Origin of the sequence: Aquimarina sp. ERC-38 (genome assembly GCF_026222555.1) — a bacterium.
Lineage (GTDB): Bacteria > Bacteroidota > Bacteroidia > Flavobacteriales > Flavobacteriaceae > Aquimarina.
Window position 1 is genome coordinate 2243673 of the sequence record NZ_CP098511.1, and the last position, 115343, is coordinate 2359015.

The window sequence follows — 115343 nt, forward strand, 5'->3', positions numbered from 1 at the left end:
CGTAATTTATGAAAAGTCACTTCCTCACCATACCATATCAATCAATTTCTCAATTACCAGCTATTAGCAAGGAATGCATTGAGTTTTTAGATAATAATCAATCATTAACATTAGATGAGATTACTAATAGTTTTTTTTCAGCTTTTCATACTGCTAAAAATAAAATAATTGTTTCAATTGACGAAGGTAACAACGAAGTTCTAAATAAACTGAGATGCATAGAAGAAGGTAACTATTCTTCCGTTTCTATCTATCCAGAGTTCAACACAGTAGAAAGAAAAAAGAAAGCCTTTTTATTTACAGGAGGAGGATCGCAATACCCAAAAATGGGAAAAGAATTATATGATAATGAGACTGTTTTTAGAGAAGCGATTGATCGATGCGCAGAAATTGCGATGAACTATTTGGAACATGACATTAGAAAAGTAATGTTTTCTGGTAAAACAACTAAAAAAGGAAAATTAATCAATAGGATTGATTATATGCAAATGGCATTATTCTCCTATGAATATGCAATGTTTTCTTTATGGAGTTCTACAGGAGTAAAACCAGATATAGTAATTGGACACAGTATTGGAGAGATTATAGCTTCTTGCGTAGCGGGAATTTTTTCTTTAGAAGATGCAATAAAACTAACTTGTTTGAGCGGTCAGCTAGTAGAAAATTACACTAAAAAAGGGCAGATGGCTGTCGTGCAAGGAGAAGAAAATGTTGTTAGAGGTTTTATTAAAGATTACAAAACAACAATAGGTATTGCAGTAATAAATAGTCCGTTACAAACTGTAATTTCTGGAGAGCTTAATAATCTTAAAAAAGTACTTAATGATCTTAATAAAAGTGGTTTTGAAACGAAGATTCTTAAAATCTCTCATGCTTTTCATTCTCCGTTAATGATTCCTGCTTTAGAACCTTACATTTCTTTAATTAAATCTATAAAAATTAAAACTCCAAGTATTAAAATGGTTAGTTGCATTACAGGTGAAGAAGTAGATAGTAAGGTGTTAAGTATAGAGTATTGGATTGGACATTTAATAAATCCGGTAAAATTCTCTAAGGGATTTAAAAAAATAAAAACCTACGATATAGATACTTTTATAGAAGTAGGCCCTAATCCAGTATTATTGGGCATCATTGATGAACATCCTGATTTTGAAGCTGATATTTTACAAATATCTTCAGCTGATATGGATGAACCCTGCAAATTTTACAATAGTATTAAAAAGTGGATTGTTGAAGGTGGAAGTGTTGATGATACATCTATTTATAAAGATGTAATTATTGATATTGAAAAGTTTGAAGACTTTTTTAATAACCTTTCTAAAATTATAAATACTACTGAGAGTAATGAGAATGATGCACTAGAGGTTAATTGTATTAAAAATAATGTACAAGTAAGATCGATTGTAAAAGAAGAAATAGGAAGTATTCTTTCTATTGTAGATTTAGAAAACTTACCAATTCAAAAACCATTAAAAGAGCTAGGATTAAACTCTATTAAAGCTTTAAAACTAGTTAAAAACCTTTCTAAAATATTACATCAAAATATAACGGTTTCTAATCTGTTTGATTACCCAACTGTAACTTCTTTGGCAAATTTTATAGTATCAGATGTAAATAAAAAAACAGTTAATGTTTCCAGAATTCAAGATAAAAATACGGATAGTAATGTCAAGCAATATATTGATGAAATTAATAATATGAGCTTGGATGAACTAGAACTTGAGTTAGAAAAAGAACTCGATTTACTGGGATTGTAAATTGTAGTACAATCCTATTTTCATTTTCTGAAACTACTTTAAATGAACCTCTTATTTTAATGCAGCTGACTAGCATTTTCTTTTCTTACTAGTACTGATGCGTTAAGATTTATTAATCGAATAATTTTATTTGTTCATTGACATTTTGTTTTGAAATTGTTTTGGTAAGCAATTCTTTTATTGGTGTTTTATCCATTGAGGATATGCCTAAGATTTGTATAATTTGATAAATGGATAATTCACTCTTTATAGAGTGTTTGACACGAGCTATTATCAAGTATGTGCATATAGCCACCCATACGTGAGTGTTAACTGCATTTTCAGTATGTCCCCAAAAGCTTTTTTATAGTTAAGTTTTGCTTTATCCACTTAAAGAAGGTTTCTATTTGCCAGCGATTACGGTAGAGTTTTGCCACTTCAAGTGCTGACACCTCTATATTGTTGGTCAGAAATAGTAGTGTCGTATCGTTTTTCTTATCATAGTATTCTACTAATCTGAGAGGTTCTGGATATAGTTTTTTAGACTTATACCATTTAGAACTATTATTTTGTCGCTTCTAAGACCAGTTGTCTTATCGATATTAAAGTTTTCCTCTACGATGTCATAACTTATGTTTGACTTAGCTCTTGTGACAAAAAAAGCTTCACAAGTATTAATACGATAGAGCGCTTGGAAATCGACATAAGCTTTATCCATCAGGTAAATAGCATGAGGCACAGGAATTAACAAATCCAATATGTTACTGTCATGATATTTTCCATCACTTACTAGTATAAATGAAGGTATACTACCTCTGAGATCCAGTAATGTATGAATCTTTATAGCCCCTTTAGAATATTTTCCAGGAGCCCAATTAAATAACATAAGACTCAGAGAAATTGTAGTGGAATCTAGGGCAAAGACTTCATTGTCTAAGTTGACATTTGGTATTGGAGATGAATTATAAAGAGGTCGGACCTGATCAATAAGATATTGTCCAAAATCTCCAAAAATCCGCCAATCTCTACGCTCATTTGCACGAGATAAAGAAGATTGGTTTACATACCCACTGAATCCAAGATGATATAATTTGCTTCTATGTGCTTTTAAACAAGTAGCTATATCTCTCAAAGAATTACGAGAAGTCAATTGACCAAAGAACAATTGGATGAATTGATTCCAGCAATTAAAATTTCTGAATCTGTAATCTCCGTTGTACCTCTTTACGCATTTTTCAAACTCATACTTGTTTATAAATTGTAAAAGTTGTGCAAAGACATATTTTCCAGAGTTCATAACAGTTTTTAAACTGCTAAACTAAAAGCCATTTCAAATCAAAAAATCAAAGAACGTATATTAACCCTTATCATTAAAGGGGTTATTGAAAAAATTAAAAAGTTAACGCATCACTAGTATTTCATAAACTATTAAAATCCAATTGATATTCGATGAATGGCAATAAAGAACAACTAAAACAAGCTTTAATAGCAATTAAAAAGCTAAAAAATGAACTACAAAGATCAAAGGTATCTGATCCTATAGCGATTATAGGAATAGGGTGTCGTTTTCCTGGTGGAGTATCAGATTTAGAAGGCTACTGGGAACTTTTAAGCAAAGGAAAAGATGCAATTACTGAAGTTCCTGTTGAACGATGGAATCATACAGATTGGTTTTCAGAAGAAAAAAATAAACAGGGAAAAACGTATTCTAAATGGGGCGGTTTTTTGTCAGATATAGAAAGTTTTGATACTAGCTTTTTTGGCATTTCACCAAGAGAAGCAAAATTTATTGATCCACAACAACGATTATTTCTTGAGGTGTGTTGGGAAGCAATTGAGCAAGCTGGATATACGAAATTAAATTTATTTAATAGTAATACTGGTGTATACGCAGGTGTGTATGCAAATGATTACCAGCATCGTGTAATGAGTGAGGCAGAGCATATTGATGCTTATTCTTTTGTCGGCTCTTTACATAGCACTATTACAGGAAGAGTTTCATATTGGTTGGGATTAAAAGGACCTAGTATGGCTATCGATACAGCGTGTTCTTCTTCCTTGGTAGCAGTACACACAGCTGTTCAGGCACTGAGGAATGAAGAATGCGATATGGCTATTGCTGGAGGAGTGAACGTCATTCTTAAACCAGAAAATACAGTAGGTCTTAGTAAAATTAATGGACTCTCACCTACAGGAAGATGTTATGCCTTTTCCGATAAAGCTAATGGATTTGTAAGGAGTGAAGGTGCGGGAGCTATCATCTTAAAAAGAGTATCTCTAGCAAAACGTGATGGAGATAGAATTTTAGGAGTGATTAAAGGAAGTGCAATAAATCAAGATGGTCAAAGTCAGGGATTTACTGCACCTAGCGGCAATGCTCAACAACAGGTTATTCGCAAGGCCCTATCAGATGCAAGAGTATCACCATCTGATATTGATTACATAGAATCTCATGGTACAGGAACAACATTAGGAGATACTATTGAGATTGAAGCATTAAGTCAAGTATTTAACGATTCAAGAAACGGATTGGGACCATTATTAGTAGGATCTGTCAAAACAAATATAGGACATACAGAATCAGCCGCAGGCATTGCAGGTTTAATCAAAGTGATATTGGCTTTCCAAAAGAAAGAGTTTCCTAAAACAATTCATTTAGATACTTTAAATAAAAATGTGGACTGGAATCAAATGGCAATAAAAGTGTTAGATGAAAACACACCTTGGTCTAAGCATAAAGAAAGAATTAGACGAGCAGGAGTAAGTTCATTCGGGATTAGTGGAACAAACGCTCATATAATACTTGAAGAGCCTTTGATACCAGAAAAAATTAAAAACACCAACCAGCTAAATCAACAGTATTATGTACTTCCGGTTTCAGCTGAAACCGAAGAAGCTTTGAAAATACAATTAAAAAATCTGGAAGGATTTTTAGCTAATAACAAAGAAGAATCTCTTGCAGATATATCTTTTACTTTGGCTTTAAAAAGAGAACATTTTAGTTTTAAAACTGCTATTTATGGAAGAAATAAAGAAGAATTGATTGATAGTTTAGAGTCTGTTCTAAATGAGGATATAAAAAGGTCTTTAAACCATACTATTGGTAAAACAGCTTTTTTGTTTACAGGAGGAGGAGCTCAATATATAGGGATGGGAAGATTGCTATATCAAACCGAAGAATTGTTTAAGCAAGCATTAGATGAGTGCTGTAGAATTGCTAATCCTTTATTAGATGAAAATTTACTTAAAATTATTTTTCCAGAGGATGACTCTATAACTAAAAAATTGATACATCGTATAGATTACATGCAACCTGCATTATTTGCTTATGAATATGCCATGTGTGAGTTTTGGAAATCTAGAGGAGTAGAACCACAAGTACTTATAGGTCATAGCCTAGGTGAAATTGTAGCAGCTTGTATTGCTGGAGTTTTTAGTCTAAAAGATGGAATAAAGCTGGTTTGTGAACGAGGAAAATTAATGCAAAGTCTTCCAGAAGGAGGAGCTATGGCATCTATAGAAGCAACAGAAGAAGAAGTTCAGTCGATAATAAAGAGAAATAAATCTAATGCAGCTATTGGTGTTATCAACGGAGACCAGCAGACGGTAATTTCCGGAAATAAAAATGAGGTAGAAACTATTCGATTATTATTTGATACTAAAGGAGTAAAAACTAAAGTGTTGAAAGTTTCTCATGCATCTCATTCTTCACTAATGGAACCGATTCTAAAGGCATATAAAAAAGTGGTGTCATCTATTCAATTTTATGCTCCTAAAATAGTAATGGTTAGTAATCTCACAGGAAAAGTTGCAGATCATACAGTTCAAACCGAAGAATATTGGGTTGATCATTTGAGAAAAACTGTTCGATTTGCTGATGGGATAAAACAACTAGAAACATTAGACATTAATACATGTATAGAAATGGGGCCAGAACCAGTGCTATTAGGTATTGCTGGTATTTGTTTACAAGAGTCAGAAATGTTATGGTTACCCTCTTCTAGAGAAGAAAATGAAGTTATAGTGTATGAGAGTTTATGCAAATGGTATACTTGTAGAGGTGATTTAGATTGGAAATCAATACATAGCCATACTTTAGGAAAAACAGTAATACTTCCTACATATCCATTCCAAAAAGAAAAACATTGGTTTGAATTAAAAAACTCAACACATTCTGGGAGATTCACTGGACATAAGTTATTAGGTAATAGATTAGAAATAGTAGGATTAGATGTATACGAATCGATAATATCTTTAGAAAAACTAAATTATTTTATTGATCATAAAGTAGTAGGTCAGATCATAATGCCAGGATCTTATTATGTAGAAATATTACTTGCACATACCAATGATAGAGTCGATAGCTCTTATGGTATTAGAGAGTTATTAATACTATCACCAATGGCATTATCAATAGAAAATGAAGTTATAAGTCAATTAATACTACAAAAAATAGAAGAAGACGTATATGAATTTAATCAATATAGTAGAATAAGTGATCAGGATGAATGGCAACTTCATGCAAAAGGAATTCTGGAACCAATTCAGATAAAAGAAAAAAAAGATACTGTAGATATTTCAATACTAAAAGGAACCTACTCTCCATACATATCACAAGCAGATTTTTACAATAATCTGTGGGAAAAAGGAATTCAATATGGAGATATGTTTAGGGGAGTACAAAAAGTGTATAAGAATGAAAATGGAGTTTTAGGAGAGATTTGTTTACCAGAAAATTTGAATGATCAGATAAATGATTACAAAATTCATCCTGTTTTACTGGATTGTGTATTTCAATTGTTGACTCATATTATGGGTACAGAAGATAAAAATGTTTATTTGTTATATACCATAGAAGATATGAAAGTATTTGCTCCATTGCAACATACATCTATATGGGCAGAAGCAGTAGTTACGAACGATCGATCGATAAAAGAGGGCGTAATTAATTCGAGCATACGTGTTTGGGATGATCAGGGAGTTCATATAGCAACAATAGGATCTGCATATGCAAGAAAAGTGAACTCTTCTCAACTGTTACCAAATGACAAAAGTATTAATTGGCAATACAAATTGGATTGGAAAGAAATTGATACAAGTTTACTAAGCAAACAAGTAATGGATGATACGAGTACTTGGTTGATTTTCAATCATAATAACTCAAATAGTTCATTACATAATCAATTGAGTAAACAAGGCAAAACAGTTTTTCAATTTTCAGAATGGTCAGATGCAGCAATATGGGCTAAAGAACAAAAAGTTAATCATATTATCATTCAATGGAGTGAGCTGCATCAAGAAAATAATCATATATCGTCATTTCAACAAGATACAGCAGATGGATTAGGAATTCTTCAGCAAGTTCAGCAATGGTTAAATACTAATGAATACCCAGAACTTAAAAATCTTTGGTGGATTACAGAAACAACATTATCTAATCCGTTTTGTACTTTTCATCATGCTACATTATGGGGAATGGGGAATGCATTTTTAGGAGAATGTCCTGATATTTCTTTCAAGTTACTTAATGTAGCGAAAAATACAGCATATCAAACAAGCTTATTACCTCTTCTTTTTTCTAATACCAAAGAAAGTCAATTATGTATATCTGAAAAGAAAATATATGGATTAAGATTATTATCGTCTGTGCATAGTACAGAAGCACCTGTTAAGTTTTTACCTCAACAGGAGAGTACTGTATTGATAACAGGAGGCTTAAAAGGATTAGGATACATAACCGCTGAATTATTAATAAGAAAATATAGAATTAAGCATGCAATATTACTGGGCAGAAGCAAACCTACTACAGAAGTATTGAAGCAAATAGAATCTTTAAGAAATGAAGGAGCTATAATTACTATTGCGACAGGCGATGTTACCGATAAAAAATTCTTAGAGAAAGTAATAAATGACATACCAAAAGAATTTCCTTTAATAGGAATAATTCACTCGGCAGGATTGACCAATACAGTTACTATAAAAAACCAACATACGGAAGGATTTTTGACAGAAATGGCTCCTAAAGTAAAAGGAGCATGGAACTTACATCAACTTACACTGGATATAGACCTTGACTTTTTTATATTATATTCATCTGCAGCATCTGTGGTAAACACACTAGCTATAGGACAGAGTAGTTACGTGGCTGGGAACACCTATTTGGATCAATTGGCAACTTACAGAAAAGGATTGAATTTACCAGCACATAGTATCAATTGGTCTCCTTGGGAATCAATAGGAATGGCTTCAGCCTTGACTGATAAAGAACTACAAAGGTTATCTAGATTAGGATTTGAATATATATCAGTAGCGTTAGGACTTGAGATTTTACAAGAAATTTTAGAAAAACCATCAGGGCAATATCCAGTACTAAACCTTAATACCAACATATTTAACTCAAGCTTCCAGGATAATAATATTCCATTACTATATAGTGAAATTATAGATACAGAAAAACTAGATACTAATAATAGTCAAAAAATAACTAGTGTAAAAGAGAAACTAGTTGGGTTGTCAAGACATGAAAAACTGGAAATAATCAATAAAATTATCGTTAAAGAAGTGGTAAAGGTTTTGTCTCTTTCTTCTAAAAATACGGTCGATATTTATAAAAATCTTTTTTCGCAAGGATTGGATTCCTTAATGGCGGTAGAACTGAAAAATAGATTATCAACCAGACTATCCAAATCGTTACCAGTGGCATTAATTCTAAGTAAACCATATATTGATATACTATCCGAGGAGATTGTAAATAAATATTTTAAGGATGAAGGACATATAGACAAAACCGAAGTTTTAATTGAGGATGATCATGGTAAATTAGAAAGAAAGTTACTTCCTCTTTCTTCAATGCAACAAAGGCTATGGTTTGTATACAAGCTAACTCAAAAGAATGAGCTTCATAATATTTTCTTTGAGTTGACGTATAACGGAGACTTGTGTGAAGAGACATTGGAAAGAACGATTTCCTATCTAGCACAACGACATGAATCACTACGTTCTAGAGTGGTAGAGCAAAATAATAGTAATCCTTATGTAGAGATAATAGAAGGTTGGTGTCCCAAAATCATTAAAAATGACTTAAGTAAAAAATCCATAAAAGAGCAGCAAATAGCTGTAAAGGAACTGCGTAAAGCATTGATGAATTATCAGTTTGATTTTTCTTCTACACCAATTCATTTTGAACTTGTAAAACTAGAAACTTCGAAGTATCGATTAATGATTACTCAACATCATTTGTTTTCTGATGGGTGGTCAATAATTGTATTGATGAAAGAAATTATAGCAGTTTATAATGCATTGAATTTAGGAAAAGATCCGCAATTAACTATTATTACCAAAAAGTATGAGCAATTAGTAAGAGCAGAAGACAAAAAGTTAGAATCATCGTACTTTGAAGAAGATATTTCTTATTGGAAAAAACATTTATTTGAAGCTCCAACGTTAAAACTACCCCTTGATAATGCATATCCGAATATAAAAACATACAAAGGAGGAAATCTGAATTTTGAGTTTAATGAAGAAGAAACTGCAGCGATAGAAAAATACATTAAAAAAGAGGGAGTAACATTAAACACAATACTTTTTGGAGCATACTCATTATTATTATACTATTTTTCTAATCAGGAAGAATTTGTTGTTGGTAGCGGAATGGCAAATAGGAATGACGAAGGATATGAAAACATAATAGGTTATTTTGTGAATACTATTGCAATTCGATGTAAGGTTTCAGATCAGATCACTTTTAAAGAGTTTCTAGAGCAAATAAGTCAAACCATTTACGATAGTATGCCTCACCATGAAGTACCTTTTAATGAAGTGGTAAAAAGCGTATTAAAAAATAGATCAGGAAAAAACCCAGTAGATAATCCTTTGTATAATGTTTCTTTTGTAGTCAATAATTTTGATTTGTCAGGATTATTGGAGACCCAATCAGATTGGGTTTTTGAAGGAGTAAATTTAGGTATAGAAGGCGTTGCTGTAGATGACTTAAATATGATTCTTATAAGACATCAACAAAGATTACGAGGATCAGTAAATTATAACGCAGATGTGTTTAAGCAAAACACTATACAAGAATTAATTAAGCTTTATAAGTATATCATAAATGCTATTATAGAAAACTCAAATCAATACATTGGCCATGCTAGGCTACTTAAGGAAAAAGACCAACAGCAGTTGATTAGTTTTAATAGTAAAGAAAAAGAATATCCTGAAGACTCTTCTGTGATAGCACTTTTTGACCAACAAGCAGAACGTACACCTGCAGCCATAGCAATACAGTGTAATTCTAATAAGCTTACGTATGCAGATGTGCAAGATAAATCCATTCAACTACAACAATACTTGCAAGATCAACTGGGGATTAAACCAAAGGATAGAATAGGAATTGTAATGGAGCGATCAGAATGGACGATTATAACTATACTTGGAGTCTTAAGAAGTGGAGCAACATATGTGCCTATTGATGTTTCTTATCCTTATGTAAGAAAGGTATTTATAATAGAGGATACAGAGGTAAAATGTTTGATTACTGATGCGTCACAATTAGATGTTTTTAAAGAATTAAAGATACCAGTAATTGAAATAACAAATTATCAAGATATTTTTAATGTAGAAATAAAAAAGGATAAGAAGAAAATGCAATTTATCCATGCAAATACTCCTGCCTATATTATGTATACATCTGGATCTACCGGAGATCCAAAAGGGGTAGTCATCAATCATAGAGCGATTGTAAGTTTGATTTTCAACCATAGTTTCAACTTTTTAGGAACAGATACTGTAATGTATCAATATGCACCTTTTACATTTGATGCATCTACTTTTGAAATATGGGGAGCATTGCTTAAAGGTGGTATATTGGTTATAAGCACACCAACATATAAATCTAGCGAAGCACTATCTGATGATATTATCAAAAATGAGATTAATACACTTTGGCTTACAGCATCATTATTTCATCTTGCCGTAAAATCAACTCCGCAGTTATTTAAAAAATTAAAATATATCCTAGCAGGAGGAGAATCGATACATTCAGATAAAGTACAAATGATTCTAAATCAAAATAAACAACTTACATTCATAAATGGATATGGACCTACAGAGTCTACTACATTTACAGTAGTTAATAAAATAGATACTTCAGAAAATGTTCATCATCAAAAAGAGATTATCGGTAAACCAATAGATCATAGACAGGTATATATAGGAAGTGTACAGAATGAAGAAATTAATTTAAAACCAATTGGCGTTACTGGAGAATTATTAATAGGTGGTGATGGGCTTGCAGTTGAATATCTGAATGATACTTTAAAAACGAAAGAAAAATTTATAAATAACCCATTTGTTACCGAAGAATCTAAAATATACCGAACAGGAGATTTAGCAAGATGGTTACCAAATGGTACAATAGAATTTATCGGAAGACAAGATGATCAGGTAAAAATAAGAGGGTATAGAATTGAAATAGGAGAGATAGAAAGTTTAATTTGCAAGTGTGATGATGTAACACATTGTGTGGTAACTACAGAAGATGACCCTAGTGGTTCGAAGAGGTTGGTGGCTCATGTGGTATGTGAAGATGTATTTAATTATAAACGCATTAGAAATCAAATAGCAGCTATAGTGCCTGATTATATGATACCATCTTTAATCAAAAAATTAGATGCATTACCGATAAATCACAATGGCAAGGCAGATAAAGAATCTGTTCAACAAGAACAACCATTGCCAGAGATTGTTAAAGAAGAAATATCCTCCCTTCAATTATGTAAACTCTCCAGTACAAAAATCTCTAAAATTTGGAGCAAAGCCTTGGATTTGGAAACGGTAGGGTTAGACGAAGATTTTTTTGAATTGGGCGGTCATTCATTGCTGGCAAATCAAATTTTAACAGCAATTCATGAAACCTATGGCGTAGAAATTTCTTTGAGCGATTTGTTTAGGGAACATACTGTACGAAAACTTACTAAGTATATACAATCGATAGTGCCTTATAGAGGAGAGTCTTTCGTTTCTGACAATGAAGAACAGTATGCAGAGATTTCTAAAATTTGGAGCAAAGCCTTGGATTTGGAAACGGTAGGGTTAGACGAAGATTTTTTTGAATTAGGCGGTCATTCATTACTGGCAAATCAAATTCTAACAGCAATTCATGAAACCTATGGCGTAGAAATTTCTTTGAGCGATTTGTTTAGGGAGCATACAATACGAAAACTTACTAAGTATATACAATCGATAGTGCCTTATAGAGGAGAGTCTTTCGTTTCTGACAATGAAGAACAGTATGCAGAGATTTCTAAAATTTGGAGCAAAGCCTTGGATTTAGAAGTGGTAGGGTTGGACGAAGATTTTTTTGAATTAGGCGGTCACTCATTACTGGCAAATCAAATTTTAACAGCAATTCATGAAACCTATGGCGTAGAAATTTCTTTGAGCGATTTGTTTAGGGAGCATACAGTGCGAAAACTTAGCAAATTTATAGCAACCAGAAAAAAGAAGCTATGCCTATAGATACTACACTAAGTATTTAAATGATAGATAATAATAATTATTGACCTGTTTATAGTAGATTAATTTTAATACAAGATTATGGTTCAAAAGATGAAAAATAATAAATATATAGATATACTACCTGTTCCATTATCATATTCACAAGAAGGTTTGTGGATTGTTGATAAAGCTATGGGAAGCCTGAATTATCATATTCCGTTGTTATATAAACTCAATCAGGCAATTGATTTAGAAGTTTTGAAATTAACATTTCAAACAATTTTGAAAAGGCATCAAGTTTTACGAACAGTATTTAAACAAAATGAGATAGGAGATGTTTCACAAGAAATATTGACTATAGAAAACTGGAAAATTGATTATGAAGCTGAATATGAAATAAGGAATACAAGCGAACTACAAACCTATGTTGAGAAACTAAACGCTATTCCTTTTGATCTTGAAAAAGATTATATGCTAAGAGTTCATTTTCTTAAAAAACGTGATAATGAATATTTCTTAATTTTAATTTTTCATCATATCGCATTTGATGGGTGGTCTTCATCACTATTCTTAGAAGAGTTACAAAAAATTTATAACCTGAAAATAAGCGAGAATCAAAACAATTTGTTAGAAGTCACATATCAGTATACAGATTATGCGATGAGTCAGAGAAGTGAAGAAAAAGAAACTGTTTTTGAAGATAAATTAACATTTTGGAAAAGTTTTTTAGAAGGGCATACTCCGTTAAACTTTCCTACTGATTTCCCGAGACCTAATGTACAAAGTTATAAGGGAAAAACTTACATTTTTGAGTTACCGAAAGAGTATAAAGAGTCGCTTAAAAATATATCAAAAGAATATCGGGCAACACCTTTTATGATACTGTTTGGGGTTTATAATATATTACTATATAAATATACAGGACAAACTGATATAATAGTGGGTAGCCCTACTGCAAACCGTATGAACCCTCAAGATCAACGGCTGATTGGGTGCTTTGTCAATCCACTTGCATTAAGAACAACTTTTTCAAATACTATAACTGTTAAAGATTTATTAGAGACGGTAAAGATGAATTTTATGAATGTATACGAACATCAAGATTTACCTTTCGAAAAAATAGTTAAAGCACTTGTAACAGAACATGATAGAAGTAGGTCACCACTGTTTCAGGTAATGTTTATTATGCAAAGTAATAAATCAGTAGCATCGGTAAAACTAGGCGATGTAGACCTTTACGAAATTGCTTATGAAGGGAATACTTCTAAGTATGATATGACTTTTAGCATTACAGATAAAGAAGAAACGCTAGAAGTCTTAATAGAATATTGTGATGATCTTTTTTTATCAAAAACTATAGAACAAATAGCAAATCATTATAAAAAGCTAGTCGGAGAAGTATTAGAGAAACCAAATAGTCGTATTGATGAATTAGAAATGTTATTAGATGAAGAACAAGATGAATTACTTGTAACACTTAATGACGGAGATGTCAATTATCCTTTCGAAAATTTTGTTCTGGATCAATTTAAAAAAGTGAGTAATGATAACGCAATAAAAACAGCTTTAGTCTGTGAGGACAAAGAAATGACGTATCACGAATTGGACAAAAAATCTAATCAATTGGCGGTTGTTTTAATTGAAAATGGAATCGATACAGGCGATAAAATAGGACTTTGTACAGATCGCTCATTTGATGTTATAATCGGAATTTTAGCAATATGGAAAGCTAATGCTTGCTATGTGCCGATAGATCCATTATATCCATTAGAACGAATTAATTATATAGTGAAAGATGCTAACATTAAAAATATAGTTTATAGTAGTACTATTACAGTACATCAAAAATTAGAAAAACCTAACAGTATATACATTACAGAAGCTTTATTTCAAAAAGAATCTTCAATACAATTAAAAAAACGAACCATAACTAGTGATCAGTTAGCCTATATTATTTATACATCTGGATCGACAGGAAAGCCTAAAGGAGTTATGATTACTCATGGTAATCTGAATGCCTTTGTAGGGTGGTGTAAAGAAGAATTTAAAAATGATTCTTTCGAAATAGTATATGCTGTTACATCAGTATGCTTTGATTTATCAATTTTTGAGATGACATATCCATTATGTGTAGGTAAGAAAATTAGAATACTACCCAATGGATTGAGTATTTCTACATACATAAAAACTGACAAAAATATTCTACTAAACACTGTACCAAGTGTTATTGCAAATCTTCAGGATAACAATATTGATTTTGGCAATGTAAACCAGATCAATATGGCTGGAGAAACAATACCTCAAAAAGTTATTGACCGTATAGATTTTAACAAAATTATAGCTCGTAATTTATATGGACCTTCGGAAGATACTACCTACAGTACTTGCTATCGGTTACACCATGGCTCAAAATCACTTATAGGTAAGCCTATTAGTAATACACAAGTATATGTGCTTGATGATACCTTAACCTTATTACCAAAAGGAATAATAGGAGAATTATATTTGGGGGGAGATGGAGTAGCGCTAGGGTATTTGAATAGGGAAAAATTAACAAAAGAGAAATTTGTTTTAAATCCTTTTGAGACAGGTACATCTAATAAAATTTATAAAACGGGAGACCTAGTTAGATGGCTTCCAGATGGTAATTTAGAATTTATAGGAAGAAAAGATACTCAGATAAAAATGCGAGGTTTTAGAATTGAATTGGGAGAAATAGAAACGATACTATCTCAGGTTGATGGGGTAAAACAATGCGTAGTTATTGTCTCTCAAAATGATTTTGAAGATAAGCAATTAATAGCATATGTAGTTCCTGAAAAAGAAGAATGGGAAATTGAAGCAACACACCATTTACGATTAAAACTCCCAAAATATATGATCCCTAATATCTGGTTAGAATTAGAAATAATGCCATTAAATACTAATGGAAAAGTTGATAAAAATAAACTTCCAGTACCCCAAAAAGACATAAAGCTAGAAGAAAGATATATAGCTCCTTCAACCTCCGTTGAGAAAGAACTAGTACATATATGGAAAAAAGTATTGGGAATACAAAAAATAGGAGTTCACGAACAACTTATAGAACTTGGTGGTCACTCTCTTGTGGCAGCCAAACTAGTCATTTTGATTAATAATACATTTCTATCAACGATTACAGTAGGTACATTGTTAGAATTACAAACGATCTCAATGATAGGTAAATATCTTCAAAACACGATGGATCCGTCAGATCATTACCCAGAAGGCTTGTATGAAGTACTTGATATTTAATATATAATAGTTGTCAATTTCTTAAAACCAAATTTCACATAAAAGATTATGAATGTACTTAATAAGACTTTAGATATTCTAGATAGAGTAAAACAGTATGGAGCAAGTATTTTTCTTCAAGATGGAATCTTAAAAATCAAAAAAGAAATAGGTAAAAAACTGCCCAAAGCTATTATTGAAGAAATTAAAGAAAATAAAGAAGATATTATCTTGTTTCTACAAAAGTATAAGGTAACTTCTAATCTGCGTAATGTAGACGAACGTATTGTCAAACAAGAGAGTGCAACTAGTACTCTTTCTTATAATCAGGAACAGCTATGGTTCATTGATGAACTACAAGGAAGTGCCCATTTTAATATGCCTATTTTATGTAAAATTAAAGGTACCATAGATAAGGACAAATTAGAAATGGCTATTAAAGATGTTTTAGATCGACATCAGATTTTAAGAACTATAATAAAAGGAGATTCACATAACATTCTTCAGAGTATCTTGTTAACAAATCATTGGAATCTTATATATTCTGAAATTATTGATGATAATCAGAAGTCTATTACAGTAGCAAATAATATAAAGCAAACCATAGAAAAACCGTTTGATTTATCTAACGATTATCTGCTTCGTGCACACTTGATCAAAGAAGGAGAAGAGCAGTATGTGTTGGTTATTGTAGTTCATCATATCGCTATTGATGGTCAATCAATTGAAATACTATATAATGAAATAGTAGCATGTTATAATAATCATTTAAAAGAGAAAAAAAATTCTTTGCCTAAATTGGATATTCAATATAGTGATTTTGCAATATGGGAAAAAGAATATTTTTCTAATCAAGAAAATAAACAAAAAGCACTCGAGTATTGGAAAGAACAGCTTATAGAATATACTAATCTACAACTTCCTCTTAATAAAAAAAGGCCTGCTATTCAAAGCTCAAAAGGGGCAGTAATATCTCTTAATATTAATAACGATATTTCTAATCAGATATATGAATATGCTTCGCAAGAAGGAGTAACTCCATACATCTTTTTATTAGCAGTGTTTAAAGTATTAATGGCAAAATATTCAGGACAAAATGATATAGTAATTGGCAGTCCTTTTGCAAATAGAGGAAAAGAGCAGTTACAAGGTTTGATAGGTTGTTTTACCAATACATTGCCAATACGATCCATATTAACGCCTAACATTTCTTTTAATAAATTTTTGAAAGAAGTTAAATCTCAAATGTTACAGGCATATGACTATCAGAATACTCCTTTTTCTTTGATTGTCAAAGAAATGATAGAAGATAGGGATCTAAGTAGAACACCTATATTTCAGACATTATTTACATATGAACCTAAAAAAGAAATTGTAAATACCAAAATAGGAACTGCAGATATTTTTCTTGAGGATATAGGGTATAATGTGTCTAAATATGACCTAGCTGCTAAATTTCTCGAAAAGGAAAACGAACTTATTTTAAGTTTGGAATATTGCAAAGATCTGTTCGAAGCATCTTTTATTAAGTCTATGGCTAGGCATTATAAAGAATTAATAGTGTCAACCATTAAAGATGATAGCATACTGTTAGAAGCATTGCAAATGTTGCATGAAGATGAGAAGGCAGTTATACTAAAAGAATTTTCCAACAATGACATAAGCTATCAATTATCAGAAAAGACATTTTTAGATAAATTTAGAACACAATCAAAAGATAAGGGATCAAATATTTCATTGATTTTTGACGATAGAGCACTTACTTATGAGGAGTTAGATTTGATTTCTAATCAATTTGCCAATCAACTACGATCATATAAAATTGGTAAAGGAGATTTTATTCCTATTTGTGTCAATCGTTCGATCGAAATGATTGTGGCGATCTTTGGGGTCTTAAAATCGGGAGCAGCATACGTTCCTGTTGACCCTAATGTACCCTTAAAAAGATTAAGTTTTATCCTTTCAGATATGAACGCTTCTGTTTGTGTTATTCAAAAAGAAGTTGAAAAATTAGTCTTTAATGGAGATACGAATGTTGAGTGTATATACATAGAAGATTTTTCTAAAAACCTTAAGAATTTTCCAAATCATAAAGTAGAAGAATCAATTACTCCAGAACAAACAGCATATATGATATATACATCTGGAAGTACTGGAATACCAAAAGGAGTAGAAATTAGTCATTCTTCATTATATATATATCTAAAATGTATGTCAGAAAAATATCAACTATTAGAAGTTGATAGACTACTTTTTAAAACTAACTTTACATTTGATGTATCTATATACGAACTATTTGGTTGGGTCTTTACGGGTTCGGGGGTAGTGATTTATCCTTCTCAATTACATAGAGAAGTAGAAAAGATGATTAACTATGCAAAAAAGTATGCGGTTACTCTGCTTCAGATGGTTCCATCTTTATTTGCTGTATTTATTGAGGTACTTGATAGAGAAAAAATTGAATTACCACATCTAAAACATATTTTATTAGCAGGGGAAGCATTATCTCCTTCATTGGTAAAAAAGTATGAAAAACTAGAATTAAATGCAAAGTTAGTCAATATTTATGGTCCTACAGAGGCTACTGTATACAGTAGTCAATATGAACTTAACCTGAGTAAATCAGACGTAAGTTATGTTCCTATAGGACGGCCGTTAAGAAATGTATCGTTATATATTGTTGATAAAAATTTATCCTTATTGCCTGTTGGAATAATCGGGGAATTATGTATTTCTGGTCCACAGGTTGCTAAAGGATATTGGAACAGAAGTGAATTAACAAAAGAAAAGTTTATTACAAATCCATTTATAGATATACCTAATCAAAAAATGTTTAGAACAGGAGATTTGGTACGATGGCTTCCTGATGGTAATATACAATTTATCGGAAGAAAAGATTACCAAGTAAAGATAAGAGGATATCGTATAGAGCTTGAAGAAGTAGAAACTCATTTAGAACAACTTTCTTGGATAGATAAAGCTGTTGCTTTGGCTATACCATTGGAAAATGGAACTAATAAATTATTGGCATATGTTCAAAGTAAAGAGAAAATAGATATTGTAAAAACTAAGAACTCTTTATATGAGGTGTTGCCAGAATATATGATTCCTGAATTCTTTGAAGAAATACAGGAATATCCTTTGTCTTCAAATGGTAAAATAGATCGAAAATCACTTACCAAGATAAATACGTCTTTTACTAATGACAGAGAATATATAGCTCCAAGAACAGCGCAGGAAAAACAACTGTTAGAAATCTGGCAAGAAATTTTAATGATAGATACGATTAGTGTTAAGGATAATTTTTTTGCTTTAGGAGGGGATTCTATTATGGCAATCCAGATGGTTAGTAGAGCCAAAGAATATGGAATCTTTTTTATGGTAAAAGATGTATTGAGATATAGAACTATAGAGAGGATACTTCTAATTGCAAAAGAAGAAAATAAAGTTCTGACAGAGCAAGGAAAACTAGAGGGAGAATTTTCTTTAACACCGATACAGCATCTTTTCTTTAATCAACAAGGCGGAAGTAATCATTACAATCAATCGATGTTGTTGGAGGTGGATAGAAAAATTTCATTTGATGTAATGAAAAAAGTAGTAGCCATACTCATAAATAAACATGACTCATTACGGCTATCGTTTAATCTTAAAAAGAAACAAGGATGGTCTCAAAACTATATAAAAGATAAAGAAGCAATACTGTTTAAAGAAAGATGTAATTCTAAAAAAGAACTTTCTATAGTTTGTCAAAAATATCAAGAGAACTTAGATATTACTCAAGGAGAAATAGCAAAATTTGTTTGGATATCTATGCCAAATCATCTAAAAAATGATTTTTTATTTATTGTAGTACATCATCTAGGTATAGATGGGGTTTCTTGGAGAATATTGTTTGAAAATATGATCGATAGTTTTAAAATAATTAATATAGAAAAAAAGAATTTAGATGATGCTATAAAGCAAACCTCCTTTAGACAATGGACTAATCGATTAATAGAGTATGCAGATGCACAGAAACTAAAAGCAGAATATGATTATTGGATAAAAACTTTGTCTAATGTCTCAGCAATGCCTAAGGATTTTACAGAAACCGAAATAAAAACGTATAAGAATAAAATAGATTACAAATTTGGTTTTAGTAAAAAAGAAACGAAAGAGCTTTTGGGAAAAGCTAACTTGGCTTATGGCACCAGAATAAACGATATTCTTCTTAGTGCATTGACTTTAACACTTACTACTTGGTCCAATACACCTAAAGTAGTAATAGGTTTAGAAGGACATGGTAGAGAAGAACTTTTTGATGATATTGATGTTACAAAGACTACAGGATGGTTTACGTCATTATATCCAGTTACACTATCGGTACCTGATGACTCTAATAATCTCGAATTACTTATTGCCAATACAAAAGATATGATTCGAAACATCCCAAATCAAGGAATTGGCTATGGGATACTTCGATATTTATCTGATGATCAAAAGGTTAAGTTAAATCTAGACATAGACTTCTCTTCTATTATTTTTAACTACCTAGGTGATTTTGATACTTCCCTAGATAATCAGAATATGATAAAAATATCTCTTGAAGAAAGAGGTGAAGATATAGGGGTATACAATAAAAACCCCTACAGTATTACGATTACAAGCTTGATTCTTGAACAAAAATTAAATTTTATTTGGAGTTTTGATAGTTCTGTATACAATAAAGAGACAAGTGAGTTTTTAATAAAATCTTTTAGTCAAAACCTAAAAAAAATAATAGTTCATTGCTGTAGTCGTCAACCTGTCAAAACACCTTCTGATTTTGGATTGCCTACTAGTATTTCTTTTAAATCTGTACAAAATTTTATAAATGAGGATTTTCATTGCGATCAAGTAGTGGATATATATGAGCTTAGTTACCTCCAAAAAGGAATGTTATTTCATAATTTATTGGATAATAATATGGGTGATTATATTATCCAAACAAAATTAGATTTTATACATGGCGTAGATGTAAATATTCTTGAAAAAAGTTGGGAAAAGATAATCAAACAGCATAGTGTATTAAGAACAGGAGTGTTTTCTGATTATTTTGATATACCCGTTCAATGTGTATATGCAAATATTAAAACCCCTTTAAAAGAAGTCTATTATAATGAGTTGCCGGAAGGAGATGATAAGATTGAAGCATTTATTTTACATGATCGATCTCTAGGATTTAATCTTAAAAACCCACCACTGTTTAGAATGTCACTTCTACATCATGAAAACAGAGGATGTACTTTATTGATAACATATCATCATATTATTTTGGATGGTTGGTCCTTTTCCTTATTACTGAACTTATTTATGGATCAGTATCAAAGCCTTAAGAATAATGAGTTTTTGATAGAGAAAAGAGAAGATGAATATGTAGACCTGATCAATCAGCACAAAAGCAAAGATATTTATGAATTAAAGACATATTGGAAAAAGTATTTATCTCCAATTTCCTCTCCTTGTTACCTTCCATTTATAAAAAATACTGCCAAAAGAAATAGAGTCTTTGGGAATAGAGTACATTTAATTACTCTTGATGAAGCATTAACAGTACGAATCAAAGATTTTGTAAAAAACAACTCCTTTACTATAAGTACATTTTTACAAGGAGCTTGGTCTTTTTTGTTGAGCCAATATACACATCAGGAATCTGTAGTTTTTGGGGTAACAATTTCAGGAAGAAATACGCTATTAGATAGAATAGAAGAGCGTGTAGGCTTATATATTAATACGATTCCTGTTGTAACGATTATTAGCCCAGAGAGGAACATTATAGAATGGCTTGAAGAATTGCAAATAGAGCATGCAAAAGGCCGTGAGGAGTTTGGATATATGTCATTGAGTGATATCCAATCATGTTCTTCCGTTCAAGGAGTATTATTTGATAATATTATAGTTTTTGAAAATTATCCATTAGAAGTTCTAGCATCTCATAAATTTAACGAACTTGATATTGCCAATATTGAAGGGAGAGGATATGGTAATTTTGCACTTAGTTTATCGGTATCAATTCTAGATAATTCATTTAAAATAGGATTTACATATAATGAAGAATTATTGGATCAAGCTATTATAGAGAGGATTTGTAAACATTTTGTATGTGTTTTTAATAATATGCTTTCAACAAGTAAAACTCTAGGAGAGTTATCTTATCTTCCAGAGTCTGAATACCATCAATTACTTTCATTTAACAAGACTTTTTTTGATTATGATCGCGGATGTAGTTTGATAGATAGTTTTTATGATATGGTTGTTTTATATTCTTCAAAGACCGCTTTGGTATTTAATGAAGAATCGATGACCTACCAGGAGTTATACGATCGTTCTAATCAACTGGCACATTGTCTTAAGTCCAAAGGAGCAAATCCTGGTGATAGGATAGGTTTGTTATCGTATCGAGGTTTGGATATGTTGGTAAGCATTTTTGGAATTCTACAGACTGGCTGTGTGTACGTTCCTTTGCATGCTGAATATCCTTCACAGCGATTATCCTATATTTTAGAAGATGCTGGAGTTAAGCAATTGGTGTGTACCGATATGGATTTATTATCAGCAAAAGGGATATCAGGACTTTATGATATAGTTTCTTTTTCTGATCTATCAGAGTGCCCAGATACTCCTATCGATGTTCTATTATGTCATGATTCTTTGGCATATTTGATGTACACTTCTGGTAGTACAGGTGTTCCTAAGGGCGTTAAGGTGACCCATGGTAATATTCAGAAGTTGGTAAATGATCAAGGCGCAATAGGGGTGAGATCATCAGATGTTGTCTTGCAGTGGTCAAACTATGCTTTTGATGGTTCAGTTTATGAGATTTTCAGTTGTTTATTAAGCGGAGCTACGTTGCATTTGATAAATAAGGAAGAAGCTTCGAGTGCTATTGCTGTATCAAAGCTTTTGGTTGAGCGTTCTATTAGTGTTTGTTTTTTGACCACGGCTTTGTTTAATGCATTGGTCGATTATGATGTATCAAGTTTGTCTGGAGTTCGCAGAGTATTGTTTGGAGGGGAGTTGGTGTCACCGAGTCATGTATCTCGTGCTCTCGAAGTTATGGTTCCAGGTAATTTGGTTCATGTTTATGGTCCAACAGAAACGGTTGTTTATGCTACGAGTCATCAGATTTATGCTATAGAAGGGGATTGTGTTCCTATTGGTTCCCCATTGAGCAATACACAGATTTATATCGTTAATGATAATTTTCAGTTATGTGGATTAGGAGTTAGCGGAGAGATTTGTATAGGTGGTGAAGGTGTTTCTAAGGGGTATTTGAATAAAGATGATGTAACGTCATCACATTTTGTAAAGAACCCTTTTGGCTCAGGATTTTTATATTGTACAGGAGATTTAGGTCGCTGGTTAGAAGATGGTAGCATAGATTTTATAGGTCGTAGGGATAGTCAGGTAAAGATACGTGGCTATCGAATCGAGTTGGGCGAGGTAGAGAGTGCATTACAATCACTACCCATGGTTGATCGTGCTATTGTCATATCAGATTCAGCCCCTGGTGGAGGTAAGCGTTTGATAGGTTATGTTGTTGGCGGGTCAGATTTTAATAAGGGTTTGCTTGATTCACAGCTAGTGAATATGTTGCCAGAGTATATGATTCCTTCGTTTATCATAGTTTTAGATTCGTTTCCACTAACCCCCAATGGTAAGATAGATCGTAAATCATTGCCAGAACCAGGAAGAGATCAGGATCGATCATTAGATATAAAACAAGGAGCGTATACCAGTATAGAAAGACAGCTGATCCCTATATGGAAAGAGGTGTTAAAGGTAGATGGTATTGAACCGCAGGATAATTTTTTTGATCTCGGAGGACACTCTATTCTTGCAACACAATTAGTAAATAAAATAAGGAATGTTTTTACCGTAGATATAGAGATAAAGGATGTATTTATACACGATACTATAGCCACATTGGCTAATTTTATTTCTATTGAATCTAATAAAACAATACATATATTAATTGAAATCTGGAAGGATATTCTAAAATTAGAAGATATAAGTATTCATGACGAATTCTTCGATTTGGGAGGACATTCTATACTTGCAACACAAATGGTTACTGTAGTTAGAAACACTTTTAAAATTGATATAGAAATTGAAGATATATTTATTTATGATACCATTTTTCAGTTAGCAGAATTTATAAATACATCACCAAATGATGTTCAGAAAAGAGTAGCCGAAATCTGGAAAGAGATATTAAAAATTAATACGATTAATATCCATGAAGAATTTTTTGATTTGGGAGGACATTCAATTTTGGCAACACAAGTTGTTACTAAAGTTAGAAAAGAATTCGAAATAGATATAGAATTAAAAGACGTATTCGTTCACGATACTATAGCTGAATTTTCTCATTTTATTGAAGACCAGAAGTCAAAAAGTACACTTCCTAAAATTACCGTTCAAGAAAGGCCAGAACACATTCCACTCTCCTATGCACAAGAGCGATTGTGGTTCATCGATAAGATGAATGGAAGTACACACTATCATATTCCTGCAATAATGCAGCTTAAAGGAACATTAAAAATAAATATTTTAGAAGATTCTGTAAATATAATTATTAATAGACATCAACCACTTCGAACAGTATTTTATGAATATGAAAGAGACTACTATCAAAAAGTAATGCTCAAAAATAAATGGAAGATTCAAATAGTTAAAAATATAGAAGAAGAGCAAGTGCCACAAATTATTAATCAAACACTTAATCAACCTTTTAATTTATCACAAGATCATATGCTAAGGGGGCTTGTCATTGAGAAAACAAAAGGAGATTATGTTTTGATATTTATATTCCACCATATTGCAGGAGATAGTAAGTTACTCATTTTCTTTGAAGAACTTACCAAGATATATAATGCAAAACTAAAGGGGGAGTCTTCATATAACTTACAAGAATTACCAATTCAATATATAGATTATGCAATTTGGCAAAAAAAGTATCTCCGAGGAAAAATAATGACTGAAAAGTTATCTTATTGGAAAGATAAACTGCAAGGAATTTCCCCTTTGGAGTTGCCAACAGATTTTCCTAGGCGACAATATCAAAGTACGCATGGAGAAACTGCCCAAATAACCATACCCAAAAATATACAAAAGCAATTGACAAAACTTTCAAAAGAAGAAGATGTTACTTTATTTACACTAATGTTAGCAGCTTTCAAAGTATTGTTATATAGATATAGTGGTCAAAAAGAAATAGTTGTAGGAACCCCGGTAGCAAATCGAACTGTTGCCGAAGTAGAAAATCTAATTGGTTTTTTTGTAAATGCTTTGGTTTTAAGGAGTAATATAGAAGAGAATAGTTTATTTACAGAGTTACTGCAGCAAGTAAAAGAAAACACTTTATCCGCTTATCAATATCAGGATGTTCCCTTTGAAAGAGTCGTAGAAAATATAGATATAGAAAGAGACGAAAGTAGAACTCCGATTTTTCAAATAATGTTTACCCTTCAGAATAATAAAAAACAAGAAGAGTTTACTTTGGGAAATACAACAATTGAACCTCATAAATACGATTATAAGATTTCAAAATATGATCTTACATTTACGATTATAGAAAATAACGAAAATCTTCAATTGCATATAGAATACTGCTCTGATTTGTTTATGTCAGAAACAATAGAAAACATGGGAAACCATTATGTAACACTTTTGAAGGCTATTATTTCTGATAAAAATACGAAAATCAATAAATTGAACTTATTAAGTGATGAAGAAAAGAATACCTTATTATCATTAGCAATTGCACCAAAGATTAAAATCCCGAAAGAAGTTTCCATATTTCAGTTATTTAATAATAAAGTAGTAGAATATCCTAATAAGATAGCACTACGCTTAGGTGAATCTTCAATTACATATCAAGAACTGTGGGAACGATCTAATCAATTGGCAAATTGTTTAATAGAAAAAGGAGTATCTGTATCAGAACATGTAGGAATTTTGATGGAGAGAGGTATGGATATGATTATTTCAATTTTTGGAGTGCTCCAATGTGGAGCAGTATATGTACCCTTACATACCGATTATCCAGCAAAAAGAATAAAATATATATTGAATGATGCCAAAATTTCTAAGGTTATTACAAATGATAAGCAACTCATTAATCAAAAAGAGGTGTTGATTCATGAATGTATTGATATTGTAGAGAGTATGGAATATATTAAGAAACCAATTGCTATAGATTACATAGAAAACGAATTGGCTTACATAATGTATACTTCTGGAACCACAGGAAAGCCCAAAGGAGTATGTGTTACTCATAAAAATGTAATAAAATTAGTTTATGATCAAGGAGACATCGCGGTAGATTCAAATGATAACGTATTACAATGGTCTAATTTTGCTTTCGATGGATCGGTTTATGAAATATTTAGTGCTTTATTAAAAGGGGCTACTTTACATCTTATAGAAGAGAATCAAGCATCAGATGCAGCTCAGTTATCAGAGGTTATTTCTAATCAAAAAATTACAATAAGTTTTATGACCACGGCTTTGTTTAATGCAGTAGTAGATTATGATGTAATATCCTTAAAAAAAGTAAGAAAACTTTTATTTGGAGGAGAATCAGTTTCTGTACCTCATGCCAGAAAAGCATTAAATGTAATCGGGCCTAATATTCTAATTCATGTTTATGGACCTACTGAAACAGTCGTATTTGCAACATTTCATACTATAAACGAAATTAATAATGAGAAAGTGCCGATAGGAAAACCTTTATCCAATACCAGTGCACATATTGTGGACGAACAAGGACAAGTATGTCCCATAGGCATAGTTGGTGAGTTATTGATTGGAGGGGATGGCGTTTCTTCTGGATATTTGGGTAAACCAGCGCTAACAGAAGAAAAATTTGTGGATAACATTTTGAACCTAGAAGATCTAGGAAAATTATATAGAACAGGAGATTTGGTGAAAAGACTACCTAATGGAGATATTAATTTTATAGGTCGTAAAGATAATCAGGTAAAAATTAGAGGGTATCGAATTGAACTGGGAGAAATAGAAGAAAAATTAGAAGAAATAAAGGAGATTGAAAAAGCTGTGGTTCTGGTAGATAAAAGTAAACAGACGTCTAAAAGGTTAATAGCATATGTAATATCAAATAAAAACTTTGATAAATTGGAGAGCGTCAAAAAAATGAAAGAAAAGCTTCCAGATTATATGATTCCCAAAATTTATGTAGAGATGGATGTTTTTCCACTTAATACTAATGGGAAAATAGATAAAGCAAAATTTCCAAAACCACAGGAGGAAGCATTCATTACTCAAAAGTATATAGCTCCAAGAAATGATATGGAGAAAAGTTTACATGAAATTTGGAGTAAGATATTAAATATTGACAAAATAGGAGTGCAAGATAATTTCTTTGAACTGGGTGGCTATTCTATTCTTGCGACTAGATTGACTTCTACGATAAGAGACGAATTGCAGATTGATATTACTATCAAAAGTGTTTTCGCCCATTGTAATATAGAAGAATTGGCAAGATATATGGGTTCATTGCAAAACCAGACAATTGACAAAATTAAGAAAACGCATAAAGTAGAAAAAGTAGCACTATCTTTTTCACAAGAACGATTATGGTTTATAGATCAATTAGAAGGAAGTGTTCAATATCATATGCCCTTTATCTTTAACGTCTGTGGTAACCTCGATGTTAACATACTTGAACAGTCTTTTAAACGATTAATATTGAGACATGAGATACTAAGAACTATTATAAAAGAAGAAGCAGGTATACGATGGCAAGAAATCAGAGATATTGATCAATTTAGATTGGAGCGTATCACATTAGAGGTACATAGTGATGAAGTAACTTCTTATATACAGCAGTGTATAATCCAACCTTTTGATCTCAGCGAGGATTACATGATCAGAGTAAAGATTATAGGTACCTCTGATCAAAAATATACCTTATTTATGATGTTGCATCACATTGTATCAGATGGTTGGTCAATGCCTATATTATTTGAAGAATTAAGTCTATTATATCAAACACATCAGCAAGAACAAGAAACTTGTTTACAACCACTCGAAATACAATATGCAGATTACAGTGCATGGCAACAAGAGAGTTTGAGTGGTGAGAAATTGAATAGAAAGTTGACATATTGGACCAAAAAACTAGCAGGAGTACTACCATTAGAATTACCTACTGATTATACAAGGCCTCCTGTTCAGAGTATTAAAGGATCACAATACACTTTTTCAATAAGTAAAGAAGTAACAGAAAAATTATATAGTATTTCTAAGATTATGAATGCTAGCCTTTTTATGACATTACTAGCATCATACAAGTTGTTTTTATATCGATATTCTGGTCAGAAAGATATATGTGTAGGTACCCCCGTAGCCAATAGAGGTCACAAGGAAATAGAACCACTAATAGGATTCTTTATTAATACACTTGCATTGCGATCTCAGATTGATAAAGAATCAGATTTCATATCATTTTTAGAAACAATAAAACATGAAACTCTAGAAGCATTTGAACATGAAGATATTCCTTTTGAAAAAATAGTAGAGAAGGTAGTTCGTGAAAGAGATCAAAGCAGACCACCCTTATTTCAGACGATGTTTAGCCTTCAGAACATAAAGCAAATCTCTAATACGATTCATATGGGGGACATCATTTTGGAACTAGAACCATTCCATTTTGATATTGCAAAATACGACCTATCTTTTACAGCCGTGGAGTCAAATGATCAATTAGATATAGCAATCGAATATTGTACAGATCTGTATAAGGAGTCTACCATTAAAAGAATGGCAAAACATTACACCAATCTCTTAACTGAAATTGCCAATAACCCAAATAAAAATATAAATACCTATCAATTACTATCTCAGGAAGAAGAAGAGAAAATAATAGTTGATTTTAATCAAACAATTCAGGAATTTCCTAAAAATGAAACTATTATAGGTTTGTTTCAAAAACAGGTCGAAGAAAATCCTGATAAAGAGGCTATAATTTTTGAAGATACAAGAGTGACTTTTCTAGAGTTTAATAATCAGGTATGTTCTTATGCGGCCTATCTTAACCAAAAAGAAGGTATTAATCCAAAGGATAAAGTACTGGTTACCATACCACATCATCAAGATCTTTTGGCAATCTTATTAGCAATAAAACAAATAGGAGCCATATATATACCTCTTGATCCAGATACAACTAAAGACATGATTACCTATGTTCAGAATGACAGTCAATGTAGTCTGGTTATACAACAGGAATTTGTTGATTTAATGAATGAAGAAGTGAAGAAAAATGAGTATCTCTGGCAGCAACAGCAGTCAGAAGATAGCGATTTTATTATATATACTTCTGGATCTACTGGAAAACCAAAAGGGGTATTATTAAAAGCATCAAATGTGTTGAATAGAATGCATTGGATGTGGGAAAATTATGCATTTAAAACAGAAGAGCGATGTTGTGCAAAAACATCTATAAGCTTTGTAGATCATATATGGGAATTGTTTGGACCAATTCTTAAAGGAATTCCTTTGGTGTTTTATAATAAAGAGCAAATACTAGATATACCAGAGTTTATTGTAAGTCTAGAAAAAGAGAAGGTATCTAGGATTGTTTTAGTTCCTTCGTTACTTAAGGCATTGCTAGAATATCCAGAACTGTGCAAGAAAAAGCTAAGAGACCTTTGTCTGTGGATTTGTAGTGGAGAAACATTAAAGAAAAGCCTAGTAGAGCAATTTTATGCTACTGTACAAAATAAAGAAGCACACCTTCTTAATATATATGGATCTTCTGAAGTGGCTGCGGATGCTACATACTTTGATACATATAAACTATTTAATACATATAAAGAACTTCGATTTAGTCTATTCGAAGACTCTATAGAGAAACGGATAGAAGAATTGATTTATAAATACGATAATAAACAAAAAATAACATCTAGTTCATTTTCAGAGATTTTAAAAAATAAAACATTCTCCGATGTCTCTCTAGAATCTCAAGTATCTTTAACTGGATATACAGAATTTATAGAAACCATTGTATCTGGAGAGGTACCCAATATTTCAAGTCGAACATATATAGGTCATATGACTGGACCGATACCAAAATTATTTAGAGAGTTAGGAGCTTTGTTAACGACTATGAATCAAAATCAGGTAAAAATTGAAACGTCGATGGCGGCCTCTCTTATAGAAAGACAAGTCATTGGTAAATTTCATAATTTGGTGTACAAAAAAAATACTGATTTCTATAGTACACATGTTCAGAATGCAGATACTTGTCTAGGGATTTGTACTAATGGCGGAACCATATCTAATATTTCTGCTTTGAGTTATGCCCTAAATTATGCATTTAGACCTAAAGGTGATTTTAAAGGAATTGTAGAAGAAGGGTTAATACATGCTTTACACTATTATGAATATAAAAAAGTAGTTATTCTAGGATCTTCTTGGTGTCATTATTCTATTCAGAAAACGCTAAAGCTTTTAGGATTAGGAAAACAATCTTTTATTGAAGTGGACTTCTCAAATAAAACAAAGCCTGAACTAGAAAAGGTATTAAAACAGAAAATAGAAGAGTTGAGTAGTCAGGGTGTATATATCTTATCAATTATAGGAGTAGCAGGAACCACAGAGGGAGGTAATATTGAACCTTTGGTAACATTAGGTTCTATTGCTTTAGATCATAATATACATTTTCATGTAGATGCGGCATATGGTGGAGCGGCATTAATGGATGACCATTTGAGTGCTAAGTTAAGCGGTATAGAGTTGGCAGATTCAGTTACCATTTGCGCTCATAAACAATTATATCTTCCAATAGGAGCTAGCTTAGTACTATTTAAAGATCCTGAGTTGGCAACTTTTTCAGAAAACAATACGCAATATCAAGCAAGGAAAGGGAGTTATGACCTAGGCAAATTTACGATAGAAGGATCTCGAAGTTTTATGAGTTTTATGCTTCATGCAACATTAAATATCTATGGTAAAGAAGGATTTGCAGAAGTAATACGGCACAATTACGAGAATGCTCAAAAATTTGCAAAATGTATAGACGAACATCCTTCTTTTGAATTGTGGACTATGCCAGATCTTACTATAGTATTGTATCGATATATTCCTAAAAAGTTAAGAGGGAAATCTAAATTAACTACAGATGAATTGATCACCGTAAATGAATTGAACCAAAAGATTCAAAAAGAACAGTTTGCCCAAGGAAATACATTTGTATCCTACACCAACCTAAGACAATCAATAACACAAGAATGGATTACCGTATTCAGAGCAGTATTCATGAATCCATATTCTACAGAAAAAGAATTTCTAGAAGTATTAAAAGATCAAGAAAAAATAGCATTACAATTACAGCAGATAGATTATAAAGAGATTAATATTTCTAAAAGTGAACAAAGAGTAATATCAATAGGAAAGCCTATTAGTAATGTAAATATTTATATTTTAGATGAAAACCTAAATATTACACCAATTGGTGTTTCTGGTGAAATTTATGTTTCAGGAGAAGGGGTAGCCTCAGGATATATCAATCTACCAACTCAAACAAGTGAATGTTTTATTAAAAGTCCATTTAATAAGGATCAAAAACTCTTTAAAACAGGGGATATAGCTCGGTGGCTTGATGATGGAAATATCGATTTTGTAGGAAGAGCTGATCATCAGGTCAAAATACGAGGATATCGAATAGAACTTCAGGAAATAGAAAATCAATTAGAACAATTATCACAGGTTGTTAAGGCTTTGGTTGCCGTTAAAGAAGATCAGGAGAATGATAAAAAATTGATTGCATACCTAATTATAAAGGAACCTATAGATAAAACAGTAGTACGAGCATCTTTAAAAGAAGTATTGCCAGAATATATGATTCCTGCTGCTTTTGTGATTCTGGATGAATTTCCATTAGCATCAAACGGAAAAATTAATAGAATACTCCTGCCAGATCCAGAGGTATTAGACTTTATTCAAGAAGAATATGTAATGCCTTCAACAGGAAATGAAATAGTTTTAGAAACAATTTGGAAAACACTATTAGAAATCAAAACTATAGGAATTCATGATAATTTTTTCATTATTGGTGGACATTCTCTTTTAGCAACAAGATTGATTTCAAAACTCAAAAGTGAATATGGGATAGGAATTCCTATAAAAACGATTTTCAATTACCCTACCATACATGAATTGGCCAAGTTCTTAGATATTCTTGGAAATAAAGAAGATGATGAAGAAAGTAAAGAACTAGAAACTACTTTTTTCTAAATTAGAAACCACTTTTTTGATAGGTATGATTCTGAGATTTAATAGAATCAACTTTGAAATCTAATAATTTACCATAATATAATTCAAACGTTGTAAGAAGCAAAATACTACAGTAAGATGAGTACACATAATGTTCTTGATATTATCCAATCTTTACAAAAAGAAGGAATAGAATTATTTATTGAAAATGGCCGATTAGGAATGAAAAAAAATAAGGAGGTAGCATTGTCAAACCATTTTTCAGAAATCATAAAAAATAATAAAGATGCTATTATTCATTTTTTCGAAAACGATTTTCAAGGAATCAGATCAGTAACCCCCATTACTAGAGAGTCAGATTTACATGAGGGTCGTATTCCTTTATCGTATTCTCAGGAGCGTTTATGGTTTATCGATGCGTTATCTGGCAGTTCTCATTATCATGTTCCTGTAGTCATGCGTATTAATGGGGTCCTTGATATTACTATTTTAGAACGGTCTTTTCAGTTATTACTTGAGCGTCATCAGGTCCTTAGGACTGTTATAAAGGAGGAGGATGGTATTGCTTATCAAGAGGTTAAAGAGTCTGCTGGATTTAAGCTTTCCTATTTTGATAATATTAATCCAGGTTTGATTTCAGAACGAATTTCCTCTGTGGTAGCAATTCCTTTTGATCTAGGAGATGACTATATGCTACGTGCATCGGTTTACGGTATTGGTACAGATCAATATTGTATGGTATTAGTGATGCATCATATTGCGTCAGACGGATGGTCGATTCCTATTTTGTTTAAAGAGTTACAGTATTTTTATGATTGTTTAGCATCAGAGAGCGTAATAGTTCTTCCTGATTTACCTATTCAATATTCAGACTATAGTATATGGCAACGTTCAGATTCAGAAGTTAGTGTATTATCATCAAAGTTATCTTTTTGGCAAGAGACTTTAGGAGGAGTTCCTGTCTTAGAGCTCCCCACCGATTATATTCGTCCCTCGGTTCAGAGTACCAAGGGTTCTAATTATGTATTTAGTTTAGATTCAGGATTGAGTGCATTGATTCGTAAGCTGAGTCAATCAGAGGATTGTAGTTTATTTATGTTTTTATTGGCAAGTTATACTTTGTTATTACATCGGTATACGGGTCAGTATGATATAAGTGTTGGTACTCCTGTTGCTAATAGGCCATATCAAGAAATAGAGGGTTTGATAGGTTTCTTTGTAAACACTTTGGTGTTACGAAACCAGATAGATGAGGGATTAGATTTTCTTACTTTTCTAGGGTCAGTAAAGCGTTCTACTTTATTAGCTTATGATCATCAAGAGGTTCCTTTTGAGAAGTTGGTAAGTCATTTGGGTTTGGATCGTGATCAGAGTAGATCTCCATTATTTCAGACGATGTTGGTTTTACAGAACAATGATCGGGTATCCGATGTTCGTTTTGGAGGCGCATCGGTTAACATAGAATCGTATGATTACTTAGCAGCAAAAGAGGACCTTACATTGTATGTTGGGGATTCTGGCACTGAGATAGGGTTTTCGATAGAATATTGCACAGATTTATTCAAGGAGTCTACAATTATACGAATGGCAGATCATTTTAAGAATTTAATAGAGTCGATAGTAGCTTCTCCTACGAGTAAGATTGGTACATTTGAGTTACTTTCTACAAAAGAAAAATACCAACTCCTAAAAGAATTTAATGCAAACCAACTTAAATTTTCAAAAAGCGGTACCGTTTTAGATCTTTTCAAGGAGCAGACTCTTAAAAATCCAGAAGCTATTGCTGTTCATGATAGAGAATTGCAACTAAGTTATGAAGAGCTAGATAAAAAATCAGATCAAATAGCAAAACATTTGATAAGGATGGGAGTAGATAAAGAAGCACTTATTCCCATTTGTATGGATCGATCGGGGAGTTTGGTAATGGGTATTTTAGGAATTTTAAAATCGGGAGCTGCATATGTACCTGTTGATCCAAGATATCCCGAAGATAGAATTCAGTTTATAATTAATAATACGAACGCAAAAATTATTCTTGCAACGCCTAAAATCTCTTCAATACTAGAGCAGAACAAAGACTTACTAATAATTAATCCCGAGGATATTAAAGCATTTAGGTCTCATGATGAAGTGTTACTTCCTATCGTACACAATAAGCAGTTGGCTTATGTAATTTATACTTCGGGAACCACAGGCGTGCCTAAGGGAGTAATGATCGAGCATAAAGCACTAATGAATTTATGCCAATGGCATGTCAATGCTTATGATGTGAATGAAAATAGTAGATCAACATTGTTTTCTGGAATTGGTTTTGACGCTTCTGTATGGGAACTCTTCCCATATATTATATCAGGAAGTTGCCTTTACCCTATTGCGGATCAAATGCGCCTTAACATGCAGGATCTTAGAAGTTTTATGAGAGCGCATAGCATAACGCATGCCTATTGCCCAACTTCACTATATAAGAATTTTGCATCAGGTTACACATCTAATACTCTTCTGAAATTATTAATAGGAGGAGAATCTTTAAAAAAAATTGTGGATAATGAGTCTATAGAATTATTTAATAACTATGGGCCTACAGAGAATGCAGTAGTAACCACATATTTGCCGGTTAAAGAATCAAAAACAAATACAATACCAATAGGAAAATCAATAGCTAATGTTACTGTATATATTCTTGATGATAAGCAAAGAATATGTCCTATTGGAATAATTGGTGAATTGTATGTTACAGGGGATAGTCTAGCTCGTGGATATTTAAATGATGCCCCGTTAACTACAGAGAAATTTTTAATCAATCCATTTGATGATAAAAAAGATACCTATATGTACAGAACTGGAGATCTCGTAAAATGGTTACCTGATGGTACTATAGAATTTATAGGGAGAAAGGATTCTCAGATTAAAATACGAGGATATCGAATAGAACTTAGTGAAATAGAACATCAGCTTATTAGTATACAAGGGATTATGAATGCTATTGTTACCACGAAAAAAAGGGGCAATGAAAATCAGCATCTTGTAGGATATTACACAGGTAAAGTTATGGACTCAAAAGTTATAAAAAAAGAATTGAAGAAAAAAATTCCCGAATATATGATCCCTCAGGTTTTTATGAAGCTAGAGGAGATTCCCTTAACCCCTAATGGCAAAATTGATATGCAGAAATTACCCGAATTAGATAGTAATCTATTGGAAATCAATAAGTATGTGGCTCCGGTTACGAATATTGAAATACAGATAGTTGATATTTGGAAAGAACTATTAGAGGTAGATACCATAGGGATTAGAGACAACTTCTTTGAGCTAGGAGGGCATTCTTTAATGGCAATTCGATTGGCCTCGAAAATATCATCCTTATATGGGTTCAATATAAAAGTACAAGTGATATTCGAATATGGAACAGTAGAAAATATTTCGAAATACATAGAAATGTTACTTCCAAAAGAAGAAAAAGAAATAGCAGAAAAAACATTTGATGTTTTTAGTATATGATTAATTGTTTAGTAAGCATTACACAACGATAATATAAGATGAACGAAATCAAAGTAGATATATTAAACGTAATCTATCAGGCAAAAAAGGACGGGTTATTACTTTTTTTGGAAGATGAAGAATTAAAAATAAAGGTCGAACAAGGTAAAACTATCGAAGAAAATTTAATAAGAGAAATAAAAGAGAACAAAGTAGAAATCATTTCTTTTCTTAAAAAAACATCAGATAACGTTAGAACCCCCATTACTAGAGAGTCAGATTTACATGAGGGTCGTATTCCTTTATCGTATTCTCAGGAGCGTTTATGGTTTATCGATGCGTTATCTGGCAGTTCTCATTATCATGTTCCTGTAGTCATGCGTATTAATGGGGTCCTTGATATTACTATTTTAGAACGGTCTTTTCAGTTATTACTTGAGCGTCATCAGGTCCTTAGGACTGTTATAAAGGAGGAGGATGGTATTGCTTATCAAGAGGTTAAAGAGTCTGCTGGATTTAAGCTTTCCTATTTTGATAATATTAATCCAGGTTTGATTTCAGAACGAATTTCCTCTGTGGTAGCAATTCCTTTTGATCTAGGAGATGACTATATGCTACGTGCATCGGTTTACGGTATTGGTACAGATCAATATTGTATGGTATTAGTGATGCATCATATTGCGTCAGACGGATGGTCGATTCCTATTTTGTTTAAAGAGTTACAGTATTTTTATGATTGTTTAGCATCAGAGAGCGTAATAGTTCTTCCTGATTTACCTATTCAATATTCAGACTATAGTATATGGCAACGTTCAGATTCAGAAGTTAGTGTATTATCATCAAAGTTATCTTTTTGGCAAGAGACTTTAGGAGGAGTTCCTGTCTTAGAGCTCCCCACCGATTATATTCGTCCCTCGGTTCAGAGTACCAAGGGTTCTAATTATGTATTTAGTTTAGATTCAGGATTGAGTGCATTGATTCGTAAGCTGAGTCAATCAGAGGATTGTAGTTTATTTATGTTTTTATTGGCAAGTTATACTTTGTTATTACATCGGTATACGGGTCAGTATGATATAAGTGTTGGTACTCCTGTTGCTAATAGGCCATATCAAGAAATAGAGGGTTTGATAGGTTTCTTTGTAAACACTTTGGTGTTACGAAACCAGATAGATGAGGGATTAGATTTTCTTACTTTTCTAGGGTCAGTAAAGCGTTCTACTTTATTAGCTTATGATCATCAAGAGGTTCCTTTTGAGAAGTTGGTAAGTCATTTGGGTTTGGATCGTGATCAGAGTAGATCTCCATTATTTCAGACGATGTTGGTTTTACAGAACAATGATCGGGTATCCGATGTTCGTTTTGGAGGCGCATCGGTTAACATAGAATCGTATGATTACTTAGCAGCAAAAGAGGACCTTACATTGTATGTTGGGGATTCTGGCACTGAGATAGGGTTTTCGATAGAATATTGCACAGATTTATTCAAGGAGTCTACAATTATACGAATGGCAGATCATTTTAAGAATTTAATAGAGTCGATAGTAGCTTCTCCTACGAGTAAGATTGGTACATTTGAGTTACTTTCTACAAAAGAAAAATACCAACTCCTAAAAGAATTTAATAACTATAAGGCAGTTTACCCTGACCAAACAATTTTAGATATATTTACTGAGCAACTGCAATATTATGGAAACAAAGAGGCAGTTATTGATGGCGAAATAACGATCACATATAGAGAATTGAATCTTACATCATCCAAACTAGCACTGTTTCTGTATGAAAAGGGAGTAAGAGAAGGAAATATGATTCCCGTTTGTATGAATAGATCTTCGGGGATGATTATTAGCATCATGGCGGTATTAAAACTAGGCGCTATATATGTTCCTGTTGATCCTTATAATCCTATAGATCGAATTCAGTTTATTTTAAATGATATTGATGCTGATATAGTTGTTAGCAATTCACACTATAAAGATTTATATAAAAATCTAGATACGATTACGGTACTCTACCTTGATGATTTGGATATTGACATAGAGGTATATGAAGATGCACTTATAGAAAGAGTAGTAACACCGGATCAAATAGCATATGTAATTTATACTTCTGGAACTACAGGAAATCCAAAGGGGGTACAGGTATCGCATAGGGCGTTACATACACTATTAAATTCAATGTCGGTAAATTATCCTTTAAATAGTATGGATCGCTTACTTTTTAAAACAATGTTTACTTTTGATGTTTCGATTTATGAGATATTTGGTTGGATTTTAGCTGGTGCTAGTTTAGTAATTTATCCAATAGATCATGATAAGAATGTAAATGAATTAATAGATATAACAGAAAAGTATGGTATCACGCAATTGCAGATGGTACCTTCATTATTTTCAGTATTTATTGATACCATACTAGATTTTGATCAAATAGTTCTTCCTAATCTTACATATATATTCTTAGCTGGAGAAGCTTTATCTCCAGTATTAATAGAAAAATATAGAAAATCCGGTTTATCAGCTACATTGGTAAATATTTATGGTCCTACAGAAAACACAGTCTACACAAGTCACTATGTATTAGATCTTAGCAAGAATAGTGATAGAAATAATATTCCAATCGGCAAACCATTAAATAATGTAGTATTATATGTTGTTGATGATTCTATACAATTGGTACCCATAGGTGTGCTTGGAGAACTGTGTATCGGAGGAGCGCAACTGGCGGAAGGGTACCTAAATAGACAAGAACTTACAAACCAAAAGTTTATTCAGAATCCATTTGATCAAGAAGGCAATAGTCGATTATATCGTACAGGAGATGTAGTAAGATGGCTTCCTAATGGTACTATCGAATTTGTTGGAAGAAAAGATTCACAAGTAAAAGTTAGAGGATACCGCATTGAACTTGGAGAAATAGAAGTGCAACTAGAGAGACTACTCTATATAAAGCAAGCCGTTGTATTAGTAAAGCAAGATGCATTAGAAAACAAAAAACTGGTTGGGTACATAAAATTAGAGGGTGCTTTGGATTCATCCAGAATTATAAGTGAATTAAAAGGTTTCTTGCCAGAATATATGATCCCTCATATATATGTTGAGATACAGGAATTTCCATTAACTTCTAGCGGAAAGATGGATACAAAACTACTTCCTGATCCTGATATAAATACATTATCAACTAAAAAATACGTAGCTCCTCAATCTAATTTGGAAAAAGAATTAGTTACCATATGGCAAGGTCTGTTAAAAATAGATCAAGTAGGTGTCTATGATAATTTTTTTGCACTTGGCGGGGACTCTATCATTGCAATTCAATTTGTGAATAGAGCAAGAAAAAAAGGATATAATTTTAGAGTTAGAGATGTATTTACTTATCAGAACATTCATGAACTAATGGTCTGTGTTAAAAATCAGATAGATGCTAAAGCAGATCAGGCTCCTTTAGATGGAACTATAAAGTTGTTGCCAATTCAATCTTCATTTTTTGAAAAAAACTTTACTCATAATGATCATTATAATCAATCAGTGTTATTAACAGTTTCTAAAAATTATTCTAGGGTAATTATAGAAAAAGCATTACAAATATTGCTTAAACAACATGATAGTTTACGACTTAGGTATGTGAAAAATGATAATACTTTTATAGGGAGTTATGATACTCAACAGACTGTTTTAAATGCCGAGAATGTAGCAAAACAAAATAATTGGAAAGAAAGAATCACAGAAATCTGTAGCTCATATCAATTATCATTATCTATAGAAAATGGTAATTTAGCAAAATTCGTATGGATTCAAACTCCTTATAGTGAAAAAGATAATAGATTGTTTATTACAATTCATCACTTGGTTGTTGATGGGGTATCTTGGAGAATTATTCTAGACGACTTATCTAATTACATTTATGAGCTACAAATCGGGAACACAGAACTACCTTATTTCAAAACAACATCTTATAGACAATGGCAACAAAAACTAACAGCATACGCTAATAGTAGTTTGTTACAATTAGAATTACCCTATTGGAAATCCATCCTTGCGCATAAAACTTCTTTTCCTCAGGATAAAGAGTATGATGGTATAACCACTTTTTTAGAAACAAAAAATTATGTTGTAGATTTTGATAAAGAGCATACTCACATGCTTTTACACGAATGTAACCAAGCAGTCGGAACTGAAATTAATGATCTGTTGTTAGCTGCTTTGACGATCTCTCTATGTGATTGGACAAAACAATCCACAATAAGAATTGGATTTGAAGGGCATGGTAGAGAAGAACTTTTTGATGATATAGATATAAGTCATACAGTAGGGTGGTTTACTACCTTATTTCCTATTTCTCTTACTAAAAGCCCTGAAGGGCTATTATCTACAATTATAGGAGTAAAAGAATCTTTAAGAGGGATACCTAATAAAGGAATTGGCTACGGTGTATTGAGATATCTCAATGAGAATAGTATCACTAGGGAAGAATTATCAGAAAATGTAGAAGAAGTTATCTTTAATTATTTGGGGCAATTTGAATCAGATACACATAACAATATATTTTCTTTTGCCAGAGAACCAAAGGGTAATGATATTAGTTTAGCAAATCAAAATCTAAGCAAGATAATTGTAAATGGTAGTATTATCAATGATACGTTACAATTCATTTGGAGTTATGATGTTAATCGATATGAAAATGACACGATTCGTTTAGTAGCAGAAAATTTTAGACAGATCTTATGCGAAATAATTCAGGTATGTAAAAAAACCAAAATCATCATAAAAACACCAAATGATTATGGATTAAGTGGTAGCGCAAGTATTAAGGAGCTTAATAATTTCATCCAAGGGCATGAAGATGTGAGGTCGATTGAAGATATTTACATACTTAGTCCGCTTCAGGAAGGTATTTTATTTCATAGTTTGTATGAAAATAGCGCTAATGCATATGTCGTTCAAATGAGTTTGGATCTAATAGGGACTTTTATTTTAGAACATTTTGAAAAAGCATGGAAAATACTTATAAAAGCACACAGTGTATTACGAACGGGGTTTTTTCATGATGTTTTTGAGTTAGCTATACAATGTTTATATTATAATGTAGAGGTACCAATACGCATTTTAGATTTTACCAATAAGGATAAGGAGCAACAAGATAAAGAGGTGGCTACAATTTTAGAAAAAGATGCCAAAGAACCTTTTGATCTTAAAAAACCACCATTATTAAGACTTACACTTATCACATTAGAAAATAATAGAACAAAGATGATTTTTACTAATCATCATATACTATTTGATGGTTGGTCTTTACCTGTTATACTGGGTGAAATGCTCACTATTTATACTGCTTTAAATAAAGGGAATAGACCTAATGTAATACCACAGGATACCTACAAAGATTATATCCGATATTTAAATAATAAATCAGCGTATGATATTGCTAATTATTGGGAAGAATATCTTAGAGAGATAGAAGAACCTTCTTTATTGCCTTTTGTGAAATCAAATACGACTAATAGAGTATTTGGTAATACTACTATAAAGCTAATAAAGGATAACGTTTTTACAGAAAGATTGGAAACGTATGCAAAGTCTAATCATATTACTGTAAACACAATACTTCAAGGAGTGTGGGCATATTTGTTATTCAGATATACAAATAATCCCATTATCGTTTTTGGTACGGTAATCTCAGGAAGACCTTCATCTATAGAAAATATTGAATCAAAAGTAGGGTTATATATTAATACAATTCCATTATGTGCCAAAATTAATAACAATGAGAACTGTATAAGTTGGTTACAGTCAATTCAGAAAGGATATGCAGTATCCAGAGAAGAATATGGGTATTATTCTCTTGCAGAAATACAAGGTCAAAAAAAGGTTGCTAAGGATTTATTCGATAGTATTCTTGTATTTGAAAATTATCCTATAGATACTGTTTCTAAAGTGCAATCTGATTTGGCAATAGAAAATATACAAGCAGACGAACAAACAAATTATACCTTAACTATATCTTGTCATCTATCTGATAATAAAATAGAGGTAGATTTTAAATATAATTCAGCAATTCTATGCGATACTATTGCTGAGCGTATTCAATTACATTTTGATAAAGTATTACAGCAAATTATAGAAGTGCCTAAGCTTTGTGATATTAATTATCTTCCAGAGTCTGAATACCATCAATTACTTTCATTTAACAAGACTTTTTTTGATTATGATCGCGGATGTAGTTTGATAGATAGTTTTTATGATATGGTTGTTTTATATTCTTCAAAGACCGCTTTGGTATTTAATGAAGAATCGATGACCTACCAGGAGTTATACGATCGTTCTAATCAACTGGCACATTGTCTTAAGTCCAAAGGAGCAAATCCTGGTGATAGGATAGGTTTGTTATCGTATCGAGGTTTGGATATGTTGGTAAGCATTTTTGGAATTCTACAGACTGGCTGTGTGTACGTTCCTTTGCATGCTGAATATCCTTCACAGCGATTATCCTATATTTTAGAAGATGCTGGAGTTAAGCAATTGGTGTGTACCGATATGGATTTATTATCAGCAAAAGGGATATCAGGACTTTATGATATAGTTTCTTTTTCTGATCTATCAGAGTGCCCAGATACTCCTATCGATGTTCTATTATGTCATGATTCTTTGGCATATTTGATGTACACTTCTGGTAGTACAGGTGTTCCTAAGGGCGTTAAGGTGACCCATGGTAATATTCAGAAGTTGGTAAATGATCAAGGCGCAATAGGGGTGAGATCATCAGATGTTGTCTTGCAGTGGTCAAACTATGCTTTTGATGGTTCAGTTTATGAGATTTTCAGTTGTTTATTAAGCGGAGCTACGTTGCATTTGATAAATAAGGAAGAAGCTTCGAGTGCTATTGCTGTATCAAAGCTTTTGGTTGAGCGTTCTATTAGTGTTTGTTTTTTGACCACGGCTTTGTTTAATGCATTGGTCGATTATGATGTATCAAGTTTGTCTGGAGTTCGCAGAGTATTGTTTGGAGGGGAGTTGGTGTCACCGAGTCATGTATCTCGTGCTCTCGAAGTTATGGTTCCAGGTAATTTGGTTCATGTTTATGGTCCAACAGAAACGGTTGTTTATGCTACGAGTCATCAGATTTATGCTATAGAAGGGGATTGTGTTCCTATTGGTTCCCCATTGAGCAATACACAGATTTATATCGTTAATGATAATTTTCAGTTATGTGGATTAGGAGTTAGCGGAGAGATTTGTATAGGTGGTGAAGGTGTTTCTAAGGGGTATTTGAATAAAGATGATGTAACGTCATCACATTTTGTAAAGAACCCTTTTGGCTCAGGATTTTTATATTGTACAGGAGATTTAGGTCGCTGGTTAGAAGATGGTAGCATAGATTTTATAGGTCGTAGGGATAGTCAGGTAAAGATACGTGGCTATCGAATCGAGTTGGGCGAGGTAGAGAGTGCATTACAATCACTACCCATGGTTGATCGTGCTATTGTCATATCAGATTCAGCCCCTGGTGGAGGTAAGCGTTTGATAGGTTATGTTGTTGGCGGGTCAGATTTTAATAAGGGTTTGCTTGATTCACAGCTAGTGAATATGTTGCCAGAGTATATGATTCCTTCGTTTATCATAGTTTTAGATTCGTTTCCACTAACCCCCAATGGTAAGATAGATCGTAAATCATTGCCAGAACCAGGAAGAGATCAGGATCGATCATTAGATATAAAACAAGGAGCGTATACCAGTATAGAAAGACAGCTGATCCCTATATGGAAAGAGGTGTTAAAGGTAGATGGTATTGAACCGCAGGATAATTTTTTTGATCTCGGAGGACACTCTATTCTTGCAACTCGACTTATCACTACTATTAGAGGTACTTTAAAAATAGATCTTGGACTTGAAACTGTGTTTCAATATTCGGTACTGTCAGAAATGGCAGCTTATATAGAGAATAGACAAACATCACAACTACCTCAAATAACCGAACAGAATCAAGTCGATGCTATTCCGTTATCATTTTCTCAAGAAAGGTTATGGTTTATAGATCGCCTTTCAGGATCAGAAGCTTATCACAGTCCTATTGTCTTAAAATTAGAAGGAGAATTAAATAAAAAAATAGTATTAAAATCTATTAAACAGATTCTCTATCGTCACGAAGCCTTAAGAACTGTATTCATTGAAAAAGAAGGAATAGGGTATCAACAATTTCTAGATGAAGCGAATTATGAAATACACGTTCATCAAAAACTAGAGGATAATGATAAAATAATTCAGGAAGAAGTAAAAAAGAGCATAGCTAAACCCTTCAACTTAGCAATTGATTTTAAATTAAGGACTGAAATATTTCCAATAACTATGGATCAAAATATTTTGGTATTTGTCTTTCATCATATTGCTTCTGACGGATGGTCGATACCTGTTTTTATAAAAGAACTAGAGCATATTTACCAAGCTAATATAGATAATGAAAAAATAAGTTTAATAGAATTACCAATCCAATATAAAGATTACAGTATTTGGCAAAGAAATTATTTGTCTGGCAAAACCCTAGAAAAAAAAATGACGTATTGGAGAGAGAACTTGAAAGGAGGTTCTTCTTTGGTATTACCAACAGATTACCCAAGACCATCGGAACAACAAACCGAAGGTGCTTCACATTATCTGGCAATCAATGCAGAAGTTACTACACTACTGAAAAAATATTTTACCAGTAAGAATAGTACATTATTTATAGGGTTACTTGCAATATTTAAAACCCTGTTATATAGGTATTCTGGACAGCAAGATATTAGCGTTGGTACACCAGTAGCTAATAGATCACAAAAAGAAGTAGGTAATTTGATAGGATACTTTGCAAACACATTGGTAATAAGGAGTTTTTTAGACGGTAAATTAAGTTTTGAGGAATATCTAGAGAACATACGTAAAATAACAATACAAGCATATCAATATCAGGACGTTCCTTTCGAAAAAATAGTCAATGAATTGGTAACAGAAAGAGATAAGGGTAAAAACCCTTTGTTTCAGGTAATGTTCATCATGCAAAATAATGAACAAGTTTCTGGACTTAAGCTTGGAGAAATAAAAATCACTCCTTTCCCAATAGAAAATACCAGTGCTACGTTTGATCTTACCTGTAGTATATCAGAGCATCAGGAAGGATTATTAGTAATGTTTGAATACGCTACTACGCTGTTTACTCCAAAAACCATAAGTAGGATTTCTAAACACTTTATGATACTTATTGATGAGGTTTTAAATAATAGTAAATGCAGATTAGATGAACTAATGATGATCACCTCTTCTGAAAGAGATGAGATAGTAAATACATTTAATCATAGAAAAAAAGAATATCCTAAAGAGACAGTAGTAACCTTATTTAAAAGACAAGTAGCGTTAACACCTAATAATATTGCAGTAAATTTTGGAGAACAACAACTCACCTATAAAGAACTGGATATTCGATCAGATCAATTTGCTAATATGTTATGGCAAAATAATGTAGAAGAAAAAGAGTTAATTCCAATTTGTGTAGAACGTTCTTTGGATATGGTTACAGCTGTATTGGGAGTGCTAAAAATTGGAGCAGTATATGTGCCTATAGATCCATCGTATCCAAAAGAAAGAATACAGTTTATTCTAGAAGATATAGATGCAAAAAGGATAATATCTCAAGCTACTATTATAGATAATTTTGATGAAAAAAACATTGTTCAACATTGTATAGATGATGCTGATGTACAAGAAAAATTGAGTTGTAAAAAGCCCATCTCAAAAGAAGTGTATATTGCAACAGACCAATTAGCTTACATTATATATACTTCGGGAACTACAGGAAAGCCAAAAGGGGTAATGATCGAACATTTGGGAGTAACTAATTTGATTTGTAATCAGATAGCATTAATGTCAATATGTGCAGAGGATAAAATCTTACAATTCTCATCATTTGCATTTGATGCCTTTGTGTCTGAATTATTTACAGCAATTAATTCTGGAGGTTCTTTGATCATGGTATGTAAAGACGATATCTATTCTAAAAAGAAGCTTACAAAGATATTATTAGAGAAGAAGGTTACAATTGCCACGCTTCCTCCTAGCTATCAGGCTGAGTTATTAGAGGACTTAGGAAGCCTGAAGGTTGTATTATCGGCAGGAGAAGCACTAAACAAAGAGGTGGCAAAAAAATTGAAAGAGAAAGGAGTACTTGTAGTTAATGGTTATGGCCCTACAGAGAATACCATTGGTATAGCAATGTCAATAAATCCAATTACTATAGATAATAAAGTAACCATTGGTAAACCTCTTTATAATGTAGAAGTTTATATATTAAATGAGTCAGATCAATTATGTCCGGTAGGAGTGATAGGAGAACTATGTGTTTCTGGAGTGCAAGTAGCTAGAGGATATCTGAATCGTGAAAAATTAACAAAAGAAAAGTTTATAGCAAATCCATTTGATTTAGGAGATAGATCTAGATTATATAAAACAGGGGATTTGGCAAGATGGATGCCAGATGGGAGGATAGAATTTATTGGAAGAAAAGATACACAGGTTAAGATTAGAGGATATCGCGTAGAGCTAGGTGAAATAGAGTATCAGTTAGAGCAGTTTACTGCAATTAGACAAGCGGTTGTGTTAATGAAAAAAAGCAAAAATAATACAGCATTGCTTGTTGCCTATATCATTAGTGATGCTACCATTAATTGTATGAAAGTTAAAAATACCTTAAAGCAAAAATTACCAGATTATATGGTACCTCAATTGTTTGTAGAGATTTCATCATTTCCTCTCACAATTAATGGTAAAGTAGATCGTAAAGCATTGCCAGAGCCTACTACAGATGGATTAATCGAAAAGAAATATGTATCGCCACATAATGAGATTGAAGCACGAATAGCTGAGATATGGTCACAAGTATTAGATATCGAAAAAATCGGGATTCAGGATAACTTTTTTGAAATGGGAGGAAGTTCCATATTAGCAATAAAGCTGGTTGCCAAACTTCAGGAATATTTTGAGGTAGAAATTAATGACATATTTCAATATCAGACTATTCAAGAATTGGTAAAAAATATAAGCTATGAAAAGAATTATCTAAAGAATAAACTAGCGTCTTACATAACTAAACTAAAAGTTATGGAATTGGCAGAACAAGTAGCTTCAAAAGCAATAAAGAAACAAAGAAAGGAAAATGAAGCTAAGATAAAAAAACAGAAAAAAGAATATTTGAACACAATAAAGGGTCTTCGGAAACTTAATTTTAAAGAAAAAATAGCATATAAAAACATCTTTTTGTTAGGAGCAACAGGATATTTAGGAATTCACATATTGCACGAACTTTTATATCGAAAAGAAGCAAAAATTACGGTACTAATACGAGCAGAAAATAAGAAAGCGGCTTTTGAAAAACTACAGACTAAATTTCAGTTCTATTTTACTAATAATTTGGCGAAATTCGAAGATAGGTTACAAATATATAATGGTGATATAACATTGCCAGCCTTTGGGTTAGAAGTATTTGAATATAATGATTTAGCCAAGAATTCAGATTGTATTATCAATTGTGCGGCCAACGTAAAACACTACGGAGAAGCAGAAGAATTTATGAAAGTGAATACCTATCCAATAAAAACAATTATTGATTTTTCAATAGTTAAAAAACAAAAACCAATTCATCATATTTCTACCCTTAGTATTGCTGGATATGTAGATGGAGATGTAGAAGATAAAGATATAACCGTAGTATTTACAGAACAAGAAACGAACACCAATCAACATCATATTAATAATTATACTAAAAGTAAATTTGAAGCAGATTATTTGTTGGATACTGCCAGAGTAAATGGTGCTATTGTAAACATTTATAGAGTAGGAAACCTGAGTTATCATAGCAAAACCGGTAAATTTCAGGAAAACATTGAAAATAATGCTTTTTATAATCAGGTTCGGGCTAGTTTATTTTTAGAAGCAGTAATTGATAGTGAGGTGAAGTTCGAAATTTCGTGTATTGATAAAGTTGCGGAAGGAATTGTGAAGTTATTCGATAAAAAAGCGTTGCTAAATAGAAATTTTCACCTCAAAAATAAACACTTGTTATCAAATAAGGACTATGTAAAAGCGCTAAATAGAAGCAATTTTAAGGTGGCAGCTCTAGAAGCTAGACCATTTCTAGAAAATGTATTAGAAAAATACGATAAGAATACAGAATTAATAAACCGATTCTTACTTCATTTAAACATTTTTGATGCCGAAAAAGAGCAAAGAGCTGTTCATTTGGTATGTAGTGAAGAAACTGAATTTTTATTAAAGAAAGTTGGATTTGAATGGAATCAAATAAAAGAAAAAGATGTAAAATTAATGTTAGACTATGGAAGAGCAATTAATTTTTGGATATCACAAAAATAAAACAAGGCATTCTTTGTTAAAAAAAGCCTCGACACACCAATTAGCACATATTAAAGATCGTATTATACGCAAAGTTCCTACCTTTTTATCTTCTATCAATCCGGTTTTTGAAGAGTCGGTTCAGGTGGCCTATATGTTTTGTGAGATTATTAATGGCTTTAGAAAAGGAGAAAAGTATAAAACTTTTTTTTCAAATTCATATCTCGAAGCCATACATGGAGCTGTAAAAATAGCTCGTACTGCCTCTAAAGAAATTTATAAGAAAGAAGAAGGTAAAGTCATTTTTTATGATCCTAAAAAAAGGTATCAATTTTTATTCGATCCTTTACAAGAAGGAGAGGAGAAAGCTTTGATACCAGGAGTTTGTTTTTGTACAAAAATAGAAATCGTTCAGGGTTTGATACAAAAAAACAGGTCGAATGTTATTGTTATGTCTGTCGATGAATATATTAGTGAAGAAGATGTTAGAGAGGTTATTAAAAAAGCTACAAAACAAAACATTGTATCGATAATAGATCTTAGCGGTCTATCTATAAAAAGTACAAAAAAACTCACTGCAAATTTTCTAAATCAGTTCGATTGTGTTGTGTGGGGAGAAGCATATAGTGACTATCAATTTCCTTTTGGAGCATTCTCTACAAGAGATACGATTTATAAACCATGGGATTCATTAAAAACCTGCCTGACACATTCTTCTACCTATGGAGGAAATGGAATGGTGTTGAGTTATGTAAAAAAGATTCTTAAAAAAGAATTTACAATTTTTAATGAGAAAAAATATGTAAGAAAATTTAATAAGGTAGAAAATTCAACTAAATCTAAGTATAGAATGGCAACCTCCTATATTAATGGATATACGAATATATTATTTCGTACTACTACTCCGATGAATTTTAAAAAGGTTTCAGGATCTTATTTTTTTAAAAATAGAAAAAAGAAAGTACATGAACAAAAATATTTGGATTGTGTTGGAGGGTCGGGATGTAATCTCATAGGTCATAATAGAAAAGAAATAATACATGATATTATCGATAAACATGATCATAATATCGATTATTTTAGTTCTCTAAATACTTCTATGACTCAACTTACAGGTCTGGATATTTGTTTTATGGGTAATAGTGGTGCGGGTGCGGTAGAAATAGCGATGACAATGGCACTATTAGCTAATAAAGGAAAAAAGAAGATAGTTGTATTTAGCGGGAATTATGCTGGTAAAACATTAATTGCGCTTAATGGTACATCTGATGATCACAGTAATTTTGAACCGCTTTATGCAGAGGTAGAAACAATAAACCCTTATGCAGGTTCGGCAAGATATGATCTTGAGAAAATCCTGAAAACAGAAGCAGTAGCATTGGTATGGTTTGAATACATTCAGGGAGGGGTATTGTTAAAACTCCCTCCGGATTTAATTTCTTTATTAAATAAACATAAAAATAAATATGAGTATTTAATTGGAGTAGACGAAATTCTACACGGGGTATATAGAACTGGAGATTTTTTGAGTATACAGGGTACAGGATTACAACCGGATATCATAACTTTTTCTAAAGCATTGAGTAATATGATATTTCCCATATCAGTAACTATGATGTCAGAAAAAATCTACCAAAAAGCCTCTATGGAAAACGATAAAGTAGTCCAGTTTTATAAAGAAATTTTTAAAAATCAGCTAGCAGCTCATTTTGCATTAGATGTAATTAGGACCTTAGAAAAAAATAATATATCTCAGAATGTAAAAAAACAATCGTTGTTTATTAAACAACAGATAGAAAGTATTTTTAGAAATTCGGAATTATATAGAAATGTAGAAATGTCTGGATTGCATATTCGATTTAATCTTACTATGAAAAAGTACCCCTTTAAACTATTTGCTTTTTCCAAAATCAGTAATATTATTACTCATATTTTTTATGAAAAAGGTAAAATAATCACATACTACGGTAGGATGTTACCACCATTAAATATATCTGATGCAGAAGTAAAAGTATTAATTGATGGACTTACTAAAGTTGTTAATACACCAAAGTGGTATTATATCTGGATTGGCATAAAACAATACATACTTATAAAGTACTGTACACTTACTAAAAGATAGACAATGGTTTGAAAACCGAAAGAATTCTAATAAATAAGGGTGTACGACAAATTTCCGGTTTTGTAGATAATTTGATTTTTTTGAGAAACAAAAACTCAATAAAATCAAGCGATTTTGGAAATTGAAAAATCATAAAAATCTCTATTTACGGAAATTTGTCGTACACCCATAAATAATATTTTTTGAATTTATAAAACTATAGTATACATATGAAACGAAATGTTAGTTACCTACTTATCTGTTTAATTACATTAGTACAGGGATTTTCTCAAGAGCTTTCTCCAAAAGATATTATTAAAAAAGCAAATGATATAGTATTTGGTGAATATAGTCAAGCAGAGATAAAAATGACTATTATACGCTCTAATTGGAAAAGGGAAATAATCATTAAAAGCTGGTCTAGTGGGCAAAAATATTCTATGATATTAATAACATCTCCTGCCAGAGATAAAGGAACTACATTTCTTAAAATCGATAAAGAAATGTGGGATTGGAGACCTAGTATCGAGCGCGTTATTAAAATGCCACCATCAATGATGTCTCAGAGTTGGATGGGGTCTGATTTTACAAATGATGACCTCGCCAATGCTTCTTCCAAAATTGAAGATTATACTCATAAGATTTTAGGTGAAGAAACTATAGAAGAAAGAAGAGTATGGGTGCTAGAACTAATCCCCAAGGAGGGAACAGCTATTGTATGGGGAAAAATAAAGATATGGATTGATAAAGAGCAATATATACAAATGAAAACAGAATTTTATGACGAAGATGATTACTTAATACAAACTACTACCGGAAAGCAAATAAGAAAAATAGGAGATAAAATGTTACCCTCCATAATAGAAGTAATTCCAGCAGAAGAAGAAGGGCATAAAACCAAAATAGAATATTTGTCGTTATTTTTTGATAAACCAATACTTGATACTTTTTTTTCAATTCAAAATATGAAAAGGCTTAGGTAATTTAATACCATTAATAGTTTTTTGCACTAATACCGGAGTAACTACCATATAACTGTATAAATAGTCTTTACTAGTTGTTATGGAGTGAACAACCTAGATACAAAAACATAGCAATTCGTAATATTAATCAATAGTGTTTTTTACACTTTGATGGGATATTAATTACCTAAAAATCAACAAATGAAGAAAAAAGTTTGTGTTATAGGGGCAGGCCCTTCAGGTCTGGTTACCATAAAAGAATTAATAGCAAATGATATAGATGTAACATGTTATGAAATTCAAGATGAGATAGGAGGGGCATTTAGATCCATTCAGGATGGAGGAAGATCCTATGATTCACTAGAGTTAACAGTATCCAACTACTTTATGGCATATTCAGATTTTATGCCAAATACGAATGAAGAACGAAAATATTGGAAAGTACATGAATATAGAGAGTATCTAGATGCATATGTGAAAAAACACAAACTGAAAAATTATATACTGTTTTCACATGAAATTATTTCAGCTCATATTAGAAACTCAAAAATAGAAGTTAAAGGAACTCATGCGAAAGAAGAATTTTCAGAAATATTTGATCATATGATTATCTGTACAGGAAGTAATTTTACACCTAAATCTCCCGATTTTGATGGGCAAGATCTTTTTGAAGGTAAAATTATTCATTCTAGTGCTTATAATAATAACCAAGCCTATAAAGGTAAAAAAGTAGTGTGTGTAGGTTTGGGTGAGTCTGGAGCAGATGTAGTACATGAAATAGGGCAAGTAACTTCTTGTAAGGTATTAGTATCAGAGTATCCAAATATTATTGCGAGATGGATTAATGGATATACAAACGATGCATTTACATCATACTGCTTTTATGCAATGAAAAAGAAAGGCATAGATACGTACATGAGATTAAAAGCAAAATTTTATTTAAAATATGGAAAGAAAGTAAAAGATTCTGATCGATTGATACAGGAATGGACATTGAATAGAGAAAGTTTTATGGGAAAGTTCTTTACTAAAAATGACATTTTTATTCAAGACATTTTGGATGGTAAAGTAGAGATGATTAAAGACAGTATAAAGTCGCTTACCAAGAATGGAATCATTACGCAATCTGGTAAGAAAATTTCTTCAGATGTGATTCTGTGTAATACGGGATATCAAACATGTTTTAAAAAATATGCCTTTGGAGATTATTTTGTAGATCCAAGATCATTGTACAAGCAAATGATTCATTCCGAGTTAGGTACACTTGTAAGTGTTGTAGGATGGGCGAGACCATCACAAGGAGGATTACCAGCATGTTCAGAAATGCAAGCGAGATATATTGCATTATTAATTGCAGGAAAAAAAGAACTACCAATTAAAAAACAGATTGAAGAGGAGATTAAAGTAGATCGTACATATTATGATGATATGTTTTATCATAGCAAAAAGATACGGTCATTGGTCAGTTATCATGATTTTATGATTACCATGGCAGAGCTTATAGGATGTAAGCCAAAATTGTGGTATTGGAGCGATATGAACCTCACTCTTAAGATGTTTTTTGGGTCTCACTTACCGTACTTTTATAGGCTCAAACAATCTGAACAAAAAGCAAATAGTATAAAGTTGATAAAATCGTTACCTATAGCTTATTCTTTTAGGAGATTGTTGATAGTACTATTGTTTATATGCCTTTATAATCCATTATTTTGGCTAATAGGGTATAAAACAACATCTTCATCAAGGATGGATAAAAGAAAAACGATCAAGGGTAAACTCTGGAAACTTGCTCGTTCATAGCCTTTTTTAAATAATCATTTTTCAAAAATCATAAAAGCCTTATGCAGTTTAGACTAGCCGTACGTAATATTTGGAGAAATAAGAGACGTACCTTACTTACAATAAGTGCGGTAGCATTTGCTGTGTTTTTATCCTCTATAATGAGTGCTTTTCAAAAAGGATCTTGGGATAATATTGTGGATAGCTCAGTTAATCTATTTGTTGGATATGCACAAATTCATAAAAAAGGATATTGGGAAGATAAAATTTTAAATAATGCTTTTCAATATGATAATGATATTAAAAAACTGAAAAATAAAATACCTCAATTAGATGATGTAGTTCCAAGGATTGAATCTTTTGCATTAGCATCTGCAGGAGAAATCACTCATGGGGTAAAAGTAATTGGGATTGATCCTGATAAAGAGAATGAACTAACCAGAATTAAAAATAAAATAATAAAAGGAAGTTATCTATCTGATGAAGATGAAGTTATTATAGGAGCAGGAATATCAAAAAAAATGAACCTCACAGTTGGAGACACAATAATTCTTATTTCTCAAGGATACCACGGGGTAAGTGCTACAGGTAAATATCCTATTTCTGGAATATTTGAATATGCCATTCCTGATTTTAATAAAAGTTTAGTGTTTTTTCCAATCCATACAGCGCAACAATTCTTTGCCGCTCCAGATCTAGTGACTACAGTGGTATTAGATCTTACCTCAGAGAACTTACCGGTAGTTAAAAAAGAATTGATAGCGTCACTCAATGCCGATATCTATGAGGTTATGGATTATGAAGAATTATTACCAGAAATCGTTCAAGCAAGAGCATTGGATGAAGCAAGTGGCTCAATCGTTCTGATCATTCTTTATGGACTTATTGCATTTACAATTTTTGGAACCATTTTAATGATTACCAAAGAACGCAATTACGAGTATGGTATATTGATCGCTATAGGAATGCGAAGATGGAAATTATTCTTAATGACTTTTTTAGAAACCATAATTCTGGCTTTTTTAGGAGTATCTTCGGGAGTATTAATGGCATTTCCTATTGTCTATTATTTTTACCGTAATCCTATTGATTTATCTATGTTAGAGAGCGATGCTATTGTGGTTTATGAAAAGTTTGCGATGGCGCCTATTATCCCAGTAGCATTTGTACCAGAGATATTTATAAATCAGGCTGTTTTGATTTTTGTAATCACAGTGTTTTTAGGAATATACCCTTTTATCAAAATTTTAAAAATAAACCCTATGGAAGCGATTCATAATTCATAAATAGTACTGATGCGTTAAGATTTATTAATCGAATAATTTTATTTGTTCATTGACATTTTGTTTTGAAATTGTTTTGGTAAGCAATTCTTTTATTGGTGTTTTATCCATTGAGGATATGCCTAAGATTTGTATAATTTGATAAATGGATAATTCACTCTTTATAGAGTGTTTGACACGAGCTATTATCAAGTATGTGCATATAGCCACCCATACGTGAGTGTTAACTGCATTTTCAGTATGTCCCCAAAAGCTTTTTTATAGTTAAGTTTTGCTTTATCCACTTAAAGAAGGTTTCTATTTGCCAGCGATTACGGTAGAGTTTTGCCACTTCAAGTGCTGACACCTCTATATTGTTGGTCAGAAATAGTAGTGTCGTATCGTTTTTCTTATCATAGTATTCTACTAATCTGAGAGGTTCTGGATATAGTTTTTTAGACTTATACCATTTAGAACTATTATTTTGTCGCTTCTAAGACCAGTTGTCTTATCGATATTAAAGTTTTCCTCTACGATGTCATAACTTATGTTTGACTTAGCTCTTGTGACAAAAAAAGCTTCACAAGTATTAATACGATAGAGCGCTTGGAAATCGACATAAGCTTTATCCATCAGGTAAATAGCATGAGGCACAGGAATTAACAAATCCAATATGTTACTGTCATGATATTTTCCATCACTTACTAGTATAAATGAAGGTATACTACCTCTGAGATCCAGTAATGTATGAATCTTTATAGCCCCTTTAGAATATTTTCCAGGAGCCCAATTAAATAACATAAGACTCAGAGAAATTGTAGTGGAATCTAGGGCAAAGACTTCATTGTCTAAGTTGACATTTGGTATTGGAGATGAATTATAAAGAGGTCGGACCTGATCAATAAGATATTGTCCAAAATCTCCAAAAATCCGCCAATCTCTACGCTCATTTGCACGAGATAAAGAAGATTGGTTTACATACCCACTGAATCCAAGATGATATAATTTGCTTCTATGTGCTTTTAAACAAGTAGCTATATCTCTCAAAGAATTACGAGAAGTCAATTGACCAAAGAACAATTGGATGAATTGATTCCAGCAATTAAAATTTCTGAATCTGTAATCTCCGTTGTACCTCTTTACGCATTTTTCAAACTCATACTTGTTTATAAATTGTAAAAGTTGTGCAAAGACATATTTTCCAGAGTTCATAACAGTTTTTAAACTGCTAAACTAAAAGCCATTTCAAATCAAAAAATCAAAGAACGTATATTAACCCTTATCATTAAAGGGGTTATTGAAAAAATTAAAAAGTTAACGCATCACTAGTATTTCATAATAGGAAAAATAATAGAAATACTTTTTTTGTAAAACAACAATCTTAACTATGATATCAAAAATAGCTTGGAAAAACATATGGCGCGCACCAATGAGATCCTTTGTCGTAATTATAACTGTGTTTTTTGGAGTATGGGCATTTATATTTTCTACTTCATTTATTCTTGCAATTATACAAGGATACGTAGATAGTGCAATACGATTTCAAACTTCTCATCTGCAAATTCACCACGAAGAATTTATCAAAGATGAGGAAGGAAAATACATGCTCAACCCTGATATAAAAAAGGAGTTAGACAATATAAATACTATCAATGTTTTTGCAGATAGGACAATTATCAAAGGGATGATTCAATCCAGTAGAGCAGTAAGTGGTATTGTAATTTGTGGAGGAAACCTAAAAAAAGAACTAAAACTAAATTCTTTTAATAAAGCGATTATTGACGGAAATTATTTTCAGGAAGGCAAAAAAAATGAAATTCTTATCAGCCATAAGATTGCAGAAAAATTAAAGATTAAAGTAAGAAAAAAAATAGTACTTCAATTTAGAGATAAAAATGGTGATTTGATAGCTGGATCTTTTAGAGTAGCAGGGATTTTTAAGACAGAAAATGCGGTAACAGATATGACAAAAGTATATGTGCAAAAAAAAGACATAAACAGATTATATGGAAAACCAGATGCTATTCATGAAATAGCTGTTAAACTTAATGATGTCCAAGAGATAGCTGCTGTTCAAAAGAATATTCGAGTTAATTTAAAACAAAAAGATGTAATTGTTAGGAATTATAGACAGATAGCTCCGAATATCCAATTATATGAATCCCAGATTTATATAAGTCTGGGTATTTTATTAGTCATATTTATGTTGGCACTCGTTTTTGGGATTCTTAATACCATGATGATGACTGTTCTTGAAAGAACAAAAGAGTTAGGTGTGCTTATGGCGATAGGCATGAATAGAAATAAAATATTTAATATGATTACGCTAGAAACTATATTATTAGGTCTTATAGGTGCACCAATGGGGTTATTATTTGGTTGGCAAACAATCAATTATTATCATAAAAACGGAATCGATCTCAGTCAATTTGGGAAAGGAACAGAATGGTTTGGAGTAAAATCTATCATATATCCTGATTTAGAATTAAAAGTATGTCTGTTAATCATGATAGGGGTATTCATTACAACAATTCTTGCAGCGATTTATCCTTCTATAAAAGCTACAAAACTAAGACCTGTTGTTGCGATTAGAAAAATATAATCATTATAAAGAAAAACCTAAAATGAAAGATGTTTTGAAAATAATAAAATCTAATGACTCATCAGAAAAAAAGGAGAAAACATTCCCAATTATTAAAGCCCAAAAAATTCAGAAAATATATAACCCAAAAAAAATTCGTGTGCATGCACTACGAGGAGTAGATCTGGAAATAAAAAAAGGAGAATTTACAGCTATTGTAGGGCCTTCAGGATCAGGAAAAACGACATTGCTTAATATTATAGGAGGGTTAGATAAACCTTCTAAAGGAGAGATTTCTATTGCTGGAGTAAATACATTAAAATTATCTGAAAACGAGATGATTGATTTTAGAAAAAATCATGTAGGGTTTGTGTTTCAAGCATATAACTTAATTCCTGTCCTTACCGCATCAGAAAATATAGAATTTATTATGGTGCTTAAAAAGCAATCAAAATTAGAACGTAATCAACGTGTAAATGAATTATTAAAAGCAGTAGGGTTACTGGATAAAAAAAATAAACGCCCCAGCGAATTATCTGGAGGACAACAGCAACGGGTTGCGGTGGCTAGAGCACTAGCTTCTAAACCAGATTTTATTTTGGCAGATGAGCCTACAGCAAACTTAGATTCAGAATCTACAGCAGATTTGTTGGACATGATGCGATTCTTGAATAAAGAAGGGATGACTTTTATTTTTTCGACACATGACCAAAGGGTCATTGATAGAGCCAATAGAGTAATAACATTAGTAGATGGGCAAATTGTAAGTGATGTATATCGATAAAATAATCTTAGTTATTGTTTTTGGGTTTTTTATTCTAAAAATAAGTGCGCAAGAAACTCAACAAAATATAAAAAAATGGGAGCTATCAGGGTATTTTAAATCATTACAAGGTATATATAGCTTACGTAACGAAGCGGTAGATGAAACAACTGTTGCAACAGATGCTTTTCTTCATTCAAGATTGAATTTTGTATACTATCCTACTGATAAAATTACTTTTAAAGCAGAGCTAAGAACTCGTTTTTTTTATGGAGAATTATCCAAACCGCCACTTGCAATAAATTTTAGAGAAAACCTATATAAAACGGTAAATGATGTTGTAGATCTGCAGGTAATAAGTACTGGAGAAGAAGTAGTATTACATAGTGTTTTTGATAGATTGTATCTAGAATATATCCTTAAAAACTTAGAAATAAGAGCAGGAAGACAACGAATTAATTGGGGAGTACATACTATTTGGAACCCTAACGATATTTTTAATGCTTTTTCCTTTACGGATTTTGATCACGTAGAACGTCCTGGTTCTGAATCAATTAGAATTAAGTATTATATAGGAGCAACGAGTAGTATAGAGGTTGCAGCCAAAGCCTTTAACAATTCGAATGACATTATCGCAGGAATAATATGGAAAACAAATAATAATGGATATGATTTTCAGTTTTTATCCGGGTGGGTTAATGAAGATATAGCCATAGGTATCGGATGGTCAGGAGGAATCAAGAAAATTGGTTTTGATGGAGAAGCTACTTTTTTTAAAGCAACCAAGGATAATGAGGAAGACATATTTAGCGGAACTATTGGACTTGATTATTCCTTTAAAAATAATACTTTAATAGAAACAGGACTGTTATATAATAGTGGAGGTAGCGATGATAGTAGTACCATTTTAGGTTTTGAATTAAATGCTAAAAATCTGTACCCATACAACTGGACTACCTATATAAATTTGGCAAAACCTTTTACCCCGATATTTTCTGGAGCAATAGTGATATTATATTCTCCAGTATCTGGGCAACCGATTTTTATGAATCCAACCTTAAGTTATTCACTAGGTGAAAATTTAGATGTGGATCTCATTGGCCAAATTATATTTGAAGATTCACCAACCAGAATATATCATAGTCCAACTCAGATTGTATACCTAAGAATGAGCTGGAATTTTTGAAGAATACTTATTTTAAAACATATATATGTATTCACAAGCATCCGAAAGTTTTTAAAAAAAGTCAAAAAACCTTGGCCATCCTCTATAAATAGGTAGTCATTTTATCATTTTACAGAAAATAAGTCTTCTTGAAAGTTTAATTTTTGTTGATTTGGAGGTTTTGCTTTTTTAGATTTAGCATCGATTTGATTGCATACGTAGTCTAGGCTTAGGTAAAAACACAGGCAAATCCTTATTTTTTCCACGAAATTAGAAAACGCATGTTTTTTCTTAGCTATAGTTCTTACCATTAGCTGTAATAAAAGGAAATTAATGAGCGCTATGTATATTTGAGATTTAACTGCATTCTCAGAGGTACCAAGAAAAGTTTTGATCTGTAAATTTTGCTTTATTGATTTAAAAAACAACTCAATATCCCATCTCTTTTTGTACAAGTCCGCAAGCGTTCTTGCCTCCCAATCTAATTGATTGGTAATAATCCGGATCACTTTATTGTCATCCTCCTTATAAACTTGTACCAATCTTAAAGGAACCTTGTCAAGGCCTTTCTCCTTAGCTTTGTTGCTATTCAAATGAATTATTTGGTCTATAAGGATATCTTGATCTTTATGATCAGGTAATTCTATTTCGCCTATATCTTGATAAAGGGTGTTACTTTTTATACGGGTCACAAATATATTTTCAGCAGCAATACGTTGGGCAATCAATTCAAAATTAAAGTAAGCCCGATCTTCAACTACAATAGTATGTTTGGGAAACACTAATTGTTTTAAACCGTAACGATCATGTTCTTTGGCAGGTGTTATGTTTACCAGGTCTGGCAACATCAATGTATCATCCCAACAGGTATGGATTTTAATGCCCCCTTTTGCTGTCCGAAACTTTGCCCAATCAAACATTGATAAGCATAGGCTAATTGTAGTACTATCGATTAACTTAACCACGCGCCCTTCAATTTCTTTGATTATATGGGACTTGTATTGTTTGGATAAAATACTTCGGTAATGGGTTAAAAGCCTATTATACAAAGTTTCAAAGACTCTATAATCGCGTTTTTTATTACCATCACTCATTGTAGATTTAGCTGGGCTTTGAGATAACCCTAAGTCTGAAATAAAAGTTTGTGAAACTCCAATACCAGAGCTAATATCACTTAAAGTATAGCATTTATTCAGCTGTTCGAAACTTAAAGCCACAAATTGATCGTAAGCCTTGTACTTACTACAGCCTTTATCACTTTTGTGCTGAGCGGTGCAACGATGGAAAAGCCAAGGTGGTACTAAATCTAAAATTTGACGGATTAGTGGTTTATTATTATTTTTAGTTCGCCTGAAGAGTCTCATAAAATGTATTTTGAAAGTCCAATTCTAAAATACAGGATTCTCAGGCTAATTTCTCAACCAAACTTTCGGATAGTTGTGATATGTATTAAAAATAAATAAAGTATTGGGGGTTTATAAGGAAGTAGTCATCTCCTGTCGAAAAGTAAGAAGGAAACGTATAGTCATAGTTCAAAAATAAAATCAAATAACTATATTTATTAATTGAAATTAGCCATTTTAATTGCATTTTATTGTATAGAAATCATTAAATTTGATAAGTATATGTGTTTTTCAGATGAAATTGAAACAATCGTATAATTTTCCAAGAAACGTACTTTTATTAGGAAGTATATTGATGATCATCGTGATTATGATGGTATTGATAAAATCATCTATATACACTGCCTATGCTAATTCTATTTCATTAGGAATTACTATTGATTTACTAATTTTCCCTCCATTACTTTATTTCTTAGTCATAATAAAAACTAAAATTCCTAAAATTTCAGTTATCCCATTTTTGGTCTTTAGTATGGTATTGTGCTATAGTATATTACCAACTCAAGACCATAGATATTTAGATTTTTTTAAAAATTGGTTATTTCCAGTTATAGAAGTAGGAGTAGTAACGTTCATTATAGTTAGTGTAAGAAAAGTCATAAAAAAATACAAAGGCAAAAAAAACTCAATAAACGTTGACTTTTTTACAACGTTAAAAGAAACGTGCTATGAGATGCTACCGAGAAAACTTGTTATGCCTTTTGTGACCGAGATCGCTGTGTTTTATTACGGCTTTGTATATTGGAAAAAACGAACATTACAAGAAAATGATTATAGCTATCATAAGGATAGTGGTACACTAACATTATTAGTTGCCTTTGTTTTTATTATAGGCATAGAAACGTTTGTTTTTCATATCAAGCTCTCAGAATGGAATAATATCGTAGCCTGGATTTTGACTAGTTTAAGTGTATACTCTGCGATTCAGATTTTCGGATTTTTAAAATCGATGTTAAAAAGACCAATTTCCTTCAATCAAGGTAAACTATATCTTAAATATGGTATTATGAGTGAGTGTACTATCCAATTAGAAGATATTGAATCTATTGAACTATCAACAAAAGAGATTCAATCTGATGAAGAAACACAGAGACTGTCTATTTTTGGTGAGTTGGAAGGTCATAATATAATTCTAATATTGAAAAAGGAATACGAGCTGATCAGATTGTATGGTATTAAGAGAAAATTTAAAGTTTTAGCATTGTATGTAGATGATAAAAATGGATTTTTAAATAGAGTGAAAGAATTTAAGAATAATGCACAAGAATAAAGTGAATGATAATAGTTTGGGAACTAATTAGTAGCATATATATAATGCGAATCAAGAGTTAAAAATCAGGGTTATAAAAGTAGCTGCTAACCTTCCATAGATATGAAGGTTTAAACCTTTTGTAGACCTTACCTTACTGGCTTTTTGTATATCTGACTTTTCAATGATCCAACTAAATAGAGCCTCAATAGGTTGCCTTATTTTAGAGACTGCCTTTGAATACAAATCGTTTACTGCCTTATCAAACTTTTTCAAAACATCTGGCGTTCCCTTTATAGCCTTTACAGGGGTTAGCATCTCGGAGTTAAACTTGTTGTTCATATCGGTAAGGAAATTTTGTCCATTATATATCTTATCACCAAAAAATGTCCGGTTCACTTTCTCTGACCAGGCTTCTTTAAAGACCGTAAAGTCGCTTACAGAAGCCTTTGTTACTATCATCTATTCGGGATGGGGTAACTTGTTTGGGTTGCAAAAACCAATAGCATGGAGTTTTACCCCATAATAATAATAATAATAATACTCTTTGTAGAACAATAGCCTTTGTTTGTAATTTTGGTTGCAACCCTTGCTGAACGCTTCCCCAAACAAGTGATAATTGGCATTGAATCTAGTACACTGAATTTTGTAGAACATTACTTTGGGGTGTATTCCACTAATACGATATACGGTTATTTATTTCGCATAAAAGGCGTTTAAGTAGTGATGGTTCCCAACAATAGATTTTATTGTTTCTTGGCTCATACTATCAACGAATTGCTTCAGCCAATCTTTTAGGTCTTCTAAATTTTCATACGTTTTATTTTTAAACCTCTTTTTGATATAAGCCCAGACTTGCTCACAAGGGTTTAATTCAGGGGTATATGGTGGTATCCTAAGGAGTTTGATATTATCAGGTATTAGCATATCTTTTGTTGAATGAAACCCTGCATTATCTATTACTACTATCTTTAACTCACAAGGTTTATGCTCTGATAGTTGCTTTAAATAGTTATGGAAAATTTCTTTGTTCACATTTTCTACCTCTAAGACTATACTGTCCCATTTATTGGGGAGTACGCACCATAGAGGTAGGTGTTTTTAAATTTATGTTGAAACTTAACTTTAGGGGCAACAGACTTAGCTGTAATAACTGTACCTACCTGGGTTTTTAAGCCAAAACGGGCTTCATCTTGAAAGTAAAGGTTTATAGAACCGTAGATATCTTTATTTAGACTTAATCTTAATTCAGAAATTAGATTTGGTAAGTTTTAAAAAATCAGCCTGAGCTTCCGGATCCTTCTTAATATGGGATTTTCTTGGTTGTTTGATTTTAGAACCAAAAACATCAATCATATATTCACGTAGGGTATTGTATGGGTAGCTAATCCCGTATTGCTCTTTGACCCAATTTACTGCCTGAACGTAACTCTCAAAACCTTGATAGCTATCATTCAACCTTTTGGATAAACCAGTGTGAACAGCTTTGGTCACTTTACGCTCTTTAGCCTTCCTAGGCTTTGAACCAATTAACATAGCTTCAATACCTTCTTCTTTGTATGTTTTTAACCACAACTCCATTGTACGGACATTATAACCCAAATGCTTTGCTAAATCAGATTGCTTTTTAAAAGTCTTTTCTTTTATATAAAGCAAGGATTGTAACCGCAAAACATTCTTAGAATGTGATGCTTTACCAATCATAGAACGTAGTTGTGAAGAAGTCTCTAATACTTCAAATGATATGTGTTTTCCCATATCTAAATATACGAAATATTATCTCGTAAATCGTATAACGGTACTTTTAAAGTGTAAATAGTATAAAACAAACCTTCGCATTTCAATGCCTTTTTAACGCGGTTACTACCGTAGATTGTTTTGTTCTGTATAAATAAAATTTTAATACGTTCTTTAAGGTAAATCAAAGACTTTTTTGTTTTTTCCAAGGATTTGGTTTTTACCCGATGATAATTAGGAATTCTTACTTACGCTCATATACTTGCACAACTCTGCCTGCCGGCAGGTTCTCAACCGGATATTCTTCTTTATGGTTAGCAATAAACTGATACCTTACCGGTCGCTCCTGGAGAAGATGCGCACTGCCTTTTTTAAGATGTCACATTCCATAGTGATCTCACGTAGTTCTTTACGCAAATTAACAATCTCTTTCTGCATTTACGAGACTTCTTGGGTACTTTTTATATCCGTAGAATTCTTAGTAAACTCTCGCCTCTAGCGATTTACCATGCCGGTTCCAAGATCATATTCCTTACAAACTTCACTAACACGCTTGCCCGATACGACTAATTCGACAATCGTTCTTTTAAAATCTAAATCGTAACTCCTCTTTTTCATCTGATAAAAGTAAAAAAGCTTCAAAAAACCGTCACAACAAAACTAGATATTTCAAATAGTATTAGCTTTATCAATAATTTTCTTTGCCAGTTTAACATCCGTAGGAAAGGTAGTATTCTTCTCCTGGACGGTGGTATCTGAGAATACCACATCTTCCCTGGCATTTCTGCCGTGAAAACTTACCGAATAATCAAATATCTTCTCAATTCCGGAGGTACCAATCCTATCCCTGAAATGAACAAAGTAACTAGGGTCTGTAGGAAAGCAATGCTCGAAGTGATCCATCATACAAAAATACCGCATGTAAGGGTCATGCTCCTAGGCTTTTGCTAGGGTCTCACCCCCCCCAAAGGTTATACATGCGTTTTGATACCCGTCCAAAAAAGTGTGTCTGTGTAATGAAAAAGTTTCCAACAATTTAACAATTTTACAAAATTAACATCACTGTAAAATTTTAAAAATTGAAGGAAACCATGAATCTTACAAAGAAACAAACTGAATTTGTACTGAGCAAATTTTTAGAAAAGCCAACCGGACTCAACGATGTTCTGGAAATGGTACTTAACGCAATGCTTTACAACAAGCGCAGCGAATTTTTGGCTACAAATGCTACTCAAGGTAATAAAGCCAATGGCTACCGTTTGGGGAAGGTCTTTGGTCAGGGTTGCCAGTTAGAACTGCGCATCCCCCGGGACCGTCAGAGATGTTTAGCCCAGTACTTCTAGCCCTATTTAGGGAGCAGGAAGGTTACCTTCGAGAGGTAAGTTTTCAGCTCTACGGTAAAGGGCTTACTACCCGGGATATCGGTGAAGTAATGCAAACTCTCTATGGGCGTCACTATAGCAAAAGTAGCATTAGTAATTTCACCCAAAGCTTTTATGATCAGATGCGCCTATGGCGAGAGCGTACCCTGGAGTCCCACTACCTTGCCATCTTTATAGATGGGTTGCAGGTAAAAGTCAGGCGCAACGGTAAATACCAAAACGAATGCTATTATATTATACTAGCCTTAAAAGAAGATTATACCCGGGAGGTCATTGCTATAGAAACCCTGCCCAATGAATCAGCTACAGGTTGGAGGTTGGTGCTACAGGGACTTAAAGAACGGGGGTTACAAACAGTTGGGCTGGTGGCCTCGGATAACTTGAGTGGTATTACCTCAGCTGTAGCCAGCGTGTGGAAAGCTACCCCGCATCAGTTGTGCTGCGTACACTTGCAGCGAAACTTGCAGGCAAGGGTACGCCATCAGGATAAAGCGGAACTGGCAAAAGACCTCAGAGAAGTACTCTCGCCAGGTGTAGTAGGTCATACCCGGGAAAAGGCAATGAAAAAGATAGGCCAGATCAAGATCAAATGGAAAGACTACCCAAAACTAACCTCTCATATAGACAAAGTGCCATGGGAAGATTACCTTACTTATCTGGATTTTGACCATAGGGTACAAAGAATGCTCTATACTACCAACTGGATAGAACGCTTTAACAGAAGCGCAAGAAGGACCCTTAAAGTAAGGTCCGGACTCCCTAGCGAAGAATCAGTATTAACCTTAATTACCAGTGTCGCCATAGAAAAAGGCAATAAAAAGTATGCCTATCCCATATATAATTTAATAGGGTTACCCATTTAAGTCTCAAATACTTGTAAGTGAGGATATTATTTTGTAAATTATAGGTAAATATTTCACAAATGAAGATATTAAAAGAGCTTGATAGACAGGTATTTATAGATCGGTTTACAACTAACGAAGATTGTTATAAGTTTTTGGCAAGATTAAAATGGGAAAACGGCTATAGTTGTAGGAGATGTAGCTCAACTGCTTACACAAAGGGCAAGCAACCTTATAGCCGTCGTTGTAGTAAATGCGGTTATGACGAATCTACAACGGCAGCAACCCTATTTCATAAACTTAAGTTTGATATCCTTAAAGCCTTTGGGATGCTCTACGAGGTTTCCACTAGTAAGAAAGGGGCAAATAGTATTTGGTTAGCAGAACGTTTTGGTTTGAACCAAAAAACAACATGGGCATTTCGCCAGAAAGTACAGTTAGCTATGGAAAGCAGTGAGCAGTACCCTTTAGAAGATGAAGTCCATGTTGATGAGTTCGAGATAGGTACACCCTAAAAGGGGGAACAGGGAAGAAGTAAAAGTGATACGAAAATGAGGGTAGTCGTTGCTTTTGAATACAGGGATGGTAAGTCTGGAAGGGGCTATGCTAAAGTTATAGAAGATTATAGCGCCAGGTCTTTAAAACCATTGTTTGACACGCATATAAAGAATGATGCCAGTATATTAGCGGATGGTTGGCCTGGTTATCACCCAATCAAAGAAGAATACCCTGACTTGAAACAAACTTTATCAAACAAAGGAAAAAACTTTAAAATGTTGCACATACAGATCAGGAACTTTAAAAACTGGTTGAGAGGGGTTCATTCTTATTGTAATAAAGAATACCTTCAAAAATACATCGATGAATATTTCTTTAGGTTCAATAGACGGAACCACAGGGTGTCAATCCTAGATAAAATAATAGAACGTTGCACTAGCCATGAACCCATAACTATCAAACAATTAAAAATCATTGCGAACTAAATGGGTAACCCTATAATTTTAAATTTGAGAATAAACTAAAAAAACGTGATTGTTAATTTGATTGAAAACTTTTTCTAAACAACCCCAGACACACTAAAATGGACACTACCAAAATTTTAACAACAACGAACCCACTATTAAACGGATAAGCATGGAAGGACGACCTTTCTCAAAGTAAAAACTACGAAAGCTATCTTCAAAATAACCCCGATCAACCTTATTTGCTAATAGTACCAACTCTTGACTCATATCTATAAAATCAATAAGGTGGGGTTTGAACAAATCTTTTTGAGGGGAGTACTTCGTTTTTCCTAATATCTATTGCTAGTATTTACACCCAATTTAAACAAAACCCTTTAATTTTAGCTACCTAAAATTAACTATTATCAACTATAGACCAATAGATACTTGCAAATTAAACCTTTCTTAAGGAACAACTAAATATCTAAAATCACGATAAATTGAACTTACAAAATTTACCCTTTTAACCTCTGATTAGAATAATAGTTATAGTATCAACTAATCAGTGTATTATCCTTACTACAAGATTTATCCTCTATAGAATTACCTATAATTAGCAAACCCTCCGAAAAACCTATTTCCTAACATGGAGGTTCATATTTTCAAAGAGAACATAAAACCAACGTGTCGTAAGAGTAACCTAAATACTATAATGGTAATTCTTACTAACGCTAGTAATTCGAGATTAACATATAGCGGTTCTTTGACTAAGGCTACCCAGCAAATAGTTTATGCTAAAATCTGATAAGTTAGTAACATTGATAACTTGAATTAACTATTTTAGTGCATAACATTAATCACTATAAATGGTTATATACTATAAATAAAATAGGCTATCCGAAAGGATAGCCCATGCATATAAGATAAAGTAAGACTATAAAATTTAAATTTTAGTAAATTTTAACTCTACAGGATAAGCAGAACCTCCGCATCCCCCATCTGCAGTAAAATCATTAAATTTTATAGTGAAACTAGAATCATCAAGACTATCCCCATCAAATAATCCAGCAGTTATTAGACTTTCAGTTTCTAACTGAATATTGCCTGCACCACAACCTAGACCTCCACCAGAATCTTGTTCAGGAACAATAACTTTACCACAAATTAAATTGAATTTTAAAGCAAAATTAAAAGGGCCAGCATCTGGTAAATAATCCAAGGTAACCTCCCTAGCTGTACCTGAAGTAGCTGTAATAGAAACATTTCCACTATTAACAAATATTCCGAAAGGTCCAGTACCTTCAATAATTTCCATTTCATAATTTCCTATTAAAAAAGTGTTAGGATAACCACAAACAACGCTGGCATCGTAGCGAAAAGGTGAATTGAAAAACAACCCAGTTACATTACCATTAAGATTAGTATTTGTAAAAACTAAACCATTATTTAATTTAATTGCTAATCGAACTCTAAAAATATCACCACCATCTACTCTGTCTAGATCATCTTCAAGATTTAATAAACTAATAGCCTCTGCTGCATCAATGGTAATTGTATTCACCGGTTTTCCTTTTTCATCCATTGTAAATTCTGAAGCAGCAATATTTCTAACTAAAGCATCAGGTCTACTAATATCCTCATCATCTCTATCTGTCATAGTTAAATCTCCATCAGTATCAATGAACGTATCAACAAAACTTACAAAAACATCTACTGATTCAAATTGAGCATTGTTAACAAAATCGTCAGCTTGAACTCTAACTGCAATTTGCGAGTTGGTGATATCGTTAATATCTACTTCTAAATTTACTAGCTCAAGCGTTCTTAAAACCGCTGCCGATTCTAAATCATCTAGAGCAAATGGATTTTTATCTTCTTCTTCACATGCAATTAAAAACAACATGCAAAGAATTAGTTTAAATGTTAAATTATAATATTTCATATTTTCTTAAGTTTTAATCAACCGTCGGCCCGCCTTCTGCCCAGAATACGCGAACGGCTTGATTTGGTTTTTGATCTACATTTGAATTCTGTTGAAATAATTCTTGAGGGTATAAAAACGAATTTATAAACTCTCCAGGTTGAGGCTCTAATGCTGGTTGTAACATAGATGGAAATCCTGTTCTACGATATGTATTATAAGCTTCTAGTCCGTTTCCATATAACGCTTTAAAATATTCGATAACGACTAATTCTAATCGATCATTTCCAGATAAACTATCATATCTTTCTAAAACATCTTCAACATAATCTTCAATATCATCATTACTTGGAACATAGAAATCTCGAATAGTACGCTCTTCATCCGCATCAGTATCTGGATCATCAGGAACTACTACATTATCTAAATAATCTAAACGTTCGCCGAAAGATACAACCTTAGAAATCGACTGTCTTACCGCTTCTTCTAAATAACCTCGAGCATCTCCGTCCACACCAATAGTAAGAGCACCTTCAGCAAGCATAAAGTTAGTAAATGAAGATAACATAATAGGAGAAATACCTGCCCCTTGTAATCCTATATCCCTTCCTGGTATAGGAGTTCCTCGTTGATCGTCAAAAAGACCTCCTATTGGATAAACTCCCCAAGTAGTTCTTAATCCACCATCAGGAGGAATACCATCGTTATCTAAATGATCTCTTCCCCAATATCCATCTCCAGGATTGCAATAAGTGTCAGATGATGAATAGTGTATAGGACGTGCAATAGTAATACATTCATTTTCATTAGGATCCATCGTAAAATCTAAAGATTGCCTATAGAAATAATAACGAGTTCTAGGATCTCCATCTGTATAGTCATCTTTTACTAAAGTCATATAGGAGTTACTCATGTAATCCGTAACATCAGCAGCTACGTCAAAATTTCGGCCAAATATAGGATGTCTACTATCAGGATTAGCATCAGTAGTCGAATATTGAAATTCAAAATCATCATCTGTAGTTAAAATTAAATTCCCCTCAGATAATAAAGCATTAATTTTAGAACCTGCATCAGAATCTACTAATCTAGTTTGGATATATAATTTTAATTTTAATGTGTTTGCTAATTTAATCCATTTAGATTCATCACCGTCATAATAGAGATCATTAGCTGGTAAACTAGCTTCATCTCTATTAAAGTTTTCAATAGCTTGATTTAATAAGGATTCAACAGCTTCGTAAACATCTTGACCGCTATCAAGATTAGGATTTAAAAAATCGGCACCTTGTAACGCCTCAGAGTAAGGCACTGGACCATATAAATCAACAAATCCCATTATAATATATGCTTCCACTACTTGCGAAATACCTATATGGGTATATAACTCTGCTTCTTCTGCTAATGGAATCATAGTTCGCCCATCAATTAGCGGTCCAGCGTAAGCATTTTGATATAAAATATCTGTTCTGGATGGTAAATAAATATTATCATATATAGGTCCAAAAGCATGTAAAATTCGAGTAACTTCCATACCATTTTCGGAGATTCCTGCATTATCATTTAGCTGATCACCATCAAAAAATGCAGCTAATCCTACTTGAATGGAGTTTAAAAACAAGTCAATATCCGCTTCCTCCGGAGTTAATGCATTAGGGCTATCTAATATTTCTAATTCTGTAGTTTCACATGATGTGAAGAACAGTAATGTAGTTGCAATCACCGTTGCAAATACATAATCTATAAGTTTATATGTATGTTTCATTTTCATTTTTATTAAAAAGTTGCCCTCACACTTACACCATATCTACGCGAAGATGGACCTGTAATGAAGTCGATACCTTGACCATTTCCTACTCCAGTACTTAACGTATTCGTATCAAAACGGATATCGTCAGGAAAGTTAACTGCTTTATACCAAATATTGTTTCCTCTTAAAGATAAGGATAGTGAACCAAAAAATGTGTTTTTTAAAAATCTTTCTGGCATGGTATACGTTAAACTAACTTCTTGCAATCTAATAGTAGTGCCATCATAAACTTGTAGTTCATTAGGTCCAAATCCTATAGTATTAAATCCAACGGTGGTAGCAGTAACCTGAATATCATTTGGTGTTCCGTCCTGCTTTACACCAGGTAGAATGTAAGTTGCAGTTCGATCGATTGGAAAACTAACGGTTCCTCTCCCTAAAAGTGTTCCTGCAGTTAGTGAATAAATATCACCTCCATGCCTATATAACATATTAGCAGATAAAGTAAAATCCTTAAAGAAGGTAAAAGAACTAGTTAAACCAGCAGTCCAATCAGGATTAGGATCACCAATAATTTCTATATCTGTAGTTTGTAAATATTCCCCATTTGAACCAACAATGCGATTTCCGTTATCATCTGTCTGCACCGCACTACCTTGTAAAACACCAAAGGGTTGTCCTACTATAGCGTAGTTAGCCGCACTACCATTTATTGTATTAGTTAAAGCAATTTGGTCAGTACCTTCTGGAAGTTCTGTTATCTCATTTTGATCCGCAAAAAAGTTTCCGTTTAATTCCCACCTAAAATTTTCAGTGGTAATAGGTTTTATACCAAAATCAATTTCAATACCTTCATTTTCTAATGAACCAGCATTTATCTGAGTTACTGAGAATCCTGAGGCAGGATCTAAAAATTGATCAGTAATTAGATTTATTGATTCTTTTTTATAAACACTAACATTTAAAGTTAATTTGTTATTGAAAAATTGAGTGTCAATACCTGCTTCCACTTCACGAAATTCTTCAGGTTCCAAATTAGGATTTCCTAATCTATTACTTACGGCATTACTTGAAATTACACTACTTTGAGAATCTACAAAGGTTCGGGTTGTCAAGGCCAATGTGTTTCTGGTAGCAAAAGGAACAGGAAATCCAGCTGAGGTACCATAACCAATTCTTAATTTAAGATAATCTAGTCCATTGTCACCTACTAAGCCATCAAATAATTCAGTAGGAATAAAAGAAATACTGGCAGCTGGATAAAATAAACTAAAATTATCCGTTTCTAAAGTAGAAGTCCAATCGTTTCTTCCTGCTAAGTTAATAAAGAAAGCGCCCTTATATCCGAAGGTTATATCAGAATATAAACCTAATTGATTTTCTTCAGATCTAAAAGCAATATTATTCCCGGTAAAACTATTAACAGTAGCGTGGTTTACAAAGTTAAAATGTTCTAATACTCCAAATGCTAATTGTTCTGTACTTTCAACCCCATCCCGTTCGAAGAAATCATTTCTAGATTGTCCACCTACAATAACTCTTAGATTCCAATCTTCCGTAATATTCTTATCATAATTCAAATTAATTGTATGACTTTGAATTTGATTACGCGATTGTGTGGTTCGAAAGATTCCTAGAGGATTACCATCTACACCGCCTCTATTTTGACCGTATGAACCAAACTCGGTGTAATCATCAATGGTGTATTGATAATTTGCACCGATATTATCACTGAAATTGTAGTTGAAAGCAAAACTTCCAAAGATACGACTAGTATTTTGATTAGTTTCTGCATTATTAACCGTCCATAGAGGATTTTGAATATCATTTCCGGATCGATAATAGATACTTCTTCCGTCTGCTGTTTGAAATGGAAGACCTAATAAATCTACACTACGCGGTGTATATAAAACATCTCCAAAAACAGACGAACCATCTCCTACAGTTCCACTTCCTGCAGAAGCAGCAATAGGTGGAGTTTTGTAGTCCGTATTAGCATAGTTTAAGGTTCCACTTACATTGAGGTTATTAGTTAAATTTGCGTTACCTCCCATGGAAATGGTAGTTCTTCTAAGTTTATTACCAGGCGTGAATCCCGTGTCTTCCAAATTCCCTAAACTTAAGTTATAAGTAGCTTTATCCGAAGATCCTCGAACACTTATCGAATTATCACTAACACTACCGGTTCTAAAGAAGTTTTCTACACTATTATAGTTTTGATATCTATAGTTAGAATTTATCAAGTCTTCAAAACCTACTTGTAGAGAAGCATCTGAAAGACGTCCAAAGGGATGTTCTACTAGTATGGTACCATCCTCAGCAACACCTCTAAATGAAGTACCGTACGGTGCTGGATCGGTATTATTGAAATTTGGCCCCCAGTTACTAAAGAAAAAACCAAAACCTTGATGAAAACCACCTCCAAATTCTGTTTGAAACTTAGGTAAAACTGCTTCATTGATAAAATAAGAACTTGATACGGTTACTTCCAGTTTTCTATTAGCCACTCTCTTACTACCACTTTTTGTAGTAATTAAAACTACCCCATTACTTCCTCGCTCTCCATATAAAACCGTAGCACTAAGCCCTTTTAAAACTTTGACATCCTCAATAGAATTTGGGTCTAAGTCCAAAAATCTACTTGATTCAGTTACAGAATCAAAAAATGCGGTTTGTTCATTAGCCCCTCCGTCGAAAGGAATTCCGTCGACTATAAAAAGAGGTTGATTGCTTCCTGAAATAGAATTGTAACCACGAATAATAAAGTTGGTTCCAGAACCAGAAACGCCGTTGGTTGCTGTAATGTTTATACCGGCTGCTTTACCTTGGAGTATTCGCCCAATATCCCCCTGAGGTTGTTGTTGAATTTCTTCAGAAGAAACAGTACTTACACTATATCCTAAAGACTTTTTCTCTCTCGTAATACCCTGTGCGGTTACAATAACCTCATCTAATTGAGCGGCATCTTCGGCAAGTTGAATATCGATTGTAGAAGTAGACCCTACAGTAACTTCCTGAGTTGCAAAACCAACAAAACTGAAACTCAATACATCATCATTATTTGCAGAAATACTATATTTCCCATCAAAATCTGTCTGAGTTCCATTACTGGAATTCTTTACAACTACATTAACACCAGGTAAAGGCAAACCCGATGGATCAGTCACCGTACCGGAGATAGATTGTTCTTGTGCAAATAAAGGATGCACTACTAATGCTATAAAAAGCATTAGAATCCCACATAACTTTGTTTTCATATTTAATTATTTGAATTAGCCAACACCAAAAATGTGAATAAATACTTAATAAAACAACTTTTATTGGAAATAAAAGAAAACTTTAAAAACTATGGAATTGAAGTATATACAATATGGGATAGGACTATTTTTTAATATTACAGTATAAATTTTAATTTTTTATCAGTATCCAAAAAAAATAACTTTATTTTGAGGAATTAGTAATTCTTGACTTCTAAAATTTTATAAAAACTTCTATCAAAACCTCGCCAATAAACTCAAATGGACTTTGGTATTAGAAAATTTAAAATTAGTTTCATCGGTTTTGCCATTTGCAAATTGTAGCTTAAAGATTCCGGTTTTGGTATTAAAAGCGATCCCAAAACCTACGGTGCTTAGATTAGATGACAGGTTAGTAGTGTTATCTTCAAAATAGGCAAAATCCAAAATGGAATGTATGTAGAGATTTGAAGATAATAGGTAGCGGTATTCAGTTCTAAATACGGAATAAAGAGAACTGTTAATTGAATTTTCTTCAAAACCACGTATAGAAGTTAATCCGCCAAATCGATACAGTTCATTAGTAAAAACAGAATCTGATAAAATAAGAGCAGACTGATTTTCAAAATAAATAAAGTTTCGACTATTAAGCGCAGGCGTATAGCTTAATATAAAATTTCCTTTCTGTTGATTAATAGTAGTGTTGTTTGAGTTTCGGTTTCCCGTAGAGATAGAAGTTTGGATACCTAGTTTTATTGGAAAAAAATTATGAGATCTCGGGATCTGATAAGTTACCCCGCCTTTTACAAAATTAGATGTATAATCAATAATATTAGTAGGAGCTAACGTGTCCAAAAGACTATTTGATGTAGACCGTTCATAACCTAAAGTTATACTACTTTTAGGAGTTGCCTGGTAGGTTAGGTTAAGTTGTTGGTCAGTAGTGACAAAAGTAGAGTCTTGTCTGAAAATAGTTAATCCGGCATTTATTCCTACAGGACTTTTAAACAAGTAAGGTAATTTAGTACTAATCTTAAAGCGCTGTTGTTCCCCCCCGTTCGCTTTGTAGTTGATAAATAATTCTTCCCCAAAATTTAAATTGTTTAAAAGAGTAACGTTTATATTTCCATTTAATTCAAAATCTTGAGATTCGGAATCATTTGAAAACCCGATAAACCCATCAAAAACGTTGGCGGGCACTTTGTCTAAATAAAGATAAACAATAGTAGAGTCTTTAGTAAACAGAACTTCCGGCTCCTTTATGTTATTTACAAACTGGAGATTGTCCAGTAATTTAGATTTTTCGACAATTAAATCCTTACTAAAAGTTTTTCCATTTTTTAAACCACTGTAGTATTTTAAGAATGATCTTGGAAATTTTAAATAATTCTTGACAATTACTTTATTAGTTTTTCTTTGTTTAGACTTTTGAATTTGAAGCAAAGCCGTCACTTCAGAATCTCTCTTCCTAATATTTTTTAGAGTAACTGAGGTAAAAGGGTTTCCGGAATTACTATAAAATTCATTAATTTGAAGTAAGCTAGTAGTTATTTTTTCAAAAGGTAAAGCAAACGTACTATCCGTATAGACTTTTGAAATTTGTTTAATAGTTGCTATCGGAAGTTGCTTTTGGTCATAATAAATAGTCAGATGCTCATATTTCTTATTCAAATAAATAGTAATAGTTAAAACCGAATCACTAATCTTTTCTCCAGGTTTCTTTTGAAGATCTATAAAACCTTTTTTTTGTAGGGTAATGATCTTTTTGGAAACATACGTGGTTAAACTATCGTAACTTTTGAATTTACTTTTATTAAATACTTCACGAATAATAGAAGTTTCTAAACTGTCTTTTCCAGTGACGGTCAAGTTTAGATAATTTTCTTTTTGAGCATAGGAAGTACCAACTGATAACAAGATAAAAATTATAAAGTAGTACGTATATTTCAACTGAATCTGTTCAATTTTATCAGAAAAGTTAAAGAATTATAGAATGCTGTTCATCCATGATCTAAAAACTATTTCAAAATTAATGAATTAAGATTTGATTTACAGATAAATATTTCTACATTTGCAGCCCTTAATAAAAAAGGGATTGTTTAAAATCAATAAAATAGTATAAGCAAATTATGCCAACAATTTCACAATTAGTACGAAAAGGTAGAGCCAAAATAACCAAGAAGAGTAAATCGGCTGCTTTGGATTCGTGCCCGCAACGTCGCGGAGTGTGTACGCGTGTTTATACCACTACACCTAAAAAACCAAATTCTGCAATGCGTAAAGTTGCAAGGGTACGGTTAACTAACGGTAAAGAGGTAAATGCGTACATAGGTGGCGAAGGACACAATTTACAAGAGCACTCGATAGTATTGGTTAGAGGCGGTAGGGTGAAAGATTTGCCGGGAGTTAGATATCATATTGTTCGTGGAGCTTTAGACACCGCTGGTGTTGAAGGTAGAACGCAAAGAAGGTCTAAGTACGGTGCAAAACGCCCTAAAAAGTAAGAAGTATTATAGGGAGGGTTAAAAATGGAAACCTCTTTATCAATCAAGTAACTAAGTAAACATGAGAAAAAGAAAGGCGAAAAAAAGACCTATTTTACCAGATCCTAGGTTTAACGATCAGCTAGTAACCCGTTTTGTAAACATGATGATGTGGGACGGTAAAAAATCAGTAGCGTTTAAAATATTTTATGATGCTATTGACCTAGTTGACGAAAGAAAGCAAAACGAAGAAAAAACCGCACTTGAAATGTGGAAGGATGCATTATCCAATGTAATGCCTCACGTAGAAGTGCGAAGTCGAAGAGTAGGAGGAGCTACTTTTCAAATTCCAAACCCTATTCGACCAGATAGAAAAGTATCTACTGCAATGAAATGGCTTATTCAGTTTTCTAGAAAGAGAAATGAAAAGTCTATGGCACAGAAATTAGCTGCTGAAATTATTGCAGCAGAAAAAGAAGAAGGCGCTGCAGTTAAAAAGAGAGTAGATACTCATAAAATGGCAGAAGCAAATAAAGCATTTTCACACTTTAGATTTTAATTCCTGAGAAATGGCTAGAGATTTAAAATATACAAGAAATATAGGTATTGCCGCACATATTGATGCTGGTAAGACTACGACTACAGAACGTATTTTATACTACACAGGAGTAAGTCACAAGATAGGTGAGGTGCATGATGGCGCAGCTACTATGGACTGGATGGAGCAAGAGCAAGAGAGAGGTATTACCATTACCTCTGCAGCTACCACCTGTACCTGGAACTTTCCAACAGAAAACGGAAAACCTGTTAGCGATACAAAAGGATACCACTTTAATATAATTGATACTCCTGGACACGTTGATTTTACCGTAGAGGTAAACCGATCTTTAAGAGTATTAGACGGACTGGTATTTCTATTTAGTGCAGTGGATGGTGTAGAGCCACAATCTGAAACTAACTGGCGTCTTGCCGATAATTACAAAGTACCTCGAATAGGTTTCGTAAATAAAATGGACCGACAAGGTTCTAACTTTATGGCAGTTTGCCAACAGGTCAAAGATATGTTAGGTTCGAATGCCGTACCTATTGTATTAAATATTGGTGATGAATCTGATTTTAAAGGTATTGTAGATCTAGTAAAAAACCGTGCTATTATCTGGCATGATGAAACACAGGGATCTACTTTTGATATAGTAGATATTCCCGAAGATCTTAAAGAAGAAGCTAAAATTTTACGTGGTAAACTTATTGAAGAAGTTGCTGCATATGATGAAGACCTTCTTGAGAAATATATGGAAGATGAAGATTCTATTACAGAAGATGAAGTACATGCTGCTTTAAGAGCTGCTGTAATGGATATGTCTATCATTCCTATGATTTGCGGATCTGCCTTTAAAAATAAAGGAGTTCAGTTTTTACTGGATGCCGTATGTAGATACTTACCTTCTCCTACGGATAAAGAAGGTATTACCGGAGTAAATCCTAATACTGAAGAAGAAGAGCTGCGTAAACCAGATGTAAAAGAACCTTTTGCAGCATTGGCTTTTAAAATTGCTACCGATCCTTTCGTAGGGCGATTAGCGTTTTTCCGTGCATATTCCGGAAGACTTGATGCAGGTTCTTATATCTTAAATAATAGATCAGGTAAGAAAGAACGTATTTCCAGAATCTATCAAATGCATTCTAATAAGCAAAATGCTATTGATTTTATAGAGGCAGGGGATATTGGTGCAGCGGTTGGATTTAAAGACATCAAGACAGGTGATACCATGACTGATGAAAAAAATCCAATTATATTAGAATCAATGGACTTCCCGGATCCGGTGATTGGTATTGCAGTGGAACCAAAAACTAAAGCTGACGTCGATAAATTGGGAATGGCACTTGGTAAATTAGCTGAAGAAGATCCAACTTTTACCGTAAGAACAGATGAAGCTTCAGGTCAGACTATTATATCCGGAATGGGTGAATTACACCTGGATATTATTGTAGATCGTTTAAAACGAGAATTTAAGGTTGAAGTAAATCAAGGACAACCGCAAGTAGAGTACAAAGAAGCAATTACCCAAGCTGCTGATCATAGAGAAGTCTATAAAAAGCAATCCGGTGGCCGAGGTAAGTTTGCAGATATTGTATTTACTATAGAGCCAGCCGAAGAAGGAAAAGAAGGATTAGAATTTATATCTGAGATTAAAGGAGGAAATGTTCCTAAAGAATTTATCCCATCTATTGAAAAAGGATTTAAAATGGCTATGGTTAACGGTCCTTTAGCAGGATACGAAGTGGATGCTATGAAAGTTACTTTAAAGGATGGTTCTTACCATGATGTAGATTCGGATCAACTATCTTTTGAGTTGGCAGCCAAGTTAGGATTTAAAAATTCGGCAAAGGCGGCAAAAGCAGTAATTATGGAGCCTATTATGAAATTGGAAGTAATTACTCCCGAAGAAAATATGGGTGATATTGTAGGTGATTTGAATAGAAGGCGAGGACAGGTTAGCGATATGGGAGACAGGGCAGGTGCCAAAACGGTAAAAGCTACGGTGCCTTTATCTGAAATGTTCGGGTATGTTACAACCTTAAGAACCTTATCATCAGGTAGAGCAACCTCAACTATGGAATTTTCACATTATGCTGAAACACCTTCTAATATTTCAGAAGAAGTAATTGCAGCAGCAAAAGGAGTTAACGCTTAAGTAGTACAGCAATGAGTCAAAAAATCAGAATAAAATTAAAGTCATACGATCATAATCTAGTAGATAAGTCTGCAGAGAAAATTGTAAAGACAGTAAAGAGTACCGGAGCTGTAGTAACAGGGCCTATTCCTTTACCAACACATAAAAAATTATTTACGGTATTACGTTCACCACATGTAAATAAAAAATCAAGAGAGCAATTTCAGTTAAGTTCATATAAACGATTATTGGATATTTATAGCTCTTCATCAAAAACTATTGACGCCTTAATGAAACTTGAATTACCAAGTGGAGTAGAGGTCGAAATCAAGGTTTGATAATTCTTAGCTTTCAAGAGCGAAGCAAATTGAATGGTTAGAAGTATCAAATCCCAGCACAGGCTGAGAGCGAATAAATTGAAATGCTTTTATGTTTAGCTTTTCTAAAGATTATGAAGAAAGATCTTTGTTTTTTCTATGAAAAGTTAGCTAATATTAAATTCCGGTTTTAATTGGAATAAAAAATTAATTCTGAATTCAAAATTCCGAATTAAAAAACATGTCTCAAGCTGCGTGCAAGAGAAAAACGGAAAATACAATTCGGGATCGAAATGTGTTTGATCCCGTTTTATTTGAAATAAATTTTGTAAACGAAAGAAAAGTGGGTTAGAATAACTACCACTTTGATTTCATAATTTTAAATTAATAAATATGTCTGGGTTAATTGGAAAAAAGATTGGCATGACTAGTATTTATGACGAGAATGGAAAGAATATTCCATGTACCGTCATACAAGCAGGTCCATGCGTTGTTACCCAAGTCAGAACCGAAGAAGTTGACGGCTACGAAGCAATTCAGCTAGGTTTCGATGACAAAGCAGACAAAAACGCAACTAAAGCGGCCTTAGGTCATTTTAAAAAAGCGGGAACTGCTGCAAAACGTCGAATCGTAGAATTTCAAGGTTTTGAGGAGGATTTTAAATTAGGAGATGTGCTAACTGTTGAACATTTTATTGAGGGAGAGTTCGTAGATATATCCGGAACTTCTAAAGGTAAAGGTTTTCAAGGAGTGGTAAAGCGTCATGGTTTTGGCGGTGTAGGACAAGCAACTCATGGGCAACATAACCGATTAAGAGCACCTGGTTCTATTGGAGCCGCTTCTTATCCCGCTCGTGTTTTTAAAGGTATGAAGATGGCCGGAAGAATGGGCGGAGAAAAAGTAAAAGTTCAAAACCTAAGAGTATTAAAAGTAGTTTTAGATAAAAACCTATTAGTAGTAAAAGGTTGTGTTCCCGGGCATAAAAATGCGTACGTAACAATTCAGAAGTAATGGAGATAGCAGTATTAGATATCAACGGAAAAGAAACAGGTAGAAAGGCAGACCTTTCTAATGAAGTTTTCGGTATTGAACCCAATACCCATGCAGTTTATCTGGATGTAAAACAATATTTGGCAAATCAACGTCAAGGTACCCATAAAGCTAAAGAAAGAGCTGAAATTACCGGAAGTACCAGAAAAATAAAGAAACAAAAAGGAACTGGTACGGCAAGGGCAGGTAGTATTAAGTCTCCTATTTTTAAAGGAGGTGGTAGAATTTTTGGTCCAAGACCACGTAATTATTCTTTTAAACTAAATAAAAATTTAAAGAAGTTGGCAAGAAAGTCAGCTTTAAGTTTAAAAGCAACCGATAAACAAATTACAGTAATCGAAGATTTCTCTTTTGATACTATAAAAACAAAGAATTTTACCAATGTTTTAAACTCTTTAGGGGTTCAGGATAAAAAAACCTTGTTTGTGTTGGGTGAGTCAAATAAAAACGTATATTTGTCGTCACGTAATTTAAAGAGTTCTGAAGTTATAACGTATTCTGAATTAAGTACTTATAAGATAATGAATGCAAATAGCTTGGTGCTTTTAGAAGGTTCTTTGAAAGGAATTGAAACGAATTTAAGTAATTAGAAACCATGAGTATTTTAATTAAACCTATTATTACAGAAAAAGCAACATCGGATAGCGAACTTTTTAACCGTTATGGCTTTGTAGTGGATAAGAAAGCTAATAAGGTAGAAATTAAAAAAGCTGTAGAAGCAGCTTATGGAGTTTCTGTTGATAAAGTTCGAACAATTAATGTTCGCCCGGATCGTAGTTCCAAGTTTACAAAAACAGGAATGATCACTGGTAAAACGGCAGCTTATAAAAAAGCAATCGTACAGGTGGCGGATGGTGATGTAATTGATTTATATAGTAATCTTTAAGATTTTTAAATGTCAGTAAGAAAATTAAAACCAATTACACCTGGTCAGCGTTTTAGAGTAGTCAATGGGTTTGACGCCATTACTACTGATAAGCCGGAGAAGTCTTTATTAGCTCCGTTAAAAAAATCAGGTGGTAGAAACAGTCAAGGTAAGATGACCATACGCTATAAAGGTGGTGGTCATAAAAAGAGATATCGAATTATCGATTTTAAAAGAGATAAACAGGGCATTCCTGCTACTGTTGCATCTATAGAATACGATCCTAATAGAACAGCTTTTATCGCGTTATTGAATTATCAGGATGGCGAAAAAAGGTATGTTGTTGCACAAAATGGTTTACAAGTAGGTCAGAATGTGGTTTCCGGTAGCGATGTAGCTCCAGAGATTGGTAATGCAATGCCTTTAAGTTCTATTCCCTTAGGTACTATTATTTCCTGTATAGAATTACGTCCCGGTCAGGGTGCGGTGATGGCAAGAAGTGCAGGTTCTTTTGCACAGTTAATGGCTCGAGATGGTAAATTTGCCACCGTTAAATTACCTTCAGGAGAAGTTAGATTAATTCTTGCAGATTGTTTAGCAACTATCGGAGCGGTTTCTAATAGTGATCATCAATTGATCGTAGGAGGAAAAGCAGGTAGAACAAGATGGTTAGGCAGAAGACCAAGGACTAGACCGGTAGCTATGAACCCCGTTGATCACCCAATGGGTGGTGGTGAAGGACGTTCTTCCGGTGGGCATCCTCGATCTAGAAAAGGGCTTCCTGCAAAAGGCTTTAGGACACGTTCTAAAACTAAGGCAAGTAATAAATATATTGTAGAACGTAGAAAGAAATAAGAAGATATGGCACGTTCATTAAAAAAAGGACCTTACGTTCATTATAAATTAGAAAAGAAAGTAGCTGCAAATGTAGAGGCTAATAAAAAGTCTGTGATTAAGACTTGGTCAAGAGCTTCTATGATTACTCCCGACTTTGTTGGGCAAACGATAGCAGTACATAACGGTAGGCAGTTTGTTCCTGTATATATTACCGAGAATATGGTAGGACATAAGTTAGGCGAATTTTCACCAACTCGATCTTTTAGAGGTCATGCAGGTGCTAAAAATAAAGGAAAAAAATAATATAGCTATGGGAGTTCGTAAAAGACAAATGGCGGATCGTATTAAGGAAGAGCGTAAGCAGGTTGCATTTGCAAAACTTAATAACTGCCCTACTTCTCCAAGAAAAATGAGATTAGTAGCAGATTTAGTTAGAGGTGAAGGTATAGAAAGAGCACTACACATTCTTAGGTTTAACCCAAAAGAAGCTTCAAGACGCTTAGAGAAGTTATTATTATCTGCTGTTGCTAATTGGCAAGCAAAGAATGAGGATGCGGATATAGAAAATGCCGACCTGTTTGTAAAGGAAATTCGCGTAGACGGAGGAAGTATGTTAAAAAGATTAAGGCCTGCACCTCAGGGAAGGGCTCATAGAATTAGAAAAAGATCTAATCACGTTACCGTAGTATTAGATGCTAAAACCAAAACACAAAGCTAACAGGTAGTATGGGACAAAAGACAAATCCAATAGGAAATCGTTTAGGTATTATCAGAGGTTGGGAATCCAACTGGTACGGTGGAAATGATTATGGAGATAAGTTAGCCGAAGATGATAAGATTCGGAAATATATTCATGCTCGATTATCTAAAGCTAGTGTTTCAAGAGTTATTATTGAAAGAACTTTAAAGTTAGTAACAGTGACTATTACTACGGCTCGACCTGGAATTATTATTGGAAAAGGTGGTCAGGAAGTAGATAAGCTAAAAGAAGAGCTTAAGAAAATTACTGACAAAGAAGTTCAGATTAATATTTTTGAGATTAAAAGACCTGAACTGGATGCCTTTCTAGTAGCATCTAGTGTAGCAAGACAAATCGAAAGTCGTATTTCCTACCGTAGAGCTATTAAAATGGCTATTGCAGCCGCAATTCGTATGAATGCCGAAGGTATCAAAATACAAATATCAGGAAGATTAAATGGAGCAGAAATGGCTCGTTCGGAGTCTTACAAAGATGGTCGTATTCCTTTATCTACTTTTAGAGCAGATATCGATTATGCCCTAGTAGAAGCTCATACCACTTACGGTAGATTAGGAATAAAAGTATGGATCATGAAAGGGGAGGTTTATGGTAAGAGAGAACTTTCTCCTTTAGTAGGATTATCAAAGAAACAAGGTAAAGGTAATGATAGAGGCGATAATCGAGGCGCTGGGAAATCACGCCGTCGTAAATAACCTATAAAAACTAAAAGATGTTACAGCCTAAAAGGACAAAATTCAGAAAGCAGCAAAAAGGGCGTATGAAAGGAATCTCTCAAAGAGGTCATGAACTTTCAAATGGTACCTTCGGTATAAAATCTCTTGATTCCAGTTTTGTAACCGCGCGACAGATTGAAGCAGCCAGGATTTCGGCCACCCGGTATATGAAAAGAGAAGGAGCTTTATGGATTAAGATATTTCCGGATAAGCCAATTACCAAGAAACCTTTAGAGGTTCGGATGGGTAAGGGTAAAGGTGCTGTTGAGTATTGGGCAGCTGTTGTGAAACCAGGTCGAATTCTATTTGAAATAGGTGGTGTACCACTACCTATAGCAAAAGAAGCACTAAGATTAGCTGCGCAAAAACTACCTGTTAAGACAAAATTTATTGTTGCAAGAGATTATCAAGCTTAAGAATATGAGACAGACAGAAGTTAAAGAAAGATCTACGGTAGAATTACAGGAAGAACTTGCTAAATCTCGTAAAGAATACACGGATTTAAAAATGGCACATACAATGTCACCTTTAGAAAACCCTTTACAGGTTCGAAAAGTAAGGAAGACAATAGCCCGTATAAGTACGGAATTAAGAAATAGAGAATTAAACGGTTGATTCTACTAAACATGGAAAATAGAAATTTAAGAAAAGAACGTATCGGTGTTGTAACCAGTAATAAAATGCAGAAATCCATTGTGGTTTCTGAAGTTAAAAAGGTAAAGCATCCCATGTATGGAAAATTCGTTTTAAAAACGAAGAAATACGTTGCACATGACGAAAAAAACGACTGCAATATAGGTGATACTGTAAAGATCATGGAAACAAGACCTTTAAGTAAAACGAAGTGTTGGAGATTAGTAGAAGTAATTGAAAGAGCTAAATAATTATGGTACAACAGGAATCAAGATTAAAGGTCGCTGATAATACAGGAGGTAAAGAAGTACTTGTCATCCGTGTATTAGGTGGTACTAAACGAAGGTACGCTTCTGTGGGAGATAAGATTGTGGTAAGTGTAAAAGAAGCTACCCCTAATGGTAATATTAAGAAAGGAGCTGTTTCTACTGCAGTTGTAGTTCGAACTAAAAAAGAAGTCAGAAGACCTGACGGATCTTATATTCGCTTTGATGATAATGCTTGTGTATTATTAAATCCTTCTGGAGAAATGAGGGGAACTCGTGTATTTGGACCGGTGGCCAGAGAACTACGCGATAAGCAGTTTATGAAAATTGTCTCTTTGGCACCTGAAGTACTTTAAACCATATAGTGTAATGAAAAAGTTAAAGATAAAAACCGGAGATACGGTAATGGTAATTGCCGGAGACGATAAAGGGCAAAAGGGAACTGTAAAGTCAGTATCTCTTTTAACTAATAAAGCAATGGTCGAAGGAATTAATATGGTATTTAAGCACAAAAAGCCTAGTGCTACAAATCCACAAGGAGGAATTGTAAAGCAGGAAGCAGCTATTGATATAAGCAACCTATCCCTTTTGACCACATCCGGGGAAACTACTAGAGTTGGTTATAGAATTGAGAATGATAAAAAAGTAAGGTTTTCTAAGAAATCTAACGAAGTAATATAGTTATGTCTTATACACCGAGATTAAAGCAAGAGTACAAAGAAAAGATAATTTCTTCCCTCAAAGACGAATTTAGCTATGGTAATACTATGGAAGTACCAAAGCTTAAAAAGATTGTAGTTAGTAGGGGAGTTGGTGCTGCGGTTGCAGATAAAAAGTTAATTGATTATGCAGTAGATGAATTAACACTCATCACCGGGCAAAAAGCAGTAGCTACCATATCAAAAAAGGATGTTGCTACGTTCAAATTAAGAAAGGGTATGCCAATTGGAGCAAAAGTTACCCTACGTGGCGAACGTATGTATGAATTTCTCGACAGATTAATTACATCAGCATTACCTAGGGTAAGAGATTTTAACGGAATAAATGCTACGGGTTTTGATGGACGAGGTAATTATTCTATGGGAATCACCGAACAAATTATTTTTCCGGAAATTGATATAGATAAAGTAAATAAGATTTCTGGGATGAACATCACTTTTGAAACGTCTGCTCAAACAGATAAAGAGGCAAAATCATTATTGGCAGAATTAGGTTTGCCATTTAAAAAGAATTAGTATGGCTAAGGAATCAATGAAAGCTCGTGAAGTTAAAAGAGCAAAAACAGTACAGAAATACGCCGATAAGAGAAAAGCATTAAAAGAAGCTGGAGACTATGAAGCTTTACAAAAATTACCTAAAAATGCTTCTCCTATCAGACAACATAATAGATGTAAATTAACAGGGAGACCTAAAGGATATATGAGACAATTTGGTATTTCCAGGGTTACCTTTAGAGAAATGGCAAACCAGGGATTGATACCTGGTGTTACTAAAGCTAGTTGGTAAGTATACTACTAGGCACTAAAATTTAAAGTAACTTGAATTAAGGTTTAGGCATATAGTGGACTAAAAACCAAATTCATAAATAAACAAAGATGAATACAGATCCGATTGCTGATTATTTAACAAGAATCAGAAATGCAAATAACGCACAACATAGAGTAGTAGAAATTCCTGCCTCTAATGTTAAAAAAGAGATTACAAAAATACTATTTGATCAGGGGTATATATTAAGTTATAAATTTGAAAATACTACTGCTCAGGGAAGTATTAAAATAGCATTGAAATACGATAAAGTAACCAAAGAGCCTGTAATTAAAGATTTACAAAGAATTAGTAAGCCGGGTTTACGTAAATATTCAGGAGCAAGTGAAGTACCTAGAATATTAAATGGTCTTGGGATCGCTATCATTTCAACTTCACACGGAGTAATGACCGGAAGACAAGCTCAAAAGGAGAATGTAGGCGGTGAAGTGCTTTGCTATATCTATTAATAACAGTACAACAATACATACTTAAAATGTCAAGAATTGGTAAAAATCCAGTAACTATTCCGTCTGGTGTCACTGTAGATGTGAAAGGAAATTTTGTTACTGTTAAAGGAAAACTAGGAGAGTTATCACAAGAGATTGATAGCATTGATATAAAGATAGAGGATGATCAGGTGGTTCTTACCCGTCCTTCGGAAAATAAAGATCACAAAGCAAAACATGGTTTGTATCGTTCTCTTATAAATAATATGATTGAAGGTGTGGCAAAAGGCTGGACTAAAGAATTAGAACTTGTAGGTGTCGGATATAGAGCATCTAACCAAGGGCAAAAATTAGATTTAGCTTTAGGTTTTAGTCATAACATCGTTTTAGATATTGCCCCTGAAGTTACAGTGGAAACCATATCTGAAAAAGGTAAAAATCCAATTGTAAAACTAACTTCTTACGATAAACAGTTAGTAGGTCAGGTAGCAGCCAAAATAAGATCTTTTAGAAAACCTGAACCTTATAAAGGTAAAGGTATTAAATTTGTAGGTGAAGAATTAAGAAGAAAAGCAGGTAAATCCGCATAAATTATAGTTATGGCATTTTCAAAAAGTAGTAGAAGGTCAAAAATCAGAAAGCGAATCAGAGGAAGAGTTCATGGAACTTCAGAGCGTCCGAGATTGTCTGTTTTTAGAAGTAATAAGGAGATTTATGCTCAAATTATAGATGATATTACTGGTAAAACTTTGGCATCATCTTCATCTAGAGATAAGGAAGTTGCAGAACAGAAATCAAATAAGGCAGAAACTGCCAAATTGGTTGGGAAAAAATTAGCTGAGAAAGCCAAAGGTTCGGGAATTGAAACAGTAACCTTTGATCGTGGCGGATATTTATACCACGGTAGAGTAAAGTCATTAGCAGAAGGCGCAAGAGAGGCCGGTTTAAAATTTTAAATTATGTATCAAAAATATAAAAACGCTGAACTGGTTAAGCCAAGTGGTTTGGAACTAAAAGATAGACTGGTAGGAGTTCAAAGGGTAACTAAAGTAACTAAAGGAGGACGTGCTTTCGGATTTTCTGCAATTGTTGTCGTAGGGGATGAAAATGGAGTAGTAGGTCATGGTCTAGGTAAATCCAAAGAGGTTGCCGAAGCTATTTCCAAAGCTGTTGAAGACGCTAAAAAGAATTTGGTACGGATCCCATTACATAAAAGTACGTTACCTCACGAACAAAAAGGTAAATACGGAGGAGCCCGAGTATTATTAATGCCTGCTGCAACAGGTACCGGAGTAATTGCCGGTGGAGCTATAAGAGCGGTATTAGAAGCAGTAGGAGTTCATGATGTATTGTCTAAAAACCAAGGTTCATCTAATCCGCATAACGTGGTAAAAGCTACTTTTGATGCTTTACTACAATTACGAAGTGCGAATCAGGTTGCAGCGCAACGAGGTATTTCTTTAGAAAAAGTATTTAACGGTTAAAAGATTGAAGCAATGGCAAAAATCAAAGTTAAAAAAGTAAAAAGCGCTATTAATAGAACCTTACGTCAAAAAAGAACCTTAGAAGCTTTAGGTCTCAAAAAGATAGGTCAGGTAGTAGAGCATGAGGATACGCCTAATATTTTAGGTATGGTAAATAAAGTTAAACATCTTGTTTCAGTTGAAACAGCATAAGTATAAGACATGGATTTAAGTAATTTAAAACCTGCGGCTGGATCAGTCAAAAAGAATAGCAAGCGTTTAGGCCGGGGTCAAGGTTCCGGAAAAGGAGGAACGGCTGCAAGAGGTCATAAAGGAGCGAAGTCAAGATCCGGTTATTCTAAAAAAATTGGGTTTGAGGGTGGACAGATGCCTTTACAAAGACGTGTTCCTAAATTTGGTTTTACAAATATTAATCGAAAAGAATATCAAGGAATTAATCTTGATACCATTCAAAGGTTAATTAATGATGGGAAGATTGATGGTTCCCTTCAGTTTGATCAAATGGTTTCACTGAGGTTAGCAGGAAAAAATGAATTGGTAAAAATTTTAGGAAGAGGTAAATTATCATCAAAAATTACTATTTCAGCACACAAATTTACAGCAACTGCCAAAGCAGCTATTGAAGCAGCAGGTGGAGAAGCGGTTACTATACAATAATTCTTATGAAATTCATTGATACCATAAAAAATATTTGGAAAATTGAAGAACTAAAAAATCGTATATTAGTTACATTTGGATTATTATTGGTGTATAGATTTGGAGCACAAGTAGTTTTACCTGGTGTTGATGCAGCAGAGCTTGCAAACTTAAGTACGCAAACTCAAGATGGTTTATTAGGATTATTAAATGCTTTTACCGGAGGTGCTTTTGCAAATGCTTCGGTTTTTGCATTGGGAATTATGCCTTATATCTCTGCTTCTATCGTGGTTCAACTCATGGGTATTGCTATACCTTATTTACAAAAACTACAGAAAGAAGGAGAAAGCGGACGTAAAAAAATCAATCAGATTACTCGTTGGCTTACGATTGGTATTACCTTAATACAAGCTCCTGGTTATATCTATAACTTATTTAATATTCTACCGGGAAGTGCCTTTGTAATTGAAAATCAAACTGTATTCGTTGCTTCCTCTGTTATCATATTGGTAACCGGATGTATCTTTGCCATGTGGTTAGGTGAGAAGATTACGGATAAAGGGATTGGAAATGGAATTTCGTTATTAATTATGGTAGGTATAATTGCTACTTTACCTCAAGCATTCATTCAGAATTTTATTTCAAGAACTTCCGGAGACGGTGGTGATATTATTATGGTTCTGATAGAACTTGTAATTTGGTTCGTAATTATCCTAGCTTCTGTTCTTTTAGTAATGGCAGTTCGTCAAATACCGGTTCAGTATGCGCGTCGTACGGCGGATGGTGGTTATGAAAAAAACGTTTTTGGTTCTCGTCAGTACATACCGTTGAAACTGAACGCTTCCGGCGTAATGCCAATTATCTTCGCACAGGCAATCATGTTTGTACCGGGAGCCGTAGCAGGATTGTCACAATCAGATGCTTCGCAAAGCGTTGCAGCTGCCTTTAGTGATATCTTCGGATTATGGTATAATTTATTGTTTGCACTCTTAATCATTGTATTTACCTATTTCTATACCGCAATCACAGTACCAACTAATAAGATGGCTGATGACTTAAAAAGAAGTGGCGGATTTATTCCAGGGATACGCCCTGGATCAGAAACTGCTGAGTATTTAGATAAGATTATGTCTCAGATAACTTTACCAGGATCCATATTTCTAGCACTTATTGCAGTTTTTCCTGCAATAGCGGTTAAGGTTTTAAATGTACAACAGGGTTGGGCATTGTTCTTTGGCGGAACTTCTTTACTAATTATGGTCGGAGTTGCAATAGATACGGTACAGCAAGTAAATTCGTATCTACTAAATAGAAGATACGATGGTTTGATGAAAACCGGAAAGAACCGTAAAGCGGTTGCTTAACATTAAATAATAATAAATAGTAAGTTTTTAAATAATAACATAAATAATTAGTGATTAGTAAATATGGCTAAACAACCCGCAATTGAACAGGATGGTAGTATTATTGAAGCGCTATCAAATGCAATGTTTAGAGTGGAGCTCGAAAACGGGCATGTAGTTACAGCACATATTTCCGGGAAAATGAGAATGCATTATATTAAATTGTTGCCTGGAGATAAAGTGAAGTTAGAGATGAGTCCTTATGATTTATCTAAGGCTCGTATTACATATAGATATTAGCTAGTTATTAATTGGGATATGATGATTTTTTCTGTACTTTTGCAGGCTCGAAATTATATCTCAGAATTCTCTTGATTATAAAGAGTTTAAACAATAAAAGATGAAAGTTAGAGCATCCGTAAAAAAGAGAAGTGCCGATTGTAAGATTGTACGAAGAAAAGGCAGATTATACGTAATTAATAAAAAGAATCCTAGATTCAAACAAAGACAAGGGTAAGTATGGCAAGAATTGCAGGGGTAGATATCCCGAAACAGAAACGTGGCGTTATCGCATTAACTTATATTTTTGGTATTGGTCGTAGCCGTGCACAGGAAATTCTTAAGACCGCTGGTGTGGACGAAGGTATTAAAGTATCCGACTGGAATGATGATCAAATAGGTAAAATTCGTGAAGCTGTAGGTTCTTATACTATTGAAGGAGAATTACGATCCGAAGTTCAGTTAAATATAAAACGTTTAATGGATATCGGTTGTTATAGAGGAATTAGACACCGATCCGGATTACCATTAAGAGGGCAACGTACTAAAAATAATTCCCGAACGAGAAAAGGTAGGAGAAAAACTGTTGCTAATAAAAAGAAAGCAACCAAATAATTAAAATAGACTTGAATTATTTAGTGAACTATAATCTGTTTGTTCAAATAAGTGCAATAGGATTTAGTAATTACTTTAATTAATTCTAATGACGATATACATATGGCAAAGTCAACTGCAAAAAAAAGGAAGGTAATTGTGGACGCTCATGGAGAGGCACATGTTACTGCATCGTTTAATAATATTATTGTTTCGCTTACTAATAAGAAGGGTGATGTAATTTCCTGGTCTTCTGCCGGGAAAATGGGATTCAGAGGTTCTAAAAAGAATACTCCTTATGCGGCTCAATTAGCTTCCGAAGATGCTGCAAAAGTAGCTACTGAAGCCGGGCTTAAGAAAGTTAAGGTTTATGTGAAAGGTCCTGGGAATGGTAGGGAATCCGCAATTCGATCCTTACATAACGCTGGAATCGAAGTAACCGAAATCATTGATGTAACCCCTATGCCACATAATGGTTGCAGACCTCCTAAAAGAAGAAGAGTTTAGTTTATTTCTTTATATCATATTTATAATCAATTGGGAATACGAGTTATCGAAGGAAAGTGACCTTAATTCATAACTACCTGGTTTAAATCATTTCATAATGGCAAGATACACCGGTCCAAAAACAAAAATCGCTAGAAAATTTGGTGAAGCGATTTTCGGAGAAGACAAATCCTTCGAAAAAAGAAATTATCCTCCCGGACAACATGGTAATAACCGCCGGAGAGGTAAAAAAAGTGAATATGCAATCCAGTTGATGGAAAAGCAGAAAGCTAAATATACCTACGGTATTTTAGAACGCCAGTTCAGAAATTTATTCGAGAAGGCTACACGTGCACAAGGTATCACTGGTGAAGTTTTACTTCAATTATGTGAATCGCGTTTAGATAATGTGGCTTTTAGAATGGGTCTTTCCAATTCAAGAAGAGGTGCCAGACAATTGGTTTCACATCGACACATTACTGTAAACGGTGAGTTAGTTAACATTCCCTCATATCAATTAAAGCCAGGTGATGTTGTAGGTGTTAGAGAGAAGTCTAAAAGTCTTGAAGTAATTCAGAATTCACTTGCTGCTAATAGTAAGGTATATGAATGGATTACCTTTAATAATGATACCAAGCAAGGTACTTTTGTTAGTGTACCGCAAAGAGTACAGATTCCGGAAAATATCAATGAGCAGTTTATTGTTGAATTATATTCTAAGTAATTAAAATCCCTAGAACAAATTAATACTATGGCCATATTAAATTTTCAAAAGCCCGATAAAGTTATAATGATTGACTCTAGCGAGTTCAACGGTAGATTCGAATTCAGGCCTTTGGAGCCGGGTTACGGATTAACTGTTGGTAATGCTTTACGAAGAGTATTATTATCGTCATTAGAAGGTTTTGCCATTACATCACTTCGGATTGAAGGAGTAGATCATGAGTTTTCTACTATATCCGGAGTAGTTGAGGATGTTACTGAAATTATTCTAAATTTAAAGCAGGTTAGATTTAAGCGTCAGATTGAAGATGTAGATAATGAATCTGTTACCATTTCCATATCAGGTCAGGAGCAATTAACCGCAGGTGATTTTCAAAAATTTATTTCAGGTTTTCAAGTCTTGAATCCTGATTTGGTAATTTGTAACATGGATAAAAAGGTTACATTAAACCTTGAGATTGCTATCGAAAAGGGTAGAGGATATGTTCCAGCAGAAGAAAATAAGAAATCTAATGCACCTATTGGGACTATTTTTACAGATTCTATTTATACACCTATCAAGAATGTAAAATATAGTATTGAGAATTATCGTGTCGAACAGAAAACGGATTATGAAAAATTGGTTTTTGAAATAGTGACTGATGGTTCTATCCATCCTAAAGAAGCCTTGACTGAGGCTGCCAAAATTTTAATCCATCACTTTATGTTATTCTCTGACGAAAGAATTACACTGGAAGCAGATGAGATTGCCCAGACAGAAACATATGATGAAGAATCACTTCATATGAGACAGTTGCTAAAAACTAAATTGATAGATATGGACTTGTCCGTGCGTGCTTTAAATTGTTTAAAAGCAGCCGAAGTTGATACATTGGGTGATTTAGTTTCCTATAATAAAAATGACTTAATGAAATTCAGAAATTTCGGTAAGAAGTCATTAACTGAATTGGAAGAACTGGTGAATGTAAAAGGTTTAAATTTCGGGATGGACCTAACTAAATATAAATTAGATAAAGATTAATTAATACCATCATATTTTGCTCTTCGCATGAGGTGAATTGAGCAAGATGATGGAATAAAATAAAGGTCATGAGACACGGAAAAAAGATAAATCACCTAGGTAGAAAAACTGCCCATCGTAAAGCAATGCTCGCGAATATGGCATGTTCGCTTATTGAACATAAAAGAATCAATACTACTACGGCAAAAGCTAAAGCTTTAAAGCAATTTGTGGAGCCTTTAATTACAAAATCCAAAGAGGATTCTACTCATAACCGAAGAATTGTTTTTAGTAAATTAAGAAACAAATATGCGGTTGCAGAATTGTTTCGGGATGTAGCAGCTAAGATCGGTGATCGCCCTGGTGGATATACCCGAATTATTAAATTGGGTAATCGTTTAGGTGATAATGCAGATATGGCAATGATAGAATTAGTAGACTACAATACATTGTATAATGCAGGTAAGCCAGTTAAAAAGAAAACTACTCGACGAGGAAGGTCTAAAAAGGATGCTACCACAGCATCACAGCCGGTAGCTCCTATAGCTGAGGTTTCTAATTCAGAAGAAGAGTAAAAGATGATAATTGATAAAATATAGATAAAAAAGGATAGGCTAATTTTTAGTTTATCCTTTTTTTTTAGATAACAATATGTAACCAAAGAACTAATATGAAGTATCAAGCACAACATAAGGCTTTGATTTTACTGGAAGATGGAACCGTATTTTTTGGTAAATCAGTATCAAAAGAAGGAACAGCTTTCGGAGAAGTTTGTTTTAATACAGGAATGACCGGATACCAGGAAATATTTACCGATCCTTCTTACTTCGGACAAATTATGATCACCACTAATGCCCATATTGGTAATTACGGAACTAAAGAAGAAGAGAGTGAGTCAGATTCCGTAAAAATTGCAGGATTAGTAGTTAAAAATTTTAGTTATGAATACTCCAGAGATCAAGCAGATAGTTCCCTTCAGGAATTTGTAGATAAAAATAAGCTTATGGCTATTTCAGATGTAGATACTCGGGCGTTGGTCAGTTACATAAGGGAGAACGGGGCAATGAACGCAGTGATTTCTACTCGAGTACATGAAATTGATCAGTTAAAGAAAGAATTGGCGGACATACCAAGTATGGATGGGTTGGAATTAGCATCTAAAGTATCTACTACGGAACCATACACTGTAGGTAATGAAGATGCAACAATCAAAATTGCAGCATTAGATCTGGGAGTTAAGAGAAGTATATTAGAAAATCTTGCGGGCAGAGGAGCTTATATTAAAGTTTTTCCACAGAAAACTACGTATGAGGAAATGAAAGCATGGGATCCGGATGGCTATTTTCTTTCTAACGGACCGGGAGATCCCGAACCTTTATCTGATGCTATTCAATTGACTAAAAAAATATTAGATAACAATCACCCTTTATTCGGTATTTGCTTAGGACATCAGGTAATTGCATTAGCTAACGGGATTAGTACCTATAAGATGCACCATGGACATAGGGGGATTAATCACCCGGTGAAGAACCTACTTACCGGAAAAGGAGAGATTACCTCTCAAAACCACGGTTTTGCTATTCATAGAGAAGAAACCGAAAAACATGAAGATGTAGAAATTACACATGTACATCTTAATGATCATACCGTTGCCGGTATCCGTATGAAGTCTAAAAATTGTTTTTCCGTACAATACCACCCGGAAGCAAGTCCTGGTCCTAATGATTCCAAATATTTATTCGACCTGTTTATAGAGAACATTAAAAAAGCAACCGTAGTTGCTTAACAAAAAAAGCTAAAACCCTGTAGTTAATAACTTAACCTATAGGATATATTATAATATATAAAATTTAAAGGGAGTATCCGGGATATTAAAAGACCCGTTTGTATATTGCCAATCTATTAAATCATTTCAATAAAATCACAATGAGCATTATTATCAACATTCACGCAAGACAAATTTTTGATTCTCGAGGTAACCCTACGGTTGAAGTAGATGTAATTACAGAAAGCGGGGTGCTGGGGAGAGCCGCGGTTCCCTCCGGAGCCTCTACGGGAGAACATGAAGCTGTCGAATTGCGCGATGGTAGTAAGTCATATATGGGGAAAGGAGTTCAAAAGGCAATCGATAATGTAAATACCATAATAGCTGAAAACCTGATTGGCTTTAGTATTTTTGATCAAAACCTAATCGATCATACTATGATTGAGTTAGATGGTACTGCCAATAAATCAAAATTAGGGGCAAATGCGATCTTAGGAGTATCGCTTGCAGTAGCAAAAGCAGCGGCTAATGAATTAAATATGCCACTGTATCGATATATCGGTGGGGTAAGTGCAAATACACTTCCGGTTCCTATGATGAATATTATTAACGGAGGTTCTCATAGTGATGCACCTATAGCATTTCAAGAATTTATGGTGATGCCGGTAAAGGCAGAAAGCTTTACACATGCCATGCAAATGGGTACTGAAATTTTTCACAACCTTAAAAAAGTACTACACGATCGTAATTTAAGTACTGCTGTAGGAGATGAAGGTGGTTTTGCACCTACATTAGATGGTACCGAAGATGCTTTGGATTCTATCGCAACTGCGGTAAAGAATGCAGGATATAAATTCGGAGATGAAGTAATGGTTGCCCTGGATTGTGCAGCGGCAGAGTTTTATGTAGATGGTGCCTACGATTACACAAAATTCGAAGGGGATAAAGGAAAAGTTCGTACCAGTGAAGAACAAGCAGATTACCTGGCAGAACTTGCTGATAAATATCCGATCATTTCTATCGAAGATGGAATGGACGAAAATGATTGGAGTGGATGGAAATACCTTACGGATAAGATTGGGGATAAGGTTCAATTAGTTGGAGATGATTTATTTGTTACCAATGTAGAACGTCTTTCCAGAGGGGTAAAAGAAAATATAGCTAATTCTATATTGATTAAAGTAAATCAAATAGGAACACTGACGGAAACTATTGCGGCAGTAAATATGGCTCATAATGCCGGATATACATCGGTAATGTCGCATCGATCAGGAGAAACAGAAGATAATACCATTGCTGACCTTGCGGTTGCTTTAAACACAGGTCAGATCAAAACAGGTTCTGCATCTCGTAGTGATCGTATGGCAAAGTATAACCAGTTATTACGTATTGAGGAGGAACTTGGTGAAGTAGCTTACTACCCTCAAAATAAAGCTTTTAAAATTGTATAATTTGATTATTCGTTAGTAGATACCTGTATGAACATAGTACTCAATACAATATTTGTTGATTACGATTGTAGAATAGATAATGTCTTTTCTAAATTTTTGAAAAGTATATCATTATTACAAGGATACTAATTACAGAAATAAATCTAAAACCGGAATTTTGACACTAGTCTGATTCCGGGTTAGATTATCATAATCTCACTGAACTTACCTTAACTTTTCTACTAACTAAATTTAGAAGTTTGAGTTTAGCTACAATCAGGATAGTTTAGTGTAATAGTAAGAATTAAATATTGAGGTTGTTCCAAGTTCGATTTAGTAATTAGGTATCTTGACAAGTCGGTTTAGTTAATGATAAAGAACCTAAACAAATTTGTTTAGCGCACAATTAGAACAAAACAGGATAATTAAAGAAATATCGCAAGGATTTAAGGTTTCTTTAACCTTCAATTCTTTATAAATTCAAAAGAAAAAAAGGATAATTTGTAAATTTAGGCCTTTAAAATAAATTAGATATATGTCAGAGAAAGCAACGATTACAATTGATGGTAAATCTTATGAATTCCCAATAATTACCGGAACTGAAAATGAAAAGGGAATTGATATTAAAAATCTGAGAAATGCCTCTGGCGGAATTACAACCCTTGACCCGGGTTTTAAAAATACAGGAAGCTGCGAAAGTGCCATTACCTATCTTGATGGTGAACAGGGCATCTTAAGATATAGAGGATACGCAATTGAGGATTTAGCAGATAAAGCAAACTTCCTGGAAGTAGCTTATTTGTTAATCTTTGGAGAATTACCTACTAAAGCGCAATTGTCAAAATTTGATCAGGATATTAAAGAAGAGTCTCATGTAGATGAAGATATGAAGAAAATCCTGGATGGTTTTCCTAAAAGTGCTCACCCTATGGGGGTATTATCTTCGTTAACTAGTGCTTTAATCGCTTTTAATCCTTCATCCGTTGATGTGGATTCTGAAGAAGCTATGTACGAAGCTATTGTTACTATTATGGCAAAGTTTCCAGTATTAGCAGCCTGGACCATGCGAAAGCGAAAAAGCCTACCTTTGGATTATGGTGATAATTCTTTAGGTTATGTAGAGAATTTGCATAAAATGATGTTCTCAAAACCTAATAAAACCTATGAGTCTAATAAAATTGTAAATGACGCTTTAGACAAGTTATTAATTTTACATGCTGATCACGAACAGAACTGTTCCACCTCAACGGTACGGATGGTTGGTTCTTCTCACGCTGGATTATTTGCTTCTATCTCTGCGGGTATTTCTGCGCTTTGGGGACCTCTTCATGGTGGAGCAAACCAGGCAGTAATTGAGATGCTGGAAGCAATTAAAACTGATGGTGGTGATACTGCTAAATATATTGATAAAGCTAAAGATAAGGAGGACTCTTTCCGTTTAATGGGATTTGGTCACCGGGTGTATAAGAATTTTGATCCGCGGGCTAAAATCATTAAAAAATCAGCCGATGAAGTCTTAGGAGATTTAGGAATTGAAGATCCGGTACTTGATATTGCTAAAGGTCTGGCACAAGTTGCTCTAAAAGATGATTACTTCGTACAACGTAAATTATATCCTAACGTGGACTTTTATTCCGGGATTATTTACCGGGCGTTGGGGATACCTACTGAAATGTTTACGGTAATGTTTGCTCTGGGACGATTACCAGGATGGATTGCCCAATGGCGTGAAATGCGACTTCGAAAAGAACCTATTGGTCGACCAAGACAAATTTATATTGGTGAAACCCATCGGGAGTTTAAATCGGTATCTGAAAGGTAATATTTACCTAACATAATGTAAAGGCCAAATAAATGAAAGTAGTTGATTTTATCTGGCCTTTTGCATTTTCAATAACTTTACAGGAAGTTATATAAATAATTTTAAATTATTCTTATTAAAATTTGGATTTAGTCCCTAAATAATTAGTTTTAGACCGGCCTTTCATATCCCAATTATTATTATTAAACTTAGCTACTTGAACACAATTCCAATTCATATTACTAACGAAACTTCAAGATTACGGTCAGTGGTATTAGGAATTGCCACAAGTAATGGTCCGGTACCTAGGGTTGAAGATGCGTATGATCCGAAATCAATCGAACATATTAATAAAGGTACTTATCCTTCTGAAAAAAATATGGTACAAGAGTTAGATGCAGTGGCTTCGGTTCTTGAAAAATATGACGTAAAAGTATATCGTCCGGAAGTTATTAAAAATTGTAATCAAATTTTTACAAGAGATATTGCCTTAGTAGTAGAAGACTATTTTATTAAAACGAATATTCTTCCGGATCGGGAAAATGAAATAAAAGCAATTAATCATGTAGTTAGTCAAATCACACCGGAAAAAGTTATAAATGTAGAAGATCAAAACATTCATTTTGAAGGTGGGGATATCATCATGTACCAGAATTATATCTTTATCGGCACTTATAAAGGAGCAGATTATTCGGATTGTATTGTAGCCCGAACAAATATGAAAGGGGTACAGTTTTTTAAGGATTTTTTTCCTAATAAGAAAGTGATTGAATTCGATTTGCAAAAGTCCATGCAAGACCCTAAGGATAATGCATTACATTTAGATTGTTGTTTTCAACCTGTGGGAAAAGAGTATGCAATTATTCATAAAGAAGGGTTTAAGGATGTCCGAGATTATGAATTTTTAGTAAAGCTTTTTGGTAATGAAAAGCTATTTCATATTACCAAAGAAGAAATGTATTATATGAATTCTAATATTTTTTCTATTGCAGAAGACGTGGTTATTTCTGAAAAGGGATTTACAAGATTAAACCGTTGGCTTCGTAGTTTACAGATTACGGTAGAAGAAGTACCGTATGCTGAAATTGCTAAGCAGGAGGGCTTACTCCGGTGTTCTACCTTACCACTGTTTAGAGATTATTAATGATCAATCATAAAAAATGGCGCAGAGTACTAATACAATACTGATGGTTAGGCCTTCAAGTTTTGAAAAAAACGAGCAGACTGCCGTAAATAATTATTACCAAAAGGATACTAACCAGTCTAAAGAAGAAATTCTTGAAAAAGCACAAAAGGAATTTGATCAATTAGTAGCAAAACTTACTGAAGCTGGCGTTACTATTATAACGGTTCAGGAAGATCCGAACCATAAAACTCCGGATGCAGTTTTTCCTAATAACTGGATTTCTTTTCATAAAGATGCAACTATTGGTATTTATCCTATGTTTGCCCCCAATCGCAGGTTGGAGCGGAGGCAGGAAGTCCTACAGCAAGTAGAAGAAGCGGGTTTTATGATTGAAAACGTATTAGATTATACAACTGCCGAAGATGAAGAATTATTTCTGGAAGGAACGGGTAGCCTGGTATTAGATCGGGTTCATCAAAAAGCGTACTGCGCCTTATCAGAGCGTGCTAATGAAGGTTTGGTTGTTGAATTCTGTGAAGATTTTGAATTTACCCCGGTGATTTTTACGGCATATCAAACGGTTGGAAACAAAAGATTACCCATCTATCATACCAATGTGATGATGAGTGTTGCCAGTAGTTTTGCCATGATTTGTTTAGATAGTATCGATAATAAAAAAGAGCGGAAGAATGTTGTCAAACATTTAAAACAAGATGGTAAAGAAATTATAGATCTAACCGAAGCTCAAATCAATCAATTTGCCGGAAACACATTGCAGGTTACAAATAATATAGGCGAAGAACTTCTGGTCATGTCTCAGTCGGCTTATCATAGTTTAACCAAAGGGCAACTAGCTATCATTTCAAAGCATTCTAAAATCCTGTATAGTGACCTGACTACCATTGAAACTTTAGGTGGAGGAAGTGCCCGATGTATGATGGCTGAAGTTTTTCTACCTAAAAAAACGTAATTTTAAGGTAGAAACTTGTTATAATGCTTTCAAAGAAAACAAAATACGGATTAAAAGCTATGATCTACATAGCAAAAAATTATACGGAAAAACCTGTACTTATTTCTGAAATAGCAGAGAAAGAGCATATTTCACAAAAGTTTTTAGAAAGTATCCTATTGACTCTTAAAAAGAATGAGTTGTTAGCTTCAAAAAAAGGAAAGGGCGGGGGATACCTAATGATTAAAAACCCGGAAGATATCGCCATGGTGGATATCATACGGATATTAGAAGGGCCTATCGCGATGGTTCCTTGCGTTAGTCTTAATTTTTATAAACGTTGCGAAGATTGCCAGGACGAAGAAGCTTGTGCGGTCAATGAATTAATGATTGAGGTTAGGGATCAAACTCTTAAAGTTTTAGCTAACAAAACGCTTGCGGATTTTATAAATAAGGATATTCAATAGTAATACCTTTTTCTGACAAGATTTTGGTTCTATCTAGTAAAGTCCTTTCTTAATGTACCGTAGTACTAAAAACCTTTTACACTCCGGTGGAAGCTTCAACCGGTGTAGCTTTTTTTGAGGTATGTTTAACTATATTCTGCAACATTCCGTCAAAAATAAAATAATGAAAGGGTACCATAGTATACCAGTACAATCTTCCCAATAAACCTCTGGGCCTAAAAGTAGCGGTCTGATGCAAAACATTATTTTCATCAAGGTCAAATTCTAACCAGGCTTCACCGGGTACTTTCATTTCTGCAAATAATAGCAGGCGATTATTTTCTTTATCTGCTACCAGTACCCTCCAAAAATCCAGAGCATCTCCTGAAAAAATTTTGTCCGGGTGTGTTCTACCTCTTCGTAAGCCAACCCCACCAATTAATTTATCGATATAACCACGAATTTTCCACATCCAATCCCCGTAGTACCATCCGGTTTCCCCGCCAATTGCCCAAATATTATGCATTACCTGATTGGGATTTTTTATTTTTATTTTTTTGTAATCTCGTAAACAGCCGTGCTTAGGTACTTTTACATGTTTTTGAATATTTTTTTCAAACCTCCCGCTAACCATTGAATCTTTCCAACTGGAAACTACCTGATTCTGTTCAATTTTTATAAAAGCCAATTCCAACGCCCGGGTATACGTCATAGGCTGAATGCCTAACATTTGTTCTAATCTTCGGTCGTTTGCAATAACCGGTATACGCATACTATCTACTAGATTTAAAGCCAATTTAAAAGAGGTAGAGGTTACAAAATACAACCAGTAAGAGGATAACTTTGGGGTCATTATCGGTAATGTGTAGATGAAAAGGGGTAATCCTCTCATCCGGGCGTACAGCAGTAGCATCTTTTTATAAGTAAGTACGTTAGGTCCGCTAATATCGTAGGATTTATTATAACAACGCGTATCGCCTAATACCGAAGTCAAAAAAGTCAAAACGTCTCGAATACCAATGGGTTGTGTTTTAGTATTTACCCATTTTGGGGTGATCATTACAGGTAGCTTTTCACATAAATCCCTAATGATTTCAAAAGAAGAACTACCGGATCCTACAATAATACCTGCTCTTAAAACAGTGAGCGCATAGTCTGCTCCATACAAGGTTTCTTCTACATTTTTACGAGACCATAAGTGTTTAGACAGGTTTTTTTCATTTACAATACCGCTGAGATAGATCACCTGTTTAATTTGTGTCTGCTTTACATAGGTATTAAAATTACGTGCTGATATTTCTTCCTTTGTATCAAAGTCAGTGGTAGAAGAACTCATACTATGGATTAAATAGTAAGCAACATCTATGTTTTGAGGAAGTGTATCCGGTTGCGGAGTTTGTAAAAAATCAATTTCAACAATTTCAATTTTACTAAGGGTTTCTTTATCCACAGACAGGCGTTTTGCATCTCGTACACAACAAAGTACTTCATGCCCTTTATCTAATAATAAAGGTAAAAGTCTCATACCTATATATCCATTTGCCCCAGTAAGTAATATTTTCATAATAGTAAAGATGCTAAATTGCTGAAATGCTTTATAATTGTGATTTACGGATATTACATCTATAAATCATCTATATAGGTAAAGGCCTGATTTGATTTTTGATCAGTAATTTTCTTTAAGAATTGATGAACTTCTACTTGATCTTTTAAAACTTCGAATTTTACAAAGTAAGTGTCTTTGTGTATACTATATTCTTCAGATCTTCCTTTATAAACTACTAGTTTGTAATATGGAATGGGGAGCGCATATTTGTCTGCCTTTGACCCCAGATGTACTAAAATCCCTTTAGTTCTTAATGCTATTTGGCAGTACATAGGTTCCTGGTCAACAACCAGAAGATTATAAATTTGGATACTCACTTCTGTTATACGAAGAAGCCGTGAGGTGGTACCTCCTAATGCGTTTCGTTCTTTTAACGTAAAAGGTTTGCCTATAAGTTCTTCTATCTTTTTACGATGGGTAATTTGTACGGATGGATAGGTAAATAGCATTTTTCTTTAAAGTTACATATAAAATGAATTTACAAATAATAAACTGAACTTAAAATAATGAACTCAACTATGTAGAAGTTAGTATCTTTGCAGCCTTATTAGAAAAGCCATCACCATAATGAATATCCGAAGCCAGATTACAACTACTGTAAAAGAAATTGTTAGTGATATTTACGATACAACTTTAGATTCGGTAGAAATACAATATACCCGAAAAGAGTTTGACGGCGAATATACCGTTGTTGTTTTTCCAATGCTACGGCAAATCAAAGGAAATCCGGTTCAGATTGGAGAGGCTATTGGTAAATCTCTGGTTGAAAAAGTAGATGAGATAGCAACTTTTAATGTGGTTAAAGGTTTTTTAAACCTGGTACTTACAGATTCTTATTTTATACAGGCAATGACTAGTATTGCTGAGCAACCTACTTTTGGTTATGTATCGCAACAAGGCGAAGATGCCGTTCTGGTTGAATATTCTTCTCCTAATACTAATAAGCCTTTGCATTTAGGGCATGTACGAAATAATTTATTAGGTTATTCGATTGCCAATATTTTAAAAGCTAGCGGAAAAAAAGTATACAAAACTCAAATCATTAACGACCGCGGAATTCATATTTGTAAAAGTATGGTCGCCTGGTTAAAAGAAAACGAGGGAAAACCTGTCTCTGAACAAGATACCCCGGAGATTACTGGTAAGAAAGGTGATCATTTAGTCGGTGAATATTATGTAAAGTTCGACCAAGCATATAAGATTGAAATACAAGAGTTGATAAATGAAGGTAAAACCAAAGAAGTTGCAGAAAAAGAAGCATTAATTCTACAAGAAGCCCAAGAAATGCTCCGAAAATGGGAAGCAGGTGACCCGGAAACGGTAGCTTTATGGAAGAAAATGAATAGCTGGGTCTACAAAGGTTTTGAGGAAACCTACCAAACCATGGGTGTCGACTTTGATAGCTATTACTTCGAGAGTGATACTTATTTACTGGGTAAAGATATCATCAGTGAAGGTTTGGAAAAAGAAGTTTTCATTAAAAAAGGAGACGGATCCGTATGGTGTGACTTGACTAATGAAGGCTTAGATGAAAAACTGGTGCTAAGAAGTGACGGTACCTCAGTATATATGACTCAGGATTTAGGTACTGCCGTACAAAGGGTTAAAGATAACCCGGACGTAGGAGGGATGATTTATACGGTAGGTAATGAACAGGACTATCACTTTAAAGTACTGTTTAGTATCCTAAAAAAACTAGGGTATACCTGGTCACAAAATCTATTTCATTTAAGTTATGGGATGGTAGATTTACCTAGTGGAAAAATGAAAAGCCGGGAAGGCACTGTGGTTGATGCTGACGAGCTAATGCAGGAGATGGTAACCACGGCAAAAAAGATTTCTTCAGAATTAGGAAAACTGGAGGGATATACCGAAGAAGAAAAAAATTCGGTTTATAAAACTATAGGTTTGGGGGCATTGAAATATTATATTCTTAAAGTAGATCCTAAAAAACGAATTCTATTTAATCCGGAAGAGTCCGTAGATTTTCAGGGAAATACCGGTCCTTTTATTCAATATACCTACGCTCGTATTCAGGCTATACTTCGGAAAGCAAAAGAGGATGGTCAGGATATTTACCAGGTTCCTACTATTGAACTACAAGATAAAGAACGCGAATTATTAAAATTAGTGTTACAATTTCCGGAAATTATTCAACAAGCCGCCCAGGATTTAAGTCCGGCACAAATTGCAAATTATACGTATGACCTGGTTAAAAGTTATAATTCATTTTTTCAAAATATCTCCATTTTCGGAGCACAAAATGAAGCACAAACTCAATTTCGGGTAACACTATCCAGTATAGTGGGTAACACAATTAAGAATTCTTTAGAATTACTGGGAATCGCAGTGCCCGAAAGAATGTAATTAGTGTTCTTTGTTAATTATTTTCATCGTACTATCTATTAATATAACTAATTGATAATCAAGTAATTAATTTTTATAATTATAAAAATAATAATTTCCTTAATTTTAATAACGAAAGATTAAACAAATGTTTAATTTTTTAACATTTAAATTTCCATATCAATTTATTTTGTGTTAATTTTAAGATTATAACACTTTACTGACCTTTATTATAATCTTAATGAATTATCAAATTACTAAATCTACTCAAAGTGACTTAGGGCAATTACAACAATTTTTCTATGATGTTGTGACTAATTTTAAATCGCAAAGAATTATGAGTCTTGATACTCAGAAATATATGCGATTAGTTGCAGATAGAAATTTTTGGAACGATAAATTTAAAAATGCATTTGTATATACGGTAAAATTAAATAGTGAAATCCTTGGAGTTGCTATGCTGCTTAAAGACGGAACGATTCCTGTTTTATTAGTACATCATAACTATCGTAGAAAGGGTATTGCTACCCGCCTTTACCATACTTTGGAAGCAGTTGCTTTACATAATCACATTTTAGTTCTTAAAATCGCTATTGAGGAAAAAAGAACAGTGTTCTTTAAAAAAGTCGGATTTGAAATAGCTACAACTGTTCAGAAAGCTGTGGGAAGCGAGGATTTTAAAGAGTTAGTAGCCATAAAATATTTAAAATATTATTCTAAAAACTAGATTAGGGGTAAAACCTAATCCCTCTTCTTCAATTTCTGTAATTTGGTTGTCAGAACTTAAACGATAGTAGCGATTGGTAATATTATTTCTAGAAAATGTATTCCATACGGAGAGTCCTACCATACTTCTCAATTTATCAGACCATCGGAATTTGTAGGTTGCTGAAATGTCCATTCGTACATAGTCTTCCAGTCGATCAGAATTAGGAAATTCGTAGGTAATAGAATCAGTAATTGAAGTATCTGTATCAAAACGGGGCAATGTACTAGGTATTCCAGTTCTCCAGGTAAGTCCTGCCGATACGGCTAATTTCCTGGTACTATAGGCAGCTGCTATATTTATCTGATGCCGAATGTCGATGTTATTTTTAAAGTTGGAGTCTTCTAAGGTAGTAAACTCGTAATCATTTTGAGCATAGGAATACCCAATCCAAGTATTAAAATCTTTAATCTTCTTAGTAACTAAAAAGTCCATACCTTTTACGTTATAAGCACCGGTGTCATTTGCAAATTCATATTGATTTAAAAAACCCTGGCTTCTAGCTAAAATTCCATTTACGTTTTTATAGTAAAAATCAGTTTGAATAAGGAAAGACCGGTTTTGATATTGTAAACCTGAAGAAATTTGTTGGCTTGTTACCACTGGAATAATTTCTAAAGGATTGTCACTGGTATCATCTGCAAGTACCCACCGTCTATTTTCAACACCTAAAAAATCATTTTGAAAATCAATAATCTGAGTGGTAGTCTGACTTTTTAATTCTCCTAACAATTCAAAAGTAAAATGCTTATTTAATTTTTGTTGATAACTGATTCTGGGTTCTACATAGGTTTTATCTAACTTAGTAATATAGTTTATGCGTAATCCGGCATTTAGCATTGTTTTTTTATTTAAAGAATTAAAAGAAACCTCGGTAAACCCACTATGCGTCCTTAATACATCTTTTTCACTAGCTATAAATCCGGGGTTATCAATTCTTCTTAGATTAGCAATTCCCGTTTCATTAAACTGGTAACCTATCTTTGCATTTATTTTATTAGAGACAGTACGATTTAAAATACTTTTAACCCCTGTTTCCAGTACGTCATTCCGCTGTATTAAAGTCTGATTATTAATTACATCAGAATTGTTAGATTCCAGGAGGTAGCTGGAACCATATATAAAAATCTCGCTTTTCCAGTCCGGAGTCCAATCTCGAATATGGGAAAGTCCTAATGCATAATTATTTTGAGAAATACTACTTTGTTTTGAAGTATTGTTGTTATCTTCCATACTATTTTCCTGAAATAGAAGATTATTGCCCATTAAGATCCCATTAACTTTTAGCATATCTTTTTTTCCAATTTTAAAAAGACCCCGAATGCTCGCATCTCTAAATGAAAAATCGATATCAGAATTGTTCATATCTACTACTTCTGTATCTTGAAATGCTTTATCAAAAAATTGAGTATAGGTTGGTGTTTCTACAAAATCATTAATGGACCTTCTGAAAGCTATCTGAACAGAGGAATTTTTTGAAATGGGTGTGTCAACATAAATATCCGTACTAATTAGATTTAACCCTGCGCTAGCGGTAAAAGTGTGTTGGACTTCATTACTGGTATTCATTTCAATAACCGAAGATACTCCATCACCGTAAGAAGCGTCCGTTCCGTTTTTATAAACTCTTACATTACTCGTGAGGTAGGGATTAAATGTAGAAATCAAACCAAAAAAATGACTGAACTGATACATTTTAATTCCATCCCAAAGAATAAGATTTTGATCACGAGTACCTCCTCTTATATTTAAATCTGAGATAGTTTCGTTAGCACTGGTGATCCCTGGTAAAGACTGTAAGGTTTGTAGTAAATCCGGTTCAGTTAACCCTGGCAAAATACCAAAATCCGAATAGTCCAAAGAGATAGACCCATCTGAATTTTTGAAGATACCTTTTATTAAATAATTGGTAACAACCACTTCTTCCAGATCAAGAGAGACTGTTTGCAATATAATAGGTTTACAGGTATTAGAAGTAAATTGTTTAGCTAAGAAGCGTTTTGTAATGTATCCCGGTGCTGAGATAACGATGGTTTCTTTCTCTTCTGTTGCTACAAAGTTGAATTCACCACGACCATCCGTTGTTTTTCTAAAATCATTTCCATTCACAACGGCTTCAATTGGATTGCCATTGATATTTGTGACAATGCCACATTTAACTATCGATTTAGCATCTTGAAGGTAAACCGCTATAATATTATTAGGCAATACTTTAAATTCAAGATTGCAATGTTTTTGAAAGTATTCTAATAAAACTAAAATTTCCTTTTGATCAGGTAAAGGAATCGGTATTTCAACATCTCTAATATCTCGATCTAAATAGGAAAAGGTGTAAGGAGAAGTGTTAGAAACTTCTACCAATATAGCAGATAAACTCTTTTTTTTAATCTTAGCCTGACTAAAAACAAAAGAGAATATAAAATAAAAAACTATGGAAAGTATATGTTTTCGTTTGTTTTTTCCGAAAGTCAATCTTTATATAAAGTTATAATATTATGATTTATTGAATATTTTAACTGCATTGGTACGATAATCGATTGCAACGCAGATTTAAAATCTGAATTTACAAAATTACCGGTAAATAACAGCTTAGAATCAATAGTATTATAATTTATCTTTTTACCATACTGTCTTTCAAACTCTTCAATTACTAAATAAAGAGGAACACTTTTGAAGCTACTAACATTGTCTAACCAGGAAGGTGCGGATTGCAAATCACTAAATTGATGAAGCGTACCTTCAACTAATTGAACGGATTGACCTTTAGTTAATTCATAATATTTTTTATTAACAGTTATACCTACTCTACCTTCATAGCATTGAACTTGAAAAAAGGAACCGCGGTTAATAACATTAAACTCGGTACCTAAAACGCTTACTGTACCTTGTTTGGTTTTAACATCAAACTTTTTGCCTTTGGCTACTTTAAAATAAGCTTCCCCTTCTAACTTTACACTTCGATTATTCTTCCAATGTTCTTTATCGTAGGCTATAGTAGAAGCTGCATTGAGTACAACTCTTGACTGATCTGGTAAGTTAAAACCTTTAGTTTCTGCAATGGTAGTCTGTAAGTTTTTACTACCATTGCTAGTAAAACCGATAAAATAAACAGCGAACCCTAGAATAAAAATAGCTGCAATTCGAACCATCCAACTTACTATCGGGGTATCTAAAAATTTCTTTAATCTAGAATTTTGATTTCTAGTTTCTAATAAGTGTTGTAAACTTTCTTCTTGATTAAATTCAGGCGCCCGAAAAGATGTAGCTCCTTCTCCTATTTTTATTACAGACTGATAAACATCTAATTCCTCAAAAGCTTTCATTTCTGAGGAAGACATAGATTCTCGATTAAGCCATTTCAAAATTAATTCTTCCTTATTCATATCTTTTCAAGCTTTATACTAGCAATATCTTTTCTTTTTACATATAAAACAACTCAAGAACAAAAATTCCTAACTTTTAAGTATAATTTTATTATATTTTGTTAATTTCTTCCATTAATTTATCTACCGCTCCGTAGATTCTCTTTTCAACAGCCTTTTTTGATATACCAAGGATATCTGCAATTTCCTGGTGCTTTTTACCTTCGGCTCGATTCATTAAAAACGCAATTCTTTGAGCTTCACTAAGTTTATTTAACGCTATCTCGTATTTTTTAAAGTATTCTTTTTCTTCAAGTATTCGTTCCGGGTTGTTTTTATCCACATCCTTATGATATGCAGAATAATCAGTTTGATATCTGAATCGAACGTTATCATGCTTTATATCATTCAAACTTAGATTCTTGGCAACTGTAAATAAAAAACTTTTGGCCTTATCCGGAGTGACCTCCTTACATAAATTCCAAAGTTTTATAAAAGCCTCCTGGACTTTATCCCCCGGATCTACTGCGTTACCATATTTATAGTAAATAAAATCATGGAGGTTTTTTGCATGTTCTGCATGTAATTTCGCATAAATACCTTCATCACAAACGTTACTAAAAAGAGATTTAGTTTTTGATCTCATATATTTTTACATCAGGTAGAGAATTCTATTTTAGTAACTTAAAAAGTTGTAAATTTAAGAATTGTTATAGTTTTTTAATTGAAAAGAAGTTATAATTTGAAAAATATGTTTTTATGGTAGGATATTGTTCGAATTAGTTGTTTTATAGATAGGAAATATCAGGTTATGTGGTTTAACTTTTTTAAGAAAATAGCATTTTTCATCGTCTTTCTGCTCTGTTTGGTAAGTTGTCAGGTAGAGGAAGAAATGATGATTGAAGAAGAATTCGCAGAGTTAGTAGATAGCGAACTCTTAGAATTGCTTAGTAAAGTTGTATCAGATGATGATAGTGAGGTGATTGAAGTTATAGACGAAAATTGTTTTGTTGTAAAACTTCCGCATGATTTATTATTGCTGGATGGATATGAACAAGTTCTTATTGAAAGTAAAGAACAATATGATAGTATTGTAGAACTAAAAGGAGAGGACTTTGTAGTTTGGTTTTATCCTATTTTTATCGATGAAAGTTTTACGGAAGGTACCGAAGTTTTAATTTTTGATGAAGATGAGTTAGAAGCTGCAGAGGTTTCCTTGTGTCCAAGGAAAGATAGCATAGTTAGTGATAATATTCTTTGTATGGATTTTATGTATCCCTTTGATGTAAAGATGTTTGATACTAAGAGAAATTCTTTTAAAACATTGGCTATGAGTCATGACGAAGTGGTACAACAACTGGTAAAGGATAAAAAGTCCTGGGACAGAGTTTCTATTAATTATCCTATTTATCTGAAGTGTTTAAGACTAGATGAAATATTTAAAGTTACTAATAATGACGAATTGGAAGAATTTCTGAAAAGTAACGAAAATACATGCCTTTAATTGATTCTAATTGTTTACCATCACAGATTATTAGGGACCTTTCAAAAAATCTAGCTCTAAGATTATCTTAAATTCTTAAAAGCATAGGTTTAACTCAGTATGGTACTTCCGTCTAGAAACAAGCAGAACATATAACACTCCTGCACGATAAGAATTTCTAAAAAGTAATAAATTACTATCCTGTAATTTTAAATAATTTGTCTGTACTTGTTGCGAACCATAGTTGCAATAAGCTGAAAATTAGATCTTCATTTTTAATTCGCTTAATAGGACAGTAAAATAAGCAACTTAAAGAATCTTTTACTCCTTCTAGTATCTTTATGCTACTACATAATTTTTTAGCGTTACAATACTTCAAATAGCAGATAACTGCGATCTTCTTCTATAATTTTTTATTTTATTAATTCATTTTGTTTAATAATTTACGTTTTTAATTAAACAAAAAGTTAAAATTTTATTAAAGTGATAATTCCTAGGTATGATTATCAGAAATCAAGTTGTTTAATGATTAGTATAAAAGATTAAACAATTTTAATTAGCGGAGAGGCTTATCTATACAACCGGTTGTCGCCATCAGCAAAGAATCCTTTGATTTAACGTACTACTATTCAATTAACACTTTAAAATTTATTAACATGAAAAATTATTTTAAAAAATTTCTATTACCCTTTATAAGCGTCATTATGCTGACCGTTTTGTTTTCTTGTCAGGAGGATGATAATAATAGTATACCGGAACCGGAACCTATAGGAATTGAAGAATCTCCTATCATTAGTTTTGATGAAATTGATGAGCTTACACAAAATACGGTAGATGGTGAATTAAACTTACCGGAAGATGACCAAGTAGTAACTAAAAACGGGATTAAAATAAGTAGAGAACGATTTACTTATGATTTTAACGCTGAGGTAAATAGTGGAAGTGGAGTAGGTACCGTTTTATCCGGAAGGTTAAGACTAAATATTACTCTATATCACGCAAGCTTTGCCCTTATACGGGGGAGACTCACTTTACCTGATGGAAGTAGAGCTCGTACCAGAGGGGCTATTGTAAGTGACGGTACTGTTTATCTGATTATTGAATTAGGAAGGTTTGATAGAGTTGCAGGTATCGGTAGGATAGGAAAAGACGGAAATCTTGCCGGAAGATTCGCCTTATTTGCAAATGGCTTAGGACGCGGAGATTGGACTGCTGAGTTAGTAAACTCTACAGTACCTACACAAACCATTGTTGACTTGATTGTAGCAGATGGACGTTTTACCTCTTTAGTAGGCGCGCTACAAGAAGCAGAATTAGTTGAAACTTTATCCGGAAAAGGACCATTTACCGTATTTGCTCCAACAGATGAAGCTTTTAGTGCTTTATCCGCAGTACCTTCCGGAGATGATTTACTCCAGGTATTATTATATCATGGGCTTAGTGGTAAGTTTAATACCCGTAAACTATTAGTAGAAAAAATGACGGAAACCTTACAAGGTAGTAAAGTCAAGGTGAGTTTAAATGATAATAATGAAATCGTGATTAACGATACGGTTAAATTATTAGAAGCTAATATTACAGGATCTAACGGTATCTTTCATGTTATTGATGCAGTGTTAATTCCACCAACTCCAAAGACTATTGTAGAAATCGCTGTGGAAACTCCTGAGTTATCAACTCTTGTTAGCGCAGTACAAGCAGCTGGATTGGTAGATGCCCTAAATGGCGAAGGTCCGTTAACCGTATTTGCACCAACTAATGATGCTTTTGCAGCTTTAAGTGCTTTACCAGAAGGAGACGCTTTAACTGAAGTATTGACGTATCACGTAGCTTCCGGAGCTTTTTCAGCAGCAGACTTATTAGAAAAACAAACGGTTACTACTTTACAGGGAGACGAAGTAACTATTGAGCAACAAGGTGATAAAGTTTTACTAAACGGCTCTATTGAAGTTGCTATTGCTGATATCGAAGCTTCTAATGGTATTGTGCATGTAATTACCGGAGTGTTAATTCCGGCTGTTGCTCCTTCAAAAACAATTGTAGAGATTGCTCTAGAAACTCCTGAGTTATCGACTCTTGTTAGCGCAGTACAAGCGGCTGGATTGGTTGATGCCCTAAATGGCGAAGGTCCGTTAACCGTATTTGCACCAACTAATGATGCTTTTGCAGCTTTAAGTGCTTTACCAGAAGGAGATGCTTTAACTGAAGTATTAACGTATCACGTAGCTTCCGGAGCTTTTTCAGCAGCAGATTTGTTAGAAAAACAAACGGTTACTACCTTACAGGGAGACGAAGTTACTATTGAGCAACAAGGTGATAAAGTTTTACTAAACGGCTCTATTGAAGTTGCCATTGCTGATATCGAAGCTTCTAATGGTATTGTCCATGTAATTACCGGAGTGTTAATTCCGGAACAAGATAACACTCCCACCATATTAGATATAGTAAAGAAAAATGATAATTTTTCTATCCTTTACGGTATAATTGGTAGTCTGGGATTAGAAGATGCTCTTAACGGAACAAACCCTATTACGGTATTTGCTCCAAACAATAGAGCTTTCCAAAAAAATCCTGGTATATCAATGAGTGAATATGAAACTATCATTAAGAATCACATTTTGGCAGGTAGTTTTAAAGCTTCCAATTTGTTAGACCAAGGAAGCGTAAGGAATATACAACAAAAGAAAATTACCGTAAAACAAGATAAAAAGGGTAATGTTGTTGTAGCAAATCAGGCAAAAGTCATTCGAGCTGATATTGAAGCATCAAATGGTACGGTTCATATTATAAATGATGTACTTTTATTAAAGTAGTATTCCTGTAACGGACTCAACTATAAATATAGAGGGCTGTCTTACTAATGATTAAGACAGCCCTCTTTTATTGTTTTTGATCTAAGATTATTTTTTTACAATTCGTTCTATTATTGTATTTTCTTTTGAAGTAATATGTACTAAATACATACCGGATTGTACATTTGAAAGTGTAATATAAGTAGTGGTAGCTATGGTTACATCTATAAATACTAATTTCCCTGCGGTAGTAAACACTTTTACTACAGTTCCTTTATTAGATTTTAAAACTACTTGATTTTCAAAATGGGTAGGGTATAATGCAATTTGTCCGATAGTCCCGCCATTCTGTATGGAATTACTACTTAATTTGGTATCAACTGATGTGCAAATGTCTACTAACTCCCATACATTGTTTTCACCGGGAATATCTCCTTTTGTATACCATTGGTTTTTGTAGACCTTACCCTCATAAACAACCTCAGTATTTTTATTATCATAAATCAGCTCGCTATTCCATTCATTTAACGAAGTACAATCCGCACCGGATCCATCACAGATTTCAATTAATTCCCAGGGTCCTCCATCAGTAGGTATTTGACCTTCACTATGCCATTTATTCTGGTATGCTCTACCCAGGTAGGTAACGATAGTACCAGATTGACTGTATATTTCTGTCGGACTATAAGCAGGAGCATCACATGCTTCGGTAGAAGTGTCACAGGTTCCTTCTATCTTATTACAACCACATTCACCCGGTTCTGTTTTATTAGCATCCGTAGCACATAAATCTCCGAAGGTTGCAACATATCCTTCAGGCTGCGAACAAGCTTCCAGGGATTCTGATTCTACACCAACTCCATCTCCATCCGTATCGGCATACCAAACAGAACCTTCCGTTGCTTCCGGGTTATCGTCGCAAAAGTCACCGTTGATAGCTACAAATCCTCTCGGTTGCTCACAAGCGGTACGGGTACTTGTATTAGAACCTACACCATCTCCGTCTTGATCTTCATACCAGATAACTCCCTCTGTTTCATCAGGATTATCGTCACAAAAATCCCCCTTTATCGCAACATAACCTTCCGGTTGTTCACAAGCAGATAGTACCTCATCTTCTGATCCTATTCCATCCTGGTCTTGATCTACATACCAGGTAGTAGGTTCGGTAACGTCTGGATTATCATCACATAAATCACCGGATGTGGCTACATAGCCCTCCGGTTGTTCACATGCAACCACCGTATCCGTATCAGCTCCAATTCCGTCTCCATCAGCATCCACATACCATGTTGTTTCAGAGCATCCGTCTAGTTCATAAGCGCCTAAATCCGGCTTGCCATCTGATCGGGTATTCCCTAAATAATCCAAAGGTACTTCTGCAAGAGGTATCCCTAAATCCTGAATGCTGTTACTAGCTGTAATATAAGGACTCTCACTACTAATCGAAGTATTTATAAAAGAAATCCCTTCTTTAGGACAAGTAGTACATAAAGCAAAAACACTATCAATCTCAGGCCCTGAATGGTAATTGTTAGAATAATCGACATTTCTATTTGGGTCTATTTCATTAACCCTTGATTCTGATAAAAAAATGTTGTTTTTAATTTCGAAATCTTTACATAAACCTACTCTTATCTCTGCATTTCCGTTGTCTCCATCATTTTGAAAAGCATTATTTACTACCGTGTTGTTGTAGATATTACAATTAGAACTTAAATAAAAATGTAAACCGCTACCCCCATTTTCAGCGGCAACATTGTTACGAACCAAAGTAGTTGCACTATAAGACGGGTAGGTAATGTTTGGATCTTTATAGTTTCGGGTTTGAACATGATTAAAATCATCTACAATTAAGCCGTTACCATCATAAAATTCACAGGAAGGTAATTGTGGTACTTTTAATTGATTTTCATAAAATAAATTATTTTCTATAAGGTTATGAACTCCCGTAGTCCCATCAGTATTAATAAATTGATATAAGTTCAAACCACTAGTTCCGTATAAGGTATACCAGGCATTATTATGTATTTTGTTATTACGCACGGTAACATAATCGACCTGTTGTAATGCAATACCCGAACTGGTACAGTCAAAAACCTCACAGTCTTCAATAGTAATATGATGTGGCACCTGACTGCTGGAAGAATTACTCCAACGTAAATTAGGGCCTACTACCAGGATTCCTGTTCCGTTAAAGCGGCCTTGTGGCCCGCCTAATTTATTGTTTTGACAACTACCCGGTTGCGCCAGTGCTTCTTCTAGGGTAATCCTACTTCGTGTTCCCTGAATTCTAAGTCCTCGTAAAGCAATATAAGAAGCACCATCAGTAATATCAATTCCGGTCCACCCGTCAAATTTTAATAGAGGGCTATGACCCGGATAGTTTTGAATTGTAATATAGTTATCAGGTGTCCCTGAATTATTAATTCTAAAAAGTTCGCCTCCGGTCCAGGGATAATCTCCATCCATTAAATAAACATTATCACCAGGTTGCAGGGTAAGTCCGCTTATTCGATTCGCACTTTTAAATGCTTGTGATTCGGAGGTACCACTATTACCATCATTTCCTGTTTTAGGATTAACATAGTAATCAGTTGCAAAAGATTGCAATACAAAAATAGAGCAAAATAGTAGGGTAAATTTTGACTTCATGTGTAAGAATTATGTGATTAACTTCTGCAAAAATAAAGAGTACCAGGGGAAGTATTATGTTATCAAACATTAAAAAAACATAAATTTCGTTATGATAACCAATATATTAGTCAGAGTGTCAGGTTAACCTATAAAACACGGGATTGTAGGAAAATAAAGGTGTAATGTAAGACTTTTTATAAAAAAACAGAATTATTATAAATATGTTTTTAAGTACACATGAAAATTTATACTATGCTAATAATACTAATTTTAATTATCAAATTCTTAAATTTGCCCTTTTGCTAAAAAATGTAAAATCTTAAAGGAATGTTTGATAATTTAAGCGATAAACTGGACAAAGCGCTTCATGTTTTAAAGGGACATGGGCAGATTACAGAAATTAATGTGGCTGAGACTTTAAAAGAAGTTCGCAGAGCACTGGTCGATGCCGATGTAAATTATAAAATTGCCAAAGACTTTACGGCTCGGGTAAAAGACAAAGCATTAGGACAAGATGTTTTAAAATCTTTAAAGCCCGGTCAGTTAATGGTTAAGTTAATAAAAGACGAGTTAACCGAACTTATGGGTGGTGATGTTGCCGGTATTAATCTTTCCGGAAATCCATCCGTAATTTTAATGAGCGGTTTGCAGGGATCTGGTAAGACCACGTTTTCAGGTAAATTAGCTAATTTCTTAAAGACTAAAAAGAATAAAAAACCTTTGCTAGTTGCTTGTGATGTATACCGACCGGCAGCGATTGACCAGTTACACGTGGTTGGAGATCAAATTGAAGTTGATGTATATAGTGATCGGGAAAATAAGAACCCGGTGGCTATTGCCAAAGCGGGTATTGAAAAAGCAAAAGAATTAGGTTGTCAGGTGGTTATTATCGATACTGCAGGTCGATTGGCGGTTGATGAAGCGATGATGACCGAAATATCAAATATTCGTAAAGAAGTTGATCCCAACGAGACCTTGTTTGTAGTTGATTCTATGACGGGGCAGGATGCTGTAAATACGGCAAAGGCTTTTAATGAAGTATTAAACTTTGATGGA

At 33.4% G+C, this 115343-nt stretch carries 78 protein-coding genes and 2 pseudogenes (1 of these 80 only partly in view); 61 read left to right on the forward strand and 19 right to left on the reverse strand.

The window, feature by feature from the left end; all coding sequences use genetic code 11:
• Positions 1 to 8: 8 nt before the first annotated feature.
• Positions 9 to 1757 carry an acyltransferase domain-containing protein gene (locus NBT05_RS09275; protein ID WP_265769590.1) on the forward strand — a complete coding sequence of 583 codons (1749 nt, stop codon included), beginning with the start codon at positions 9 to 11 and terminating at the stop codon, positions 1755 to 1757.
• A gap of 320 nt (positions 1758 to 2077) precedes the next feature.
• Here NBT05_RS09275 and NBT05_RS09280 read toward each other — a convergent pair.
• Both NBT05_RS09280 and NBT05_RS09285 read right to left on the reverse strand, forming a co-directional pair.
• Positions 2078 to 2230 (reverse strand): annotated as a pseudogene (locus NBT05_RS09280) (transposase); the annotation flags it as partial.
• A 17-nt stretch (positions 2231 to 2247) separates the two neighbouring features.
• The gene (locus tag NBT05_RS09285) at positions 2248 to 3033 is read right to left on the reverse strand and encodes an IS4 family transposase (RefSeq protein ID WP_265769592.1); all 786 of its coding nucleotides are present in this window, start codon (positions 3031 to 3033) and stop codon (positions 2248 to 2250) included.
• A gap of 152 nt (positions 3034 to 3185) precedes the next feature.
• Here NBT05_RS09285 and NBT05_RS09290 point away from each other — a divergent pair, with 152 nt between their 5' ends.
• From NBT05_RS09290 to NBT05_RS09330, 9 genes are all read left to right on the forward strand, one after another.
• Positions 3186 to 12251, forward strand: coding sequence for a non-ribosomal peptide synthetase/type I polyketide synthase (locus NBT05_RS09290; RefSeq protein ID WP_265769593.1), 9066 nt, complete (start codon positions 3186 to 3188; stop codon positions 12249 to 12251).
• Between the two features lie 90 nt (positions 12252 to 12341).
• The gene (locus NBT05_RS09295; RefSeq protein WP_265769594.1) at positions 12342 to 15503 is read left to right on the forward strand and encodes a non-ribosomal peptide synthetase; all 3162 of its coding nucleotides are present in this window, start codon (positions 12342 to 12344) and stop codon (positions 15501 to 15503) included.
• Between the two features lie 48 nt (positions 15504 to 15551).
• The gene (locus NBT05_RS09300; RefSeq protein ID WP_265769595.1) at positions 15552 to 31763 is read left to right on the forward strand and encodes a non-ribosomal peptide synthetase; all 16212 of its coding nucleotides are present in this window, start codon (positions 15552 to 15554) and stop codon (positions 31761 to 31763) included.
• A 225-nt stretch (positions 31764 to 31988) separates the two neighbouring features.
• Positions 31989 to 35240: a non-ribosomal peptide synthetase gene (locus NBT05_RS09305; protein ID WP_265769596.1), complete on the forward strand. Its 3252-nt coding sequence runs from the start codon at positions 31989 to 31991 to the stop codon at positions 35238 to 35240.
• A 38-nt stretch (positions 35241 to 35278) separates the two neighbouring features.
• The gene (locus NBT05_RS09310; protein WP_265769597.1) at positions 35279 to 47605 is read left to right on the forward strand and encodes a non-ribosomal peptide synthetase; all 12327 of its coding nucleotides are present in this window, start codon (positions 35279 to 35281) and stop codon (positions 47603 to 47605) included.
• Positions 47568 to 49706 carry an aminotransferase class III-fold pyridoxal phosphate-dependent enzyme gene (locus NBT05_RS09315; RefSeq protein WP_265769598.1) on the forward strand — a complete coding sequence of 713 codons (2139 nt, stop codon included), beginning with the start codon at positions 47568 to 47570 and terminating at the stop codon, positions 49704 to 49706. The genes NBT05_RS09310 and NBT05_RS09315 overlap by 38 nt, the downstream gene beginning before the upstream one ends.
• A gap of 209 nt (positions 49707 to 49915) precedes the next feature.
• Positions 49916 to 50668, forward strand: coding sequence for an outer membrane lipoprotein-sorting protein (locus NBT05_RS09320; protein WP_265769599.1), 753 nt, complete (start codon positions 49916 to 49918; stop codon positions 50666 to 50668).
• A gap of 180 nt (positions 50669 to 50848) precedes the next feature.
• Positions 50849 to 52447: a flavin-containing monooxygenase gene (locus tag NBT05_RS09325; RefSeq protein ID WP_265769600.1), complete on the forward strand. Its 1599-nt coding sequence runs from the start codon at positions 50849 to 50851 to the stop codon at positions 52445 to 52447.
• Positions 52448 to 52488: 41 nt separating this feature from the next.
• Positions 52489 to 53712, forward strand: a complete 1224-nt coding sequence (locus tag NBT05_RS09330) for an ABC transporter permease (protein WP_265769601.1) — start codon at positions 52489 to 52491, stop codon at positions 53710 to 53712.
• A gap of 232 nt (positions 53713 to 53944) precedes the next feature.
• Here NBT05_RS09330 and NBT05_RS09335 read toward each other — a convergent pair.
• Positions 53945 to 54097 (reverse strand): annotated as a pseudogene (locus NBT05_RS09335) (transposase); the annotation flags it as partial.
• 17 nt (positions 54098 to 54114) lie between these two features.
• On the reverse strand, positions 54115 to 54900 hold the full coding sequence (locus tag NBT05_RS09340) for an IS4 family transposase (RefSeq protein ID WP_265769592.1): 786 nt from the start codon (positions 54898 to 54900) through the stop codon (positions 54115 to 54117).
• Positions 54901 to 55075: 175 nt separating this feature from the next.
• Here NBT05_RS09340 and NBT05_RS09345 point away from each other — a divergent pair, with 175 nt between their 5' ends.
• The 3 genes from NBT05_RS09345 to NBT05_RS09355 are packed head-to-tail and all read left to right on the forward strand — an operon-like array spanning position 55076 to position 58218.
• Positions 55076 to 56290, forward strand: coding sequence for an ABC transporter permease (locus tag NBT05_RS09345; protein ID WP_265769602.1), 1215 nt, complete (start codon positions 55076 to 55078; stop codon positions 56288 to 56290).
• The gene (locus NBT05_RS09350; RefSeq protein ID WP_265769603.1) at positions 56271 to 57053 is read left to right on the forward strand and encodes an ABC transporter ATP-binding protein; all 783 of its coding nucleotides are present in this window, start codon (positions 56271 to 56273) and stop codon (positions 57051 to 57053) included. Before NBT05_RS09345 ends, NBT05_RS09350 begins: the two co-directional genes overlap by 20 nt.
• Positions 57040 to 58218, forward strand: a complete 1179-nt coding sequence (locus NBT05_RS09355) for a hypothetical protein (protein WP_265769604.1) — start codon at positions 57040 to 57042, stop codon at positions 58216 to 58218. Before NBT05_RS09350 ends, NBT05_RS09355 begins: the two co-directional genes overlap by 14 nt.
• Positions 58219 to 58322: 104 nt before the next feature.
• Here NBT05_RS09355 and NBT05_RS09360 read toward each other — a convergent pair whose 3' ends face one another.
• Positions 58323 to 59561 (reverse strand): IS4 family transposase, encoded by a 1239-nt coding sequence (locus tag NBT05_RS09360; protein WP_265769605.1) that lies wholly within the window; start codon positions 59559 to 59561, stop codon positions 58323 to 58325.
• Positions 59562 to 59910: 349 nt separating this feature from the next.
• Here NBT05_RS09360 and NBT05_RS09365 point away from each other — a divergent pair, with 349 nt between their 5' ends.
• Entirely contained in the window at positions 59911 to 60870 is a 960-nt protein-coding gene (locus tag NBT05_RS09365) for a hypothetical protein (RefSeq protein WP_265769606.1), read from the forward strand.
• A 51-nt stretch (positions 60871 to 60921) separates the two neighbouring features.
• On the opposite strand, the gene NBT05_RS09370 is transcribed toward NBT05_RS09365, so the two are convergent.
• From NBT05_RS09370 to NBT05_RS09385, 4 genes are all read right to left on the reverse strand, one after another.
• Positions 60922 to 61311: a hypothetical protein gene (locus NBT05_RS09370; RefSeq protein ID WP_265769607.1), complete on the reverse strand. Its 390-nt coding sequence runs from the start codon at positions 61309 to 61311 to the stop codon at positions 60922 to 60924.
• 234 nt (positions 61312 to 61545) lie between these two features.
• On the reverse strand, positions 61546 to 61884 hold the full coding sequence (locus NBT05_RS09375; RefSeq protein ID WP_265769608.1) for a transposase: 339 nt from the start codon (positions 61882 to 61884) through the stop codon (positions 61546 to 61548).
• A gap of 213 nt (positions 61885 to 62097) precedes the next feature.
• Positions 62098 to 62607: a helix-turn-helix domain-containing protein gene (locus NBT05_RS09380; protein WP_265769609.1), complete on the reverse strand. Its 510-nt coding sequence runs from the start codon at positions 62605 to 62607 to the stop codon at positions 62098 to 62100.
• A 648-nt stretch (positions 62608 to 63255) separates the two neighbouring features.
• Positions 63256 to 63492, reverse strand: coding sequence for a hypothetical protein (locus tag NBT05_RS09385; protein WP_265769610.1), 237 nt, complete (start codon positions 63490 to 63492; stop codon positions 63256 to 63258).
• Between the two features lie 173 nt (positions 63493 to 63665).
• Between NBT05_RS09385 and NBT05_RS09390 the strand changes: the two genes are divergently transcribed.
• The 4 genes from NBT05_RS09390 to NBT05_RS09405 are packed head-to-tail and all read left to right on the forward strand — an operon-like array spanning position 63666 to position 65793.
• Positions 63666 to 63929, forward strand: a complete 264-nt coding sequence (locus tag NBT05_RS09390; RefSeq protein WP_265769611.1) for a transposase — start codon at positions 63666 to 63668, stop codon at positions 63927 to 63929.
• Positions 63908 to 64831 carry an IS256 family transposase gene (locus NBT05_RS09395; RefSeq protein ID WP_265769612.1) on the forward strand — a complete coding sequence of 308 codons (924 nt, stop codon included), beginning with the start codon at positions 63908 to 63910 and terminating at the stop codon, positions 64829 to 64831. Before NBT05_RS09390 ends, NBT05_RS09395 begins: the two co-directional genes overlap by 22 nt.
• A gap of 59 nt (positions 64832 to 64890) precedes the next feature.
• The gene (locus NBT05_RS09400; protein ID WP_265769582.1) at positions 64891 to 65325 is read left to right on the forward strand and encodes an IS1595 family transposase; all 435 of its coding nucleotides are present in this window, start codon (positions 64891 to 64893) and stop codon (positions 65323 to 65325) included.
• 36 nt (positions 65326 to 65361) lie between these two features.
• Entirely contained in the window at positions 65362 to 65793 is a 432-nt protein-coding gene (locus tag NBT05_RS09405) for an IS1595 family transposase (RefSeq protein ID WP_265769583.1), read from the forward strand.
• 904 nt (positions 65794 to 66697) lie between these two features.
• Here the strand turns inward: NBT05_RS09405 and NBT05_RS09410 are convergent.
• The 4 genes from NBT05_RS09410 to NBT05_RS09425 form a co-directional block, all read right to left on the reverse strand.
• Positions 66698 to 67696, reverse strand: coding sequence for a hypothetical protein (locus NBT05_RS09410; protein ID WP_265769613.1), 999 nt, complete (start codon positions 67694 to 67696; stop codon positions 66698 to 66700).
• Positions 67697 to 67709: 13 nt separating this feature from the next.
• Complete coding sequence (locus tag NBT05_RS09415) at positions 67710 to 69440, reverse strand: SusD/RagB family nutrient-binding outer membrane lipoprotein (protein ID WP_265769614.1); 1731 nt, start codon at positions 69438 to 69440, stop codon at positions 67710 to 67712.
• 11 nt (positions 69441 to 69451) lie between these two features.
• Positions 69452 to 72682 (reverse strand): SusC/RagA family TonB-linked outer membrane protein, encoded by a 3231-nt coding sequence (locus tag NBT05_RS09420; RefSeq protein ID WP_265769615.1) that lies wholly within the window; start codon positions 72680 to 72682, stop codon positions 69452 to 69454.
• Positions 72683 to 72919: 237 nt separating this feature from the next.
• Positions 72920 to 74611 (reverse strand): hypothetical protein, encoded by a 1692-nt coding sequence (locus tag NBT05_RS09425; RefSeq protein ID WP_265769616.1) that lies wholly within the window; start codon positions 74609 to 74611, stop codon positions 72920 to 72922.
• Between the two features lie 179 nt (positions 74612 to 74790).
• On the opposite strand from NBT05_RS09425, the gene rpsL reads away from it, so the two are divergent.
• The 38 genes from rpsL to NBT05_RS09615 all read left to right on the forward strand — a co-directional run bounded on the left by rpsL (position 74791) and on the right by NBT05_RS09615 (position 99316).
• Positions 74791 to 75165, forward strand: a complete 375-nt coding sequence (gene rpsL / locus NBT05_RS09430) for a 30S ribosomal protein S12 (RefSeq protein ID WP_024770883.1) — start codon at positions 74791 to 74793, stop codon at positions 75163 to 75165.
• A gap of 61 nt (positions 75166 to 75226) precedes the next feature.
• Positions 75227 to 75703 (forward strand): 30S ribosomal protein S7, encoded by a 477-nt coding sequence (gene rpsG / locus NBT05_RS09435; RefSeq protein ID WP_265769617.1) that lies wholly within the window; start codon positions 75227 to 75229, stop codon positions 75701 to 75703.
• Positions 75704 to 75713: 10 nt separating this feature from the next.
• Positions 75714 to 77840, forward strand: a complete 2127-nt coding sequence (gene fusA, locus NBT05_RS09440) for an elongation factor G (protein ID WP_265769618.1) — start codon at positions 75714 to 75716, stop codon at positions 77838 to 77840.
• An 11-nt stretch (positions 77841 to 77851) separates the two neighbouring features.
• Complete coding sequence (rpsJ, locus tag NBT05_RS09445) at positions 77852 to 78157, forward strand: 30S ribosomal protein S10 (RefSeq protein WP_265769619.1); 306 nt, start codon at positions 77852 to 77854, stop codon at positions 78155 to 78157.
• A gap of 372 nt (positions 78158 to 78529) precedes the next feature.
• Positions 78530 to 79147 carry a 50S ribosomal protein L3 gene (gene rplC, locus NBT05_RS09450; protein WP_265769620.1) on the forward strand — a complete coding sequence of 206 codons (618 nt, stop codon included), beginning with the start codon at positions 78530 to 78532 and terminating at the stop codon, positions 79145 to 79147.
• Positions 79147 to 79776, forward strand: a complete 630-nt coding sequence (rplD, locus tag NBT05_RS09455) for a 50S ribosomal protein L4 (RefSeq protein ID WP_265769621.1) — start codon at positions 79147 to 79149, stop codon at positions 79774 to 79776. The genes rplC and rplD overlap by 1 nt, the downstream gene beginning before the upstream one ends.
• A 5-nt stretch (positions 79777 to 79781) precedes the next feature.
• The gene (rplW, locus tag NBT05_RS09460) at positions 79782 to 80072 is read left to right on the forward strand and encodes a 50S ribosomal protein L23 (RefSeq protein WP_265769622.1); all 291 of its coding nucleotides are present in this window, start codon (positions 79782 to 79784) and stop codon (positions 80070 to 80072) included.
• A 9-nt stretch (positions 80073 to 80081) separates the two neighbouring features.
• The gene (gene rplB, locus NBT05_RS09465) at positions 80082 to 80906 is read left to right on the forward strand and encodes a 50S ribosomal protein L2 (protein ID WP_265769623.1); all 825 of its coding nucleotides are present in this window, start codon (positions 80082 to 80084) and stop codon (positions 80904 to 80906) included.
• 6 nt (positions 80907 to 80912) lie between these two features.
• Positions 80913 to 81191 (forward strand): 30S ribosomal protein S19, encoded by a 279-nt coding sequence (gene rpsS / locus NBT05_RS09470; RefSeq protein ID WP_024770876.1) that lies wholly within the window; start codon positions 80913 to 80915, stop codon positions 81189 to 81191.
• 7 nt (positions 81192 to 81198) lie between these two features.
• On the forward strand, positions 81199 to 81606 hold the full coding sequence (rplV, locus tag NBT05_RS09475; protein ID WP_265769624.1) for a 50S ribosomal protein L22: 408 nt from the start codon (positions 81199 to 81201) through the stop codon (positions 81604 to 81606).
• Between the two features lie 8 nt (positions 81607 to 81614).
• On the forward strand, positions 81615 to 82340 hold the full coding sequence (rpsC, locus tag NBT05_RS09480; RefSeq protein ID WP_265769625.1) for a 30S ribosomal protein S3: 726 nt from the start codon (positions 81615 to 81617) through the stop codon (positions 82338 to 82340).
• 17 nt (positions 82341 to 82357) lie between these two features.
• Positions 82358 to 82777 (forward strand): 50S ribosomal protein L16, encoded by a 420-nt coding sequence (rplP, locus tag NBT05_RS09485; RefSeq protein ID WP_265769626.1) that lies wholly within the window; start codon positions 82358 to 82360, stop codon positions 82775 to 82777.
• A gap of 4 nt (positions 82778 to 82781) precedes the next feature.
• A complete protein-coding gene (gene rpmC / locus NBT05_RS09490) occupies positions 82782 to 82976 on the forward strand; it encodes a 50S ribosomal protein L29 (protein WP_265769627.1) in 195 nt (64 codons plus the stop codon).
• Between the two features lie 11 nt (positions 82977 to 82987).
• Positions 82988 to 83245, forward strand: a complete 258-nt coding sequence (rpsQ, locus tag NBT05_RS09495; RefSeq protein WP_265769628.1) for a 30S ribosomal protein S17 — start codon at positions 82988 to 82990, stop codon at positions 83243 to 83245.
• A gap of 2 nt (positions 83246 to 83247) precedes the next feature.
• A complete protein-coding gene (gene rplN, locus NBT05_RS09500) occupies positions 83248 to 83616 on the forward strand; it encodes a 50S ribosomal protein L14 (protein WP_265769629.1) in 369 nt (122 codons plus the stop codon).
• Positions 83617 to 83629: 13 nt separating this feature from the next.
• On the forward strand, positions 83630 to 83941 hold the full coding sequence (gene rplX / locus NBT05_RS09505) for a 50S ribosomal protein L24 (RefSeq protein ID WP_265769630.1): 312 nt from the start codon (positions 83630 to 83632) through the stop codon (positions 83939 to 83941).
• 2 nt (positions 83942 to 83943) lie between these two features.
• Positions 83944 to 84495: a 50S ribosomal protein L5 gene (gene rplE / locus NBT05_RS09510; protein ID WP_265769631.1), complete on the forward strand. Its 552-nt coding sequence runs from the start codon at positions 83944 to 83946 to the stop codon at positions 84493 to 84495.
• A gap of 1 nt (position 84496) precedes the next feature.
• Entirely contained in the window at positions 84497 to 84766 is a 270-nt protein-coding gene (rpsN, locus tag NBT05_RS09515; RefSeq protein WP_265769632.1) for a 30S ribosomal protein S14, read from the forward strand.
• Positions 84767 to 84855: 89 nt separating this feature from the next.
• Positions 84856 to 85254, forward strand: a complete 399-nt coding sequence (gene rpsH, locus NBT05_RS09520) for a 30S ribosomal protein S8 (RefSeq protein ID WP_265769633.1) — start codon at positions 84856 to 84858, stop codon at positions 85252 to 85254.
• Positions 85255 to 85280: 26 nt separating this feature from the next.
• Positions 85281 to 85823: a 50S ribosomal protein L6 gene (gene rplF / locus NBT05_RS09525; RefSeq protein ID WP_265769634.1), complete on the forward strand. Its 543-nt coding sequence runs from the start codon at positions 85281 to 85283 to the stop codon at positions 85821 to 85823.
• Between the two features lie 9 nt (positions 85824 to 85832).
• On the forward strand, positions 85833 to 86189 hold the full coding sequence (gene rplR, locus NBT05_RS09530) for a 50S ribosomal protein L18 (RefSeq protein WP_265769635.1): 357 nt from the start codon (positions 85833 to 85835) through the stop codon (positions 86187 to 86189).
• 3 nt (positions 86190 to 86192) lie between these two features.
• Complete coding sequence (gene rpsE, locus NBT05_RS09535; protein WP_265769636.1) at positions 86193 to 86717, forward strand: 30S ribosomal protein S5; 525 nt, start codon at positions 86193 to 86195, stop codon at positions 86715 to 86717.
• Between the two features lie 12 nt (positions 86718 to 86729).
• Entirely contained in the window at positions 86730 to 86909 is a 180-nt protein-coding gene (gene rpmD, locus NBT05_RS09540) for a 50S ribosomal protein L30 (RefSeq protein WP_265769637.1), read from the forward strand.
• A gap of 9 nt (positions 86910 to 86918) precedes the next feature.
• Positions 86919 to 87374: a 50S ribosomal protein L15 gene (gene rplO, locus NBT05_RS09545; RefSeq protein WP_265769638.1), complete on the forward strand. Its 456-nt coding sequence runs from the start codon at positions 86919 to 86921 to the stop codon at positions 87372 to 87374.
• Between the two features lie 5 nt (positions 87375 to 87379).
• A complete protein-coding gene (secY, locus tag NBT05_RS09550) occupies positions 87380 to 88717 on the forward strand; it encodes a preprotein translocase subunit SecY (RefSeq protein WP_265769639.1) in 1338 nt (445 codons plus the stop codon).
• 63 nt (positions 88718 to 88780) lie between these two features.
• On the forward strand, positions 88781 to 88996 hold the full coding sequence (gene infA / locus NBT05_RS09555; RefSeq protein WP_010181908.1) for a translation initiation factor IF-1: 216 nt from the start codon (positions 88781 to 88783) through the stop codon (positions 88994 to 88996).
• A gap of 100 nt (positions 88997 to 89096) precedes the next feature.
• Positions 89097 to 89213 (forward strand): type B 50S ribosomal protein L36, encoded by a 117-nt coding sequence (ykgO, locus tag NBT05_RS09560; protein ID WP_013305171.1) that lies wholly within the window; start codon positions 89097 to 89099, stop codon positions 89211 to 89213.
• A 2-nt stretch (positions 89214 to 89215) separates the two neighbouring features.
• Positions 89216 to 89590, forward strand: coding sequence for a 30S ribosomal protein S13 (gene rpsM / locus NBT05_RS09565; RefSeq protein ID WP_265769641.1), 375 nt, complete (start codon positions 89216 to 89218; stop codon positions 89588 to 89590).
• Between the two features lie 102 nt (positions 89591 to 89692).
• Positions 89693 to 90076 carry a 30S ribosomal protein S11 gene (gene rpsK, locus NBT05_RS09570; RefSeq protein WP_265769642.1) on the forward strand — a complete coding sequence of 128 codons (384 nt, stop codon included), beginning with the start codon at positions 89693 to 89695 and terminating at the stop codon, positions 90074 to 90076.
• A gap of 97 nt (positions 90077 to 90173) precedes the next feature.
• Positions 90174 to 90779, forward strand: a complete 606-nt coding sequence (rpsD, locus tag NBT05_RS09575) for a 30S ribosomal protein S4 (protein ID WP_265769643.1) — start codon at positions 90174 to 90176, stop codon at positions 90777 to 90779.
• A gap of 27 nt (positions 90780 to 90806) precedes the next feature.
• A complete protein-coding gene (locus NBT05_RS09580) occupies positions 90807 to 91799 on the forward strand; it encodes a DNA-directed RNA polymerase subunit alpha (protein WP_265769644.1) in 993 nt (330 codons plus the stop codon).
• A gap of 68 nt (positions 91800 to 91867) precedes the next feature.
• The gene (gene rplQ, locus NBT05_RS09585; protein ID WP_265769645.1) at positions 91868 to 92353 is read left to right on the forward strand and encodes a 50S ribosomal protein L17; all 486 of its coding nucleotides are present in this window, start codon (positions 91868 to 91870) and stop codon (positions 92351 to 92353) included.
• A gap of 95 nt (positions 92354 to 92448) precedes the next feature.
• Positions 92449 to 93564: a glutamine-hydrolyzing carbamoyl-phosphate synthase small subunit gene (gene carA / locus NBT05_RS09590; RefSeq protein WP_265769646.1), complete on the forward strand. Its 1116-nt coding sequence runs from the start codon at positions 92449 to 92451 to the stop codon at positions 93562 to 93564.
• Positions 93565 to 93704: 140 nt separating this feature from the next.
• Positions 93705 to 94994, forward strand: coding sequence for a phosphopyruvate hydratase (eno, locus tag NBT05_RS09595; RefSeq protein ID WP_265769647.1), 1290 nt, complete (start codon positions 93705 to 93707; stop codon positions 94992 to 94994).
• Between the two features lie 514 nt (positions 94995 to 95508).
• Positions 95509 to 96795: a citrate synthase gene (locus NBT05_RS09600; RefSeq protein WP_265769648.1), complete on the forward strand. Its 1287-nt coding sequence runs from the start codon at positions 95509 to 95511 to the stop codon at positions 96793 to 96795.
• Positions 96796 to 96991: 196 nt separating this feature from the next.
• A complete protein-coding gene (locus NBT05_RS09605) occupies positions 96992 to 97918 on the forward strand; it encodes a dimethylarginine dimethylaminohydrolase family protein (protein WP_265769649.1) in 927 nt (308 codons plus the stop codon).
• Between the two features lie 16 nt (positions 97919 to 97934).
• Positions 97935 to 98870, forward strand: coding sequence for a citrulline utilization hydrolase CtlX (gene ctlX, locus NBT05_RS09610; RefSeq protein ID WP_265769650.1), 936 nt, complete (start codon positions 97935 to 97937; stop codon positions 98868 to 98870).
• 23 nt (positions 98871 to 98893) lie between these two features.
• Positions 98894 to 99316: an RrF2 family transcriptional regulator gene (locus tag NBT05_RS09615; protein ID WP_265769651.1), complete on the forward strand. Its 423-nt coding sequence runs from the start codon at positions 98894 to 98896 to the stop codon at positions 99314 to 99316.
• A gap of 76 nt (positions 99317 to 99392) precedes the next feature.
• Here NBT05_RS09615 and NBT05_RS09620 read toward each other — a convergent pair whose 3' ends face one another.
• Positions 99393 to 100859, reverse strand: coding sequence for an SDR family oxidoreductase (locus NBT05_RS09620; RefSeq protein ID WP_265769652.1), 1467 nt, complete (start codon positions 100857 to 100859; stop codon positions 99393 to 99395).
• A 59-nt stretch (positions 100860 to 100918) separates the two neighbouring features.
• Positions 100919 to 101350: a hypothetical protein gene (locus tag NBT05_RS09625; RefSeq protein ID WP_265769653.1), complete on the reverse strand. Its 432-nt coding sequence runs from the start codon at positions 101348 to 101350 to the stop codon at positions 100919 to 100921.
• Positions 101351 to 101468: 118 nt separating this feature from the next.
• Here NBT05_RS09625 and argS point away from each other — a divergent pair, with 118 nt between their 5' ends.
• Both argS and NBT05_RS09635 read left to right on the forward strand, forming a co-directional pair.
• Positions 101469 to 103268: an arginine--tRNA ligase gene (gene argS, locus NBT05_RS09630; RefSeq protein ID WP_265769654.1), complete on the forward strand. Its 1800-nt coding sequence runs from the start codon at positions 101469 to 101471 to the stop codon at positions 103266 to 103268.
• A gap of 220 nt (positions 103269 to 103488) precedes the next feature.
• A complete protein-coding gene (locus NBT05_RS09635; RefSeq protein WP_265769655.1) occupies positions 103489 to 103974 on the forward strand; it encodes a GNAT family N-acetyltransferase in 486 nt (161 codons plus the stop codon).
• Here NBT05_RS09635 and NBT05_RS09640 read toward each other — a convergent pair.
• From NBT05_RS09640 to NBT05_RS09650, 3 genes are all read right to left on the reverse strand, one after another.
• A complete protein-coding gene (locus tag NBT05_RS09640; RefSeq protein WP_265769656.1) occupies positions 103951 to 106485 on the reverse strand; it encodes a TonB-dependent receptor in 2535 nt (844 codons plus the stop codon). The genes NBT05_RS09635 and NBT05_RS09640 overlap by 24 nt on opposite strands.
• Complete coding sequence (locus NBT05_RS09645) at positions 106482 to 107396, reverse strand: FecR family protein (RefSeq protein WP_265769657.1); 915 nt, start codon at positions 107394 to 107396, stop codon at positions 106482 to 106484. The genes NBT05_RS09640 and NBT05_RS09645 overlap by 4 nt, the downstream gene beginning before the upstream one ends.
• A 91-nt stretch (positions 107397 to 107487) precedes the next feature.
• Complete coding sequence (locus tag NBT05_RS09650) at positions 107488 to 108021, reverse strand: RNA polymerase sigma factor (RefSeq protein ID WP_265769658.1); 534 nt, start codon at positions 108019 to 108021, stop codon at positions 107488 to 107490.
• Between the two features lie 165 nt (positions 108022 to 108186).
• Between NBT05_RS09650 and NBT05_RS09655 the strand changes: the two genes are divergently transcribed.
• Positions 108187 to 108879: a hypothetical protein gene (locus tag NBT05_RS09655; protein ID WP_265769659.1), complete on the forward strand. Its 693-nt coding sequence runs from the start codon at positions 108187 to 108189 to the stop codon at positions 108877 to 108879.
• Positions 108880 to 109514: 635 nt separating this feature from the next.
• Positions 109515 to 111671 (forward strand): fasciclin domain-containing protein, encoded by a 2157-nt coding sequence (locus NBT05_RS09660; protein WP_265769660.1) that lies wholly within the window; start codon positions 109515 to 109517, stop codon positions 111669 to 111671.
• Positions 111672 to 111758: 87 nt separating this feature from the next.
• Here the strand turns inward: NBT05_RS09660 and NBT05_RS09665 are convergent, their stop codons facing one another.
• Entirely contained in the window at positions 111759 to 114305 is a 2547-nt protein-coding gene (locus NBT05_RS09665; protein WP_265769661.1) for a T9SS type A sorting domain-containing protein, read from the reverse strand.
• A 309-nt stretch (positions 114306 to 114614) separates the two neighbouring features.
• On the opposite strand from NBT05_RS09665, the gene ffh reads away from it, so the two are divergent.
• Positions 114615 to 115343, forward strand: partial view of a signal recognition particle protein gene (ffh, locus tag NBT05_RS09670; protein ID WP_265769662.1) — the 5' portion only. It continues 600 nt past the right edge of the window; 729 of the gene's 1329 nt are visible here — the first part of the coding sequence; it begins with the start codon at positions 114615 to 114617; the stop codon falls past the right edge of the window.

What these genes read in the sequence shown, in the direction of transcription:
- NBT05_RS09275 (WP_265769590.1), top strand. Translation starts at nt 9, where the DNA reads ATGAAAAGTCACTTCCTCACCATACCATATCAATCAATTTCTCAATTA.
- NBT05_RS09285 (WP_265769592.1), bottom strand. Translation starts at nt 3,033, where the DNA reads ATGAACTCTGGAAAATATGTCTTTGCACAACTTTTACAATTTATAAAC.
- NBT05_RS09290 (WP_265769593.1), top strand. Translation starts at nt 3,186, where the DNA reads ATGAATGGCAATAAAGAACAACTAAAACAAGCTTTAATAGCAATTAAA.
- NBT05_RS09295 (WP_265769594.1), top strand. Translation starts at nt 12,342, where the DNA reads ATGAAAAATAATAAATATATAGATATACTACCTGTTCCATTATCATAT.
- NBT05_RS09300 (WP_265769595.1), top strand. Translation starts at nt 15,552, where the DNA reads ATGAATGTACTTAATAAGACTTTAGATATTCTAGATAGAGTAAAACAG.
- NBT05_RS09310 (WP_265769597.1), top strand. Translation starts at nt 35,279, where the DNA reads ATGAACGAAATCAAAGTAGATATATTAAACGTAATCTATCAGGCAAAA.
- NBT05_RS09315 (WP_265769598.1), top strand. Translation starts at nt 47,568, where the DNA reads ATGGAAGAGCAATTAATTTTTGGATATCACAAAAATAAAACAAGGCAT.
- NBT05_RS09320 (WP_265769599.1), top strand. Translation starts at nt 49,916, where the DNA reads ATGAAACGAAATGTTAGTTACCTACTTATCTGTTTAATTACATTAGTA.
- NBT05_RS09325 (WP_265769600.1), top strand. Translation starts at nt 50,849, where the DNA reads ATGAAGAAAAAAGTTTGTGTTATAGGGGCAGGCCCTTCAGGTCTGGTT.
- NBT05_RS09330 (WP_265769601.1), top strand. Translation starts at nt 52,489, where the DNA reads ATGCAGTTTAGACTAGCCGTACGTAATATTTGGAGAAATAAGAGACGT.
- NBT05_RS09340 (WP_265769592.1), bottom strand. Translation starts at nt 54,900, where the DNA reads ATGAACTCTGGAAAATATGTCTTTGCACAACTTTTACAATTTATAAAC.
- NBT05_RS09345 (WP_265769602.1), top strand. Translation starts at nt 55,076, where the DNA reads ATGATATCAAAAATAGCTTGGAAAAACATATGGCGCGCACCAATGAGA.
- NBT05_RS09355 (WP_265769604.1), top strand. Translation starts at nt 57,040, where the DNA reads ATGTATATCGATAAAATAATCTTAGTTATTGTTTTTGGGTTTTTTATT.
- NBT05_RS09360 (WP_265769605.1), bottom strand. Translation starts at nt 59,561, where the DNA reads ATGAGACTCTTCAGGCGAACTAAAAATAATAATAAACCACTAATCCGT.
- NBT05_RS09365 (WP_265769606.1), top strand. Translation starts at nt 59,911, where the DNA reads ATGATGGTATTGATAAAATCATCTATATACACTGCCTATGCTAATTCT.
- NBT05_RS09370 (WP_265769607.1), bottom strand. Translation starts at nt 61,311, where the DNA reads ATGATAGTAACAAAGGCTTCTGTAAGCGACTTTACGGTCTTTAAAGAA.
- NBT05_RS09380 (WP_265769609.1), bottom strand. Translation starts at nt 62,607, where the DNA reads ATGGGAAAACACATATCATTTGAAGTATTAGAGACTTCTTCACAACTA.
- NBT05_RS09385 (WP_265769610.1), bottom strand. Translation starts at nt 63,492, where the DNA reads ATGATGGATCACTTCGAGCATTGCTTTCCTACAGACCCTAGTTACTTT.
- NBT05_RS09395 (WP_265769612.1), top strand. Translation starts at nt 63,908, where the DNA reads ATGTTTAGCCCAGTACTTCTAGCCCTATTTAGGGAGCAGGAAGGTTAC.
- NBT05_RS09400 (WP_265769582.1), top strand. Translation starts at nt 64,891, where the DNA reads ATGAAGATATTAAAAGAGCTTGATAGACAGGTATTTATAGATCGGTTT.
- NBT05_RS09405 (WP_265769583.1), top strand. Translation starts at nt 65,362, where the DNA reads ATGAGGGTAGTCGTTGCTTTTGAATACAGGGATGGTAAGTCTGGAAGG.
- NBT05_RS09410 (WP_265769613.1), bottom strand. Translation starts at nt 67,696, where the DNA reads ATGAAATATTATAATTTAACATTTAAACTAATTCTTTGCATGTTGTTT.
- NBT05_RS09415 (WP_265769614.1), bottom strand. Translation starts at nt 69,440, where the DNA reads ATGAAACATACATATAAACTTATAGATTATGTATTTGCAACGGTGATT.
- NBT05_RS09420 (WP_265769615.1), bottom strand. Translation starts at nt 72,682, where the DNA reads ATGAAAACAAAGTTATGTGGGATTCTAATGCTTTTTATAGCATTAGTA.
- rpsL (WP_024770883.1), top strand. Translation starts at nt 74,791, where the DNA reads ATGCCAACAATTTCACAATTAGTACGAAAAGGTAGAGCCAAAATAACC.
- rpsG (WP_265769617.1), top strand. Translation starts at nt 75,227, where the DNA reads ATGAGAAAAAGAAAGGCGAAAAAAAGACCTATTTTACCAGATCCTAGG.
- fusA (WP_265769618.1), top strand. Translation starts at nt 75,714, where the DNA reads ATGGCTAGAGATTTAAAATATACAAGAAATATAGGTATTGCCGCACAT.
- rpsJ (WP_265769619.1), top strand. Translation starts at nt 77,852, where the DNA reads ATGAGTCAAAAAATCAGAATAAAATTAAAGTCATACGATCATAATCTA.
- rplC (WP_265769620.1), top strand. Translation starts at nt 78,530, where the DNA reads ATGTCTGGGTTAATTGGAAAAAAGATTGGCATGACTAGTATTTATGAC.
- rplD (WP_265769621.1), top strand. Translation starts at nt 79,147, where the DNA reads ATGGAGATAGCAGTATTAGATATCAACGGAAAAGAAACAGGTAGAAAG.
- rplW (WP_265769622.1), top strand. Translation starts at nt 79,782, where the DNA reads ATGAGTATTTTAATTAAACCTATTATTACAGAAAAAGCAACATCGGAT.
- rplB (WP_265769623.1), top strand. Translation starts at nt 80,082, where the DNA reads ATGTCAGTAAGAAAATTAAAACCAATTACACCTGGTCAGCGTTTTAGA.
- rpsS (WP_024770876.1), top strand. Translation starts at nt 80,913, where the DNA reads ATGGCACGTTCATTAAAAAAAGGACCTTACGTTCATTATAAATTAGAA.
- rplV (WP_265769624.1), top strand. Translation starts at nt 81,199, where the DNA reads ATGGGAGTTCGTAAAAGACAAATGGCGGATCGTATTAAGGAAGAGCGT.
- rpsC (WP_265769625.1), top strand. Translation starts at nt 81,615, where the DNA reads ATGGGACAAAAGACAAATCCAATAGGAAATCGTTTAGGTATTATCAGA.
- rplP (WP_265769626.1), top strand. Translation starts at nt 82,358, where the DNA reads ATGTTACAGCCTAAAAGGACAAAATTCAGAAAGCAGCAAAAAGGGCGT.
- rpmC (WP_265769627.1), top strand. Translation starts at nt 82,782, where the DNA reads ATGAGACAGACAGAAGTTAAAGAAAGATCTACGGTAGAATTACAGGAA.
- rpsQ (WP_265769628.1), top strand. Translation starts at nt 82,988, where the DNA reads ATGGAAAATAGAAATTTAAGAAAAGAACGTATCGGTGTTGTAACCAGT.
- rplN (WP_265769629.1), top strand. Translation starts at nt 83,248, where the DNA reads ATGGTACAACAGGAATCAAGATTAAAGGTCGCTGATAATACAGGAGGT.
- rplX (WP_265769630.1), top strand. Translation starts at nt 83,630, where the DNA reads ATGAAAAAGTTAAAGATAAAAACCGGAGATACGGTAATGGTAATTGCC.
- rplE (WP_265769631.1), top strand. Translation starts at nt 83,944, where the DNA reads ATGTCTTATACACCGAGATTAAAGCAAGAGTACAAAGAAAAGATAATT.
- rpsN (WP_265769632.1), top strand. Translation starts at nt 84,497, where the DNA reads ATGGCTAAGGAATCAATGAAAGCTCGTGAAGTTAAAAGAGCAAAAACA.
- rpsH (WP_265769633.1), top strand. Translation starts at nt 84,856, where the DNA reads ATGAATACAGATCCGATTGCTGATTATTTAACAAGAATCAGAAATGCA.
- rplF (WP_265769634.1), top strand. Translation starts at nt 85,281, where the DNA reads ATGTCAAGAATTGGTAAAAATCCAGTAACTATTCCGTCTGGTGTCACT.
- rplR (WP_265769635.1), top strand. Translation starts at nt 85,833, where the DNA reads ATGGCATTTTCAAAAAGTAGTAGAAGGTCAAAAATCAGAAAGCGAATC.
- rpsE (WP_265769636.1), top strand. Translation starts at nt 86,193, where the DNA reads ATGTATCAAAAATATAAAAACGCTGAACTGGTTAAGCCAAGTGGTTTG.
- rpmD (WP_265769637.1), top strand. Translation starts at nt 86,730, where the DNA reads ATGGCAAAAATCAAAGTTAAAAAAGTAAAAAGCGCTATTAATAGAACC.
- rplO (WP_265769638.1), top strand. Translation starts at nt 86,919, where the DNA reads ATGGATTTAAGTAATTTAAAACCTGCGGCTGGATCAGTCAAAAAGAAT.
- secY (WP_265769639.1), top strand. Translation starts at nt 87,380, where the DNA reads ATGAAATTCATTGATACCATAAAAAATATTTGGAAAATTGAAGAACTA.
- infA (WP_010181908.1), top strand. Translation starts at nt 88,781, where the DNA reads ATGGCTAAACAACCCGCAATTGAACAGGATGGTAGTATTATTGAAGCG.
- ykgO (WP_013305171.1), top strand. Translation starts at nt 89,097, where the DNA reads ATGAAAGTTAGAGCATCCGTAAAAAAGAGAAGTGCCGATTGTAAGATT.
- rpsM (WP_265769641.1), top strand. Translation starts at nt 89,216, where the DNA reads ATGGCAAGAATTGCAGGGGTAGATATCCCGAAACAGAAACGTGGCGTT.
- rpsK (WP_265769642.1), top strand. Translation starts at nt 89,693, where the DNA reads ATGGCAAAGTCAACTGCAAAAAAAAGGAAGGTAATTGTGGACGCTCAT.
- rpsD (WP_265769643.1), top strand. Translation starts at nt 90,174, where the DNA reads ATGGCAAGATACACCGGTCCAAAAACAAAAATCGCTAGAAAATTTGGT.
- NBT05_RS09580 (WP_265769644.1), top strand. Translation starts at nt 90,807, where the DNA reads ATGGCCATATTAAATTTTCAAAAGCCCGATAAAGTTATAATGATTGAC.
- rplQ (WP_265769645.1), top strand. Translation starts at nt 91,868, where the DNA reads ATGAGACACGGAAAAAAGATAAATCACCTAGGTAGAAAAACTGCCCAT.
- carA (WP_265769646.1), top strand. Translation starts at nt 92,449, where the DNA reads ATGAAGTATCAAGCACAACATAAGGCTTTGATTTTACTGGAAGATGGA.
- eno (WP_265769647.1), top strand. Translation starts at nt 93,705, where the DNA reads ATGAGCATTATTATCAACATTCACGCAAGACAAATTTTTGATTCTCGA.
- NBT05_RS09600 (WP_265769648.1), top strand. Translation starts at nt 95,509, where the DNA reads ATGTCAGAGAAAGCAACGATTACAATTGATGGTAAATCTTATGAATTC.
- ctlX (WP_265769650.1), top strand. Translation starts at nt 97,935, where the DNA reads ATGGCGCAGAGTACTAATACAATACTGATGGTTAGGCCTTCAAGTTTT.
- NBT05_RS09615 (WP_265769651.1), top strand. Translation starts at nt 98,894, where the DNA reads ATGCTTTCAAAGAAAACAAAATACGGATTAAAAGCTATGATCTACATA.
- NBT05_RS09620 (WP_265769652.1), bottom strand. Translation starts at nt 100,859, where the DNA reads ATGAAAATATTACTTACTGGGGCAAATGGATATATAGGTATGAGACTT.
- NBT05_RS09625 (WP_265769653.1), bottom strand. Translation starts at nt 101,350, where the DNA reads ATGCTATTTACCTATCCATCCGTACAAATTACCCATCGTAAAAAGATA.
- argS (WP_265769654.1), top strand. Translation starts at nt 101,469, where the DNA reads ATGAATATCCGAAGCCAGATTACAACTACTGTAAAAGAAATTGTTAGT.
- NBT05_RS09635 (WP_265769655.1), top strand. Translation starts at nt 103,489, where the DNA reads ATGAATTATCAAATTACTAAATCTACTCAAAGTGACTTAGGGCAATTA.
- NBT05_RS09645 (WP_265769657.1), bottom strand. Translation starts at nt 107,396, where the DNA reads ATGAATAAGGAAGAATTAATTTTGAAATGGCTTAATCGAGAATCTATG.
- NBT05_RS09650 (WP_265769658.1), bottom strand. Translation starts at nt 108,021, where the DNA reads ATGAGATCAAAAACTAAATCTCTTTTTAGTAACGTTTGTGATGAAGGT.
- NBT05_RS09655 (WP_265769659.1), top strand. Translation starts at nt 108,187, where the DNA reads ATGTGGTTTAACTTTTTTAAGAAAATAGCATTTTTCATCGTCTTTCTG.
- NBT05_RS09660 (WP_265769660.1), top strand. Translation starts at nt 109,515, where the DNA reads ATGAAAAATTATTTTAAAAAATTTCTATTACCCTTTATAAGCGTCATT.
- NBT05_RS09665 (WP_265769661.1), bottom strand. Translation starts at nt 114,305, where the DNA reads ATGAAGTCAAAATTTACCCTACTATTTTGCTCTATTTTTGTATTGCAA.